Genomic DNA, 115,343 nt, shown 5'->3' with positions numbered 1-115,343 from the left:
AGTTATTATGACGGTTATGGTGGAGGCTATGACGGTTACGGCGGGGGTTATGGCGGACACGGTGGAGGTTGCGGGTGCGGTTGCGGCGGTTCCTTCTTTTTCCCGTTTGCAATCTTTGCTTCGCTTTTCATTTTGCCTTTCTTCTTCATTTAATAGCGCTGGCACGATTACAATTTGCGAAAAGAGGAATCTCAATTGGCATCCAGGAAAGCTCCTAAAAAAAGAGAGCCTAAGGGAAGTGTTCATGCGGTCAAAAGAGCTAGACGTTGCGTCGGGCAGCCCGTTTGCGTACTGCTAAATGACGGTAGCTGTTATGTCGGAACGGTTCAAGCCATTCATGACCATAAGCTAATTCTTTCGGAATCCAGACACTGCGGGAAAGTGAATCTTTCTGATCGTTCCAAGGCGCCGGAAGTCCAAGTATCGGGGCTTCTGGATTCCTTGATAGGGGGAATCGGTGCGCTTAATTCTTTGGGTTCCATGGCATCGGGCTTATTCAAGCCCATGTTATCTAGTCCTTCAGTCTCTTCCGGACCGGGAGTTCAAACCAACCAAGAGAATCCGGCAGGTCAGTCAGGGCCGGGGCCGGCGGGCGGAGAGCAGCAGGGGGCCGGTTTTTTAGGATCTATTACACAAATGCTGCCGAAATTCCAAGTTGGTCTTAATATGGTGAAGACGATTATGCCTTTAATGGGCATGTTCAAAATTTGATGCATGGCTCAGCCTGCCGGGAATCCCTGGCAGGCTGTTTCTATGTGTTAACTTGGCTTCAAGAGTCCCGTTATCTCCAATGCCCGATATGCCATTTTGATGAAATCTATTAAATGGGCTTCAAGACAGGAGCATTGGAAGAACCAAGCCGTACAAGCCTTCATAGTATGAGATAGCTTCACAATCAACTATGAGGGGGAAACATGCGATGAGCATCATTAATTACGTCACGAACAGCGGATTCGAATCGGGACTGACGGGGTGGGTGACCTCGGGGACGGTAAACCTCAATACAACCTACAGCAATACCGGCTTGAACTCCGCCCAGGTTGCAGGAGGTACGTCAGGCTCTTATATCTATAAGCTCGTTAGCGTACCCGACAGCAACAGCTTCGAGCTGATGGTATCCTTGTCGAAGAACGGCTCCGGTCTTGGACCGTCCGTCATTATAGGCGTCTTTTACTTCACGAGCGGGTTAGTCTTTCAGAATACGGGACTTGTAGCTACCGTGCCATCCCGCCTGCCGGACGGCACGGCGAATAACTGGAAGACGGCCTACTTCAACGTGGAACCGGCCTTCTCGGGAGCGACGATTGCGCAAATCTTCATTATGAACAGCTCGCTGGCCAATTCCGTGGACTTGTTCGTCGATGATGTCCAGCTTCTCAACAGCGCTTTGGACCTTGGCTAATCAGAAGTGCTATCCCGTCCCGCACAGGGGCGTGCAAGAATGAAAAGGGAAGAAACAGGTATGTCCTGTTTCTTCCCTTTTCACTTGCCGGCAATACTTTAATTAACAGGTATCGGATTAGCCAAGATCGCTAAAATTAGTGATACGTTGAAGTCTTTATTTTCAAATTCATTTAAAAGGTGGGTTCATCATATGGAGACAGCCAAGAAATGGATAGGAGCAGTATTAGGAACAACGATCCTGCTAAGCGGGGCTACTGGATGCGCACAAAATAATGATCAGAATACGATGAAGCCCCAAGCTAAAAATATCGTATCCCAAGCTAATCCAAGAACGATTGTAGAGGCAGCAGCTAATACCGCCAGACAAGAGCCTTTAACATTTGTGCTTATACATGGCTCCTGGGCGGATGCAAGCTTCTGGGATAAAACCGCTGCCGAACTAAGAAGAAATGGGCATACGGTATACGCTCCGGAATATGCCGGGCATGGTAAATTATATAATCCGTCTGTAAAGCATGAAGATATTGTGAAGTCCGTTACGGACTATATTGCAACAAAGAATTTGAAGAATATCGTCCTGGTCGGACACAGCTTTGGGGGTACCGTTATTCAGAAGGTGGCAGAAAAGGTGCCAAATCGGATAAACCGTCTCGTATTCTTTGATGCGTTCGTACCGCTCGATGGACAAAATGTCAGCGAGCAATTCCCGCCTGAGCTTCAAAAAGTATTCGGGCAATTAGTTGAACAATCCGGCAATGGTACGATCAACCTGCCATTTGCGTCCTTCCGGGAAGGTTTTGCGAATACGGCCAGCGCGAGTCTTGCCAAGTCGATATACAAAAGCGCAAAACCGGAGCCGGCAACGCCGCTTATTCAAAAGCTTGATCTCAAGAAATTTTATGGCTTGAAAATTCCGAAAAGCTATCTGTATTTAACTTCCGATAATGTTACGCCGCAGGGAGAAAAATACGGCTTCCATCCTGGTCAATCCAGTCATTTGGGCCAATTCCGGCTTATCGTCGGGGAAGGCGATCATATGACTACGGCCTATGCGCAGCCTGGTTATCTGGCGCAAAAGCTGTATGAAGCAGGCAGGAAATAAGAATCTGCAGAAACATAAACATGAACAGCGTAAATAGAACCTCACTTACAGCCCGCGGGACTTGGGCTGCAAGCGAGGTTCTATTTGCGTTTTGATTGAATGGCAAAATTGCCCTTATCTCTAGTGTGACATTGTTACAGTCTAATTTTTTTCAGGCTGTTATTATCGTATCTGTAAGCAGCGGCTGCAACAACTAGTCAAGCCAATAGGATGAATTCAAGAATATCAATTAACTATGCAAAGGGGAGCTTTAGACATGATGAAAATGAACAAAAAATGGGTAGGAGCTGCATTGGCAGCAACAATTCTGGTAGGTGGCGCGCAATTGGGGACAAGCAGCTTTGTTCAAGCCAGAGATGCCTCAAGCAGCCTTGTGCCGGTGAATACAACGTTATCGAGCAAGTATCAAATCGCTCCGGAACGGCTTTATTACGACTCGTCGACGGGTTATTTGCAAATCGATGGACAAAACGCTTTTAAACCTAAACTTCAAAACGGTCTATTTTACGCCAATTCCGGCACGATTGCAGAGGCAGCAGCCAAAGCGAATAAACAAGAGGCTATGACCTTTGTTCTTGTGCACGGTTCCTGGGCGGATGCAAGCTTCTGGGATAAGACCGCTGCCGAATTGAGAAGAAAGGGCCATACCGTATATGCGCCAGAGTATGCCGGTCACGGTAAATTATATGATCCAGCCGTGAAGCATGAGGATATCGTGAAGTCCGTAACGGACTATATGGCATCGAAGAATTTGAAAAATATCGTCCTGGTCGGTCACAGCTTCGGCGGCACGGTTATCCAGAAAGTCGCGGAGCAGATGCCGGACCGGATCAGCCGTTTAGTATTCTTTGATGCCTTTGTTCCGCTTGATGGACAAAGCGTCAGCGACCAATTCCCGCCTGAGCTTCAGAAGGCGTTTGGTCAATTGGCTGAAGCATCCGGCAACGGAACCATTAACCTGCCATACCCGATCTTCCGTGAAGGCTTCGTAAATACAGCGAGCGACAGCCTTGCCAAGTCGATTTATAAAAACGCTAAACCGGAGCCTGCGACCCCGCTTGTCCAGAAGCTGGATCTGAAGAAATTTTACAGTTTAAATATTCCGAAAAGCTATCTGTATTTAAATTCGGACAACGTGACGCCGCAGGGAGAGAAGTATGGCTTCCATCCCGCTCAGTCGAGCCATTTGGACCAATTCCGGCTTGTTGTTGGCGAAGGCGATCATATGACTACAGCGTACGCGCAGCCTGGCTACTTGGCGCAGAAGCTGTACGAGGCTGCCAGAAAGTAATTCAAATATAAATCTAGGAGTGAAGCCAGTTGAAGCCATTATTCAATTCTTTTCAAATCAAAAATCTTGAATTGAAAAACCGTGTAGTTATGCCTCCAATGTGTCAATATGCCGTGCAGAACATGGATGGAATCGTGACGGATTGGCATTACCATCACTATGTCAGCCGGGCAATTGGCGGAGCTGGCCTCATCATTATTGAAATGACCGATGTTGAGCCGGATGGGCGGATTACGAATTTCGACCTCGGCTTATGGTCCGATGATCAGATTGCGCCACTGAAACGCATCGTTGATGCCTGCCACCAGTTCGGGGCAAAGGTGGGCATACAAATTGCGCATGCTGGACGCAAAGCGGAAGATGCGGACGTTCCGGTTGCTCCTTCTGCAATCCCGTACGATGAAAAATCCAAAACGCCTAGAGAGCTGACAACAGGCGAAGTGAAGGAGATGGTGGAAAAATTCCGCAAAACGGCCGAACGCGCCGTGAAAGCGGGAGTGGATACGATTGAAATCCATGGCGCGCATGGTTATTTAATTCATCAGTTCCAATCGCCATATACGAATAAACGGAATGACGAGTATGGCAAGGATTTAAATTTGTTTGGCGTGGAGGTCATCCATGCCGTCAAGAGCGCAATGCCAGATGGCATGCCTTTAATCATGAGGATTACCGCTAAAGAATACGTGGATGGGGGGTATGGAATCGAGGAGAGCGTTGCCTTTTCAAAAGTTTATAAAGAGGCTGGCGTAGATATGTTCCACGTAAGCTCGGGGGGAGAAGGGCCAATTCTTGCGCACGGCAAACCGGGTACGCATGTCGCGTATCAAGTACCGATGGCAAGGGCAATCAAGCAAGGCCTTGACGTTCCGGTCATCGCGGTAGGCAGACTGGATGAGCCAGCCCTTGCGAATGCCGTTGTTGGCAACGAAGACGCTGATCTTGTTGCCGTGGGGAGAGGGATGCTGCGCAATCCTTATTGGACCTTGGAAGCCGCAACAAAGCTAGGCAAGGAGATCTCGTTCCCTGGCGTATACGGCATTGGCTTTAAGGATTTAAATAGATAATTGATTCCATACGGAAATTAATCTGCTCAGAAGCACTTGCTTATAGCGAGTGCTTCTTTTTTTGTGTTTATCGATGACAGCGAAAGTACATATACAGCGGAACCCGCAAAGGTGCGGCTTTTTTCATTAAAAGCTGCACCTGTAAATCTGTATAATAATCCGTTTTTTGAGACAAAATGAACGGAGAATTTTAGCCGAAAAAAGTGATTTATATTGCGCATGTCACAAATTGCGATCCCCAGTTGTCTTAATCTACGTCAGGAAAACGAGTTGCCGAAGCAATGCATGCTTCCATTTTTTAAGCACTTTTCTCGGGCAACACCAGCTCTATAAGAGCAAAAACAACTAGGAGGATTCATATGAAAATTGTAGTCATTGGCGGCAGTGGATTAATTGGCAAAAAAGTTGTAAATAACCTTCGTGAGCGTGGCCACGAGGCAGTAGCGGCATCACCTTCCTTAGGTGTCAACACGATCACTGGCGAGGGATTGGCAGAAGCGCTCAGCGGCGCACAGGTTGTCGTTGACGTGTCCAATGCGCCTTCGTGGGAGGACCAGGCGGTACTGGAGTTCTTTGAGACTTCTACCCGCAATCTCCTTGCTGCTGAAGCAGCTGCTGGCGTAAGTCATCATGTTGCGTTGTCCGTTGTTGGAACCGAGCGTCTTCTGCAGAGCGGCTATTTCCGTGCGAAGAAGGCTCAAGAAGAGCTGATCGAGAATTCCAAAATTCCTTATACGATTGTCCGCGCAACGCAGTTCTTCGAATTTGTCGGCGGCATCGCCGATGTGGCGACAAATGGGGAAACCGTTCGTCTGCCTTCTGCCCTCATGCAGCCTATCGTGTCAGACGATGTTGCAAGCGCGGTGACTGATTTCACGCTTAGAGCACCAGCTGACGGTATTGTCGATGTAGCGGGTCCGGATCAGATTCCTATGGATGAATTCATTCGACAACACTTTAATGCAACGCAAGATAAACGTCAGGTGATCACGGATGATAACGCGCCTTATTACGGTTCCGTACAGGTCAATGATCAGTCTCTTGTTCCAAATGGAGATAGACCCGTGACCATCACTACGACGCATTTCCGTGATTGGCTCAACCGTTAAAAATCTTAAGGCTTAAAGATATGGAAAGGAGAATTACGGTTCTCCTTTCTATTATTTTTGCGTTTGTAGGGGTATTTTTACTTGGTACTTTGCTTTTCTTGCTATCGCAATCGCTTTTACTGGCAATGAATTCAAATAAACGGTCGGTGGAGGCAATAACATGAAGGTGCTGGCTTACTCTATCCGCGTTTTATTAGTGCTGGCTACAATCGGCGCGCTGCTGTTGCTCGCCATCGCTTTTCTATTCAATGATACCGGAGAGTCAGCCCATACACTGCTTGCCATTTGGGGAGTTTATCCATTACTCGGACTCATCCTTATCATTGTGAACGAGATTTTGCTGCGAAAGGCGTACGTAAATCGTTCGTTTCGAAAGATTTACGGTCTTTTTTGGGCATGCATCTTGGGAGCGGGAGCATGCGCCTGGGCGATATACAACTATTTATAAAAGAATACGGAATGGCAGGCATACGGGGCGCAACGGCAGTTGCTCCCTTTTTTTAATGAAGCTAACGGGCTAGGCGGGACGGGTATTTATTATCGCCCTCTCTACTGCCGGAGGAACACTTCCGCTTCACCTACAATATGATGAGTCTAGAAATCTAAAGAGGTGAGTCAATGGCAGTCGTAAAAGCCAGGAGTCAGGATATTGATATGTTGGCAAGGTTGCTTCGCGCTGAAGCTGAGACCGAAGGCGAAATGGGCATGCTCCTTGTTGGCAACGTTGGCATTAACCGAATAAGAGGCAATTGCTCCGACTTTAGAGATATCCGGACAATTCCCCAAATGATCAACCAGCCGCATGCATTCGAGGCGTTGCAGCATAGTTTGTATTATCAAGGAGCAAGAGACAGGGAGCGCCGTCTAGCGCAACGGGCTGTAAACGGAGAGAGGAATTGGCCAGGCGAATTCTCGCTGTGGTATTTCCGTCCAGGATCGTTCGACAATCCCGGACCATGTCCGCCAACTTGGTATAATCAGCCGTTCGTTGGACGATGGAAGAAGCATTGCTTCTATCAACCGACCACGAAAGAATGCGAAAATATTTATAATACGTAATGATATCAATGAAAAGAGCTCATTAGATGAGTGCCGCGTATATCGCGGCTTCTTTTGGTTTCGGGGGTGATATGAATTTGCGCTTCATGTTGTGTCCTTTTTACGCAACAAGAAATCAAATATTATCGTCTACTATGAAGGAAAGTGTAATAAACAAATAGACTCAATAAAAGTCTAGGAGAAGATGATATTGAAACGAATATTAATTCTAATTATATTATGTGTAATTACAGCGGGATGTTCGGCGGGCAATGAAGCAACCGTAGGAAAGCCGGCTACATATAAGGAAACAGTTGGAGAGTTGGCGTATGAGATAAATTTGAATAAGAACAGCTATGATAGGAATGATGAAATCGTAGTAAATACAAGAATAACAAACTTGGGAGAAGAATCGATAAACTATGTATCAGGCAGTTCTAGTTGTCCTAACCGTGCAATCGTAAAAATATCTAATGTCAAAACAAACGCTGAATTAGCGATAAAACCGTATGGGCCATGTACGGATGACCTAGGTACATCTCAATTAAAACCTGGTCAAACCGTAGAAGATACACACATTTTTGTTGCTAAAGTATATGAAGAGTCTGGTCTAAAGACTGCACGACCCGGAAAGTACGATATAGAAGTGAAATTGCCAGAAGATTTAGATATGACTGGAAATAATCATTCTGCTTCAATTAAATGTCTAAGTGTAAAAACACAGACAACACTGGTTAAATGACAATCGTTCTTCTAAAACGGATTAATGTATGTCAATAGATTTGAAACATGAAACAGAGCGCAGCGTTTGCTGCTTTTTTTGTCGGTACAAAGGTTAAAGTGGTTCCAATATGTGGTATTATTTCAAATGAGGTGATTTATTGAGCAAGACAAATATTGCTTATTACAGTTCGTATATCCCACAAGTGGAAAGGTGAGTATATGAAAGGCTCAGTAAATATATTGGGAGTGCCCTTTTCAAAACTAACGCTGAATGAAACGACACAACTGTTAAATGATCATATCGGTAAAGAAAGGCCAAAGATGTTTCATTTAATAACTGCGAATCCAGAGATCACAATTGCACATGAGACGGATGAGTTGCTTCAAGTAATAATGAAAGAAGCGGATTTGATAACTCCGGACGGGGTTGGAATTGTCATGGCTTCCAAAAGAAAAAGGGATCCCATTTCTGAGCGTGTCACTGGTTTTGATTTACTACTTCGTCTCTTAGACAGTGGGAACGTAAAAGGTTGGAGTTTCTATTTTCTTGGTACGGATGAGGAAACGAATCAAAAAGCCGTAGATGAGATTCGCAAACTATATCCAAACGTGGTAGTTGCAGGACGGCATAATGGTTTCTTCTCCCAAGACATAGAGACAAACATTCTGAGGGAAATTCAGCATTCCAAACCTGATGTACTTATTATTGCAATGGGTGCACCCTACACTGACAAGTGGATTTATAAGAATAAGCATAAACTTGATGGTGTTAAGGTTGTTTTTGGTGTTGGGGGAAGTCTAGATGTACTTGCTGGTAAAGTAAAGACTACACCTCCTATTTGGAAAGAATTGAATCTGGAATGGCTGCATAGGCTACTTACAGTTCCTGTTGCAAAGGGGCAAAAATCACGGTGGCGGCGACAATCTGCGTTACCAAAGTTTTTTTATCGAGCAATCATAAAAAAGTAATTGGCGCGAGTATTGTCGGGTAATAATCGGCAGCTCTTCGTCCTTATATAAGTAAGACAAATTAAGGAGGAAACTATGCAAAGAAGAACGGTTGGCGTCATTCTATTATGTATCTCGGCCTTTCTTTATGGAATAAGGTATCTATCGGCTGCCATCTTTGGATCAGGAGTTACCTCTTGGAACCGTCAATTATTTGATGAAATGTTAGAGTCTGTAGGCAATGGACCATTAATCATGAGTTTGATTGCATTAATCGCTGGAGTTGGATATTTAATTTTTGCAGAAGTTGAAATCTCCATTGCCAAGGATATTAAAAAAATCAAAGACAATTGGAATCGTGAGCTATAAATGAATACGGAGCTGTGCAACGACTGGGTTCGCGAAGGTAAGATCATGAGGGGCTATAAGCAAGAGGGGATTATGCAATCTTGAAAACAAAAGCAACAGGTCCGATAATGCAACCTGTTGCCAACTTTGCTACATATTCGTTCGTTAAGCACTTACACCTTGACTCCATTTGTAAAAGCCGTATCCCTGTCCTTCAAAGTACTCTAGAAACCCATTTCCTGCTTGTATAGGTTCAAGTGTTACCTTAATCGATTTAGTCGTGTCAAGCATATGAATGAGCTTACCCACCCATTCTCCATTTGACATTTCTTCTTTTACTTGTTGCATCGTTTGACTTACGTACATGCAGTTCCACCTTTCTTGTGCCTCATAGTAGTGTGACAGCCGTCTATTTATCCCCTGTACGTTTAGCTATCAATTCAGGTATTCATAGTTTATGCCGCTATTCGATTATATAGAAGGCGACGAATAATTAATGTCACATTCCGTTGTCGCTTATTAGGTAGTTTTATCGACTGTGTTGTTCCGTTCAATCGTGCGGTTCGCAGCCATATATGGGCAGCAGATCAGAATAGGATCTGCTGCTTTTTTTTGACGGATTTTTTCGAATAGATAAGTCCTTAAAAACAAATACTCCCCTTATGGAAATAAGGAGGATTTGCCATCAGTGTCTAACATTGGAGAAAACAAAATTCATTTAAATGAATTAATTTCATAATTCCAAAGCCTTACTGTACTTAAGTTTTTAGAGCATGAAAGAGGGGTGCCTCCCCAAATCCCGAAGTGTATAGTCCCCCTACCAGACACTGATGAGAAAGGTGTTCGGTGAAAATAAAGTTGTAGACTACCGGTGTTGATTCTACTCACTTTTTATCTGGAAAATCGTTTGCCTTTTGAAAATAAGATTTTAGACTATACGATTCTAATAAACAAAAACCCAGTCAAAACACGAAAATAAAGTGTTAGACTGGGTTTTTATTTATTGTACTCTTGTTTCCGACTAGCACTTCTAGGCATCACGACCTTTATTGTTTACTTTACAACCTTGTTTTAAGTCCATGATAGATTTTATAGAAATACCCAACATCTACTTAATCAATGTAAGTATAATCTCTACAGAATTATCAATAAAAGATCGTTCTGGACGAGATTTCATCATTACGGTAAGTCCGATTAACGATACAACTAGTGTCTGTGCTAATGCTTTTGCGTTCATGTCGGTTTCAAGCTCACCTGATCGTAAACCTCGTTCAATCGCTTCTTGAAATATGGCCGAAAGATACATCTGATGTTCCCTTGTAAGAATTTCAAATTTCTCATCATGAGGAGCAAGTTCCACCATCGTATTAATGCAAAAGCATCCCCGATTGCAACTTTCTGAATATCCTTCTTCCACAATACTCTCAAAAAAAGTGCGAAATCCTTCTTTTACGGATGAACGATTCTGAAGTTTAGCTCGAACATTGGAAGAGTGATAGGTTGTATATTTCCGCAGCGCGGCTTCGAATAATTCTTTCTTGTCACCAAAGGCGGAGTATATGCTTGGCCGCTGAATTCCCATTCTGGATGTTAGATCACTTAAAGAGGTAGCTTCGAATCCCTTCTCCCAATATATTTGCATAGCTGCGTCTAATGCAATGTCTACATCAAATTCCCGTTGCCGAACCATGACAGCACCCCTTTCCATATCGTTCAGTATGTTATGATTTTAAGCTTTGAAGGATATGCTGTCAAATCAAAGTCCCTTCACACAATGATTTTTGACATCTATCTATTGACAGCATGTATTTGTGCGAGTTATATTTACACTGCATCATAACATACTGAACGGTATAATATACTGATTGGTATAATATTTAAGTTAAAGAAGAATGGATGTGTGAAAAATGGAGATGCTCGAAGAAAAAGCGGCAGTTATTACCGAAAATGATTGCGATATAGAAGAGGATACAACACAAGGAGAATACACCGCATCCGATTCCGTTCCTGTTACTAAAATGTCTCGTTATGTGGCACTGTTGTTTGCAACCGCCTGCGGGTTGGCTGTCGCCAATATCTACTACGCGCAACCGCTGCTGGACGCTCTGGCGAGCGAGTTCGGTATTGCCCATTCATCCGTTGGCATTGTCATTACCATTACTCAGATTTGTTATGCACTGGGACTGTTGCTGTTGGTACCGCTCGGCGATCTGCTGAATCGACGTCGGCTGATCCCCGGTCTAATGCTATTATCTGTGTTGGCTCTTGTTGCGGTTGGCATCGCCCCAACCAGCACGGTGCTGCTCACAGGCTTGGCTGCGGTTGGACTGCTCGCTGTAGTAACACAGGTGCTCGTGGCGTTTGCAGCGACTTTGGCTGCCCCTGTCGAGCGCGGACGAATAGTCGGCTTGGTGATAAGCGGAGTAGTGATCGGTATTCTGCTTGCGCGAACCTTCGCTGGCGTATTGACAGATCTCGCCGGTTGGCGTTCGGTTTATCTCGTCTCAGCGGCGTTGATGCTTGTCATGGCTGGTGTGATGTTCCGTGTGCTGCCGCATGATGAACGCGAAAGAGCGTCACTAACCTATCCGCAGTTGCTTCGTTCGGTACTCGCTTTGTTCTTGCAAGAACGAATCTTACGCGTCCGCGCCGTACTGGCTTTGCTAATTTTTACCGCGTTCAGCACATTGTGGACTTCGCTGGTGCTACCTCTAAGCAGCCCGTCGCTGTCGCTTTCGCATACCACTATTGGAGCGTTTGGTCTCGCTGGAGTTGCCGGAGCATTAGCGGCATCTCGGGCAGGGCGGCTCGCCGATCGAGGTTTAGGACAGAGGACCACCGGCGTAGCGCTGACCTTGTTGCTGGTATCATGGTTGCCAATTAGCTATACCGAACACTCGCTGCTTGCATTGATCGTTGGAATACTCCTCCTTGATTTGGCGGTGCAAGCCGTACATGTCACGAACCAGAGTTTGATCTATAACGTGCGTCCAGAGGCACGCAGTCGGCTCACTGCCGGCTACATGATTTTCTATTCCATAGGTAGCGCCACCGGTTCAATTGCTTCGACTAGTATCTACGCTTACGCTGGCTGGAACGGAGTATGTTCGTTGGGTGCCGCTGTCAGTGCTTTGGCCCTCTTATTCTGGGCATTGACCCGCCATCCGCGGGCTGTCATATCGAAATAATGATTATGCCTCGCCTTAGCCCATCTTTTATATCACACAATTAAGACGTCTATGCATTAGGCTTTTGCCTGTACAGACTCCTATTCAGTGCTATTATCACGACCAATAAACGAAAAACGCTAACAGAACAGATTTTTGTCACATGATTATGACAAGAATCTGTTCGCAATGGTATTGGATATCATTCTTGTCATCCGACAAATGGAGGGTCACTTTAGACGCCATAACGCCGGAGATTCTCCGCGCTTGCGAAAAAGAACTCGAAGACAAAGTGAAAAAGGAGCTTGAGGCCGCAATCATTAAAGCGCAAAAGGAGTGCAAGTCAGACTTTCTAGGCATTGGGCAATTCTTTTATCAGCAGCATCGTAAAGAATGGAAAACGAAATATAAACCGACATGGGATCAGGTTTTTCCTACGGTACCTATACATGTAGACGTTAAGATAAAGATACTTAATTCGGGAACCAAGATAGTTCCGTTAAGCGAACAATGATTGCTGCTTTCTCAAAAATGAAAATAAAATACGCCGGCCATGGACAAGCGCGTCCATAGCCGGCGTATGAGTATAAAGGAGTAGTCCGTTTAGTTGATGCCCGCCAAGAAGCTCTCATAGGAGGAAATCATCTTATCCATCCTGGCGTTTAACTCTTCGTCGATTGTCTGAAGCTCCGGTCGTGCTTCGAAATACACGAGTGATTGTCTAATGCCCCGTTCGAAATTCGTCGTGGCCTGATAGCCAGGCACAAAGGCTTTGATTTTTCGATTGTCGACGACATAGCTATTGCTTACGTCCCCGAATAATCCGCCCTTGAACTCGGGCAAAAACAACGAAATGCATTCCGACGTCATGTGAATGGCATCCGGCTTAACGCCTGCCGCTTGGCCGATTACGGCAAGATACTGGTTCCATGTCTTAACCTCGTCCGAAGTGATGTGGAACGCTTGGCCGAGTGTCTGGCTATTGCCGAGCAAGCCGACCAAGCCTTTGGCGAAATCGGTATTGTGCGTAATCGTCCACAGCGAGGTGCCGTCGCCCGGAACGATGATTTTCTTGCCATTCCGTATGCGGTCGATCAGCGTCCAAGGATGCGCCCCGCTCGTTACCGCAAAAGGGATCGTCGTCTCGCCGTATGTATGTGAGGGCCGGACGATCGTCGCCGGGAAACCCATCTCCCGGTAAGCCCGCAGCAAGCGTTCTTCGCAGGCGATTTTGTCGACCGCATACGGCCATCCCGGGTTATGCTGGGGCGCCGACTCATCGAAGAGATAATGGCTTGGCGGACGTTGATAGGTAGCTACCGTGCTGATGAGGATGTATTGATCTGTCTTTTCCGTGAACAGCTCGACATCCCGTTCGATATCCTCGGGCTTGAAGGCGATCCAGTCGACCACCGCGTCGAAATGTCTTCCATCCAGCAGCTTCTTCATGGCTGCCCGGTCGTTAATATCCCCGTGAAGCACAGTGGCTCCTTCGGGCACAAATCCTTCCCGGCGGCCCCGATTCAAGAGATACAGCTCCACTCCTTGTTGCAGCGCCAACTTCGAGGCTGCAGTACTGATGAGACCCGTTCCTCCGATAAACAGCACTTTCACCGCTATCGCTCCTTTGATTGATAGATTCCTTCGCTAGTTATTGTAGCACACCCAGTAACCGTGAATAGTGTTTCAATAATCAAAAAACCGCGCCTCCATTGTTAGAAACGGCTAACGACGGAGGTGCGGTTTGTTCAAGCTTCATTCCGTTTTAAATCTTCATGGATGTATCGGATAAGCTGATCCTTAATAACCGTTATAGATAAGTTGTGAGGGAAGAGCTTTAGCATCAATACCGCTCCCTCAGCAGAGGAAAGAATAAATAATGCGGCTTCCTTAGGATCAATATGGGACTTAATTTCCATCTTGGATTTCCCTGCTTCGATAATCGTTTCAAGTAAATTGAGCAAGAGTGTCATGGCTTCCTGGGCATTTTGAAATAAGGATGGGGAAGCCGAATTTGCTTCGACAGCCGCATTCGCAATGGGACAACCGCCCGGGAAATCCAAGTCGCAATAAAGCGTGACGAATGCGATCAGTTTATTAACCGATGTCGTTTCTGCTTCGAGGGCCGCATGAATTCGTTCATCAATGAGCGTGCAGCAATACTTAAATGATTCCACCATGAGTTCTTCTTTATCTTTGAAATGGTTATATAACCCGCCTTTTTGCAAGCCTGTTTCATTTGTAATTTCAGCCAGCGAAGTCGTCAAATAGCCTTGGCGGTTAAGCAATAGAGCAGTTTTTTCAATGACGCTTTGCTTTGTTTTCTCGCCTTTACGAATTTCCTTTCCCTCCATTCAAGTTTCTCGCATTCAGATCAACACGTTCCTTTTATTTTAACATAAATGGTTGATTCTGAAAAAATCAACGAATACAAAGCAAATATAAGTTTAAAAAAAGCTGACACCGATGGAGTATCGGCGTCAGCTTCATATATGGAATGAATGGCAAGGGTTTATCACTATCTATAATCTGGAGTCATGGTCTCAATCCGCTTCACTCGATAATTTCTCCCAAGCGTTAATTTCTTCGATTCTTTTGCTAAACGCGTTGCGGATGCTGTGGGATGCAAAGGAACCAACAGGGAAGTGAAGAGGAGGATTCTCGCTGTTAATCATATCGATAATCGTCTTCACGGCCTTGACGGGATCTCCTATTGTTAACGAAGATATCCCTTCGTTATAGGCTGCATAGACCGAATCATATTCGGGCTTTCTGTCGGTATGTTCAAGCGAATGTCCCAAGAAGTCGGTAGCGAATACGGCTGGTTCAACGATTGTGGTCCTGATGCCAAATCCGGCAAGTTCACTTGCCATGGCTTCGGAAAACCCTTCTACAGCAAATTTTGATGCAGCATAAAGGCTGAACGGCGGCATTGACCAAGTTCCAAAGAAGGATGAAAGGTTGACGTAATGCCCGGAGTTTTGATTTTTGAAAATTGGAAGGGTTGCGCGGATCACATCTAATACGCCAAACACATTGACATCAAATTGCTTTCTAATTTGTTCATCGGAATATTCCTCGATCATGCCGTAGAGACCATAACCCGCATTGTTAACAACCACATCGATTCTTCCGAATGTATCGACAGCCTCTTGAACGGCGGTTTTGATTTGTTCTTTGTTAGTTACATCAAGCGAAATAAGGCTGACTCTATCCGGGGCAATCGATTTGAAATCTTGAATGGCTTCCAATTTACGCGCTGTTGCAATAACTCTATCTTCCGTCGTTTGAAGCAGCTGCTCTACAAATTGTCGGCCGAATCCTGTTGAGGTGCCCGTAATAAACCATACTTTACTCATAAAATAATTCCTCCTCTGATAATGAAGCTTGCGGCTTATAGAAATTGATAATTCTTTTATAAAAAAGACAGACCGTTCATTTTTATTATAGTCATAAGCAGAGATTAGTCAAATAAAAACTTCTTGCTATAAGCTCGAAGATTTCATGCGGAATAATCGTGATTTAACTGATCTATCGTTTCTATAGAAATGACATTATTGATTAATCATCTTGAATTTCATAGAATGAGCTTGTGCAAGGGTGAAAGGAGGACAAAGCATCGAAACTTATGATCCAGGTATTCGGTTGCCGGTTATCGCTCAGGCGACTTGATTTATTTCATAGTTTGTTCATACAATGATTTTATGACTAATGAAAAAATGTTGAATGACGAGAGCAGAGCCCGAATTTTCAAGGCATTGGCCGATGAAACCAGATTAGAAATTATCCGGAATCTATATGCCAATAAAAAAGAAATGAACTGCGGAGAAGTGGGAGACATACAAGGAACTTCGAAATCGAATACTTCGTATCATTTGCGTACATTAAGGGAGGCGAAATTGATCAAGGTACGAAAAGAAGCGCAAACGAGGTATATGAGTATCGATACGGAGACCTTTCAAGCTTACTTGCCCGGATTTCTGGATACTTTGTAGAAAGAAATCTTCTTTTTTCGCCCTATAGTTCAAAACTTATTGAACTACAAAATATATTGCTTTTATCTAAAATGATACGGGAGTGAACAGACATGGCCGAAATGCTAATCATTAATTCGCATCCGAAGGTGGATTCCGATGATTCATTCAGTTTGAGGGTATTTAAACATTTTTTGAAGGCGTATAAGGAATTGAATCCTTCGGCAGCAATCGAGCAGATCAATCTTCATGAGGAGCATATTCCCTTGATTGATCGCACCGCTCTTGAGGCGCGGGAGAAATTGGAGGAAGGAACGGCGCTCACGGAATCGGAACAAAGCATTGTGGATCGCGGCTACGAGATCATCCAACAATTCAAAGAAGCTAAAAAGTACGTTATCGTTATGCCCTTGCATAATTTCAACATACCGTCGAAGCTAAAGGACTATATGGACCATATTATGGTTCCTCGAGAAACCTACAAGTTTACGGAACAGGGATCGGTCGGTTTATTGGATGATGGCCGAAGCCTTCTCGTTATCCAAGGGAGCGGATCAATCTATACCAATGACGACTGGTACAATAAGGTTGAATTCTCGCATAAATATCTGAAAGCCATGTTCGATTTCCTGGGCATTAAAGATTATCAAATCGTAAGAGCACAAGGGACTTCGATTAAAGCTCCCGAAGAGGTATTGCAAAAGGCTTATCTCGATGCGGAGGCTGCCGCTAATCGTCTGTCGGTTGCCGCCTACTGACGCGGAAAGAAATGCTTCTTTTTTTTGCAACGTAGTTCAATACTTTTTGAATTACTACTAAATTAGAGAGAAATGGGGGGGCCAATTTGGGGAAATTAACGGTTTTATTATTTATGATCATGTTCTTTATCGGCACGGATACATTTTTGATTTCACCTCTGATCCCGACTCTCCAGGAATTGTTTGATATCCCGACCGCATATTCCGGTTGGATGGTAGGTGCTTATGCTTTAGGCTATGCCCTGTTTGCATTGATTGCCGGACCGCTCTCGGATGGATGGGATCGCAAAAAAGTCATGTTTTACGGCATGCTCGCTTTTTCGGTATCCACCATATTATGCGGATTTGCCACGGGCTTTTGGTCGATGTTTTTATACCGTTTCTTGGCGGGAATCAGCGCAGCGTTTACCTCGCCTCAAGTTTGGGCTTCCATTCCCGTGTTGTTTCCTGCGTCCAAGAACGCCAAAATATTCGGAGTCGTTATGGCCGGCTTGGCTGCTGCTCAAGCGTTCGGCATTCCGATCGGAGGACTGCTTGCTTCCACCCATTGGTCTTATCCTTTTTATGTAATCGGCGCTTGTTCCCTCGTGGTGTCGATATTTATCCATTACGCTTTGCCTTCCATGAAACCGAACCAAAATCAAGGCACCAGGCCGCCGATATTCAAAAGATATCTCCCTTTATTGAACAGCAGAATCGCTAGAAGATCCTTTCTGGGACATTTCTTGTTTAACAGCGGATTTATGGCTGCCTTTTCGTTTATTGGCAAATGGATGACGGACAGATTCGAGCTTTCGGTTGATCAAGTAGGGTACGTGATGTTTTTTCTTGGTGTCGGTAATCTGGTGGGGAGCTTTGGCGGTGCTTACGTGATTCAAAAGTTCAATCGGTTCAATACGCTGGTTGCGGGCTTTCTTCTCGCCACCGCATGTTTTATCGTATTGCCTTTCTTGCCCTCGGTTGCGGCGTTCGATGGTGTTTACTTTTTCGTATTTTTGAACATGGGAATCGCTTTTCCGTTAATCATGGGGCTTCTCACCTCGTTAAATCCGACGATTCGCGGCACGATCTCAAGCTTGGGCAATTCGATCATGTATGCGGCGACCACAATCGGCTCTTGGATTGCAGGCTTGATTTATGCCGCGTTTAACGGTTTTGTCGGCGTCGCCTTATTTGCTGCTCTATGCTTTGCCGGTGCATTGTTCTATTTCGTATCCAGCGGTATTCTGTCTAGTCAAGCGGAAACCAAGAAGAAGCTTATTGCTTCATAAAACATTACAATAGCAGAGGTGATTTCGTTGTCTACTTATATACTCATTCACGGTGCTTGGCACGGAGCTTGGTGTTGGGAGAAAATCGTTCCTGTGTTAGAAAGCAACGGACATCGCGTAATAGCTATAGATTTACCCGGTCACGGTGAAGACCAAACCCCCGTATTAGACGTAACGCTCGATCTATATACAGATCGCGTGGTAGCAGTTATTGATGAGCTTGACGAAGAGGTTATTCTAGTCGGGCACAGCATGGGCGGGATTGTTGTATCGCAAGCAGCAGAGTACCGTCCGAATCGAATTAAATGGATTGTTTATTTAACCGCGTTTCTGCTGCAGAATGGTCAAAACATGATCATCATTCCGCCTAATCCGAATATGCAGGTGTCAGAAGATCGCCGCACCATTACCGTTCCCGCTGAGAAAGCAAAGGATACGTTCTACAATAATTGTCTGGATGAGGATGCCGTTCGGGCAGCGGTTCGATTACGGGTGCAATCTTTGAGTCCGTTTGTGACGCCATTAAACTTGACGGAACAAAATTTTGGCCGAGTTCCTCGCTACTACATTGAAGGCCTTCGAGATCAAGCCATACCTATCGATCGGCAGAGGCAAATGCATGCTGCATCTCCCTGCAAGAAAGTATTTTCGCTGGATACGGACCACTCGCCGTTCTATTCCATGCCAGAACAATTAAGTAACATCTTGCTCAACATTGATTAAATGACATTTCGTGCGTATAGGGGGAAAGTTCCGTATACCAGGACCAGCAAATGCGAAATATAGAACTATTCATTGTTATAAGGATAATGAGTGAGTAAAGGGGAAGTTGTCGATGTCGAATTTAATTGCGGATATTAAAATCCCTGATAGTAAGCTGGCTGTTGAAGCAGCTGAGCTATTGCGCGAGCATGGCGACGATCTGCTATGGAACCACTCCAACCGGGTATTTTTGTTTTCAGCTATGAAGGGCAACCTTAATCAAATTAAATACGATCCAGAATTGCTTTATATCAGTTCGCTATTTCACGATATTGGCCTCACTCCCGCATTCCGGAGCGATGACAAACGATTTGAGGTTGATGGAGCTAACGCGGCACGCAGTTTTCTAAAATCCCGCGGCGTACCGGAAGAATACATCCGGCTGGTATGGGATGCCGTAGCCCTTCATACTACCGTCGGTATCGTCGAATATAAGGAAACCGAAGTAGCCCTTATGAATTTTGGAGTCGGATACGATGTAGTGGGGAAGAACTTCGATCTCATCTCGGAAGAAGCGCGGGAGCAGATCGTCAAGGCTTTTCCGAGGAACAATTTTAAACAAGACATTTTACATGCGTTCCTGGAGGGCTTCAAACACAAGCCGGAAACAACATACGGGACGATCAACGCGGACGTGTGCGAAATGTTTCTTCCGGGATATAAACGACCGAACTTTTGCCATAGTATTCTTCATTCCAGATGGGATGAGTAAGCCGGTTTAGAATGAGCTGCACCTTCATTTGTTAGGCATCACTAACAATGGAGGTGCAGTTTTTTTGTCTGCATGGCCGTGAAGGAATTGCTCGACTAAACGGCGAAGAAGTTCGGCAAGGAACCACGGTTAGAAGAATGCGTGAATGGAGGAATGGTAATGGTACAGATCCGAAGATTGACAGGCGCTGAAATGCAGGAAGCTGTCCGCTTGTCAGATGCAACATTCCGCGACGGCGATCAGCTGTCTATGGGACAATTGTTTCCGTTTCTCTTCTCCGATGCGGCTATGCATCTATCTTACGGCGCGTTTGAGGAAGACGGAAAATTGGTATCGTTTATGGGCGTTGCTCTATGGACGATCAGAATCGGCGAAGCCGCGCTGCGAGTAGCCTCGCTTGGTTCCGTCTGTACGGACCCTTCGGCAAGAGGAAAGGGTTACGCAAGTCGGCTTTTGGAGGAGGTTCAATCCTTCACGCGGCAAGCAGGAGCCTCCTTGCTGCTTGTCTCCGGAGATCGTTCACTGTATACGCGGGCAGGCTGCGCATTGTTCGGGAGACTTAAACGATACCGCATGAATGAATGGCAAGCGGAGTCGTTGTTAGACAATTCCGATGTGAATAACGAGATCCGGGAGATGCGACCGGAGGATTTGTTTGCCATGCAGGAGGCTGCGGAAAGCCGAGAGATTCGCTATCAGCTTGGGATCAACGAGTTCGGCACGCTGCTGAAGGCAGAAGCAATGGCAAGCGTATATAGAATGAGTCAACGGGTTCTGGTACAGGAGTCATGCGATAGGATATCAAGCTTTGCGATTATTGGAGTATCGACGGAGGCGAATCCAAGCGGGGCAGTTCTGGAGTATGCCGGTGATTCGGCTGAGGTCGCGAGACTGTTCGCCGATGCTGTCAGCCGATACGGCTTGCAATCGTTGGAGATTCCCGTTCCGTGGCACGAGAAGGCTATTCAAGCGCAGTTGTCTGCAATTCCGTCGTCGCTGGATGGTCAACCAGGCACCGTCTGTATTCTGAACGGCGAAGCCTTGATCGACCAATTATCTCCTTGGCTTTCGCAGCAAGCAGGTCCAAACGGTCTTCAGTTGAACCGGAAGGAGAACGGCAGCTGGCAATTGGCAGAACTTACAGGCGGAAATCCGGTAGATTTGAGCGAAGTGGAATTGATCAAGTTGATCTTCGACCATGCCGGAACGGAAGAAGTGCCGCTGCCGTCTGCAGCCCAAGCCTATAAGGAGGTATTCCCGATTCCGTTTCCGTACACGGCAGGCTTGTGCTTTATATGAATGCTTGATCGATAGATTAGTATAACCTATCCACTAAGGGTAAGCACCTCCGGGTTCCGCGTGAGCAGGCTCCGGAGGTGCTTTAATGCGGGTATGATGCACAAACAATTAGGACGTTTATTGAAAGTCATGAGTTAAGCGATTAACATGCTGATAAGGAAAGGAGGGGAAATTGAAAAAATGGCGGTGCCTCATTGAATTGGACAAGTATTTTATGGTCAATTGCGGGATTATTCGTGCTCATCATTGTGATTTTTATGGTTATAAATAATAGGAAATGATTTATTCTGAGTGAAAGTTAATAGGATAGGAGTGAGAGCTTGAAGCATTTGTACAAAACGTTCATCTTCTTGATCGTAATTATGTTGTTCACGGCCGCTTGTTCCTCCAAAAAGGAAGAAGAATCCCACGCACATGCCGATTCGGATCTCCTGGAAACAACTTCGTCTACCAAAGTACTTCCTGCCTTTTTATCTAGTCAATCCGATGAGGTTCGTACCGTGTATCAACTGGCCGCAGCAACAGAGGACATCCTTCAATGGATACCTTGCTATTGCGGCTGCGGCGAAGGTCACGGTCATAAGAACAATTTCAACTGCTTTATTAAGGAGACTAAGGATGACGGTTCAATCATCTGGACGGATCATGGAACACGCTGCGGGGTATGCCTGCAAATCGCTGTTCAGTCCGCCCAAATGAAACAGCAGGGAGCCACGAACAAAGAAATTCGGAAGTTTATTGATGAAACCTATAAAACGGGGTTTGGTAAGCCTACTAAAACGCCAATGCCGCCTACATAGCCTGAATATCCTCCGTCAAATCTGATAGGAGGATAAAACCGGCACACATATTAGCGAATGCTAATATAATTCATATTAGGAACTATTGGTGGAGGGATTAAAAGGATGAAAGCCAATTATGAAGTCAAAGCCAAATTCATTCGCGGCTTTAGCGATAAGACGAGGCTTCAAATACTGGAGTGCATTAAAAACAAAGAAAAAACAGTATCTCAAATTGTCGATGAGCTAAACGGCAATCAGTCTAATATTTCACAGCATTTGGCCTGTCTTAAGGGCTGCGGAATTATCGTTAGCCGTCAGGAAGGCAAGTATATTTTTTATAGCTTAAGAAATGCGGAAATCGTTCAATTAATGAACATTATGGAGGCTGTTTTTGTTCAGGTGGAAGGGGAAGTCGCAGCCTGCGATAAAAATGATGAACGGGATTGCTGTTCTAAGCCGTAAGGGGGAATCTCATTATGAGCGTGGATAAGGCAAAAGAAGATCATGCCGTCGGAATAAAAAGGGAGTATATCATACATGGGATGGACTGCGGCTCTTGTGCCTTAACGATCGAAAATCATCTTAAATCCCAACCAGCCGTGAAACAGGTCAGCGTAAATTTTTCTTCGGGCAAAATGACAATCGAGCATGACGGATCCGTGGAGGAAATCATAAAAGAGGTATCGAAAGCGGGATATACAGCCTCTCTCGTCTCGCGAAAACAACCGGTAGAAGCAAAAAAAGACAAGTCGGGGACAAATCGGGTTGTTTTATCGGGAGTCTTATTGCTGTTTGGATTCATCGGATCGTATACGGGCGTTTCGGAAGCGTTGATGAATGTCCTGTATGCAGCTGCCATTCTTATTGGAGGATACAAGCCGGCGAGAAGCGCCTATTATGCGGTGAAGAGCCGATCGTTAGACATGAACGTATTAATGACGGCTGCCGTTCTTGGCGCGGCTGCAATTGGAGAATGGCTTGAAGGCGCAACCGTGGTATGGCTGTTCGCGTTGGGCAACGTTCTTCAGGAACGGTCTATTGAAAAGACTCGAAACTCCATTCGCAGCCTGATTGATTTGACGCCGCCCGAAGCATGGGTGAAGAGCGGTCAACATCTATTAAGAAAGCCGGTTGAACAAATTTCGGTTGGGCATGTGATTGTCGTTAAACCAGGCGATAGAATCCCGCTAGACGGAGAAGTGATCAGTGGGGAGTCCAGCATTAATCAGGCTCCTATAACCGGGGAATCGATCCCTGTCGATAAGCAGCCCGGGGATCTGGTCTATGCTGGAACGATCAACGAGCATGGATCTTTGGAGATCAAGGTTACGAAGCTCGTCGAGGATATCACGATATCCAAGATCATTCACCTGGTCGAAGAAGCTCAAGAACAGAAAGCGCCTACCGAAGTCTTTGCAGACAAGTTTGCTCGAATCTATACGCCAATCATCTTTATTCTGGCACTTGGGGTTATGCTATTTCCGCCTCTCTTATTTGAAGCATCTTGGAATGATTGGCTTTATAGAGGACTGGAGCTGCTCGTTGTAGCTTGTCCTTGCGCGCTTGTGATTTCTACGCCTGTGGCGATTGTGTCCGCAATCGGCAACGCGGCCAGGAACGGCATCCTGATTAAAGGAGGTGCATTCCTGGAGGTTGCGGGACGAATGACAGCGATTGCCTTCGATAAGACGGGTACTTTAACGGAAGGGAAAGTCAGTGTTTCTCAAGTGATACCTGCCGGAATAACGACGGAAACTGAATTATTGTCTATCGCGTTTACCTTGGAGGAGTATTCCGCGCATCCTATAGCGAAGGCCGTTGCGGATTTTGCAAAAGATAGAGGATTGCGTGCCCGGCGAGGTGAGAATTTTAGAAACATGGTAGGCAAAGGGGTTAGCGCCAGCATTGACGGTCAAGAATACTTTGCAGGAAACCTCAAGCTGTTTCAAGAGCTTAATAGCCCGATAGGGGACATGGAATCGCAGATCGGCGTACTTAGGCAGGAAGGACATACTATCGTAATTGTGGGCACTCGAGAAGAGCTGCTAGGGGTAATTGCCGTTGCGGACCGTATTCGGAATTCTTCCGTGAAGGCTATGAACGATCTCCGAAGTGTCGGCATTAATCAAGTTGTCATGCTGACGGGAGACCATGAAGGCAGTGCGAGGAAGGTTGCCGCTCTAACGGGGGTGAATCGTTATTTCGCCGATTTATTGCCCGAGAACAAGGTGAATGCAATTAAGCAGATGCAGGCGGAGAATCAAGTTGTCGCGATGGTCGGTGACGGCATTAATGATGCGCCTGCCCTTGCAACGGCCAACCTGGGAATAGCGATGGGCGGTGCCGGGTCAGATACGGCCATGGAGAGCGCCGACATCGTTCTTATGGCTGATAATTTAGAGAAACTGCCCCATACGATTAAGTTAAGCCGTAAGGCTCTTCAGATCATTAATCAGAATATCTGGTTCTCACTGATTATTAAGGCAGCTGCTTTGATTCTTATTTTTCCGGATTTGCTGACTTTATGGATTGCGGTGATAAGCGATACGGGAGCCGCGTTGATCGTAATATTGAACAGTATGAGGCTGTTAAAATTGAAAAGCGATGAAACAACCTCGTAACCGATTTATTTTACGGATTGGAGCAAGCCTAAAAAAGAGGATAACACGGCAACGATCGTATAGACAGTGAATAATCCCCTTTTATTTCTTCTATAAGCTGTGAATAAAAGAAAGAGCGAGATCATTCCAAGAATCATGCAAACGGTGCCTATCAAATTCCAACTCCATTGAAGGGCCAAATCTTTCAAATGAGGGTGAAAAAGCCTGATTAGAATAGAGGGGACTGGATCCTCAGATTCCGTCTCGTGGGGAGGTTCCTGGCTTCCCATAAAAGCAGTGGATACAAGAATGAATAAAGCAACAATACTCTCCGCTTTGAGCCACGACTGCAAACCGCGTGCATTCTGACCGTTTGCATAGACTTTGGTCAGAAAGCCGTTCATAAATGCCAGAAATATAAGCGGAATAAACAACAGATGCTTGAGCAGCAAAGCGGCCCCGTAATTTATTCCCCATGAGCTGATATAGCCAACCTCAATGATAATGGACATCATGACTAAACCAGCCGCCACGATAAGGAGCATGCTTAAGATGGATAGCGGCGTATACCAGCGGGTAAAAGCTTTCCAATTCCAATTTCCCTTCCTAAACCATGCGATAGCAATGAGTATGCCAAGCCAAGCGGAAACCGCGCCAACATGAATGGACTGGGACATCAGTCCCCATGTTTTGGACAGCGTTGCCGGGTGACTTGCCCATCCGTGAACAAGAACCAAACATACCCAGATGCAGGCTGCACTCCATTTTGAAGTTTTATGTTTCAAGCCATTATAAGAAATAGTCATAAATAAAGCGCTGCCCAGTATAAACATCATGATCCAAGCACGTCCGAAGGAATAGTCGCCGAGTACGATCAGGAGGACTTCCGCGAATGACATTTGGGGTGCAAAATCCATTAGTATAACGGATGTTCTCACTATGGACGCAAATGAAAACAACGGTATTCCAATAGCGGCAAGCTGCACCAATCGAAAGGGCATGCTCATTTCCGGTTTAAGATTAGCTGGAACAAACGCTAGTATCAGATAACCGGCGGAGATCGCAAACGAGAGGTAAAGAACAGTTTCAAAAAAATAGATATACAATGAATCAACTCCAAAAATAAGGGATGAACATACTGGGATTAATCTTACCATGAAAGCCAAACGGAAATAAGCTGCTAGCCAGATAAGAGCAGTTAGCATAGTCAAACAGCAGCAGTCAATTTTTCGCCCATGACTGCTGCTGTTTGATTTGTTGGTTCGGTCAAATTATTTATAAATCGTAAAGATGAAATCCGTGTCCGGCTGCTGCTGCCAAGTCGTTCCGCCATCGTTGGAATACTGGGCGATGCCGCCGGCATAGATGTCTTGATTGACGTAGCCGAACCCGTATTTATTATCCGTTGAACCGTCATCCAGCGCGTTTGGCGACCGGTAGATCAGACCGTATTTCTTGTTGACATCGAGCCCCTTCAGTCTCGGATAGATCGAATAAGGCTGCGGAGATCCCAAGATATTGTAGGGAGGAATAGCCGCCGTGAACAATTTCTTGACAGGTTTAAGGTTAGCGTCCAGCTCTACGATGTCCAGGTACAGATTATCTTCCGGCATCTTGTTGACATAGCTTTCATAGTAGTAGACGTCCAGTTTCGGTAAATTGCCGCTTGTCAGCGTGAACGTTTGCATTCTTTGGACTTGAGCTCGAATGTCCGAGTAACCCGAGTACGAGACGTTGCTGGTGTCCTGCGCAATAACGTAGCCCGTATTCCCAGGGATGTTATAAGCCTCGATTTCGGTCACCGAGTTAAGCCAGTGGGCTGTTTTTATATATAGCCTGACTTTAGAAGTTGTTACGGTAGGGAAGTCCAGCAGTCTTCGGTCTCCAAGCACCAAACCTTTTGTCAGATCGACGTACTTGGATGCAGCAGCATCCCAATATTGAAGCGCGTATTGCCAGGCTTGGTATTCTTGCTTGTCGTAGCCATATTCGTTAACGACAACGCGATTTAGGGCAGTTGGCGAGCCGAAATCGATTTCCAGCCATTCGTCGTTGGTTCCCGGCCAAGCGGCGCTCCAGCGCGTTGAAAGATCGCCGTCAATCACTTTGGATGCTTCGTAACCTTCGCTATAGTAGCTGGAAGCCATTGCATGGACTCCGGCACCGCGCGCCAGATTGACGGGAGCATCAACGCCATCGCCTTTGCCTTTATTGGAGATGCGAAGGATGATGGATTCGCCGGGTTTAAGAATGCGCGAGAAACTTCCCGTGAACGTCCCGAGTTTGGTTTGGCTATAAAGCTCGGAAATCGCGTACGGAGCGTTTTTATTTAATTCAAGATCTTCAAAATTCACGACAACAGGCTTGTTGTTGTACATATCCCAGTTAGAAATCCCGACGATGGTGCTTTTGCCGTTGTCTTTATTGTCTATCATATACGCGACGGACGGAGAGCGCTCGCCTTTATGGTAGAAATTCGTCATGCTGACCGGCTTGGCGGCTTTTCCCAGACTCGATACGTCCATCAAGCTTGGGTTAATCGCGATTGTTTTCATCCGGTCTTCGGAGACCATCGTTGCATTATCGCCGATCAGCCAATGTCCTCCGCCTAGTACAATGGCCGTAGAGAGGAGCGTGGCTTGATTCAGCGTCGTTTTGCCGTATACGCCTTGAACGACGTTTTCCAATATCGCCATGTCGCCGTCGTTGTATTTGTATAACGTACCGTTCGTCCACCAAGAGGCAGCCGCGTTAAACGCCTGGCGTTCCATGCCCGAATATTGAATGCCGGCATTATCGTTTAAGCCGATTGTCGTATCGCAGCCGCTTCTTCTGCTGTGTGCATAACCCGAAGGCAGCAACGGCGCGATCGACTCGTGAATGAATATTTTTTGAGGGGCGGCCAGCAGCGTATCGCGCATGGCTTCCATACCGATCCGGTATGCCTGCATCCCGTTTTTCGTTGCGTCGTGGAAGCTGCCTTCAAACATGCCGAAGTCAAGGAAATCCAGCTTAACGTAATCGAATCCCGGCTCTACGAAGTAATAGTTCATCAGCCAGATAAGGTAGGCCTTTCCGCCCGGATGGGTCGCATCGACAATCGGCGTATTAAGATAAGACATGATATTTTGGCCATTCGCATCTTTAAGCGCGATTTCGTCAAACGTATAAGAAGTGGTAGGCACGGTATCGGTCAGCTTGTCCCAAATCGCGAATGGAGCCGCATAGGAACCGGCCTTCATGCCTTTGCCATGTACGTAATTCACGTAATCATGCAGATTCTCGACGACCGTCTTGTCTTTGACGCCTTTGTAGCAGCAATCCAGATTCATATAAGTATAGCCGAGCGATTTGAGGTTCGCCGCGAAGTAATCGGTCATGCTAAACAGCGCGTCGGCCGTGCCGTAATCGTTAATATAATAGTTATAAAAGGTATTGTATCCTTTCGGAACCGGTTCGCTCCACGGCAGCATCGGTTCTCCGGCGGAATAGACGTTGCCGAACGTTTCCAGTCCTGTCCGATAGTCATCGAAGTAGCCTAGGAAAAACAAGTCCGAGGATACCGAGGTGCCGCTTTGCCGACCACCGGCATTATAGACGGAAAAGCCGGTCAGCGGCCCGTTCTGGGCGGTTGCTTGCCCGAGGTGCTGCATGCTTTTCCAATTCTTCGTCGTGGCCGCGCCTGCGACGACTCCGTTCCTACCGGCATCGTCGAACATAGCAGCGACCCAATAGCTTGTTCCGTTAAAGCTGCTCCAGACGTCATCAACGCCGTAAGGCTTGTCGTATCCGTTCTGGCTTTTTCCGAAATCGCTCACTGGCGCGACGCCAAAATCGTAGTTGTTCGTGTAAGGCGTCGTATAGATCCGCTTATCGTTGCCCGGACCGATATCCAGATTGTCCGACGCGATGGGTTCAAGAATGTCGATCGATTGGCTGGTCGAGTTGTTTACCGTCATGTCGGCGAGTATGTACGACTGGTTATCGTACATGGTAAGGCGTAAAACGATCGTCGAGCCGGCGTCCAAGACGTTTGTAATCGTAAGCCGTTTGCCTTTCTTGCCGTATTGATCGTTGCCGATCGACGTCCAGGATGCCGTTCGCGTTCCCGGATCATAAGAATGAACGCGCTCCGTCGAATCGGCCGCTTGATAATCCGAATAGAAATTATTAATGAGGGTCGTTGAGCCTTTCTTGAAAGCTCCGCGTCCGGTGGATAGATCGTAAGTAACGGCAATGGAGCGATTATCAGCGGTAACTACCGAACCCTTTTGCGAAATCTTAAAGCTCTCGGCATCTGCAGACGCATGGCCGACGGGGAGTATGATCGAAAGTAAGAATAGAAAAACGAGCAATCCGTTAACGAGTCGTTTCATTAATTGCTTCCCTCCAATAAGGATAGTAACCTCTCGAATATTTCAGCAGTTCGCAATCATTCGTTCCTCCTTCCCCAAAGCTTTGTCGTACGATAGAGCACGTACTTGCCCCTATCTTACTGTTCAGATTGCCTAATCGTAAGGAAAAAATTTGTGCTTGCGATGTTCAATATTTTGATCGAGCTCTTGACAATCCAACTACTACGTGATACTTTATAGCAGTAGTAAGTATTACTGGATACCGGTCGTGCAGAATAGCAAGGAGTGATTGTGCTGGAAAACCTGACGGAAATGCTCAAAGGTGTGCTTGAGGGCTGCGTCCTTGAAATAATAAGCCGTAAAGAAACCTACGGTTACGAAATCACGCGGCAGCTGAATGCCCTCGGTTTCGCGGATGTTGTGGAGGGAACGGTATACACCATCCTGATCCGTCTTGAAAAAAACAAGCTGGTGGAGATTACGAAGAAGCCCTCCGACATGGGACCGCCGCGAAAGTTTTTCGCGATCAACGATGCGGGGCGTGAGGAGCTTCAGCGATTCTGGGGAAAATGGGAGTTCGTATCATCCAAAATGAACGAGTTAAAGGAGAAATGATCATGAATTTTTGGGAGAAAATTACCGGCAGCGACATGACTAAAGAATTGAAGTCTTTTGAATCGCGAATCAAAAAGCTGCCAGCCGATTATCAAGCGGCATGGGCCAAAGTCTTTGCAAGCCTTTGGCCGTATTCAGATTTCACCGGTCGCAACCTTATGCCCATTCTTGACGGAGTGCTTGGCTTGCTTGAAGAAACGGCGGCGGACGGTCAGAGTGTTCAAGAGGTATTGGGCGACGATATCCCAGGCTTTTGTTCAGCGCTGGCCGGCGAAGAAGGGGCAAAATCTTTCCGCGATAAGTGGCGCGATCAACTCAACCATAATATCGCCAAAAAATTAGGCAAATAGGGGGCAAATCATGAGTATACGAGATATCATCGAAGGCAAAAAAGAGTGGCGAGCACATGCGGCTCGTGTCAAAGCGCTCCCGCAAGATTATCAAATCGTTTATAAGGAGCTTCAAAAATACCTCTTTAAGGTCGGCCCTGTTGAGCTAACCGAAGGAACGGGATTGCTCTCGGGGATTGTCGGTCTATTTGAAGAAGGCGCGGCATCGGGGAAAGGCGTGCTCGAAGTGACGGGCAGTGACGTAGCGGCTTTCTGCGACGATCTAATGAAAGATTCGAAAACGTACGCCGACATCTATCAAGAAACGGTCAGTCAGGAAGGCAGCAAGGCCATCAATAAGGCTAAGGATAAGAATAAGTAAAAAGAAGCAGGTTCAATCATTTGTACAAAGGAGGAGTGACATGCTGCACATTGTAAACGGCGATTCAGTGGCGGAGAAGCTGCGGCAAGGAATCGTAAGCGGTGATGTTCTGGTGTGGAGGGAAGCCGCTTGACTTTATATCTACTGAAAGGTAGAATGCAGACATGAATAATAACAAAAACACTTCAGAGTTGATTCTGGACACAGCCCAAGCCCTTGTGCAAGAGGTCGGCTTCAACGGCTTCAGCTATGCGCACATTGCAGAGAAGGTAGGTATACGCACGGCGAGCATTCACTACCATTTTCCGAATAAGGAGGATCTAGGGGAAGCGTTAATTACCAGGTACCATCGAGAATTCGTCGCTACCGTTGCGCAGATTGATACCGAGACACAGAACAGCCTGGAGAAAATACGCAGATACATCATGATTTTCAGTATCCCTGTGGATACGTATTGTACCTGCCTGAGCGTAATGCTTTCTTCGGATTTGGCAACCTTATCGGAAGCGGTTCGGGAGAGGCTCGCCGGGTTTTTCACCGCTAACCTGGCGTGGGTGGAACGTGTGCTTGAGCAAGGACGAAGCGATGGACAGCTTCATTTCCAAGGCTCGGCAGACGTGCAGGCGCATAAAATTTTGGCTTCTCTTCAAGGAGCGCAGCTGCTTGCAAGGAGCTTTAAGGATGCGAATCGATTCACCATGATCGCCGATAGCCTGTTATCCGCTTTAACGTAACGGGATAAAGCGGATTTTTTTTCTCCACTTTGTATACCTTTTAATAGACAGCTAAGCGCATGATAAATAAAGAGCACCTCTAAAGCAGTCATTGGTAACCGCCAATGAAGACTTTAGAGGTGCTTTTTTATAAGAATTACATAATCAAAATCCGTTTGCCAAATTCCAGGTGCTCCTCCATGGCTTGACTAGCCTTGTCGGCATCACCTTCGCGAATATACTGGAAAATTCGAACATGATCGTTATAGGATACGCTTATTCTGGTCCGGTCCTTCCGAAGAACTCCTATCGCAATCCGGTACAGCTGATCCTGCAGACGCTCCATCGCTTGAATGATTTCCGAGTTTGCGTAGATCTCGACAAGCTTGCGGTGATATTGGGTGTCTGCTTCGGTGAACAGGGCTTGATCGCCTTTCTCCACATGAATCTCCTGCTGCCGTAAATTTTGTTCGAACCATTTCAGATCGTTTTTCTCGAGCTCCATGGCGGCCAGCTTACGGACGATAAAGCATTCCATCGCGATCCGGTAATCATATAAATCGATGGCTTTGCGAAGCGACAGTTCGGCCACGACCAATCCTTTGTTCGGAGTATAATTCGCCAAGCCTTCGGCATCGAGTCTCTCCAGGGCCGCTCTGATGGGAGTCCGGCTCATCTCCAGCATTTCCACAAGCGTTCGTTCCGTCAATACTTCACCTGGTTTCAGTTCGCCATTCAATATCAGCTTGCGGAGATGGATAAAGGCCTTTTCTTTCAAAGTTACGGTTGTACCTGACATTATGAAATTCTCCTATTCAGAAAAATAGTTCGTTTGCAAGTATTGAAGGCTCTGTTCAAACCATTGGCGTTCCAAAGCAATCGTTTGTTCTACCGTTTCGGTATAAGGTGTCCATAGTTCGAGAATGGCATTGGAGTCTGTTGAACGATTACGAACGGTCTGTAATAGTCCCTCTATATCCAATTTACCATACCCTGCCGGTTTACCCAAAACCATAAAGCCCATTTGATGATCGATTCTCGTAATATCGAAATCTTTCAAGTGAAGATTGATGAGATAGGGGGAGAGATCCCGAATAACGGTTTCGGGGCAGTCAAGCGCGCTAAAAGAGTTGACCGTATCCAGGCAGCAGCCGATAAAGGGATGATTGCAGGCATCAAACAGGGAAGCAAGCTGCTTCGTCGTATGCAAGCCATGGTTTTCGACGGCAATGCGAACGCCCGATTGTTCGAAGGCAGGCAGTACCTCTTGAAGCTCGCGCAGAGGTTTAGTCAGATTCTTATCTAATATCAAGGTGCGGCAAAGAGAAGAGCCAAGTAATTCGGCGATGCGCAAATAGAGCAGAAGGTGGTCGGGATCTGTTCCTCTCGTACCGATTTCGATTTCGATCCCCAGAGAATCGGCGTATTTCTTGATGGATAAGAGCTCTGCTTCACTCATTTGATGGAGCGGAAGGTTATCCGCAATTTGTACAAGCTTAATATGATTGTTGTAGGCGATGTCGAGCAGCTGGGCGACGCTCAGCGGATTGCGGGGAGCGGGATAACCCGCTATTCCTATTGACCATGTCAATGAATAGGTGCTGATTCCAAGCTTCATAGTTCCCTCCTTAAAAGAATTGCCGCATGCTCTTGGCGGCAATTCTGCTACGAAAGCATGGACCTAAGAATTGCCGCATGCTCTTGGCGGCAATTCTGCTACGAAAGCATGGACCTAAGAATTGCCGCATGCTGTTGGCGGCAATTCTGCTTCGAAAGCGTAAGCATTTGCTTATGTGTATATAGAAAAGTATAAGCGGCTCAGAGGGCTTTGTAAACAACATTGTATACAAAATATATTTCTAAAAAATTTTATTGTATACATATTGTGTGCTGAGAGGTTGTGTGTTAGTCTGACCCTAGAACGAAGTCATTTCATTCCAATTACGAGGTGAACGTCTTAAGGAGGTGCTTGCTTTGGTACAAATCGCACTCATTGGTGCAGGGGGTAAAATGGGATGCCGAATTACAGACAACCTGAGAAAAGGAGATCACAACGTTTCTTACGTTGAGATTGGCAGTAAAGGAATTGAACGCTTGGCTGAGCGCGGGATTGTGCCGGTCATGCAGGAGGAAGCCGTGAAGGATGCGGATGTGGTCATTCTCGCGGTTCCCGATGTCGCCATCGGACGGATATCCACAGCCATTGTTCCGCTCATGAAGACGGGAGCGATGCTCATGCTGCTGGATCCGGCAGCGGCTTATCTGGGAGAACTTCCTTCCCGCAGCGATGTTTCCTTCTTTGTTGCACATCCTTGTCATCCCCCGGTGTTTAACGACGAAGTTACAATCGAAGCTAAGCGGGACTTCTTTGGCGGCGTGGCGGCAAAACAAGCGATTGTGTGTGCATTAATGCAAGGTCCGGAGGAGCACTACTCGCTTGGAGAACAGACGGCAAAGGACATATTCGCTCCCGTAATGAGGTCCCACCGAATCACGGTGGAACAAATGGCCATACTGGAGCCCACGATGGCGGAGACCATCAGCTCAATGATGGTGACGGTTTTGGGAGAAGCGATGGAAGAAGCCGTCAAGCATGGCGTACCCTATGAAGCCGCCAAGGACTTTCTGCTTGGACACATCCATATCCAGCTGGGAATCGTGTTCGAAAAAGTGAATCCGTTTTCAGACGCTTGCCTGGTCGCCATCGAATATGGCCGCAAGGCCATGATCAAAGAGGGATGGAAAGAATTGTTCCGGCCGGAAAGCGTGTACGAGCAAGTAGACGTCATGCTTCATCCCGAGAAACTGAGCACCCTCCAGTTCAAGAGCTCCTAACATGAAGGTCTGGAAAATTGGCTTGGTCGGAGCCGGATGGTGGTCGGAGAAGCATTTAAAGGCATGGCGCAGCATCCCCGGCGCTGAAGTCGTTGCTCTTTGCGACCTGGATGAGGCGCGTCTTAAGGCGAAAGCTGAGGAATTTGGGGTATCCAAGAACCAGTTGTACCGCAGCATGTCCGAGATGCTGGAGAAGGCGGACATCGATATCGTGGATATCGTAACGGTACCGGATACTCATCTGGAGCTTGTAAGGGCGGCGGCTACCAGCGGCAAGCATATTTTATGCCAGAAGCCGTTCGCAACTTCCATGCGGGAAGCCGAAGAAATGGTGCAAATCGCCAAGGAAGCTGGCGTAAGGCTGATGGTAACGGAAAACTGGAGATGGCTTCAGCCTTTCCAATTGATCAAAAAGGCGATTGAGGCCGGCACGCTCGGAACGCTGCATTCTGCGAGATACATACACACCGATTACTATACGCCAAGGATGGAGCCCGGTACGATACTGCCCCAGCCGTTTTTCCGGGGAATGCCGAAGCTTCTGTTTTTCGAAATGGGACCTCACTGGTTTGATACCTGGCGATTTCTCTTTGGTACGCCAAAGCGGCTTTATGCGGAGACGTTGCGTGTGAGCCCTCATATTGCAGGCGAAGATTCGGGTATTGTCACGATGGGCTATGATCATTTTTACGGATATCTCGATGCGAGCTGGGCGACCAGGCAGAAGTTAGACCGTCCGCTAGGCACGGAGGTTGGACCCGTGCATTTGGAGCAGCTTGTCATTGATGGTTCCGAGGCAACGCTCAAGATGTATACGTCGGGTCAAATCTCAATGGTCGGCAAGGATGGATCAAGAGAGCATATTCTCGCGGAAAGCACGGAGCTGGATCATGAGGAAAGCCACATCCGGCTGCAATCTCACTTTGTGGAATGCCTGCGAAGCGGCGCTGTTTTCCAAACCGAGGGCAGCGATAACCTGATTACCCTGAGCATGGTATTTGGCGTGTATGAGAGCGCTGCAAAGCACGAGCCGGTCATAATAGGAGGAAAGAAGCCGTGATTATAGACGTCCATGCTCATTTGGGATGGGATTATGTGTTTGATGAGGACTTCTCATGGGAGGAGCAGCTCGAGAAGCATGAAACCTACAGCATAGCTAAGACCATTTTGCAGCCGGCTTCCTGCCACGATATCGAGTCGGTGAGAGAGCAGCACGACCGGATTGCCCAAGCGGCCAGAACTCATCCGGGACAATTCTACGGAATGGCCAATCCCAATCCTCATTTAAAAGACGCGGTGTATGAAGAAGAAGTCAGACGCTGCATAGAGGAGCTTGGTTTTGTCGGCATTAAGATTCATACGTTCGCCCATGCCGTTCATCCAGGAGGACGCGACGGCATGAAGGTCTTTGCGCTCGCAAGGGAGCTGGACGTTCCGGTGATGGTGCATACCGGAGCGGGGATACCTTTCGCGAACCCGACCAATCTGATCGCGCCTGCGCTTGCTTTTCCGGAAGTGAAGATTGTCATGGCCCACTGCGGCATGATGATCATGGCTGGCGAAACCTCGATTGCGATGAAGGCAGCGCCTAATCTTTATGCCGATATTACTTGGACCTCCGGCTTTCATTTGCGGCATTGGTCGCGGGAATTCGGAGCTAGCCGGTTTATGTTCGGCACCGATCATGCGGATAATACGGGGACGGAACTGGCGAAGGTCAAGACCTGCGGCTTGACGGAAGAAGAGCAGGAGTGGATATGGAGTAAAAGCGCGTTGTCAGTCTACCGGCTGGCAGAATAAGAATTCGGAGGAGTGTGCTAAATCGTGTCCCATCGCATTCAACGTTTAAAAGTTAGCGAAAACAAACGTTTTCTCGTTCATGAGGACGATTCTCCCTTCTTTTGGCTGGCCGATACGGCTTGGGAGCTGTTTCATCGGTTGAACCGCGAGGAAGCCGAATTGTATCTGAGCAATCGCGCCGAGCGCAAATTCACGGTTATCCAGGCAGTAGGTTTAGCAGAGCACGAAGGCCTTACAACGGGCAATGCCTTCGGCCGGTTCCCGCTGAAGACAAATGAGGATGGCCAATACGATCCGCTGCTTCCGGATCTGGATGGGGAGTACAGCTATTGGCAGCATGTGGACTATATCATTGATCTGGCAGCTGAACATGGACTATATATCGCTTTCTTGCCGACTTGGGGAGACAAATACAATCAGATGTGGGGCAAGGGACCAGAGGTATTTCATTCGGGGAATGCAAGGCAATACGGACAATGGCTGGGAGACAGGTACAAGGAGAAAACCAATCTGATCTGGGTGCTGGGCGGCGATCGTCCTCAACATACCCGGGAGCACTTCGACATCATTTGTTCCATGGCGGAGGGGCTTCGCGAAGGAGACGGCGGCGCACATCTGATGACCTTTCATCCTCCCGGCGCTCAATCCTCCTCCCTGCACATGCATAACGAGCCATGGCTTGCCTTCAATATGATCCAATCCGGTCACCACGAGTGGATTCGCACGAATTACGACAAGGTTGCGGCCGATTATCATCGCGAGCCGATCAAGCCGGTGGTCGACGGGGAACCGTGTTATGAGGATCATCCGATAAACTTTAAGGCGGACAATGGTTATTTTGATGCCGATGACGTCCGAAAAGCCGCCTATCACGCTGTATTTGCCGGAGCCTTTGGCCACACCTACGGACATCACTCCATCTGGTCGATGACCACTGAGCCGGATACCTATTTCATCATGAGCTGGCAGGACGCAATCCTGCGGCCTGGGGCAGAACAAATGACCCACCTGCGCAGCCTCATGGAATCGCGTCCTTTTCTCGAGAGAATACCCGACCAAAGCTTAATCGCGGAAAACTATAGCGGGGCTAACCGAATGACCGCTGCGCGCGGAGAGAGATACGCCATGATTTATTCCCCGAACGGCATTCCTTTCCGTGCTGTTATGGGCAAGATCCGAGGCAATACCGTTAAAGCCTCCTGGCTTGATCCCCGAACCGGAGCCTGGAAGGATAACGGAGAATATCCGAATCGCGGGGAAGTTCATTTCCACCCGCCTACCAGCGGCAGAGACGGAGACTGGATCCTTGTGCTTGATGGAATGGAATAAGGATAAGAGGGAGCTGATCAAGAATGAAGAAGAGTTTAGCCGCCATTGTGCTTATATTCATCTTGATAATAACAGCATGCAGCAACAACGCGGGAAATAATGAAAGCGATTCCGAAGCTTCCGGCCAGGAGCAAAATGGTCAAATCGATATTCAGTTCGGATCGCCTATCGACCCGAACATGGAACAGGCCGGCCAATTAGAGAAGAAAACCGGGGAAACCCTGGAGAACAACCGCTGGACGAAATTATTCGCCGAGAAGAATGGCGTCGTCACGCATTATAAATTGGTGAACCCGCAAGGGGATTACGCGCAAAAGCTCAAGCTGTCAATCGCCTCGGGCGATTTGCCGGACATTTATATCGTGACGGATAAATCCGATCTGAAGCAGCTTGCCGAAGGCGGCGCTATTCAGGAAATGGGGCCGATTTACGACCAATATGCTTCTCCGCTATTAAAGAGCATCATTGAGTCTGAGAGCATGAAGGTATTTGATCCGATGACCTACGACGGCAAGGTTTACGGCGTACCCGCGAAGATGCCTTCCACAAACGGCTATAACCACTTGTGGATCCGCGAAGATTGGCTTCAGAAGCTTGGGCTCGAGAGACCGAAGACGATGGATGACCTTTATCATGTCGCGAATGCCTTCGCGAAGCAGGATCCCGACGGAAACGGCAAGGCCGACACGTTTGGACTTGGATTGCACAAAGATTTTCTGAACGGCATGAAGGGACTTTTCTGGAGCTATAAAGCTTATCCGGATTTTTGGTACAAAAACGCATCGGGGCAAATTGTCTACGGAAGCGCACAGCAGGAAATGAAAAAGCCGCTTGAGCTGCTGGCAAGAATGTACAAGGAAGGGCTTGTCGACCATGAATTTGGCTCAAATGACGAGTCGAAGATGCTGGAGTCGGTGGTCGCAGGAAAGACGGGGATGATCTATGCCCCTCACTGGACGGCTTATTCGGTCGAGAAGACGATGGAGAATGATCCCCAGGCGAAGTGGATTGTTGTGCCGCTGCCAACGGAAGGCTCGGATCCGATCACTATTCCACTGACCAACTCGACGGATGGGACTTATGTCGTGAACAAGGATTTCAAGCATCCCGAAAAGCTGGTTGAGATGTTAAACACCTATGTGGAAGCCTTATTCGGGGAGAACGCGGATTTCAATAAATATTGGGCAGACGGGGACATTGATTCCGTATGGACGATGAGCCCGGTCCATACGCTGGATCCGTCGCTGGATCTTAAAGGGCATCAGGATATCAAGGCGGCTCTCGCAAACCAAACCACCGATCAATTGACTGGAGTGGCAAAAGGCTTCTATAAGACCATGCAGGACGGCGTATGGGGAATGAGCATGATGTTCGGGCCGGAGGATACGCCATTTGCCTTCGTTGACCAGACCTATCCGGATCAGGTGATGTGGAGTGAATACGAAGGCGCTCCTACGCCTACCATGGCAACGAACTGGAGCTCCATGAACGAGCTGTTAAGTACGGAGTTTACGGCCATGATACAAGGGAAGAAGAACCTGGACGGCGATTTCGACAGCATGGTTCAGAACTGGAATAAGCTGGGCGGAACGAACGTCCTTGAAGAAGTCAACGCGCAAGCCGCGAAATAAGCAGCATGTCCGTCAGATAAGGGCTGGTCCATCCAGCCTGCTGTCCTAGGAAAGGATGAGCCGTCATGAGCAAAGCTAAAAGCCGTGCATGGAAAAGAGAGCTTCCCATGCATCTCATGCTGGTCCCTGGGTTAGTCCTCATACTCCTGTTCGCTTACATTCCCATGACCGGTATAATAATCGCTTTTCAGCAGTTTAACCCCGTGAAAGGGTTGTTTGGACATCAAAACTGGGCGGGGCTTGATAATTTTCATTACATCTTCTCCATGCCGAATATTTGGAGAGTGGTGGGCAATACGCTGCTCATCGCAAGCCTGAAAATCGCATGCGGCATGATTACGGCGATTCTGTTTGCCCTTCTGCTCAACGAAGTGAAGAACGTGGCATTCAAGCGCGTAACGCAGACCATCATCTATTTCCCTTATTTTCTGTCCTGGATTATATTAAGCGGGATCATGATTGATGTTCTGTCGCCTTCCAGCGGACTCTTCAATCAATTGCTGGGCGTGTTTGGGATAAAGGAGATTTATTTTCTGGGGGAAAATAAATGGTTTCCTTTCACCATGGTCGCCTCGGATGTGTGGAAGAACTTCGGGTTTAATACCGTCGTTTACCTGGCTGCCATAGCCGGCATCGATCCGTCATTATACGAGGCTGCCGCCGTTGACGGGGCGAGCCGCTGGAAGCAAACCTGGCATGTAACGCTGCCCGGCATGCGGATGATCATCGTGCTGTTAATGGTGCTAAGCCTGGGCAATATTTTCGACGCCGGCTTCGACCAAATATTCAATCTTTACAGCCCTCAGGTTTATCAATCTGGCGATATTGTCGATACGATGGTGTACCGGATGGGACTTCTCCAATCCCAATACAGCGCCTCGACCGCGGTTGGACTGCTGAAATCGGGTGTTTCGTTCGTGCTGATCACATCATCCTACTACCTCGCGTATCGGCTGTTCCGATATCGGCTGTTTTAGGAGGCTCGCACATGAGAGTGATAAAACGTTCGGGGAATCATTGGTTTGGCATCGTCAATTACCTGTTTTTAATGCTGACCGGGATTATATGTCTGATCCCTTTCATTCATATCGTGTCGCTGTCGCTCAGCGACAAAGCCGCCGTATTGGGGGGACTCGTCAAGCTGTGGCCGGTTCATTTTACATGGGAGCCCTACAGCTATGTACTCGAGAGGACCGCTTTCTGGCGTTCCTTCGGCATCACGCTGGAACGCGTGCTCATTGGCGCGGGCCTGAACATCGTCCTTGTCATTCTACTGGCGTATCCATTGTCCAAGCCAAGCCATAAGCTCCGGCTGCGTTCCGTCTATGTCTGGATCTTCTTCTTCACGATGCTGTTCAACGGAGGGTTAATTCCCAATTATATATTGGTGAAGGAACTGCATATGCTGGATACCATCTGGGCCTTGGTGCTGCCGGGCGCCGTGTCGGTATTCAACATCATTCTGCTGCTCAATTTCTACCGGGAGGTCCCGTCCGAGCTGGAAGACGCCGCCTACATCGACGGTGCCGGACATATGCGCACGCTGTGGCAGATATATGTCCCGATGTCTTTGCCGGCAATCGCCACAATCACGTTATTCTGTATTGTCGGACATTGGAACGCGTGGTTCGACGGCATGATTTATATGAAGGGCAATCATTATCCGCTGCAGACGTACCTGCAGTCCATCGTGATCAAATTTGACTTTAATACGATGTCCGTCAGTGAAGCGCAGCGATTAGCCAAGTTAAACGACCGATCGGTGAAAGCCGCTCAGATGATTGTAGCCGCGATTCCCATCTTGCTTGTTTATCCGTATTTGCAAAAGTACTTCGTAACGGGGATCCGTCTTGGCAGTGTAAAGGGATAACGAACGAAGTTGATGGATGAAGGAAATTATGCGATTAATGCAAGGGCTGTCCCGTGGTCAATTTGGGGCAGCCCTTTTTATTCTTGGGCAAGCAAGGTATTATTAATTATAAAATCAACTTTGCGAGGGAAATTTGTGGAAACACTCAAAACTTTTTTTGCCCATGCGATCGTCAAAAGGGTTGTGTTCGTCTTACTGGTGATTGCTTTGCTGTACAGTCTCCGAGATATGCTGAATTTGCTCCTGCTGCTGTTTATGGTTACGTTCGTGATGAGCCGGCTGCAAGGCTTTCTGACCACGCAAATTCGTCGGGTGATACCGGTGTCGCCGATCCTGGTAACCTCGGTCCTTTATGTTGCGCTTATTGTTGGTGTCGTTTACGGACTGGTCAATTACGTTCCCAAGCTGATCAACGAGATCGTGGATATCGTCAACAATGTGCAAAAGTTTCTAAGCTCGTCGCAAAACGATCAGATCGCCCAAGTGGTCGCCGATACGCTCGACAAGATCGAATACAAGACCTATTTAAACAGCGCACTCACCTACGCCAAGAAATTTGGCAGCTGGCTCGAAATTATTTTGCTCGTTATTTTACTCAGTTATTTCTTTTTGCTCGAGAGACGCAAGATCGTTCAGTTTACGGAAAAATTCAGCGGCAGCTCGGTAAGCTGGCTGTATCTGGAATTCCGTTACTTTGGCGGCAAGTTTATCGCATCCTTTGGCAAGGTGCTTGAAGTTCAGCTGATGATCGCCGTCATTAATACGGTGCTTACCATTGCCGGTTTGTGGATTTTAGGGTTCCCGTATCTGTTCGCTTTAACCATCCTGGTATTTCTGCTAAGCCTTGTTCCGGTTGCCGGCGTAGTGGTGTCCTTTATCCCGATTGGCATTATCGGCTACCAGATCGGCGGAGTTACGACGATCATTTGGGTCATTGTGCTTGTGCTGCTCATCCATGCCGTGGAAACCTATTTCTTGAACCCAAGGCTGTATTCGCAAAAAACCAATCTGCCGATGTTCTATACGTTTTTCATCCTTATTTTGTCCGAGCATTACATGGGCATCTGGGGGCTGTTGATCGGCATTCCGATCTTTATGTTTATGCTGGACGTGCTCAAGGTGGAGCAAGGCGGCTCATCGTCCGAACCCTAATAATCAGCCATCGTCAAAAAATCCCCCTCTGCATGTAAATGCAAGAGGGGGATTTTTTTCTCCAACATTTTTTACTTGACCTGGAGTTAACTCTAGGGAGTAAGATTTAATGGATAGTGGCGAACTCTGGCTGCTGAAAGTTTCAAGGAGTACGAATCGTAAACAAAGGGAGAATCAGATAGATATGAATAAAAGTTATGCCGGATGCGCGGCGAAAGTTTGTCCGTCTCGGACGGAAACGAAAGAATACAGAATTCGAACCCGCCAAGACGAAACAGGCTGTGCGATAAGGAACAAAGCTGCGCTGCAGGAGAATGATGTCGCGGTGATAAATGGCAATAAATTTTATATTATTCAGGATTAAACCCGGTCGGTGAGGATGTGAGAACATGAGGTTATCCGAGGAAGTGCTGCATTCCTTTCATCTTAGCGGGGATATTGTGCCATTAAGCGGAGGGCAGAACACTTCGGTGCGGGTGGGCGATGCTGTATTAAAGCCGGTAGACGACGTCCGACATACTGAATGGCTGCTCCATATCCTTCACAAAATAAATCCTCAAGGATATAGGCTGTCAAAGCCCGTTAGAAGCGTGGACGGTTCTTTTGTATGTCAGGGATGGGCTTGCGCTCATTATGAACAGGGACAGGATGCTCATGGACGTATAGAAGAAAAGCTGCGGGTATCGAGGTTATTCCACCGGGACCTGGCTGCTGTTGATCACCGGGCCTTCCCCCAAACGGACAATCCTTGGGCCAAGGGACATCGCATTGCATGGCAACTTGAGGAGCTGCCCACGGAATTTCCCAAAGAAGTGCGAGAAATTATAAATCGTTTACTCGCAAGGGTAAGCCTGAAAGAGCCTTACAAGGTGCAGATTGTCCATAGCGATCTATCGGGGAATATTCTTTTTGATCCTGGCTTGGAGCCATTAATCATTGATTTTTCTCCGGCAATTGCCCCGGTGGAATATGCTGAAGCGATATTGGTATGCGATTGTATAGCTTGGCAGGGAAGTGCGGTATCGGAGGTTAACCTGCTTCCGGACGACGAGCTGTATAAAGAAATGATTATGCGAGCCGTTATTTTTCGTTTGGCGGTTTCCGCCATTCTGTCCCAAGGGGATTATGATCGATTTATGGCAGAGTACAAGGCATTTCAACCCATCGCAGATTATATCGATTAGGATGATCTAGTCTAACCTTTACTCAATTATTAAAAAGTCGAAGGTTCTTTTATTATGTTGTGATTGCCGTTTCTATGATAAAATTGAGTTTCTATAAAAATTGAAGTAGAGACAGAGAATAGTTATAGGGATAGGAGATTCTATTAACAATGACCAAGAACAGACAGCGTGTATTTGGGCTAGCCTTGCTGCTAGGTTTATTTTCGACCCTAGGGCCTTTTACGATTGATATGTATTTACCGGCGTTTCCGGAGATTGTGAAGCAGTTCGATACGACGCCTTCGCTCGTGCAGCTTAGCTTGACGGCTTGTTTACTCGGACTTGGCATCGGGCAACTAGTTATGGGTTCCTTAAGCGATGCCCACGGAAGACGCATTCCACTGCTAATTTCCATGGCCGCTTATCTTGCCGCTTCATTGGCATGCGCATTCGCGCCTAATATCGGCTTGTTGATTGTGTTCCGATTCATACAGGGGTTTGCCGCTTCTGCGGGTATCGTTATTTCGCGCGCAATCGCACGCGACCTGTACAGCGGCCACGAGCTCACGAAGTTTTTCTCGCTGCTCTTGCTTGTCGGTAATTTGGGGCCTCTCGTGGCACCGGTATCGGGCAGCGGAGTTCTATCCTTCTCGAATTGGAAGGGCGTATTTATTGCCCTGGCCTTGCTTGGAATCTACCTCACGGTGATGACCAAGTGGAGTTTGAAGGAGACTCTGCCGGCTGATCGCCGAAGCTCCGCAAATTTCGTGGAGCAGCTGCGGAACTACGGATCGCTATTGCGCGATCGTCAGTTTGTCGGTTACATGCTCGCGCAGGGTATTATGATCGCCGGCGTCTTCGCATATGTTTCGGGAACGCCTTTTATTTATCAAGACATTTACGGAGTCTCGCCAACGGGCTTTGCTCTGTTATTCGGATCCAATGGCATTAGTCTTATCATCGGTTCCCAGATTGTCGGGCGAATGTCGCACCGCGTATCCGAACAGACCTTCTTGTTAATCGGACTATTGCTTGCCCTGTTGGCAAGCGTCGTGGTCTTGGTGGTGGCCTTCCTGCATGGCCCGCTATTCGCGCTAGTGATTCCGTTGTTTATCTTCGTAGCGTCAATCGGCATTACGTCAACGGCAGCCTTCCCGCTCGCGATGGAGAGCCAGAGTCATATGGCCGGCAGCGCTGCGGCATTGCTTGGCGTTATTCCGTTCCTGCTTGGCGCGGTTGTCTCGCCGTTAGTCGGTATCGCGGGTGAAGACACGGCCGTTCCGCTTGGCGTTATTATTCTGCTCACGAGCGTTGCGGCGATGCTGTCTTACTTCCTGCTCGGCAAGAAGAAATCGACGTTGATAACGAACGCTACGAGCATCTAGTAGGAAATGAAACGAACGAACAAAGTCTGGTTAGACCCGAATGGGTCTGTCCAGGCTTTTCTTTTTACTTGTGATTCGGATGATTAACATCCGTGCCAAATGTAAAAGATGGAAATATTCGTGCAGCAAATCGAAATGAGGGAAATCCAGGAATGGAATCGGAAAGTAAACCGTCTACGATTATTGATTTATTGAAGAGAGGAAGTACTTCGTCAGCTACCGCAGCGCTTGGAAACACCGGAATTGCAATCGTGAAAGCTTTCGCCGCGATAAGCACGGGCAGCGGAGCCATGTTTGCATCAACGATGCACTCGATAGCCGATGCAGTGAATCAGGCTTTCGTGTTCGCCGGAAGCGTATTGGCGGAGAAAAAGCCTACCCGCCGATTCCCGACGGGGTTCGGGCGGGTGATTAATTTATTTTGTATGGTTGCCGTTATTGTCGTGACCGTTATGGCTTATGAAACGATTAGAGAAGGGCTGCGGTTAATCGCTCATCCTTCTGCCGAGTCTCGCGGGTTTTGGCTCAATCTGATTGTCTTGCTCTTATCCGTCACTGTAGATGGATTCGTTCTGATCAAAGCAACAAAGGAGATCGTTCATGAGTCGCGAATAGAAGCAAAGGGACTGGCGATCTTCCCGCAAGCCTTTAAAAATGTCGGCCGGGCAGCACCCCCAACGCGCTTAGTGTTTTTCGAAGATCTGGTTGCCACAACAAGTGCTCTCTTAGCACTTCTTGCGGTTGTCGTTACCTCGTTCACCAGCCTTGCGCTGCTGGACGGCGTTTCAACCCTACTTATCGGTTTTTTAATGATTTGCGTTGCCTTTAAAGTAGGCTACGATAACATGGTTGGACTTATCGGCGTCTCGGCCCCCAAAGATGTTGAGGATAAAGTCGCCAAAATTATCTTCTCCATCAATTTCGTAACGGATATTTTCCAGATGCGGATTCTTCAAGAGGGGCGTTATTATCACGTGGAGGGTCTCGTAGAGCTGCGCCCGGGTTTAACGCTTGCCGACGCCGATGATATCAAATTCAAGATTAGGGATACCCTTCTAAAAGAAGCGGAAATAGCAGATGTAACGATAGGGATCATAGAAGATAACGGTGTGAGGAATTGGAATCCCGAGCCGGTGAATACGTAACAGCACGTTTGAGAAGCGCCCGCTACAGGACGCTTTTTTTGCGTTTTGGTTTTTGCATTGAAATGTACAAAGAACAAAAATTCGTTCCATGAATGTCCAAACGCCGTTCATCCCCTGATCGGGACGCTGGTGATACAGTTATTGTCGTAGCAGACATGCTGCTCATCTTCACTCGAGTCGGTTAAGAAGGAGGAAAGTTTCAAGTTATTGAAAGCGCAATCAACGAAACGGGAGGCTGACGTTATGACATGGAAAAGAAGAACCGGAGCTAAGCTGCTTGCTGCTGCATTGGCAGGATCGGTAGTTTTGACGGGAGCGGGTGAAGTTCATGAAAATCGGGCTTATGCAGCGTATACGGCTGTCGTAGATCCATCGAAATCATTAAACACTTGGGAGGGCTGGGGAACATCCCTTGCCTGGTGGGCAAACCGAATCGGCGGCGAGTCGGAGGCTGTACGGAATATGTATGCGGACAAATTGTTCAGTCTGGATGGTGACGGGCTAGGGCTTAACATCGTTCGTTACAACATTGGCGGAGGCGAAAATCCCTCCTTAACCAACAGTATGGATCTCCGCGCGCAAATGCCCGGCTATAAAGCCTCCGCGACTGCGGCTTACGATTGGACGCAGGATGCGAATCAGCGGAATGTACTGAATGATGCCATATCGCGGATTAATCCAAGCGAGTTTGTTGCAGAGGCATTCTCTAACTCGCCTCCCTATTGGATGAACTACAATCAAAGCGTCGCCGGAGGCAATAATGGCGCAGAGAACCTAAAGGCGGATATGTACGATGATTTCGCGGACTATTTGACAACGGTTGTTCAGCATTTCCGCGACACCTGGGGGATCCATTTCCATACGCTGTCTGCGTTTAATGAACCAAGCGCCGGCTATTGGATCTATCCGAAAAACCAGGAAGGCAACCGCGTGCTGCCCGCAAACCAAGAGAAGATGATCTCTGAGCTCTACAATTCGTTAGCTTCGAAAGGATTAAACGTTGGAATCAGCGGCCCCGAGGAGACGAGCCTCGACGTGACCAGGGATACCGTGAACAGTTACTCTCAAGCCACGATGGACAAACTGGCTCAGATCAACACGCACGCTTATGCGGGAAGCGACCGGGCAGGCGTATTTGCGGCAGCTGAAGGCAAGCGGCTCTGGAATTCCGAGACGAGCGACGGGGAAGGCAGCGGCTTCAATATGGCCCGCGGAATCGTCAAGGATATTAAACAGATGAACATTAGCGCTTATAGTTATTGGCAGGTTGTAGAGAAAAGCGTCGGAGATACCAACTGGGGCATGCTTATTACCGACTTGAATAACAAAGCCGGCGGAGATCTAAGCCAATACTCTACTAACAAGAAATATTACGCCATGGCGCAATTCAGCAGATTTATTCGTCCAGGGTATGACATGATCGATATTAGGGACGATAACTCGGTTGCTGCCTACGACAGCACGGGCAACAAGCTCGTCATCGTGACGGTGAATGACTTCGGCAATTCCAATGACGTAACGTACGATCTTTCCAAATTCACAAACGTAACGGGAACGGTAACGGGGTACCGTACGAGCAGAAGCGGAACGCAGAATTTGCAGCCAATTACAGGAATCTCGTTATCGAACAAAAGCTTTACCCAAACGAATCCGGCTAATTCCATCAGTACATACGTCATCAGCGGTGTATCGGGATTTGAGACAACGCCGGAGAATCCGGATCCAAGCAAGCAGACATTATTGACGGACAGCTTTGACGACGGCGATGCACAAGGCTGGACATCGGCAAGCGGCAGCTGGTCGGTTGCGAATGGTTCGTACCTGCAATCGGGCAATGCGGCAAGCGAAGCGGTATCGACGACGGGCGATTCGGCTTGGACCAACTATGACGTGTCGGCGGATGTCAAACCGCAATCTGCGGCGAGCTTTGCAGCCACAGGCGTTATCGGGCGCTATCAGGATAATAACAATTACTACTACTTGCGCCTGCATGCCGGCGACAATCAGCTTCAATTGTACAAGAAGGCAAGCGGAATGTTTACGCTGCTCGGCAGCGTGCCGCAGGCTGTAAGCCTAAACACGGCATACTCGCTTAAGCTGTCGATGATTGGCAGCACGATTAAAGGCTACTTGAACGACGTAGAAAAAATATCGGTAACGGATACCGCTGTCTCCGCAGGGAAAATCGGACTGCGCAGCTACAATCAGACAGCTGCAATCGATAATGTCCTGGTGTCCGGGGTGCCTGTGGAAATAATCGTAGATAATAACGATCCCGGATTTGAAGCGACAGGCTGGACGGCAAGCACGTCGGATTACGGCTTTTACGGTTCAAACTATCTGCATGACGGTTCGGCTAATGCGAACCCAACCATGTCCGCGACATGGAGGCCATCGATAACGGAGCCGGGCACGTATAAGATATTCATGCGGTATCCGTCTTCCAACAACCGTGCGGCAGCGGCACCGCTCGAAATCAAATACAGCGGGCTGCTGGATAATTCCAAAACCATTAATCAAACGAATTTAGGCGGCACTTGGGTAGAGATCGGAACGTACGTCTTTACGTCAAATCCCGCCGATAACTACATCAAGATATCGGCTTCGGCAAACGGTTATACCGTAGCTGATGCCGTGAAATTCATCAAGCAATAATACAGCGATTGCGAAGGAAGCCGCGTACAACGCGGCTTTTTTTGTTCTGGATAAGTAGTAAAAAAATGTAGAGTCGAAGTTGGCAACGGATGATTTCATCGCATTGAGCCCTCCCTTATTGTTATCTTATCGGCATTCCAGGGTTGCCGAATCGTTGATAACCTACTAATGAGAATGGAGTGGTCAACCGCAATGAGAATTCATTCTTTACGCAAATGGCTATCGCTTGTCCTGATCCTAGGGCTAATTGTAAACGGCTTTCCCGTTCAAGCAGCAGCCGCTGCGGGTGAGCAAGAAGTTACGCTGACGGCATCTTACACCTATCACGGCGACCGTCTGGATCATGCAAGCGACGGAATTGTCTCCTACGACGATACGCCGAAGAACCGATGGACATCGTACGAATCGCCAAACGAACAGGATTGGGTACAGCTTGAATATGCCGGAGCTCGATCCAAGAACGTGGCGGGCATCTACCTGTTTGACGATGGCGGGGGGATTAAAGCACCAAGCAGCTATGACATTCAGTACTGGAACGATACAGAATGGGCAAGCGTTCCGAACCAAGTGAAATCTCCTTCCGAGCCTGTTGGCAACGAGCTTAATCTGGTTACCTTTGACTCCGTATCCTCTACGAAGTTCCGGGTAATGTTCACGCATTCCGGATCGAAAAGCGGAGCAACAGAGATCGTGTTCGCCGATTCGAACACCGAGCCCGTACCGGGGGCATCCGTTCCGCCGCTAGGCATAGCGTCGGCCTCTTATACGTTCCGCCTCGATCAGGTAAGCCAGGTGAACGACGGTATCGTCTCCTACGAGAGTACGCCGGCAAACCGCTGGACTTCCTATGAGTCGCCCAATGAGAGCGACTGGGTGCAGACGAACTTCGGAACCTCGAAGAGGAAAGACGCGGTTGGCATTTATTTGTATGCCGATGGAGGAGGGATTAAAGCCCCCGCTTCCTATGATGTTCAATACTTAAACGCGAACGGCGAATGGGTGAGTGCTGGCAATCAGGTCAAGACCCCGGAAGTGCCGGCCGGCAATGCGCTTAATCTGGTTACGTTTGATCCGGTTGATGCCGAGAAGTTCCGCATCCAGTTTACGCATAGCGACGCCAAGACCGGCGTGACGGAGATTCTGTACGTGGATTCCGCCACGCAATCCCTTCCGACAGAGACTATCTCGGCCGTTGTGACGGCTTCTTATTCCAACAATGGGGATTCGCCCGATTTTGCAGCCGACAGCATCATTTCGTATAGTGATTTTCCTAGAAACCGCTGGACCGCCTATGGTTCCCCGAATGAATCGGATTGGGTACAGACGGAGTACGAACATGCCGTATCCAAAAATATGGCGGGAATCTATCTCTACGATGATGGGGGAGGCGTCCGGGCACCTGCTTCTTATGATGTCCAGTACTGGAACGGAAGCGAATGGGTCGGCGTTCCGAATCAAGTGAAGACACCGGCAGAGCCAAAGGGCGGAGCGCTCAATTTGGTTTCCTTCGATACCGTCGTCTCTGACCGTTATCGAATCTTGATGACGCATCAGGCAGATGCCAAGTCCGGAATAACGGAAATCATGTACGTCGATACGAATAAGGAACCGGTACCGGTCGAGCCTCCCGTTGTAGACGTAGAGCCGGCAATTGAGATTTTGTCGCCAGCGATAGGTTCATCGGTCTCCGGTTCTGTCACGATTGAATTCAAAGCGCCGGAAATGAAAAATGTATGGGCGCGGGCTTGGCATCAACCGGATGATTCGCATCCTGATCCCAATGGATACGATGCCTGGATTCAGAACGCGGCCCCCGACGAGGAGGGGTACGGCTCGGTCACTATAGATGCCGACCAATTGCCCAAAGGTCCTCTGACCATCATCTTGAACGCTTGGAATTCTCCGGAGGGAGACCCGAATTTCACGGAATCAACAACAAGTTATGTGCAGCTGTATAACGAAGGCGGGATCTAGTGGAACAGCGGAATTCCTGCAGCGCCGCCGCAGGCGCAAGGCATGCATGTGTTGTTCGAAGACGATTTCTCCGGTCTGCTGTCGATATCGAAGACCGGCGCCGGCACAAGGTATGCCTCGCTGAAGCCGGATTGGCCAAACGGCTCGGAATTTGGAGAGGCGATATTCGCCGACCCGACGGATGCCGTTAATCCTTTCTCTATTCTTGGCGATGACCATTTGCGGATTCGGGTAAGCAAGGCGCCGGACGGCTACGCCGACCCGCAAGGCTGGAACCGCAAGCATATCGGAGGATTGCTGTCTTCCGTACGCCTCGACGGAACAGGAATTGCCGCCACGAACGGTTACTTTGAAGCCAGAATTCAGATGCCCGCGGGCAAAGGAGCATGGCCGGCGTTCTGGCTGATGTCGCAGAACAGCGCGGGTCCAGGCCACTTGCCTTCTACCGCTGAGATCGACACCGTCGAAGCTTACAGCCATGATCCTAGCGGAGCATGTCAAGCCAAGCACTGGTGGTCGGGCAATCCGGAATCGCATGAAACGAATTGTTCTTCTACGAATTTCGCTTACGGGGATAATGCCTCAACCTGGCATACGTACGGAACAAAAATTACCCCGGAGGAAATTATCTATTACATCGACAACGTGGAGGTATGGCGGCATGTGTCATTCGAGCAAGCCAATACTCCGATGTATTTCATGCTTAATCTTGCGCTTGGCGGTGGCTGGCCAATTGATCTGGCGAAATACGGGGATCAAATCGATATGTACGTCGATTATGTAAGAGTATTTGAGCCGGACGCGATAACAAATCCGAATCCGGCGACGCAGCCATCAAGCCAACCGGAGCCTAAGGTGCAGGGAGATGCGGTTATCGCCCCGGTTGATTTATCTATCGCTTCGAGTACGGGGGCGGCTACCTTATCGTTAAACGCAGACACCTGGAAGCAGGCCCAGGAGCTAGCACGCAAGCAGGATGTTCATAAAATCGTTCTCGAGGCACCTCCGATAGCGAAGGATGCCAAATCCTTCGAGCTGAAGCTGCCGGCCAGCGCTCTTGACGGCTCGTCCGGCCTGTCAGTTGAAGTTAGAACAGCACAAGCTTCCCTAGTATTGCCTGAGGACATGCTCGAAGGTCAATCCTTGTCCTCGGATATCGTATCCATTCATATCAACAACAGGGATTCCGGCTCTTTGGGCGATGATGTGAAGAAGCAGGTTGGCCTTCATCCCGTTATTGATCTTACGGCGGCAGTTGACGGACAAATCGTTGCCTGGAACAATCCGCAAGCCCCCGTAACGGTTCGGATCCCTTATGTGCCAACGGCAGAAGAGCTGCTCCATCCCGAGCATATCGTGGTGTGGTACATCGATGGAGCGGGGAACATAACAGCGGTTCCGAACGGACATTATGATCCCGCGACACAATCGGTCGTGTTCAAGGTCACTCATTTTAGCACGTATGCCGTTTCTTATGCTTATAAATCCTTTGAAGATATCTCGTTACTTAAGCCGGCGTCTAAGAAAGCCATAGAAGTTCTTGCCTCCAGAGGGATTATCAAGGGAACCTCGGAGAAGCGGTTCAGCCCGGGCAAAGCAATAAGCAGAGCGGATTTCATTCTGCTGCTATCGCGCGTCCTGGAATGGCAGGGGCAAGCAGGCAGCCCGTTCTCTGACCTGCCCGCCCAGGCGTATTACAGCGAAGCGGTTCACAGAGCGAGGGCTTTAGGCGTGATCAAAGGAAGCGGCAACAACCAATTCCGGCCAGGGGACCCTATTTCTAGAGAAGAAATGATCGTCGTTATGCAAAGAGCGATAGCAGCGGCGAATATCCCGGCAACATCCGCATTAGATGCCAAGCTGATCGAACAGCTCAGCTTAAGCAGCTTGCCGACGAGAGCAGAAACGGCGGAGGTTCTTTATCAACTTTACAGCCTCGTGCAAAAAGTTGAATTTGGTCGATCCGATGTAAACAACGGACGATAGTCGCTCACAGAAACCTGCTATATCATTAAGCCTATAAGGAACGACACCTTATACAATCGGGGGAGGCAAAGTATGAGAAAGAAGCTGCGCAACAGAGGGATAGCCGTATCATTTGCCCTATTGCTGGCGGTTACAACCGCCTGCGGCAACAATAATAACACAGGCGGTAATAACAACGCGACACCATCCGCAGAGGCCACGTCGGAGACCGCAACGGCAACGCCGGCCGAGTCGACTGCTCCGGCAATCGATCCAGCCGCGAAGTATGATCCGCCGGTTGAAGTAACAGCCGTACGTTATACGGATCCTACTTACAAGTTCAAAGACGGCGACACGATCGAGAACAACGTATGGTCGAGAGCTTACGAAGAAGAGCTTGGCATCAAGATCAAGTACAAATGGATCGTGAATGGCGACCAATACGGGCAAAAGATGAACCTGACGATCACATCAGGAGATCTTCCGGATATTTTCCAGGTAGATTCTCTGCAATTCCGCCAGCTGGCGGAAGCGGGGCAGCTCGAGGATCTGACTCAATTGGTGCAGGACTACGGCTCGGATTTGACCAAGGCCATGATTGACCGGGGAACTAATGCCAAAGCAGCCGCGACTTACGATGGCAAGCTGCTCGCCATTCCTCCGGCAGAAGATTATCTGGGCAGCGCCCCGCTGCTCTTCGTCCGGACAGACTGGCTGAAGAAGCTGAATCTCCCTGAGCCAAAAACAATGGAAGACTTCATTAAGGTCGCCGAAGCGTTCACGACGCAAGACCCGGACGGTAACGGCAAGAACGATACGTACGGCCTGGCCGCTTCCAAGGATTTATTCGGCGGGTACCCGGATTTCTCCGGCTTCATGAACGGCTTCCACGCTTATGCGAATATTTGGGTCAAGGAAGCTTCCGGAAAGCTGGTTAACGGCAGTATTCAGCCGGAGATGAAGAACGCGCTGGCTAAACTTCAGGAGCTGTACAAAGCTGGAGTTATCGACAAGGAATTTGGCGTTAAGGACGGAGGCAAAGCAGCCGAGCTGCAAACCGCGGGCAAGGTAGGCATGAGCTTTGGGGCGATGTGGAATCCGCTGTGGCCGCTGCAGGATGGCATTACGAAGGATCCGAATGCGGAATGGGGCGTATTCCCAATTCCATCCGTAGACAGTACGCCTGCCAAGGCGCAATCCAAAGCCGATTTCAACGCTTTCTGGGTAGTGAAGAAGGGCGCGGCTCATCCGGAAGCGATCGTAAAGCTGTTCAACCTCTATAACGAAAAAATCATCAGCGAGAAGGCTGAGCCGGCCAAGTTCCACAGCGCGGACGGCATCGAGTTCTTCAAGTATGCGCTGATGCAAGGCGGATTTGGTACGCCGCAAGGCCTGCTTTCCGTGCATAAGAATGTGGTTGCCGCGCTTCAAGCGGGTGATGCTTCCAAGCTGAATCCGGAAGAGAAGAGCTACTACGACAAGATTGTCCTGTTCCAGGGCGGGGACAAAGCGAACTGGGGAACTAACAAAGTATTCGGAGAAGGCGGTTCATGGGCTGTCATTGGAGCGAATTACGTGGATCAGAACCTCCTGATGAAGAGCGAATTCTTTGGTGCCCCAACACCGGAAATGACGGCCAAGCAGGCTATCCTGGACAAATTGGTGCTTGAAACCTTTACCAAAATTATTCTAGGCGCGCCAATCTCGGAATTCGATAAATTCGTCGGCGACTGGAATAAGCTTGGCGGCGAGAAAGTGACGCAGGAAGTCAACGAGTGGCACGCGCAAAGATCTTAATTCATTAACCCATTCGGAAGGCCGGGACTTACTTCCGGTCTTCCTGACTTTTTAAGACAGAAAGGCGGTTCCATTGATGTTCAAATCCAAGCTGCTTCGCCAACTGCCCTTGCATCTGATGATAGCCCCTTCGTTTATTCTCGTTCTTATCTTTAGCTATGGTCCAATCGCGGGACTTGTTATCGCCTTCCAGAAATTCTCGATCGTAAAAGGCATGTTTGGCTCGCCGTTTGTAGGCTGGGACAATTTCGATTACATGTTCAAGCTGCCGGATATTTGGCAGGTTGTCCGCAATACGGTAGGGATTGCGGTTATGAAGATAGCGGCTGGCTTAGCCGTTCCCATATTGGTTGCGCTTCTGCTTAATGAACTGAGAAAGCAAGTATTCAAACGATGGATACAGACCATTATCTATCTCCCTCATTTTCTGTCATGGATTATTCTGGGAGGGGTATTAATCGATATCCTGTCGCCAACAGCAGGAATTGTTAATCAATTTCTCGGGATATTCGGCATTAAACCGATCTTTTTCCTCGGCAGCGTGCAATGGTTTCCCGGCGTGGTTGTTATCTCGGACGTATGGAAGGAATTCGGGTTCAGCACGATTGTTTATTTGGCCGCACTGGCAGGGATTAATCCGGCTCTCTATGAAGCGGCTGTCATCGACGGCGCGAACCGGTGGAAGCAGACGCTGCACATCACTTTGCCGGGAATTGTCCCTATCATCGTGCTCCTCGCGACTTTAAGCCTCGGTAATGTCCTGAACGCCGGGTTCGATCAGATCTTCAACTTGTATAGTCCGGTTGTCTATGAAAGCGGGGATATCATCGATACGCTAGTGTACAGACTTGGACTGGAGCAAGCTCAATATAGTCTTGCCACGGCCGTCGGGCTTATTAAATCGGTTGTTTCCATCGTCTTGATCTCCGGATCCTATTATTTGGCGTACCGATTTGCCAACTACAGAATTTTCTAATAGGAGGTGGAGAAAACATGAATATAACTTCCCTGTCAGGTCGTATTTTTAATATTGGCAACTCCATATTCCTGCTCTTGCTTGCATTTCTATGCTTGTTCCCTTTAATCAACATTCTCGCCGTCTCCTTAAGCTCCAGCACAGCAGCGAGCGCGGGAGAGGTTTCGTTATGGCCGGTTGATTTCACATGGCAATCCTATCATTTCGTCATGCAAAAGCCGGAATTTCTGAAGTCACTTGGAATCAGCGTGGAGCGGGTGTTATTAGGCACGACGTTAAATATGCTGCTGACCATTATGCTCGCTTACCCTCTGTCAAAGGAATCGTCCGCCTTCAAAGGAAGATTGTTTTATGTCTGGTTTTTCGTTCTGACGATGCTGGTTAGCGGAGGACTTATTCCCTGGTATCTTGTCATCCAGAAGCTGCATTTGCTTGGGACGATTGGCGCGCTTATCCTTCCCGGGGCGGTGAACGTGTTTAATGCCGTGCTGCTGTTGAACTTCTATCGGGGCCTCCCCCGGGAGCTAGAAGAGGCGGCATTCGTGGACGGAGCAGGTTATTGGAAAATATTATGGAGCATTTACGTGCCATTATCGATGCCGGCTATCGCCACGCTTATTCTGTTCTCCATGGTGGGACATTGGAATTCCTGGTTTGACGGTCTTATTCTCATGAACTCGCCGGATAAGTATCCTCTTCAAAGCTATATGCAGACGGTCGTCATCAACCGGGATTTAAGTCTCGTATCGATGGCCGACGCGAATTCGCTTGGGGATATATCGGACCGCACGTTAAAAAGCGCGCAGATTTTCCTCGCCGCGCTGCCGATCATTTGCGTGTATCCGTTCCTGCAGCGGTTCTTCATTAAAGGAGTTGTCGTTGGCAGCGTGAAGGAATAAGAGACGGAAGAAGGAGCTGCAAGATCATGGCTGAGCTAAGCAAGGAAATGTATGAGCATCTGAGAACGGAATATAAACGGGGGATACCGGTTCTGGAAGGTTCGGGAGAGAACGGGGCGTATGATGCCTGGGCGGTTGATTGTCCGTTCGTTTTCTGCCATAACGATCAATTTTATATGATGCATATCGGCTTCGACGGCCTAGGCTATCGAACGGCGTTAGCGACGAGTCAGGATCTGGTGGAATGGAGCCGTGCAGGCGTTATTTTGGACCGTGGCGAAGACCCTTCGAAATGGGATCACGTCGGCGCGGCGGGCTCGTGGATTCTGCTTGAAAGCAACGATCTCTATGAGCTGCCCCGTTTAAAAAAAGTGGACAACAAGTATTGGATGATTTATCACTCGTACCCCGAATATGGTTATGAGGCCGGCGGGGCCAAGATGGGAATCGCCTGGTGCGAGAACGAAAGCCTGCTTGAATGGCATAGGCTGCCTGAGCCAATCCTCACGTATGAGAATGGCGGAGAATGGGAGCAGGCAGGTCTATACAAATGCTGCTTCCTCGAATCCGAGGGTCGTTATTGGATGTTCTACAATGCCAAGGATAAGCCCGAATGGCCATGGAAAGAAGAAACGGGAATTGCGGTATCAGACGATATGTTGAACTGGAGTAGGTTGTCGGATAAGCCCCTGATGGGAACGGAGCCAGGAACCTTCTACGGTCAATATGTCAGCGATCCCTATATTCGATTCGATAGCCGTGCTGGCATCTGGGTGAACTTTGGCTTCGGTTATGACGGGAAACATGCGCAAGGTTTGCTTGCCGTATCGAGAAATCTTGCCGAGTGGAGGATCCTCTCTGAACCCTGGATTCCAAGCGGTGGGCTAGGGCAGCTGGACGTGACGCATGCGCACAAATCTTCCGTCCTTTATTGGAAGGACCGTTTCTATCATTTTTACTGCGCTTGCAGACCATCAAGAACGGATGATCTCGCAACGATCAAGGAAGGCAATGGCGAATTCCGTTGCATCGCCCTTGCAACCAGCAAGCCTTTAGTTGAAAAAAGGAGTGAATAAGGTGAGCTCCAGAAAACCCGTAGATTACGTAAACCCCTACATCGGATCGATTGGCCATCTGCTGACGTCAACCTCTCCGATCGTGTCATTGCCTCATGGGATGGCACAAGTCATTCCAATGACAAATCCGGGAGTGACGGACCGCTATCTAGCAGACCGGCTGCACGGCTTTCACATCGGCTGCGCGATTCTCATGCCCTATATCGGCAACGGACGGAGTGAATATGCTTCGGCCTACGATCATGATCTGGAGACCGCGACTCCATACTTCTATTCGGTACTGCTCGAAGATTCCGACATTCACATCGAATATACGGCTCTAAACCGCAGTGCCTATTTCCGTATCGTCTATCCGGAGCATTCGGCTGCGCGGCTGCTCGTTCAACTGCCGAAGGAAAGTGAGCTTACGGCTCCCGCCGGACGTATCCTTGCCGGTCAGACAACCATACAAGGCGTTCCTTATTATGTTCATATAGAGCTATCGAGCGCTTTCTCTGAAGCTGAGCCGTGGCTTAACGAATCAAATAGAGGATTTGCGTTAGGTTTTGCAAATGCAACGAAAGCTGCGGTGCTTGAGCTTAAGGTTGGCATCTCGCATCTTGGATTTGAGCAGGCTCACAGAAATATGGAGCGGGAGCTTGGAGCGATCGGGTTCGAAGAGGCGAAGGATAAAGCCCGCGCAATATGGAATGAAGCGCTAAGCCGAATCGAGGTGGAAGGCGGATCGGAGTCGCAGCGAACCACTTTCTATAGTGCCTTATACCGATCGCTTCTCCCCATGATGAATATCACCGAGGACGGCAAATATTTCAGCGGGTTTGATCGCGCGGAGCATGAAGCTGCCGGCCATGATTACTATACAATGGATAACCTGTGGGACAGCTACCGCTGCCTACATCCCTTGCAGCTTCTGCTGGAGCCGGAGAGACAATCCGAGATGATTTCCTCCTATCTTCGAATGTTCGAGCAGAGCGGATGGCTGCCGCAATTTCCGGGTCTTCACGGTGACCGGCCGTATATGACCGGCAATCATGCCGCGGCGTTCTTCGCGGATACCTTATGCAAGGGCGAACATAACTTTAATGTAGAAAAAGCTTACGAGGCGGTCCGCCATAACGCGACGAAAGCCACCATGCTTCCTTGGACAAACAACGGCCCGTTGACGGAGCTTGATCTTGTTTACGCGGAGAAGGGCTTTTTTCCGGCATTGGCTAAGGATGAGATTGAAACGGTGGCCGAGGTGGATGGGTTCGAGAGAAGACAAGCGGTATCCGTTACGCTGGAACATGCTTACGACGACTGGTGTGTAGCGCAGCTCGCCAAGGCGTTGCATAAAGAAGAAGACTATGTCTACTTCATGAATCGTGCGTCCAATTACAAGAATTTGTTTGATAAAAAAATCGGCTTTATGGCGCCGAAGACTGCTGACGGTGAATGGGTGGAGGGCTATGATCCGAAGCGCGGCGGGGGACAAGGCGGCCGAGACTTCTATGCGGAATGCAACGCATGGATCTACACGTTCCATGTCCAGCACGACATTGAAGGTTTGATTGGCTTATTCGGGGGATCTCATGAATTCGGGAAGAAGCTTGATGCGTTGTTCGTGGAGCAATACGGCGGATCCAAGTATGAATTTCTGAATCAATTTCCGGATTCTACCGGCCTTATGGGGCAATTTTGCATGGGCAATGAGCCGGCTTTCCATATTCCGTATCTGTATAATTATGCCGGTACCCCTTGGAAAACGCAGCGCAAAGTCCGGGAGATGATGAAGCTGTGGTTCAACGATGGACCGCTTGGCATATGCGGAGACGAGGATAACGGGGCGATGTCTTCCTGGTACGTGTTCTCGGCAATGGGATTCTATCCGGTATGTCCGGGTAAGCCCGTCTATGACATCGGCAGTCCGCTGTTTAACGAAGTTAGAATCCGGCAGCAAGGCGGGAAGACCTTCACGATTCGCGCGGCGGACGTTTCGGATGTCAATAAATATATACAAACCGCCCGATTAAACGGGAAGACATACGACTACGCGCGGATCCGTCATGAGGATATCGCAAACGGAGGACTACTTGAACTTCAGATGGGGCCAAGACCTAATAAAGGCTGGGGTGGGACGGTTTAATCATCGTCTCACTCCGTTTTTTTTATTACGCAAAGAAAAGTAGATATCGGTAGAGAGGAAGTAGGGTGCGGATGATGGCGCCGGAGGCATGCTTCGTTATAATAAGCTTGCAACTCTAACAAGCGAAAGGCAGGGATGATTAATGTTAAGAAAGAGATTTCAGCCTAGAAAAGCTTTAATGCCTTTGTTGATTGTAAGCGTATTCACCATGATTTTTTCCGGCATGCAGGCTTACGCATTCGACACAACGGCAACGGTCAGCGCATCGTACACCTTCTTCATGGACCAGACCGATGACGTGAACGACGGCGTAATATCTTACGACGATACCCCGCATAACCGTTGGACAGCCTATGAATCTCCCAACGCTTCAGACTGGGTACAGACGGATTTTGGATCGGCGGTAACCAGAAGCAGCGCGGACATTTATTTGTACGGTGATGGAGGAGGCATTAAAGCCCCAACCGGCTATAACGTCCAATATTGGAACGGGACCACCTGGACGGATGCCGCAGCCCAATCGAAATCGCCTGCGGCTCCAACTGCCAACCAAATAAATAAAGTGACATTCACGTCCGTGTCCGCTTCAAAGTTCAGAGTCGTATTCACTCATCAAGCCGGATCGAAATCCGGCGTAACGGAGATCAGCTACGGCACGGATTCTTCGTCTGAGCCGCCAACGACACCGCCATCCTCAGAGCTTCAAGGGACATCTTCCGCATCTTACACGTTTAGTTCCGATAGCGCAGCGCAAGCAAATGACGGAATCATCTCTTATAACGATTCGCCAAGAAATCGCTGGACCAGCTATCAGTCGCCGAATTCCACGGATTGGCTGCAGACGGACCTGAACACAGCTTCCAACGTTACGCAAGCGGAAATTTACTTATTCAGTGACGGAGGGGGAGTTAAGACGCCTGCCTCTTATAAGGTGCAGTACTGGAACGGAACCGTTTGGACGGATGCGGCTAACCAAGCCAAGTCGCCTGCGGCTCCAACAGGCAACCAAGTAAATACGGTTACCTTCACGCCGGTTACGACTTCCAAGCTAAGAGTGGTGTTTACGCCCCAGTCCGGCTCCTCTTCCGGTGTGACGGAGATCAACTATTTCGGAACCACAGGCGGTACCGGAACGCCGGGAAATTATCCTCAATATCAGCTTAGCGTCGTTTCACCATCCTATGGCGCATCGATTAACGGCAGCATAACGATTAAGTTCTATGCGCCCGGAATGAAAAACGTATGGGCAAGATCCTGGCATCAGCCGGATACGGCGAATCCGAATCCAAACGGGTATGATTCCTGGTTTGCCAGAGTGACTCCTGATGAGAGCGGTTATGGGGAAGTGACGTTCCCGGCAAATCAGTTTCCGCATGGGCCAATCTCCGTTGTGCTGAGCTCCTGGGATTCGGCGGAAGGCAACCCGAACTTTACGCATTCGGACAATTGTTATTTGCAGCTGCATAACGAGGGCGGAGTCACCTGGAAGCAAGGCATTCCTTCCGCGCCGGCTCAAGCATCCGGCATGAGCGTGCTGTTCCAGGATGACTTCTCGGGTCCTCTGTCCGCTTCACGGACCGGTGCAGGGGCGACATACGCAACATCAAAGCCTGACGCGCCAAACGGGACCGAGTTCGGTGAGGCCATCTTCGCGGATTACGGCGGAGCGAATAATCCATTTGCCATATTGGGCAATCAATATTTGAGGATACGGGCAAGCAAGGCCCCTGCCGGGACGGTAGATCCAATGGGCTGGAATCGTACTTATACGGGAGGCTTGCTCTCTTCCGTGCGTACCGATGGAACGGGGATTGCTGCAACGTACGGCTACTTCGAAGCACGTATTCTGATGCCGGCAGGCAAAGGAACTTGGCCAGCCTTCTGGCTGATGTCGCAAAACAGCATCTCGCAAGGCGTACCGTCAACAGCCGAGATCGATACGGTTGAAGCTTACGGACAAGACCCAAGCGGCGCGTGCCAAGCGAAGCACTGGTGGTCGGGCAGTCCGGAAATGCATGATACGCATTGTTCTTCCTCCAGCTTTGCCTTTGGCGACAATGCTTCTGTCTGGCATATCTATGGGACTAAGATTACGCCTACGGATACGATTTATTATATTGATAACGTAGAGGTTTGGCGTCACGCGACTTTCGAGCAGGCAAAAACGCCGATGTACTTTATGATTAACCTCGCGCTTGGCGGCGGCTGGCCAATCGATCTGGAGAGGTATAACAATCAGGTGGATATGTTCGTGGATTATGTGAGGGTGTTTCAATAATGACAAGAAGAGCCGCCGGCAGATGCCGGCGGCTCTTGATATATGTTCTTGGAATTAGGACGCAGTATCGCGATACTCCTGAGGGGTCATGTTTATTTCTCTTTTGAAGAACCGGCCAAAGGAAGTCGCTGAATCGAAGCCGACTTTTAAAGCGATTTCCTGAATCTTCAGCTTAGAGAACTTGAGCAGATCGCAAGATCTGGACAAACGAAGCTCAGCCGTGTACTCCGAGATGCCTTGTCCGGTCTGCTGCTTGAACAGCCGGGATAAGTAGGTCGGATTGAGATAGACCGTTTCGGCGAGCCGAACAAGCGAGAGGTCCTCATCCAGATGATTGTCGATAAAAGCCTTCAGCTTGGCGATCAAAAGATGTGTTCCCGCTTCGCTCTCTTGATTGCGGACTTGAAGCAAGCGGGTGATGATTGCTCGTAAGTAGTCTAATGCGCCTTCCCAGGAAGAATGAGCTTCTAAGGAGATGAGCTTCTTAGGCCAGTCCTCGGGGAAATCTTCTTTGCGCGGCTGTTGGTTAATGGCGGATAGCAGCATATAAGCGACGCCATTGTACATCTCGTACAGGAAGGGATGATCGCCGGTCAGCTTGCGGGATAATTCCGCGAGCTCATCAAAATCGTGCAGCAGACGGTTTTCCATCGCGAGGTCCGATGTTAACAGCTGTTTTAAACGGCTTTGGGCCTTGATAATCGCTTCGCCGGCCGGAGGACCGCCGGTCGCAAAATGATAGTTAACGACATCGGTCAACAGCATTTCTGTCCGTTTGCCATATCCGTAGAACATCATTTGCTTAAGCTCGGAATACTTCAAGTAAGCGACATTCCAATCAACGGGCTCGGAGCTGGCGATTAATGACACAGGCAGTTTCAAATATTGCTTGCTGGCGGATTGGATCATCTCAAGCTGGCCTAAGACGAACCTGACCCATTGCCTGCTTCCGCGCTGCCAACGGTCATCCGGCATAGGCTGAACGAAAGTGATCATCGCGTTTGATTCGAGCATAACACTATGGGCACGGCAGCCCGACCAGAACTCGCCGGCAATATTTTGGAGGGCGTAATACATAAGCGTTTTGTCAGTATCGGAATGGGAAGGATTCCAGCTGTCGAAACGGGAGACAAGCAGAAGAGAAGGAGAGGATGCATTAATTGGAATTTGAAGCTCATCCAGCTTCTCTTGTTTGACTGTAGAAAGACCGTGGATCAGCTGTTTGACATAATCTCGCTGTAAGGAAGCGAGTGACTGCTGAAGCTTGTCTTTGGCTTGTTCGATCAAGCGAAGCATCTCGCCGGAGCGGGACAATTCGTTAATGGCTTTCTGAATGGCCTCCAGAATGGCTTCATCCCCGTCCATCTTGAGCACATAATCCACTCCGCCATTGCGGAATGCCGTCTGGATATAATTAAAATCATCATAACCGGATAAGAAGACCACCTTGCAGTGAGGCCATTGCTCCGAGATTCTGGCTTGCAGCTCCAGACCGTTCATGCCCGGCATGCGAATATCCAATAAGGCGATATCGAAACGAAGCAAGCCGAACAGCCTTAACGCTTCTTCCGCAGAATGCACGCCGTATACGTCGAGTTCGAATGGCGCTTCTTCCGTCAGCAGCTGCTTTAAACCCCTGACGATAATAGGCTCGTTATCTACGATTATGAGTCGATGCATCCGTAAGCTCCCCTTTGAGTGGAATGATAATGGTCAAGCGCAAGCCGCCGAGCGCTCCGCGATCCGCCCGCAGCCCTGCATCTTCGCCAAAGCTGAGCCGGATGCGCATTTGAACGTTACGCAGGCCCTCGCTATCCGATTTGTATTCGGAATTAGTCAGCAAAGAAACGATATGGCCTAATTTCTCGTTGCTCATTGCGCCGTTATCCTCGACTGAGATTTCGGCATGATCTCCGCAATCCTCAAACGCAATCATCACAAGCCCTTCTTCGATCTGATCCTCAAGCCCATGCTGGTAAGCGTTCTCGACTAAAGGCTGCAGGAACAGCTTAGGGACATGCAGCTGGTGTAGCCGCTGAGGAGCTTCGCCGAAATAGACTCGAACATGATCATCAAATCGGATGCCTTGGATAGCCGCGTAAGAACGGCAGAACTTAATCTCTTGCTCCAGCGGAACGGAGTCCGCATTCTTGGTTACGTATTTGAAATATTCGCCAAGATGCTTGGAGAAAGCGATGACTTTGTCATTCTCGTGAAGCTTGGCAAGCCGGTACAAATTAAAGAAGCTGTTGTACAGAAAATGCGGGTTGATCTGGGATTGAAGCTGTTTAAGCTCTGCCACCTTGATTTGATATTGGTGAACATACGCCTCGTTAATAAGGTCCTGCAGCCTCGATACGGTTCGGTTGTATTGCAGGTATAAGTAATTGAATTCATCCCTGGAGCGGTAGTTTAGACGAAACGAAAGATCGCCTTTCTCCAAGCCCTTGAATGCGCCTACCAGACGTTTAAGAGGGGTATGAATGACCTGATAGAGCTGATAAGAGAAGAGCAGAATCAGCAGCGGAGCCGCAATGCAAATACTCCATAACCAGTACGAATATTGCTTGAGCGGGCCGATGAAGCTATTTTCATCTACGAATATAGCCAGCGTAAGTCCTAATTTGGCAGATTTCTCATAGAAGCCGTAATAGGTGGCGTTATCCTCCTTAAATATGTCGTAGCCGCTCATGCTGCCGGCATCCAGCTGATGATGAAGGAGAGACTTTAGTTCGTCCCGATTGGCAGGAACGCTGCCGCTTGTTTCATTCCAGGTAAAATCATCGCTTATAAGCATCGCTCCGCCGTTCCCGTCAATCAGGAAGCCGGATAGCGAATCCTTGATCGCATGACTGGATATTTCAAGAGCAATCGTGAAGCCTTCGCCAATAGGCGGTCGGTTCGGATAAGGCAGACTCATCCACAGGTGATTCCGGTAGGCAAGAAAAGGGGATTCGTACGTGTTCGCCATCTGGTTCAAGGCAGCAGCCTCTTCCGGATTCAGATCATTAAAGGATAAGGCTGATATTTTGCGGTTGAGGGAAGGGATATTTACGAATGCATCTTCCACATAAGGGCTCAGGTTTTTCAGAATGAGCAGTTTTTTCTGGATATTCATGATCGTTTTCGTGTACTGTTCGCTCGACATGATAATGGAGGAGTAGGCGAGATTGAGGATATCGTCGTCAAGCGTATATTGCTGCTGCAGCGTCACGAGGGGACCAAAGTCATCCTCCAGAGCATTCATATAATAATTAACCTTCGCTTGCATGGACCCGGTTATTTCATTTCTTACCAAGCGTTTGCTGCGAATATTGATGAGGAGACTGATCGTGACAAAGGGAATGATGATGACCAGAAACGTAAGTACAAGCTTGGGGTAGAGAGTCAGCCGCCGCAGGATGTTCACCTTGCACCTTCTTAAGGAGAGTTTTTCTTAAGTATAACTTGTAAACGCATTCTTTCAATGGACGTTCTTTAGGAAGTAGATAAATGTAGATAAGAAGTTGAGAGCGGAAGATTGCTTGAAATAAAAGAGAGCATGGACGCTGGTTCGTCCATGCTCTCTATAACTGAACGGCTAATGCTCCTGACGATAGATCTTTGGGGACATCCCGTAAAGCTTATTGAACTGGCGGGTGAAATAATTGCTGTCGTTAAAGCCGCTTTTATAGGAAACCTCCGTAATCGGTAGGTTGGTAGTCTTAAGCAAATGGCAAGCATGCTCCAGACGGAGACGCAGCAGATAGGCGAAGGGCGTCGTTTGGTAATAGGATTGGAAAATCCGGTTCAAATGCCTGACGGAAATACCCGATTTATCCGCGATCTGTTCCCGCGTAAGCGGCTCAAGATAGTGATCCTCCATAAAGGAGATGGCATTGGCCAAATGCATGAAATTGCTTTGAATGCCTTCCCGGTCCTGATTCTCGTATTGCCTGGACAAATAGACGACAAGCTCCATAAAGCGGGAGCGAAGCATGGTTTGATAGCCTTGGAGCTTATCCGTATATTCCTCAATCATAGAGGCGACGAGAGGGGAGACATACTCCAGGCTCGAGATTGGCAGGCTGAGTTTGCTGGTAAAGGGCTGGATGTTCCGGTAAAACGGCTCCAAAACAAAAAGCGCCTGATAGCCGATGGACGTTCTAAGGTCAGGTCCGGCTGAATTTAACAGATCAGGGCGGTACATAATGTTGCAAATTCGAAAGTCATGCGGATCTTTGTAGGCATGCGAGGTTGCCCCGTCGATCACAAATACGTCCCCCTTTTTAATAAAAGACGCCTCTGTATTTACGATATGGGTGGCATTTCCGTTCAATACGATAACGAGCTCGGAAAAATCCACATGGTCATGAAGATACATGTCCTCATCATGTCCGCCGTACCCGATATAGAACAGGAATTGCTCGTCGGATGTGAACCAATTCAAATGAACGCTTCTCATAGGAATCCCCTCTTACAAGTTGACTGAATGGTTTGATGTCCTAATCATGCTATTTTAAGACCCTAAAATCAAGGATTAAGGATAATTTCATCCCTTATAATGCTAGAGGAACTAGAAAACGCATAAGGAGTGGTACAGATTTGTCCGTCATATGGCAACGCATCGTTCGTCAAAGATATCTTTATTACATGTCAGTCCCGTTTGTAATTTTTGTGTTTCTTTTTAGTTATTTGCCGCTATGGGGTTGGACCATGGCTTTTCAGCAGTTTAGGGTAGGCAAGTCCTTCTTTGATCAGAAATGGGTCGGGTTCGATAACTTTCGGATGCTGTTTCAGGACGACCAGTTCTTTAATGCGCTGCGGAATACGTTAGCGATGAGCTTCATGGGGCTCGTTGCAAGCTTTACTATACCGATCATTTTCGCTGTTCTCTTAAATGAAGTACGCCTCTCTTTTCTGAAACGCTTCGTACAGACCGTTTCGTATCTGCCGCATTTTGTCTCGTGGGTGGTAGTGGCGGGAATCGTTACGAAGATGCTTTCGGCGGAAAACGGAGTGGTTAATCAGCTTCTGGTCAGCCTGCATCTTATCCATGAGCCGATTCAGTTCATGGCGAAGGAAAATTTGTTCTGGTACGTGGTGACCAGCGCTGATATTTGGAAAGAAACGGGCTGGAATGCCATTATCTATTTGGCCGCCATTGCAGGTATTGGTCCCGAGCTGTATGAAGCCGCACGCGTTGACGGTGCAAGCCGGTTGCGCCAGATTTGGCATATTACGCTGCCGGGGATTCGTTCCACGATTATCATTTTGCTCATCATGTCCATCGGTCACCTCGTCAGTATCGGATTCGAGAAGCAGTTCCTCCTTGGCAACAATCTGGTGAAGGAGAAATCGGAGGTTCTTGATCTGTACGCTCTAAATTACGGTTTGGGAATGGGACGATATTCGTTTGGTACCGCGATTAACATCTTTAATTCCGTCGTTAGTCTGATTCTGTTATTCGTCGCTAACGGCATTTTCAAGAGAATGACCAAAGAGAGCATTATGTAAGGAGGTTTGGAATGGTGAAAGCTCGTTTCTCGCTGTCGGAACGACTATTCGATGTGATTGTCTACGTTACCATTTCACTGGTAGCGGTCTGTACGCTTTATCCGTTTCTGAACGTGCTGGCTATATCGCTTAATGAATCGACCGACACGGTAAGGGGAGGCATTACGATATTTCCCCGTCATCTCACGTTTGACAATTATTCGTTGATCTTCTCGTTCGCAGGGCTGCTTACCGGACTTAAAATCTCGATGCTGCGGACGATAGCGGGTACGTTATTTGGACTGATCAGCTCCTCCATGCTGGCCTACGTGCTGAGCCGGGTAGACTTTGACGGACGTAGGATTTTATCCATGTTTCTTGCTCTTACGATGTATGTATCCGGCGGACTCATTCCTTTCTACCTCTTGATGCGCGACATGCATCTTATCGGGAGCTTCTGGGTGTATGTGCTGCCGGGACTCGTAAGCGCATTCAACGTATTTGTCATTCGCTCGTTTATTGACGGGCTGCCTTATGCGCTGCAGGAGTCGGCCAAGCTGGACGGAGCTAATGATTTTACGATTTACTGGCGCGTTATTCTTCCGCTAATGACTCCCGCACTAGCAACGATAGCGTTGTTCCTGGCGGTTGGCCAATGGAATTCATGGTTTGACACGTATTTGTATAACGGTTCCAAGGAAAATTTGACTACTCTGCAATTCGAGCTGATGAAGGTTCTGCAGAGCACGCAGGTTGGCACGAGCGGCCAAGAGGTGAATGGCCTCAACATGAATCAAGTGTTGAACCGGATCTCTCCCGAATCGGTCAAAATGGCTATTACCATCATTGTTACCGTACCGATTCTGCTGGTCTATCCGTTCCTTCAGAGGTATTTCGTTACGGGCATGACGCTTGGCGCCGTGAAAAGTTAATGGATGGGCTGACGGTATTTGCAGGACAACCTGTTTATACAATAAATGAATCTTACATGGGGGTATACAGATGGCAAAAGTAAGGGAAATGTCGAAGCTGGGCATGGTCTTCACGCTCGCGGTGGGCGTATTGGCGGGCTGTTCGGGGAACAACGGCAACAACAATGCTGTAAGCGGCAACTCGGGCAGCGTGCAGGAAAATGATACATCTCCGGTTACCTTCTCCTTTTTTAGCGAGGATCCGAATCCGAACTGGAGAAAAATGCAGGATGACGTGGGCAAAGTAATTACGAAGCAAACAGGGGTTACCCTGGATGCCGAATTCGCGGTTGGCGATCCCGCACAGAAGGTAGCGCTCATCGCAACCAGCGGGGATTACCCGGATCTAATTAGCCCGAAAGGCGATCTGAACAAACTAGTCGACGCGGGGGCTATGCTGGATTTAACCGATTTAATCGACAAGTATGCTCCGAATCTGAAGAAGCTGTTTGGCGACCAAATGAACCGTCTTCGTTACAGCAACGATGACCAGTCCATCTATGTCATTCCGACTTACTCGGCCGTGGACGGCAAAACCTTCGTTGCGGGGGGAGGATTCGAGCTCCAGCATCGCGCGGTGAAGGAAGCGGGTTATCCGGCAATTAAGACCCTTCAGGATTACGAAAATGTAATCAAGTCCTATCTTGATAAGCATCCGACGGATGAGAACGGGAACAAAAATATTGGCCTGCTTCTCAATGCGGATGACTGGCATACGTATATTTCCGTTACGAACCCGGCAGCCGAAACAACGGGCAAGTCGGGTGACGGGGAGTATTATATCGATCCCGAGTCGAATGAAGCTACCTATCATTACCGGACGGAAGGCGAGAAAGAGTATTTTAAGTGGCTGAACCATATGTATAATACCGGTTTGCTGGATAAAGAAAGCTTTGTTCAGAAGAACGACCAGTATTTGGCTAAGGTTGCATCGGGACGGGTAATTGGCCTGATTGATGCGGACTGGGGTTATGCAGACGGTGAAAAATCCCTTAAGACGGATAAGAAGCTTGACCAAACGTACGGGCATTATTCCGTTATGTTATCGGACAGCTACAAGGACAACCGCTTCCAGTCGACCGGCTTTATGGCAGGCTGGGGAGTCGGCATTACGACCTCGTGCAAGGATCCGGTACGGGCGATTAAATTCCTCGATTATTTGGCATCCGAACAAGCCCAGGTTCTTAACAATTGGGGCATTGAAGGCAAACATTACACGGTGCAGGACGGCAAACGCGTCGTTCCAGAAGACGTGCAGGATCGCATTATCAATGACAACACGGCATTTAGCCAGGAATCGGGCATTGGCTTCTATTCCAATCTAGGCGCGCATTACGGTGACGGCGTTAAGGATTCGACGGGCAACTACTATACGAAGAACTTCCCGGAACAGATTATGGATACCTATACAAGCGCCGATAAGGAAACGCTGAAAGCCTATAACGCGACAACCTGGAAGGACCTGTTCCCGCAAGAAGAGGAATTCCCGGTTAAAGCCTGGGGCGCTGCCTGGAATATAGCTGTACCGGGTGATGATGAAGTCACAATTCTCGGCAATAAAATGAAGGACATCACTTGGAAGCTGATCCCGCAGGCTATCATGGCGAAGCCGGAAGACTTCGATAAGAAGTGGGACAGCTACCAGAAAGAGCTGATCGATGCCGGCGTCGAGAAAATGGAAAAAGGCTTTACGAAATACGTTCAGGATCGCGTAAAGCTGTGGAGTGAATAAGCCTTAAATTCGCAGAATGAGTAAATGAAGCAACGACAAAGGGAAAAGTCGTGGTAATGCCGCTTCTGGCAGCTTTACTGCGGCTTTTCTTCTAAATAGCGGATAGATTAGGAGAGCATACGTATGCATTATAGCAATCCCGTTATCAGCGGGTTCCATCCAGACCCTAGCGTCTGCCGGGTTGGAGACGATTATTATTTGGTAACAAGCTCGTTCGAATATTTTCCGGGTGTACCCCTATTTCATAGCAAGGATTTGGTCAATTGGGAGCAGATGGGGCATGTCTTGACGCGGACCGAACAACTGGATCTGAGAAAGGCATGGAGCTCCGGCGGAATTTTTGCGCCAACCATACGGCATAACAAAGGAACGTTCTACATGACGACTACAAACGTGTCGAGCGGAGGCAACTTCTATGTCTATACCGATGATCCCAAAGAGGGATGGTCGGATCCTGTATATGTCGACCAGCCGGGCATCGATCCTGATCTGTTCTTTGACGAGGATGGCTCCGTGTATTATACAACCTCTCATGATGCTATGGGACAAGGCGCGTATCAGAGCAGAATTGACATGAAGACAGGGGAGCGCCTGTCGGAAGTGAAATTGCTGTGGAAGGGGACTGGCGGTCAATACCCGGAGGCTCCGCATATCTATCGGTTCGGGGAATGGTATTACCTGATGATTTCCGAAGGAGGCACGGAATATGGGCATATGGTAACGATTGCGAGGAGCAGAAGACCGGACGGTCCTTACGAGGGTTGTCCGCATAATCCGATCCTCTCCCATCGAAGCTTATTAAATCCGATTCAAGCTACGGGGCACGCCGACTTGATTCAAGGACCGGAAGGCAGCTGGTGGGCCGTATTCCTGGGCATTCGACCGGCCGGTTATCCGAACCATCATTACCTCGGAAGAGAAACCTTCCTGGCGCCTGTCACTTGGACCGAGGATGCCTGGCCGGTTATTGGAGATAACGGAACCGTTGGCGTGACGATGCCGGCAGGCAATCTGCCATTGCAGCCTAGACCTGATGATGCGGCGAGAGAGCATTTCGAAGAGACGGTCCTTGCGCCGTGCTGGAATTTCCTTCGTTCTCCCGATCCTAAGAATTGGTCGCTTTCAGAGAAGAAGGGCAGTCTGGCTCTATACGGCTCCGAGGTTACGTTGAATGACATGGGGGTGCCTTCGTTTGTTGGTCGTAGACAGCAGCATTTTTCATGCCGGACAACCGCGCATTTAACGTTTGCTCCGCAGCAGGATGGTGAAGAAGCGGGTCTTACGGTGTTTATGAACGAACGGTTCCATTACGAGATTGCGATCAAGCGGATTGCGGGTGAGCGGAAGCTTATCTTCAGCAGAAGAGTCGGCTCGTTATGGAAGATTGAGAACGAAATGCCTTGGCCGGGTGACTCCATTGTACTGAGCGTAGTTGCGGACAAGACTCATTATGTCTTCGGCTTCGCAGCAAACGAAGAAGAAAAACCGATCCGGTTTGGTCAAGGGGAATGCAGGATGTTGGCCACGGAAATAGCAGGCGGGTTCACGGGCGTGTTTATTGCGATTTATGCAACAGGCAACGGCGTACGTTCTACCTCACCGGCTTATTTCGACTGGTTCGATTACCAAGCAACCGAGTAGACCATTTAGGAGAGTGACAAATTGGCAAGCGACAAGACATACCCGTATTGGAATCCCGAGCTTCCTCTTGAGGACCGCGTGAACGATCTGATTGCGCGACTGACGCTGGAAGAGAAAATCGGACTTATGCCGCAATACCAGATGGAGGTTGAGCATCTTGGCATACAGGCGTACAAGCATGGCACAGAAGCTGCTCACGGGATCGCCTGGCTGGGGGAGGCGACAAACTATCCGCAGCCGATCGGCCTTGCCTGCACGTGGGACAAGGGGCTGCTTAAGCGAATCGGAAGTGCCATAGGCGACGAAGCGCGGGGATTTTACAAGCGCAATCCGAATCATAACGGGCTGACCTTGTGGGCTCCGACGGTTGACATGGAGCGCGATCCGCGCTGGGGCAGAACGGAGGAAGCGTATGGGGAGGATCCGGTTCTAGCCGGGAAATTAACCGCCGCGCTGACGCAGGGCATTCAGGGCGATCATCCCTTTTATCTGAGGGCTGTAGCCACGCTGAAGCATTTTATCGGCAATAACAATGAAGTGGGCCGGGGCGACGCTTCGGTGAGTCTCGATCCGCGAAATATGCGCGAATATTATTTGAAGGCGTTTGAAATTCCGTTTAAGGAAGGCGGTGCCTTGTCGATGATGACGGCTTATAACGCAATTAACGGCGTGCCGGCCAATCTTAGCCGAGACGTCATCGACATCGTCAAGCGCGAGTGGGGAATGAATGGTTTTGTTGTCAGCGACGCGTTTGATGTAACAGGTACCGTTAGAGATCATCATTATCTAGAATCGTTAAAGGAAGCTGTCGCCAGGTCGATCCGAGAAGGTGGCATCGATAGCATTACGGACGAAGCGGACGTTGTGACTGGAGCCATTCGCGAGGCGCTTGATGATGGTCTTCTCACCGAAAACGATCTTGATGCAGCTCTTCGCAACACTTTCCGCGTCCGCTTCCGTCTCGGGGAATTTGATCCGGCAGAACGGAATCCTTATGCGGGTATCGACGAGTCATCAATCTTGAGGCCAGCGCATGCGGAGCTGGCAAGAGAGGCTGCACGGAAGGCTGTCGTACTGCTCAAGAACGACGGCGGCATCCTTCCGCTGCAAGCGGATAAGCTGCGCAAGGTCGCGGTTATTGGCCCGCTCGCAGATACGGTGTACCGGGATTGGTACAGCGGGACACTGCCGTATGTCATTACGCCGCTCGAGGCGATTCGCAAGCAAATGGAGTCGGCGGGGAACAAGGTGCACACGGCGTACGCCGAAGGAACCGACCGCATCAAGCTGAAAGCAATCAGAAGAGGGCGTTACGTGCAGGTAAGCGGCGATGAGAAGGCGACACTGGCAGCTGCGGCAAAGCTCTCGGAAGAAGGAGATGTGTTCCGCGTTACAGACTGGGGTTGGGGCAGCCATACTCTGATCTCGGAAAAGAATGGCCGTTATCTGACGACGGATGATAAAGGCGTTTATGCGTCAGCCGATCAAATATGGGAATGGTTTACGAAGGAAGTATTTCACATTCAACCAGCGGACGACGAAGGTGCTCTGGCAACGATCTCGACCTGGAACGGAACACCCTTGACCGTAAACGATGTAACAGGGGCTTTGCTTGTTGGAGACGGCAATGCGGCAGAGACCGCCAACGCCATTAATGTAGGCGGAGCGGCAGAAGCAGGCGGTTCTGAAACAGCAATAACGGCGGAAACGTTTGCGTATGAAAACGTGACGAATGGTATAAATGAGGCAGTTGAAGCAGCGCGTCAAGCTGACGCAGCGGTCGTATTTGTAGGCAATCATCCTTTGATTAACGGTAAAGAGACGATGGACCGGCCGGATATTACGCTGCCGGCCTCGCAAGAGAAGCTGGTGCTGGAAGTGCTAGCGGCAAATCCGAATACAATTGTCGTGGTTGTTGGCAGTTATCCCTTTGCCCTGAATACCATTGCAGAGAAGGTGCCGGCGATTCTGTATACATCACATGCCGGTCAGGAGCTCGGCAGAGCCGTGACGGATGTGTTGTTCGGCGAAGCCAATCCGGCGGGGCGCGTGAACATGACCTGGTACAAGTCGGTCGATCAACTGCCGCCGTTCATGGACTACGACATTATCCGCCGCGGCCGTACGTATCAATATTTCGAGGGAGAGCCGCTGTATCCGTTTGGACATGGCCTCTCTTACAGCGAGTTTCATTACAAAGACATTAGACTTTCAGCCAGCCAGGTTGAACTTGGAACATGCTCAGAAGTAGAGATTTCCTGTTCCGTGACCAACGCCGGCAACCGAAGGGGAGAAGAGGTCGTGCAGCTCTACGTGCGTGCCGGCCAATCGCGAGTGAAGCGGCCGCGTCTGCAGCTTGCCGATTTCAAACGGATCGCATTGGCGCCAGGCGAGACGGTGGATCTGACGTTCCGTTTATCGCTTGAATCATTGGCCATCTGGGATGTGACGCGCGAGCGCTTCTGCGTGGAAAGCGGAGATTATTCCGTTCTACTTGGCGCATCTTCCTCGGATCTGCGGATGGAGGGCAAGCTTGCGGTTGCGGGGGAGACAATTCCTCCACGCGATCTCGCCAAGCTAACCCGGGCAGCGAACTATGACATGTACGAGGGAATTCATCTAGGCGAATGCGCCGAAGGCGGCAGCGCTGCCGCCGTAAGCGGGCACACGGGCTGGATTGCCTTCTGCGATGCGGAGCTTGGCGAAGGCGTATCCGCCTTCGAATTCCGGGCGGCATGCACGGAAGACGCGTCTATCGAAATCCGGTTGGACGCCTTAGGCGGTCCGCTTATAGGCAGCTGCTCGATCCCTGCCGGTGCGGCACAAGCATGGGGAACCTTCTCTTGCGGAATGTCTATGGCTGGCGGGCGTCATGATGTATATCTGGTTCTGAAGGGACGGCTGTCAGTAGCCTGGTTCCGTGTTATAGCTTAAGAGTAAAGCCCCACCGGAATCGGTGGGGCTTTACTTCTCATAAATATTCGCACTTAAATGTTGAAAACTCGGCCACAGAGCCTTGACCATAAGCATACAAACCAATAATAACACCCGTAAAGCCACCGGCCACCTCGGAGGAAAGATATTTCGTTTGTGCTGTTCCCAAGAGTGTTTCCTTGCCGTCCGTGCGAAGAAGGAACGTATAGCGATCGTTCGTTGCCTTAATAATCAACGTAGCATGATTGCCGCTTCCCAGCTCCGCTGCGTTTTCGATGGATTTGATATCCCCGATATTAAGACGCTCAATCACCTCGTATCCGTTCGTACCTTTGCGAACAGCCAGATCATAATGATGATGTTCATCCATATAGATGGTGATGCCGGCTTCTCCGTCGCCATTCGTAAGCTTTATATCGCATGAGATAACCGCGTTAAAGTCTCTTTGACGGATCCCGATGAAGGTTGGCGAGTCCGGTTGATCCAGCGTGACCGCGGTTCCTGTTAACGTGAGCTTGTCTTGCTCCAGCAGATAGTTATGCGAATGCGGCAGGCGAAGATAACACCAATCCTTGTCCCATTCCGTATTTTCAAAGGTAAAGCTTTTTTTCTCAAACTGAACAAGGTCTCCGGGAATCTCAAAACTCGATGTGGTTGTCCCGTTATGCCCCGCGGTAAACCAGCCGTCCTCTCCAAAGGCAACCGGCGTAAGAAAAACTTCGCGGCCAAGATGATGATAGGTAAGCCATTTTCCAATTTGGCGGAAGCCAAGATGAAGCAGCCACCAGCTGCCGTTGTCGTCTTGGATAAGGTCACCGTGACCAACGGCCTGGATTTCGTAACCGCCCAGATTGCGATTCGTCAATACGGGGTTTAAGGGATACGCTTCGAATGGACCGCTGATTGAGTCTCCCCGGGCGTAAGTGACCATATGACCAAATTCCGTGCCGCCTTCTGCGGCCAGAAGATAATATTTACCGTTGATTTTGTACATATGCGGCGCCTCTAGATAACGTCCGCCCGTACCTTGCCAGATTGAACGGCTTGGCGTCAGCTTGCTGCCCGATTCCATGTCAATCTCACATTGCACGATGCCGCCAATGCCGTTATCGTCCGTCCCGTTGCTCATAAAGAAGGCTTTCCCGTTCTCAAAATACAAATCCGGATCGATTCCCCCCTGATCGACATAAACCGGCTCCGACCATTCCCCGTAGATATCGTCAGTCCATACATAGAAGTTTTGACGGGTTGTGTCATTGGTGGTGGTCATATAAAATCGTCCGTTGTTGTACCGTATGGTAGGCGCGAATACGCCGCCGGAGCTGTTCACCTTGTCAAGCCGGATCTGACTCTCTCTCGTTAAACAATGTCCGATTGGAGTCCAATTAATCAGATCCTTGCTTTCGAACAGCGGGACGCCCGGGAAATACTGCATGGAGCTGCATACCAGGTAATACGTATCGCCTGCTTTGCAGACGCTGGGGTCGGGGTAAAAGCCTTTAATGACCGGGTTAGTATACTTCATTACAATCACCTCATGATTAAATTCACATTTATGAGAATTAATATAGATATGCGTTCTGCTAAGGAAATTAAACACTAAGACAGAATGATATTCAATAGATTGAGGGTTGAATGTCAGCTTACTTTCAGTTAAATTAATATAAATGTGATTTCATTGAATGAGGCAAGGGGATTATAGGCATGATCAAAGCAAACGGGGAACCCCAATACATGGCATTATACGAAGCGCTGGCAAGCGAAGTCAGATGGATGATTATGAGCTTTCTTGCCGATCGCGAGATGAGCGTGAAGGAAATAGCGGAGAAGTTAGAGCTCAGCCCCTCCATCGTTACGATGCACATCCGAAAACTCGAGCTGGCCGAATTAATCGGGAGCCGCAGGGTGCGAAGAAATGGAGGGACTCACAAAATGTGCTTCCTCAAACAAAAACAGATCGAGATTGAGCTGCCTAGAGCGAGAAGCAGTGCGAGGATCAGAGAGCAGACGATCTCGGTTGGTCATTACACGGCCTTTGACGTTCATCCGACCTGCGGGCTTGGTACGCGGGAGAAGGAGATAGGGGTTTGGGATGATCCCCGCTATTTTCTGGATCCGGAGCGGGTACAAGCCTCGATTCTGTGGTTTGGGAAGGGGTATGTCGAATACAAGACGCCTAACTATTTGCATCCCGAACAAAGAGTCGAGGCCATCGAAATCTCGATGGAAATTGCATCTGAGGCGCCAGGGCTAAGCGATCGTTGGCCGTCGGATATTACATTTACGTTTAACGGCATCTCTCTTGGCGCTTGGACAAGCCCGGCCGATTTCGGAAGAGCCGCCCGCGGCAGATATACACCGAAGTGGTGGCATCGGAACGTCAATCAATACGGCTTATTAAAGACGATCCGCATCGACGACTCGGGAACCTATATGGATGGAGAACGGATGTCGGATGTGACCGCTGCGGAGCTTAACATGAGATATCCGTTTTGGACGCTTCGTTTTGCGGTGGAAGAGCAAGCTGCCCATATAGGCGGATTAACGCTGTATGGTTCCGGATTCGGCAATCATGACCAGGATATTGTCATCCGCGCGTATCTTAGTGACGACATATGAGAAAAGGAGCAGACTATTTCATTCGTCTGCTCCTGCTGTATTTAGATATCAAGTTTGCGGTTGCCCAGCCATTTCACCATCTCGGGATCGCGGTGGGAGAAGAACAAGCTTTGTTTGGTATCGAGCGAAAGAATCGAGTCCATATCCTCTTGGCTTAATTCAAAATCAAAGATAGTAAAGTTTTCAATGATTCTTTCCTTGCGAACGGACTTTGGAATGACAACCACTTCTCTTTGCGTCAACCAGCGCAATACCACCTGGGCAACGGATTTTTGATGCTTCTCAGCAAGGGAAAGCAGTACGTCATTTTGGAACAGGTCGTTTTTCCCTTCGGCAAAAGGCGCCCAGGATTCGATCTGAACTTTATTCTCTTTCATAAATGCCGCATTAGCGATTTGCTGTTGGAATGGATGGGTTTCAACCTGGTTTACGGCAGGAGCGATTTCATTATGGATAATCAAATCGATCAGTCGGTCTTCATGGAAGTTACTGGCGCCAATTGCCCGGACTTTTCCTTCCCGGTACAATTCCTCCATCGCGCGCCAAGAGCCATACACATCGCCATACGGTTGATGGATCAAATACAAATCCAAATAATCGAGCTGCAATCTTTTTAATGATTTTTCAAAAGCTTCTTTGGTGCGTTCATAACCCGTATCCTGAACCCAAAGCTTCGTTGTTACAAATAATTCTTCTCTAGTTACGCCGCTGCGTTTGATTGCCCGGCCAACGGCTTCTTCATTGAGATAAGAAGCGGCGGTATCAATCAGCCGGTAGCCTGCCATAATAGCGTCATAGACGCTTTGTTCACATTCATTCAGATCGGTCATCTGAAAAACACCAAAGCCAAGGATAGGCATCTCTACGCCGTTATTTAGCCTTATTTTTTGCATTTTAGATCCTCCTATTATTTCGACTCTTTTTATTATGATTCACAGGAAAGGGCAACCGTTATCCCGATCATGCCAAATGATTGCCTAATCCTCTCAATAGCTCTTAAGTAACCGCTGCAAATGAATTATAATGACGATACAGAAATGACGGAACTCAGGGGGAAACAAATGTCTGGCAAAATCGCTAGAAAACAGAGTGAGCTTGTAGAAATCATCAAGCGTTATGCAGTTGAGGACGGAGTTCACGGAACTGCTGTTCCTTCCTTGTTTTTCATGCGCCGTTCGAATGTGACGGGACCTACCCACGGAGTATACAAGCCTTCCTTTTGCATGATATTGCAAGGAGGAAAGGAGGTCTGGCTGTCGCAAGATCGATTTAAGTATAATCCTGCCGATTACTTGGTGGCATCCGTTCATTTGCCGGTTACCACCCAGATTACGAAAGCCACTCCTGAACTTCCCTATTTTGGTTTGAAGCTCGAATTTTCACCAAGTCAAATCTTAAAGGTCATGCACGACTCTAAAATTCGGGTTAGCCCGAAAGAAAATACAAAACGAGCGATGTATGTCAGCCGTATCGAATCCCCTTTACTGGATGCAGTCATCCGTTTAGCAGGTTTGCTAGATCATCCCGAAGATATTCCCATGCTTGCTCCCCTGTACACGGAGGAAATTCTCTATAGGGTGCTGCAAGGCGAGAATGGAGATATTTTAAAGGGGATCGTGATGGAAGAGAGCTCTATACAACAAATTAGAGATGTTATCGAGCATATCATGAAGCATTTCAGCCATGCTTGCCGGATTGAAGAGCTTGCGGACATAGCGAATATGAGCGTATCCACGTTTCATCGGCATTTTAAAGAAGTAACGGCCATGAGTCCTATTCAGTTTCAAAAGCAAATGAGACTGCAGGAAGCACGGCGTCTATTATTAACCGAGTCCGCAGATGCCTCTGACGTTGCCTTCCGGGTAGGTTATGAAAGCACGTCCCAATTCAGCCGGGAATATTCCAGGATGTACGGATTCCCGCCTATCCAGGATATAAAGCGTCTTAAAGTATAATAGGCGACAAATACTTTCAAGCAGCCGTGCGAGCGGCTGTTTTTTTATGGCCATAGATGTCGAGAGGATTAGGCAATGATTTGGGATCAATGGGATAACGGTCGCTTCTACCCATACAGCATAATTAGAATGAACTAGCGAAAGGAGTTGTCCGGTTTTACTATGTATGCACGTGTAAAAAGAATGTTTGCAATCAAGGGGTTTACTATTTTTGTCATTTGCGTTCTAATGATCGGCATCGGAATTTCGATTACCTTGCCCTACTTGGCTCTCTACTGTACAGAGGATTTGGGAATGAGCGCGGGAGCCTTTGGCGCATTGACGGCTGTCAGTTCATTAAGCGGCGTTGCGGCAAACTCCTTCATTGGTAAACGGTCGGATCGCAAATGGGACCGCAAATGGATCATTATGCTGGCAACCGTTTCATCAGCGCTGGGTTATACATCATATGCAGTGTTTGACAACTATTATATTTTGCTTATTTTGGTTAGTTTTTTTAGTGGTTTAGGCGCTGCTGCAATGCCGCAAATTTATGCCTACGCGCAGGAATCGGCAAATGAAAGCCAGTACGACGACAAGACGTTTGCGATGTCCGCTTTACGCTCGCTTGTGTCGCTTGGATTTCTGGTGGGACCGTTGGTGTCCTGCCTCAAAAGAGAGCGGTTCAAAAACAGAAACCAGGCGGTGCCGGTGCGAATTCCCATAATCGTAAGCTGATTTGGTATCCAATGATTGCGTTTGTCTTTCTATTCGCGGTTAATGCGGTCAACGGGATCGTCACGCCATTGTTAACGAGCTCGATGGAACGCATACTGACGTTGGCCTGGTAGTTAGCATTTGTGCCGGTTTAGAGATTCCCATTATGATTGTTCTAGGTGCATGGGGCAGAAAGCTGTCTAATCACGCCTTGATGATTTGCGCCTGTTGTATTGCGTTTCTGTACAACATTATCGTAAGTTTCTCCACGGATTCTTGGCAGCTTATCGCTGCACAGCTTTTGCAGGCGGTGTTTGTGGCCATTGTGATGGGCAACGGTCTAAGCTATTTCTCGGAGCTGCTTCCGCATTCACCGGGAATGTCCTCGACGATTTATTATAATGGGTCCATCATTGGCAGGTTGATTGGGAATTTAGGCGGCGGGATCATTGCTCAGTACGCGGGTTTCCGCGATGTTTATTGGGTATGTATCATCATGGTTGTCTTATCGTTTGCAATTTTATGGAGGATTAGACCCCAAAAGCATGGGGAAGCGGTCAGCAGCAGTTCAAGGTTGTAGGGGATACGGTTTGGATGACTTTTAACTAATATTGACGCAAGCAAAAAACGACAAGAATCTATTGGTTCTTGTCGTTTCTTTTTGCGAAGAGATCGTCTTAAGCCTTGGGAGGATTCGCAAAATACTCTCGCGTCTCTTTACGGGACTCCGGGGTTAGTACGCGATCAAGCTCCTCGTTCAACCAAGTAAGCGTCTTCTTGCGCAAGCTATTTCGCATGCTCTCTTCTGCTTCGAGCATGGTCAAATTAATAACACAGGGAGTTGCAGCGGTGCATTTCAAAAAGTCTTCATCGCGACGGCATAAATAGGAATTGTTTTTAACGTTCTTGCATTGAAAAACGGGACGGGCCCCTTCAATAGCTTCCACAACATCCCAGAACGATATTTCGGCAGGTGGCTTGGCCAATTTATAGCCGCCTTTGACACCCGGTACAGAGCTTACAATACCGGCTTTGGTTAGTTTGCCAAAAAATTTCGATAGATAAGTCTCCGAAACGCCTTGAAACGCAGCAAGCTCTTTAATGCCAATAGTAGCATCGGGCGGAATATCGATTAAGTAGACCAAGCAATGAAGGCTATATTCGACGCCAATACTATACTGCATGCAAAGACCTACTTTCTAAATAAAAGTTATTATTAAACATCTTAGGTCGATTAATATACCTTGTCAAATAGAGTGCTTGAATTTTTCCAGTTCGAGGAATATTGAATTTGGGTTGACAGTCATGAAACAAAGGGGTATATTGTGGACATACCTAATCGACGATAAATGTTGTCGACGTTAAGAGGTGAAGGCAAATTACAATTCGAAGGAAATTCGCATGAAGAGGAGTTAAAGCAGAAAGAGAAAAACATCAAGGAGGTTTCATCTATGTCAGTCATTTTATATGTAACCGCACATCCGCTTGATAGCGGCGCTTCCCATAGCTTGTCTGTAGGCCAACATTTCATAGAAGCTTACAGCAAAGCAAATCCTAATGATGAGGTTATTCATCTGGATCTTTATCATACGGACGTTCCTCAACTGGATACAGATGTGTTAACAGGCTGGGATCAGTTGAAAAACGGCCGTTCCTTTGACCAATTTAGCTCTGGAACGCAAGCCAAAGTAGCTCGTTTGAATGAACTTGTCGATCAGTTTCTCGCTGCCGATAAAATCATCATCGTTAACCCGGTATGGAATTTCTTGTTCCCGCCGGTATTGAAGGCGTACATTGACGCGATTTGCGTTCCGGGCAAGACGGTTAATTACACGCCGGAAGGTATTATTGGCCTTGCTACTGACAAAAAACTGCTCCATATCCAGGCTTCCGGCAGCATGCTTTCCAAGGGCGGCTTGGAATTCAGCCATAAATACTTGTCGACAGTCGCTCAGTTCATCGGAATACCTTCGATTGAATTGATTTACGCCGAAGGAACGGGATCGCAGGATCAAGCACCTGCCATTAAAGAGAAGGCGATTCAGGAAGCGTATGAATTAGCCGGCAGCTTCTAAAGATTCTGTAATGAAATGCATCATACTTGTGCTGGCTGGCGCATGCAGCTTTGGATTGTTAGGTACTTTTGTGAAGAAAGCCTATGAGTCTGGTTACAAGGTTGGCGATGTGGTCGGAAGCCAAAATCTATTTGGCGTCATGATTTTGTGGATGCTGGTATTTTTGACCGTAAAATCAAGCAAGCAGGCGCAAACGTTAGTCGTTACAAAGCGTCAAATTGTATCGCTGATGGCCGTAGGCACGACGACAGGCTTAACCGGAATGTTTTATTATGCGGCGCTCCAATATATTTCCGTTTCATTAGCGATTATCTTATTGTTTCAATTTACGTGGATGGGCATACTTTTGGAAGCCGTTGCTGCACGCAGACGTCCCGACAAAGAAAAGGTCATTTCGCTCGTCATCTTATTTGGCGGGATTATCGTGGCTAGCGGTTATCTGGACGATGGCAGCCAAACCGTTTCCTTAAAAGGCATTATTCTTGGCTTGTTATCGGCAGTTACCTATACGCTCTTCATTTGGTTTAGCGGCAGAACAGCCAAACAGGTCGTTCCGATTACGCGACGTGCCATTATGTTGTCCGGCTCCTTTATTCTGGCCATGTTCGTGTTCCCTCCCTATTTTCTTATTAATGGTTCTTTGCAAGAAGCGCTGCTGCCGTGGGCGCTGCTGCTGGCTCTCTTTGGTGTCGTTATTCCGCCGTTGCTATACGCAATAGGCGTACCGCGTATCGGTGGAGGACTAGCGACCATCCTGAGCGCAGCCGAGCTGCCAACAGCCGTCATTATGTCATTCATCGTGCTGAACGAATCCGTGAGCTGGATGCAATGGATAGGCGTGGGGATCACGATATGCGGAATTGCTCTTCCCGAGCTCATGAAGCGAAAGACGCAAGGCATATCGCTTAATTTATAAATGAATTTAAAACACGAAGGAGTGTATGTAAGATGGAAATGCGATTGGATTATATGAAGGTACAACCGGAAGCTTTTCAAACCCTGTTGAAATTGGAAGGCTATGTGAAGAAGAGCGGCCTTGACGACAGTCTGCTGGAGCTTATCAAAGTCCGGGCATCGCAAATCAACGGGTGCGCCTTCTGTCTTGATATGCATACGAAAGACGCGCTTGCCATGGGCGAGACTACGCAGCGGTTGTTCCTGCTTAACGCATGGCGGGAAGCTCCATTCTATACGGATGCAGAGCGTGCTGCGCTTGCCTTAACCGAGGCTGTAACGAAAATCTCGGATGCCGGCGTGCCGCAGGAATTGTACGAGCAGGTTCGCAAGCATTATGACGAAGGCCAATATGTTAATTTGATAATGGCTATTAACGCGATCAACAGCTGGAACCGGATAGCGATCTCAACGAGTATGGTGCCTGGGGGCTACAAGCCTACAATTCGCAAGTAACACGGTTATACGGACAAAGAAAAAGATAACTCACTAAATCAACCCAAACAAAAGGAGTGCATGAACGATGGAAATGCGATTGGATTATATGAAGGTACAACCGGAAGCTTTTCAGACCTTATTGAAATTAGAAGGGTATGTGAAGAAGAGCGGACTTGACCAAACACTGTTGGAACTGATGAAAATTCGTGCTTCGCAAATTAACGGCTGTGCGTTCTGTATTGACATGCATACGAAAGACGCGCTTGCCATGGGCGAGACTACGCAGCGGTTGTTCCTGCTTAACGCATGGCGGGAAGCTCCATTCTATACGGAAGCGGAGCGTGCTGCGCTTGCCTTAACCGAGGCTGTAACGAAAATCTCGGATGCCGGCGTGCCGCAGGAACTGTATGAGCAGGTTCGCAAGCATTATGACGAAGGTCAATATGTTAATTTGATTATGGCCATTAACGCGATCAACAGCTGGAACCGCATGGCGATCTCAACGGGCATGGTGCCTGGAGAATATCAGCCGGCTGTCCGCAAGTAATTAATCAAGATTTTAATAAAAAGGATGCCCTCATTATTGGTGATTCATTAAACACCGATATAAAAGGCGGGCTACTGTCGGGAATTGATACCTGCTGAGTCAACCGGAAGGGGCTGGAGCGTTCTGCAGAAATTCCTAGTACGTATACGATAACCAGCCTTTATGAATTGCTTGAAATTTGTGCCCCTATAAAATAAGCAAAGCTGTCGAGAAATTCTCGACAGCTTTTTTTGTCAAATCTTACTCGTTCACCTGCAAAGCCTGTTTCCGGCCTGCTTGCCGCCTTGCCGGCAGCAAGCTGAGTAACGTCACGGCCAAAGCCGCGGTCACAAATACGACTGATCCCAGCATAGAGTCCGATATGGCGTGAGCAAATTGCAGGTTTGATGGTTGACCCGTATCGCCTGATCCATTAAATACGGTGATCAAAACAGCCAAACCTAATGAGGCGCCGCTTTGATGCGCGACATTAATCAGCCCGGAGGCTGCCCCGGAATTTTGCGGCTCCACACCGGTAAGACCCATTGCGGTGAGCGGCTGGAATACCATTCCCGCCCCAATGCCCATAATGGCAAGGAGGATGAACATCTCCGGAAAGAAGTGACTTTGTACAGAGATGATTCGGCTTAACCATAGCGTACCGATGATCGCAATCAGCAAGCCGGTCAGCAGCACTTTTACATTGCCAAAACGGCGTATGAGCCCCTGCATCAAGTACATCATTCCGAACTGGGCAACCGTAAATGGCAGGAAGGCTAGACCCGCTTCAAAAGAGCTGAAGCCAAGGGCATTTTGCAAATATTGAGGGATAAAGAAAAAGAGCGAGAAATTCCCTCCTACCATAAGGAACCGTCCAAGGTAAGCTCCTGACCGCTGGCGATTCGCGAACAGACGGAGCGGGATAATCGGTTCAGCCGCCCGAGCTTCAATAAAGACAAATGCCGTTAACAGAATAATCCCGGCTGCCAATGGAATCCAGGTTGCGGTCGCATCCCAGCCTTGATCTGCAGCTTGAACAAATCCATAGACCAATGACGTCATCCCAATGACAGAAGTGAGCGCGCCTCCCAGATCAAACCGTCCGGTTCGCATATCTGTCCTTTGAATAAACTTTTGAACCAGGTACAGCAAAGCGATTCCGATGGGCACATTAATAAACATGCCAAGGCGCCAGGAAATATAATCGGTGAAAAATCCGCCGATAATGAGACCGATGCTGCCCCCGGCAGCCGAAACGGCGCTGTACATGGCGATTGCTCTCGAACGTTCCTTGGCCTCTACGAAGGTTGCTGACAGCAAAGCCAGCGCGGCAGGTGTTGCAAGTGCAGCCGCAAAGCCTTGGAGGGCTCGGGAGATAAGCAAAAATTCGGCATTTGGCGCAATGCCCGCTAGAAGAGAGGTCAGCGAAAATAATCCGATGCCGATCGCAAGCATTCTTCTTCGTCCCAGCAGATCCCCTGCCCGGGCACCGAGCAGCAGGAATCCGCCAAATGCCAACACATAGCTGTTCTGTACCCAAGTCAGGCTGGTTGTAGACATATGGAGGGAACGGCCGATTTCGGGTATTGCGGTTACCATTATGGATGAATCAAGCACAACAATAAGCTGGCATGCGATGATAATGGTTAGAATGATCCATTTGGACTGATGCATGCGGGCATCTTCCTTTCCGCGTTTCAAGATTGAGTTCCTGAAAGCTATTATGAATGGAATCGGCTTCGGGAAGTAGATCGTTCCTGCTTAAAAATTGCCTAAAGCTGCAAGAAGAGCGTTGTATCCCTTTGCAAGCTAATGGATTGCTTATATAATTTAGACAACAGACGGGAGGGATTAAGGCATGCCTGAACAAAAAATCGATCCCCGCACGCCAAACGGGAAAAGCGTTACTATTCATAAGAAAGTACTGGACCAACTCATTGCAATGACAGAACGGATTACCATGACTGAAGGACGTACGACAACCATCGTGCCGTTCTTGTCCATAGTTAGACGCCATCATGATACGATGCGGAGTGCGGGAGTATTAACTCCTTCTTTTTGTCTGATCCTTCAAGGAGCGAAGAGACTGTACCTAGGTCAAGACGTATACAATTACGAAGCGGGTGATTATCTGGCATCCTTAATTGATATCCCGGCTTCCGCTCAGATTGTGGGAGCAACCGAAGATTCGCCGTATATCGGACTGCGGATTGACTTTACGACGCAAGAAATCGCTTCTGTTGTTGTGGAAGCTGAAATTAATACAGAGCCAAAAGAGAGAAGTCTGAGTACGGCAGCCTTTATCGGCAAATCGGATTCGGAGCTGTTGGATATCTTTTACCGATTAATGAAGCTGATCGATAAGCCAAAAGAGGCCCGGTTCATGTCCGAGCTGCTCAAGAGAGAAATGATATTTAACCTTCTTTCAGGCGATTTTGGACACTTGTTTATGCAGAAGGCGCTCTTTGATCAAAGAGCGGATGGAGTTGGCAAGGCCATCCTATGGATCCAGGAGAATTATACCCGTTCCTTTACCGTTGAGGAGCTCGCCAAGTCCTGCAACATGAGCACTTCGGGGCTTCATCACAAGTTCAAAGCCATCACCACGATGGGGCCGTTGCAATATCAAAAGCAGCTTCGACTTCAAGAAGCGAGACGCCTGATGCTGAGCGGTCCCGTTGGAGCAACAACAGCAGCATTGACGGTAGGCTATGAAAGCCCGTCGCAATTCAACCGGGAATACCGCAGGCTGTTCGGTCAGCCTCCGTTGCAGGATATTAAAGCGATGCGCCAAACTTCGGGTGCTTTGGGCTTCGAAATCAGTTAAGCGAAGAGGAGAAGACGTCTGCGATTTAGCGAGAATAATAAGAGCAAAAGGGACATCCGAAGATGTCCCTTTTTTGATTTCTTTTTAGCCGCCGCTTATGATGCCGTACAGCTTCTCCATATCCAGATGCGCTCGTACATGATCGGCTAATCGGTCAAAGGCTTCAAGCTGCCTGCTGCGGAACGGCAAAATTTCTTCAAGGGCTGCTAGCCCCTTCTGTTTGCGAACCATATTCAAATACTGTCTGCGGAAGGCATCGTTATGAAAGATTCCGTGAATGTAAGTTCCGAAGATACGGCCATCCTCCGAAATCGCTCCTTCAGATTGACCATTAATGGTTAACAGGGGATGAACCTGCTCGAGCGGGGTAGTCTGTCCCATATGAATCTCGTAGCCTTCTATGGCAATTCCCTGCATGGCTGGCCAGTCGGGATGCGCGCACGCGACGGTTCCGCTGACCCGTTCGGTCCGCTTCTCGGTATAAAACGTCGTTGCTAGCGGAAGATAGCCTAGTCCGTCTGCTTCTCCATGCTGGGATTCAACCTGCCGAGGATCATGCAGCTTGCGTCCCAGCATCTGATAGCCGCCGCAAATCCCGGCAAGCAAGCTGCCCTCCGCGACCCGCTTGGCGATAGCCTTTGCCATGCCGGACTGCTCGAGAAAGAGCAGGTCGTCAAGGGTGTTTTTCGAGCCCGGAATGAGGATGACGTCCGGTTGTCCCAGCTGATCCACGCTTGCTGCGTATCGAAGCGAGACATCCGGCTCCGCCTGCAGCGGATCAAAGTCGGTGAAGTTCGAGATGCGAGGCAGCCGGATAACGGCTATATCAATCTCTCTATCACCGTTATCTTCTTGTGCCTGCTGCTTGTCCAGCACGACGGAGTCTTCCGCTTCGATATCAAGCCTCGGCAGATACGGGATAACGCCCAGAACCGGAATGCCCGTGCGTTCCTCCAGCCAATCCAGTCCGGACTGCAGAAGGCTGATATCGCCGCGGAATTTATTGATAATGAAACCTTGTACCCGGCTTCGCTCGTCTTCTTCCAGCAGCTCTAGCGTACCTACAATAGAAGCAAAGGCACCGCCTCTGTCAATGTCCGCGACAAGCAGGACGGGGGCATCGGCCCATTTGGCCATCCGCATGTTCACGATATCCCGATCTTTGAGATTAATCTCGGCCGGGCTGCCTGCTCCCTCCAGCACGATGAGATCATATTCTGCGCGAAGCCGCTCCAGCGAATCCGTCACGATGCCTTCGGCTAGCGGGATATATTCTTCCCGGTAGCGCCATGCGCTCATCTCCTCCAAAGGTTTGCCGTGTACGACGATTTGGGCTTTCATCTCGCCGGTCGGCTTGATTAGAATCGGGTTCATATCGGTCGTGGCCGCAATCCCGCAGGCCTCTGCCTGCACGCCTTGCGCTCTGCCAATCTCCTTGCCGTCCAGTGTTACGTATGAGTTAAGCGCCATATTTTGAGACTTGTAAGGCGCCGTCTTATATCCATCCTGTACGAAAATTCGGCATAAAGCCGTTGTCAGCACGCTTTTTCCAACATCCGAAGCCGTTCCTTGCACCATAATAGTGGCTGCCCGTTTCAAGCTTATACCTCCTAATATTGCCTTTTGTATGATTTCAATATAAACCAAGACTATGGAGGGCTGTCAAAGTTTATTGGCGATTCGTTGGAGAATGACTAAATAGATATATTGAATATAAATAATATGGATGATATACTATTTATAAATAAAGCGCTTACACATTCAGGCACATTAGCATGATTGTGGAGCGCTTTATTTTGTTATTTTGCATCTGCATCCGTAAACCAAGGGGGAAGGAAGGTGGTAGGAAAGACCGCGTAAAGGTTGGCAACCGGTAAGGCTTATCGTTGTATAAGCGAACCATTCAATCAAAAAGGAGAATTGAAATGAAATGGAATAAGAAGTTAGGAGCGGCAATTCTTGCAACGGTTATTTTAGCTGCATCTTCTCCATTCGTAGGACTTCCGAAGGCGGAGGCGTCCGGGTTAACCTGGCCAGCGGGACAAATCCTTCCGTCCTTTTCAACGCCTGCTTCCACGCTTGACGTCATGAATTTGGTTACCGAGTATAAATATGAGGCAGAAGGGACGTTGGTCGGACACGGCACCGGTCATTTGGACGGCAACGGGTGGCTCGCTCAAACGTCCATAGATGCTCCCAATCAGCACATGGTATACGGTCCTTATGCTACCGATATTCCTGTAGGAGCGAACCAGGCTTTCTTCGATATGATCATCGATAATAATACGGCCAATAATGATGTCATTGTAACGGTAGATGTCCGTGACAATACGAACGGGCAAATACTGGCCACCCGAGATATTACCCGTCAGGAGTGGACGAAGGCAGGTTCTTACGAGAGGTTCAATCTATCCTTCAACAACCCGACTGCCGGCCATGCGATCGAATTCAGAGTCTATTGGTACGGACGCGCTTATACCAAAGTGGATGCCGTCGGGACAAGTCTGCAGGGCAAATCGGATGAAGCTGTGTTATTCACGACGCTTAAGGGACTCGTTAATAAGACGCAGCCCAGAATCTATACTTATGATGATGCCGTCAAAGGGGAGGACGGGAAGGATAAATGGCTGAATGATTTGGGCATTGGACATGCCGATGTAGCGGACAATTGGTCGCTGATCACCAAATACGCCAGCGAGATAAACGGGATTGTTGTTTACGACGATGCGGTGCCGGATACGGTTAATCTGGCGACGACGATTGCTTCGCTGTCCGGCGGAATCGTAGCGCCGCCAAGCCTGGTCAGCAAGTTGACCTCCGCGCCTTACAATCTTCCGATTGTGAATGATTTGCGCGGGGATTTCAGCACGAAGCTGCAGGTTTATCAGTATTTGCACGACCATTATTGGTCAACGCTGCCGCATAACCTCATTATCGGATTGAACCCGGGAATTAAAGGCTTCCTGCGCGACTATGCGCTGGCAACGGGGACGGCTGTCGTATGGCTGGATCCGTCCGTTCCGGCTGAAAAGACATTGCTGCAAAGCTTCCTAGCGGATATGCCTTACGGCAGCGGGGCTTACATGGGCTGGTGGCCGGATGAAGCAATCGGGGTTCAAGCCGGTTCGGAATACGGCATCTCTACGATCGCGAGCGATTTCTCTTCCAACCTGACGGTATTCGGGGGAGCTTCAAGAACCGTTAATGTGAAGCCCGTACCTAACAAACCGGCGCTTCAGAACAAAATCTATGTCTCCTTGATATTGAGTGACGGCGACAATCTGCAATATATGGAGCATCGCTTCAAGAAAATTTGGGATTCGCCAAACCGTGGAGCCGTGCCGCTCGGCTGGACGGTCTCCCCGGCCATGCTGGATGCCATGCCGGGCGTGTTGAATTACTTGTACAATACCGCTACGCCTAACGATGCTCTGATTGCGGGGCCTTCCGGAGTTGGTTATACCTATCCGAACGCTTGGGCCAATCAAGCTTATCTGGATAACTTCGTGGCTCTATCGAACGATTATATGAACCGTGCCGGGTTAAAGGTCGCTACCATCTGGAATACGATTACCGGCGGCATCAATCCAAACGTAGGGAACAGCTTTGCGCAATACGCGCCGTCATTATTGGGCTTAACGGGGCAAAACGCCGGCAGTCCGATTACCATCTATGGCAATTCGCTGCCGACGCAGGGGCTGAGCGCCACCTATTGTTACTCGGAAGCCACGATCATCTCCGAGATTAACAATGCCATTGCAGGCTGGGATGGGGCGGCACCGCGCTTTGTCAGCATTCAGTCTAATCCATGGGATGTCTCTTATCAGATGATCGTCAACGCGGTGAATAACTTCAGCGGCAACAGCAACATCGTGTTTGTCAGACCGGATACGTACTTCCAATTAATGCGGGAACATAATCAGCTGCCGATCGATCCTTCCGCGGTCGTTAAGCAATACGAGGCAGAAAGTGCTTTCTCCCACGCTACGGGTGCGGCGAGCGGCAGCGATTGGTCGGCTAACGTAAGCGCGCATAATGCCGGCTACATGCTGTCCGGCAATTATGACAATACCGTTCCGACCGGGCGCCATACGGCTACCTTCAAAATGAAGATCGACTCCGTCACGGGTACGAACGATAATGTCGTTACGCTGGATGTCCGGAATAATACAACCGGCCAAACCTTGGCCTCCGTTGATGTTTACCGCAATCAATTCAAGAAAAGCAATGCGTACCAGGATTTCAGCTTAGCCTTTAACAATCCTTCCGGAAGCAGCCTGGAGTTCAGAGCTTATTACCGGGATAAGGCTACTATCGGCATCGATAAAGTAACCGTTACGAAAAGAATCGGGAAATATGAAGCGGAAGGCGCCGTGGTGGGGCATGCTCAAGGACGCGTGAGCGGTGACGGCTGGCAAGCCTCTCCATCGCTCGACGGAACGGGCCATATGCTGTATGGTCCATATGATGCCAATGTTCCGGTAGGAAGCCGCACGATCACCTACCGGCTTAAGGTAGATAACAATACTGCCGATAATGCTGCGGTTGCCATCATTGACGTCTGGGATGCGGCATCGAATTCCGTGGTGACGCAAGCCACGGTGACGAGGCAGCAATTCACGTCCGCGAACCAATATCAGGATTTCAGTCTTTCCTTCAATCAGACACTCAATCGGAATCTTGAATACAGAGTTTGGTATGCCGATACGGCAACGATAACGGTAGACCATATTACGGTTAATTAACCGTCTGGCCAAACGAAGCATTGCGGGCGGGAGCCAACTATGTAGGCGGGGTAGACCCGGCCGGTCTGGACGGGCAAGTGGACGCAAGTCTGGAAGCGATGTTCGAGCTCAGCGCGGAATTTCAAGCAGGCGTGGATCTGCATCTTCATGATCCGGGACATCTTGGCATGTATACGATCAGCCGATTCGCGGATTTGACCCAGCAGGCTGGCCAAAGCGGCCGTACTGCCGTGAGTCATGCCTATTAATGCGACGTAAATCTTAAGCAGGGCGTTCTAAATGGACGCACTGCTTTTTTATTGTTTAGCGGAGCGAACTCTTTTCCATAATCTTGGAATTGCATACAGTTTCCGTAGGATTGCATCTTATGGAGGGAACCGGTAAGTTCCTATAATTAGAGATACGCCAAAGAAAGGAGGGACGGTTGGAAGACAACTTGTAATCGCTTCCAGATCAGGACCGAAGTACATTAATACGTCAGTTTTTATTATGGAGGAGGAAAATAATGCGCAATAAGTATATGGCAACGCTGCTGATTGCAGCGTTACTGATCACCAGCTTGCTGGCATCCGTCGGAGAGCAGGTCTTTGCTGCCGGCGGACAGAATCTGGCTCTCGGCAAGACGATTACCGCAAGCGGGCAGTCCCAAACGTATTCGCCAAACAATGTGAAAGACGGCAACCAGGCGACTTATTGGGAAAGCGCGAATAATGCTTTTCCGCAATGGATTCAGGTTGATCTTGGCTCTGTGACAAGTATCGATCAGATTGTGCTCAAGCTGCCGGCAGGCTGGGGAGCAAGAACGCAAACGCTGGCTGTACAAGGAAGCACGGACGGTTCAGCCTTTACCAACCTTGTGGGTTCAACCGGCTATCTGTTTGATCCAAGCGTTGCGAATAACGCGGTTACCATCAGCTTCTCCGCAGCCAGCACGCGTTACGTGCGTCTGAATGTTACGGCAAATACAGGCTGGCCGGCTGCTCAGCTGTCCGAGCTTGAAATATATGGCGCAAGTACGCCGGTAACTCCTGGTACATATCAAGCGGAGTCGGCTGCTTTGTCCGGCGGAGCCAAGGTGAATACCGACCATACCGGCTTCTCCGGCACCGGATTTGTAGACGGCTACTGGACGCAAGGGGCAACGACAGCCTTCACTGTGAACGTATCCTCTGCGGGAAGTTATGAGGCATCGTTAAAATATGCCAATGCAAACGGCGCCGCAAGAACGATCAGCATCTATGTGAATGGAACAAAAATCCGTCAGACCTCGCTGCCAAATCTGGCGAACTGGGATACATGGGGCACGAAAGTTGAAATATTATCCCTCAATGCCGGCAACAATACAATTGCGTACAAATTTGATGCAAGCGATACAGCGAACGTTAATATCGATGAGATTAAGATAACGGCGTCCAGCACGCCAACGCCAACACCAACACCAACACCAACACCAACACCAACACCAACACCAACACCAACACCAACACCAACACCAACGCCAACACCAACACCAACACCAACACCAACACCGACGCCAACACCCCCGGCTACAGATAACATCGCAATTGGCAAGACGATAACGGCGTCCTCCAGCACGCAAACTTATGCGGCCGCTAACGCAAACGATAACAATACGAGCACGTATTGGGAAGGCGGCAGCAATCCGAGTACATTAACGCTTGATCTCGGCAAAAATTACAATATGTCTTCCATTGTTCTTAAGCTGAATCCGGCAACGGAGTGGGGTTCCCGCACGCAAACCATTCAAGTATTAGGCCATAATCAGTCAACCACAACCTTCAGCAATCTGGTCTCCTCACAGAGCTATACGTTTAACCCGGCTTCCGGCAATACCGTGACTATTCCGGTAACGGCAACGGCAAAAAGGCTTCAATTAAACATCACTTCAAATTCCGGTGCTCCGGCGGGACAAATTGCGGAATTCCAGGCATTTGGCACGGCTGCGGCAAATCCGGACCTGACCATTACCGGTCTGTCATGGTCGCCTGCATCCCCGGATGAGTCGAGCAGCATTACCCTTCAAGCAACGGTAAAAAATGACGGAAACGCAAGCTCCGCCGCATCTACTGTAAATTTCTATCTGAACAATGAGCTGGCAGGTTCCGCGGCAGTAAGCGCTTTGGCTGCCGGGGCTTCCGCTTCGGTCTCCTTAAATGCAGGGACCAAGACCGCGGCGTCTTATTCAGTTAACGCAAAAGTAGACGAAAGCAACGCCATTATTGAGCTTAACGATTCGAACAACAGCTACACGAGCACCGCGTCTTTGGTTGTCGCGCAAGTTGCAAGCTCCGATCTGGCCGGAACAACCTCATGGTCGCCAAGCAGTCCGGTTGCAGGCAACACGGTTGCGTTTTCGGTTAATCTGAAAAACCAGGGGACCGTAGCCTCGGCCGGCGGTGCTCATGCCATTACCGTCGTTCTTAAAAATTCGGGCGGTTCAACGATTCAAACCTTCAGCGGTTCGTATAACGGTGCTTTAGCTTCCGGTGCATCCGTTAATGTAAGCATCCCGGGCACCTGGCCAGCCATTAACGGCAACTACACGGTTACGACTACCATTGCGGCCGACGCGAATGAAGTGACGTCCAAGCAAGCGAATAACGTAAGCACCGCTAATCTGGTTGTCTATTCCGTGCGTGGCGCAAGCGTGCCGTATACCAAATACGATACGGAAGACGCTACACGAGGCGGGGGAGCGACGCTTCAGTCCGCGCCAACCTTTGATCAAGCTCTGACAGCCTCCGAAGCCTCCGGGCAAAAATACATCGCGCTTCCTTCAAACGGTTCTTATCTGCAATGGACGGTGCGGCAGGGTGAAGGCGGCGCAGGCGTAACCATGCGATTTACCATGCCTGACTCGGCAGACGGCATGGGACTAAACGGGGCGCTTGACGTCTATGTGAATAACGTGAAAGTAAAAACCGTGGCATTGTCCTCCTACTATAATTGGCAATATTTCTCGGGAGACATGCCGGCTGATGCGCCTGGCGGAGGTCGGCCGTTGTTCCGGTTTGACGAAGTGCACTGGAAGCTGGACGCTCCTCTTCAGCCTGGCGATACCATTCGCATTCAGAAAGGCAACGGAGACAGCCTTGAATACGGGGTAGACTTCATCGAGGTTGAACCTGTTCCGACAGCCATTTCCAAACCGTCAAATGCAGTGTCCGTCACCGATTACGGAGCAATTGCAAATGACGGCCAAGACGATCTGACGGCCTTCAAATCCGCCGTTACTGCAGCGGTGGCAGGCAACAAAACGTTGTACATTCCCGAAGGTACGTTCCACCTGGGCAACATGTGGGAGATTGGTTCGGTCAACAGCATGATTAACAACCTCACCGTTACGGGCGCTGGTTACTGGCACACGAATATCCAGTTCACAAATCCGAATGCGGCAGGCGGGGGGATCTCGCTCCGTATTACAGGGAAGCTGGATTTCAGCAACGTGTACCTCAATTCGAAGCTGCGTTCCCGTTATGGGCAAAATGCGATATATAAAGGCTTTATGGATAACTTCGGGACCAACTCCAAGATCCATGACGTATGGGTGGAGCATTTTGAATGCGGATTCTGGGTAGGAGATTACGCACATACGCCGGCGATCTATGCAAATGGCTTAACGATTGAGAACAGCCGGATCCGAAATAACCTGGCCGACGGCGTCAACTTCGCTCAAGGAACCAGCAATTCCGTTGTCCGCAACAGCAGCGTCCGGAATAACGGGGATGATGCGCTTGCCGTCTGGACGAGTAACACAAATGGCGCGCCTGCGGGAGTGAACAATACCTTCTCCTACAACACGATAGAGAACAACTGGCGAGCGACAGGCATTGCTTTCTTTGGCGGCAGCGGGCATAAAGCCGACCATAACGTTATTATCGACACCGTTGGCGGGTCTGGCGTACGTCTAAACACCGTCTTCCCGGGCTATCATTTCCAGAACAACACGGGGATTACCATCTCCGATACAACGATCATTAACAGCGGAACAAGTCAAGACCTGTATAATGGGGAGCGGGGAGCGATTGATCTGGAGGCTTCCAATGATTCGATCAAGAACGTAACCTTTACCAACATTGATATCCTTAACGCGCAGCGTGATGCCATCCAATTCGGTTATGGCGGAGGGTTCGAGAATATCGTCTTTAACAACGTGACCATTGACGGAACCGGTAAAGACGGCGTAACCACATCAAGGTTCTCTACCGCGCATCTGGGTGCCGCAATCTATACCTATACCGGCAATGGATCCGCAACGTTTAACAATCTGGTTACGAGAAACATCGCTTATCCGAATGTGAACTTCGTGCAAAGCGGATTCAATTTGACTTTTAACTAGTATTGCAAAGCCATCCCTAACGCGGGATGGCTTTGTGTGCTTTTGGCAACCAAATCATTGCTTCTGACTAAATCTTTCTCGGCAATCTCTCGGTATAGTTAGGTTATCCATTACTGAAGGAGCTGATTGTGAGATGAATCGCCAGCCATCCAACCTTGCCTTGGAAGCCGATGCTAACCGGCAGCAGGTTATAACGGATGAACAAGCCCGGTTTTTCCTCGACAACGGATTTCTTGTTATCCGTAACGTATTGAGAGGCAAAGAGCTGCGGCTTTTGCAAGAACAAACGCTGCAGATGGTCGAGAAGGGACTTGCGGGTCAAACGGATGACCGGGACTACTTATACCGGATCAGGGCTAACGGAGAAAAGGTCTATTGGCGAACCGAGTATGTCATTGATAAGAGCGAGGCGGCCAAAGTGCTTTTGGGCCATCCCTTTATTCTGCATACTGTCGATAAGCTGCAAGGTCCCCATTTTATTCCGACCTGGGATTCGCTTGTTGTCAAAGCGCCTAATAACGCCGCTGCGGTCCCTTGGCACCGGGATGCGCTTTTGCCGGAAGGCTGTAAGGATCCAAGACCAATATTCAACGTGGATTTTTATTTGGATGATGCGGACGAAAGCTCTTGTCTGTGGGTCATTCCGGGGAGTCAGCACTGGGAATCGGCTGAAGCCGATGAACGCTGCTCAAGGCCTGGCTTTACAACAGGCGATGCCGTTCCGGTCCCGATGAAGGCCGGCGATGTCATCCTGCACAATATTCAGCTGCTGCACGGATCGCCCGAAGGGGAAGGCAACGCCTTGCGTCGCACGGTGTATTACGAGTTTAGGCCAGGTGAAATAGAGACCGCTTACGGACCGCATACGCTCGAATACCTTCCAATCAAGCAGCGTATTTTACTTGACTGCATAAACAGACGGCGGCAAAGCGGTTATACCGAAGAGGAGCAGGCGTTTGAATACCGGCCGACCGGAGCGTTTGCCCCGTCAAGGGAGGATGAGGCTCCGGCATCCTATCGCATTCCGCATGAGAGCTACTGGAGAAAATGAATGCCATGATTGTCAGGAATGAATCAGATTAGCGCAAAATTGACTGAGACTATGTCCGGTTTTTTTCTTAAACATGCGGCCAAAGGTATGGACGTCCGAATAACCTACGCGCTCAGCAATCTCGCTGATTGTAAGGTTGGAATGGATAGCCAGCTCTTTGGCTTTATTTATGCGCAGCCAGGTCAAATACTGGATCGGAGACATGCCCATATATTTGCGGAAAATAAGCAGCAGGTAATTCTTGCTCCAGCCGCTCAGCTCTTCTAATTCCTTAAGCTGTACGTCACGGTGATAGTTACTATGCAAGTAGTTTTTGACAAGCACTAATTGCGGTTTGTTGGAAGCATCGTTTTTGGCGTGTGCCTCTTCCTTGCTCCGCAGGGAAGCGTCGGTCAAGATGCGCATGAGCAGGCTCTGGCAGCGCATTTGATAGTCCAAGCCTGGCTGTCTGTAGTTCGCAACCAGCTCAGAAAGCATATTATCAATGGGATGGTCGGCAAAGTTGCCCAGGTAATGTTCATCCGAATACAATTCATGCACGGGAAAAGGAGAAAGGCCAAAGTGAAAAACAATAGAGATGCAGACATACGGCTGCGAGGAATGGGGCAATATCGAATGGCGCTCCATTGGACGATGGAAGAGCAGATCACCGCGTCTTGTCGTATACGAATTCCCTTCTATGGGATAGTCTGCGATACCGTCAACGACATATTGAAGAACATACTGCTTCATCTCCCGGTTGCGGATCGCCCAATTAGGGGGAGCTGAGAACATATGGGCTAGCGTAATAAAAGGCGGAAAATAATAGTCGGGCAATACGCCGATCGTTTCATTTGGTCCGAGTCCAGAGAGCTTGTAATAATCCATACGATATACAGCTCCTTATCCGTAGCCATGATGAAGGAATTATAGCAGATCTTGCATTTGAGCGTAATAGATTTGAGATATTCATAATCCGGCTGCGGAAAGTACGATAGGTCAGTTTTAAGGCAGGATAATGAATTGTTTTCGATTGGACAAGTCCTTAGAATCGTAAGAAAACGAGAGCAAAGGAGATACAATCTTAATGAATGCTGCCTTAACAGTGCATACACAGAAACAAGGTGCGGAATTAGGTGATTTGTTCGGCATTTTCTTCGAGGATCTGAACCATGCGGCGGACGGGGGTCTTTACGCAGAGCTGGTTCGGAACCGTTCCTTTGAGTTTGATCCCATTGATCATCCGGATTATCATGCCTTAACGGCTTGGGAAAAGGTCGAAAGAGGCGGAGGCAAGACCGAAATTACGATTGAAGAAAGTTATCCGTTGAACCACCATAACGCTCATTATGCAGGGATTGAAATTATATCCGAAGGTGACGGCGTCGGGCTTATGAACCTTGGATTTAACAGCGGCATTGCCGTTAAACAGGGGGAGAGCTATCGTTTCTCGGTGTATGCCCGGCGGGATGCCAGCTTTAACGAGCCGCTTAACGTAACGATTGAGGGAGCGGATGGCGCCATTCATGGCGAGTCTGCAATTGAGGTGAATTCAGCCGAATGGGCTAAGTATGAAGCCGTCATTACGGTTAACGTCACAGATAACGGGAGCCGCCTTGTACTTGTAACAAAAGGGCAGGGAAGGCTGTATCTGGATATGGTGTCTTTGTTCCCAGAGCGGACCTTCCTTGGCCGGCCAGGCGGGTTAAGAAGCGATATTGCAAAGCTGCTGGCGGATCTGAAGCCGAAGTTTATGCGTTTTCCGGGCGGTTGTCTGGTGCATGACGGCTCCTTGAATCCCGATGACCGAAATTCCATGTACCGGTGGAAAAATACGATTGGACCTATTGAACAAAGACCGGCCAGAAGAAATAACTGGCGCTATAATCAGACGCTGGGTCTTGGTTATTACGAATATTTTCAATTCTGCGAGGATATCGGCGCCAAGCCTATACCGATTCTGCCAGGCGGTTATGACCCGCATCATAATCGGATTGTTCCGATCGAGGAGCTGTCGCCCTGGATTCAGGATGCTCTAGATTTGATAGAGTTCGCTGTCGGAGATTCTTCTACCGAGTGGGGAGCTATACGTGCGGGGCTGGGTCACCCTGAGCCGTTTGGTCTCGAATATATCGGAATTGGCAACGAAGAGGTTGGAGAACCGTTCTTCGAACGATATCCGTATTTCCACCGGGCCATCAAAGAGAAGTACCCGGAAATGAAAGTCATCAATTCCGCAGGTCCGTTTGCGGCAGGCAGCGAGTACGAACGCGGCTGGAAATCCGCCAGAGAGCATCAATCGGATTTGGTGGACGAGCATTACTATTCGTCGCCGGAGTGGTTCTTGGCTCATTGCCACCGTTATGACAACTTCAAGGCGGATGACCCGAAAGTGTTTTTGGGCGAGTATGCGTCTTGGGGCAACACGTTTTATAACGCGCTTGCCGAAGCTGCCTTCATGACGGGGCTGGAGAAAAACGCGCATGCAGTGGGGCTGGCCTGCTATGCACCGCTATTGTGCAACGCGGATTACGTGAATTGGAAGCCGGATCTGATCTGGTTCAATAATCATGAGGCTTTTGGAACGCCTAACTACTATGTGCAGAAGCTGTTTATGCATCATCAGGGAGATCATCTTCTGCCCATTGAAGCTAGCGGGCTACAAGCGGTTCAGAAGCATGCCGGTAACAGGCCGATTAACGGAAAGTTCAAGCTGGAGACGGATCGCTGCTCCTTCCGCTATTGGGATATGCAGCTTACGAACACCGATACCGGTGAAGTGAAGCCGTTAAACGGAGGTCAGCCGGGCAAGCTGTCGGATACGGAAGAAGACAGGCTTAACGGAACATCAATCCGGACGCTGGACCTGGGAGGGACGGAGTGGGAGAACTATACGCTCACTTTGAAAGCCCAAAGAATCAGCGGGCCAAAGGGATTTAATCTTCAATTTGGTCAAAGCGACGGGAAAAATAAGATGAGCTGGGAGTTTGGCGGCTGGCAGAACCAGGATTCCATCATTGGTTCGCTTGTTAATGGAAGAGGTTCGGTCCTGACCCAAAGCCTCTTTGCCGTAGAAGACGCGACAGAATATACCTTGAAATTAGAAGTATCGGGCAGACAGATCCGCGCCTGGATTAATGGAGTCCTCTACAATGAGACGGAAGACAAGCTTCCGGTTATTGAACCACTCTATTATTCCGCCAGCTATGATCGGGCAACAGGGGATACTATCGTCAAGGTTATTAATGTACAAGAGAATAGAGTAACCGCGGAGGTTATTCTAGCGTATACGCAAAGCACATCGTTAAACGTTGCTGTCTATGAGCTTTCCGGCCATTCTCCGGAAGACGAGAATACATTCGAGTCACCGGAGCGGGTATCGCCTAAGCAAAGCGGGTTCATAACGGAGGGCAGCCGCTTTTCCTACGATTTTCCCGAGCATTCCATTACGGTCTTCAGAATGAAATAAGTTTATGTCTCAAAAAAATCGCTTTAAAAAGCGATTGGAGGGAAAACAGATGAATCAGTTATATTCAGGGCATTCAAATACAGTGGACAGGGGATCGCCGGATCATTCATTACACGAGCAAGAACCTGATCGAGTGGGAGCTAGAAGACAGCGTTGATCTGTATCATTGGGATCATGCGCAGCCCGTCTTGACGCATCGGGGACCTGAAGGCCATAACATATTCTGGTTTAAAGGCAGCTATTGGATGATTATCGCGAGTGGAGAGGGCAGGGCGTCTACCGTTCGGATGATCTGGACAACTGTGAGCGTAACGGGATGATTCTGGATACGCCCGGTGTCCGCCAGGACGACGGATGGATCGGTCATCACGCGGATGTTGTGGTTTCCGGAGAGGAAGCCTTTGTGTTTTATTTCACCCATCCCGGCCGTAACGGACTGCAGGAGGGGCGAAAGAAGGGTATGAGCAACGCAGGTCGTCGATTCAAGCCGCAAGGCTTGATGTCCGGGACGGTATCCTCGTTTGCGACCGCAATGAGGATTTTGAAATAAATCTGATTGCAGAATGATCATGCAAGAATAGATGAAGAGAATGGCATCGCTCTATCTTGGCAATTGGAAGGCATCATTGTGCTGCCGGAAGCGTGAGAATAATAATTCCATACAAACAAGTGAAAGAAGCTGCCGGCATGATCCGGCAGCTTCTTACTTGCATCAACGGCAGGGATCAGCGCAGCGGGCGGAAAGCCGTCCGGAGTTCATTCGTAAACAATGCCGGCTGTTCCCATGCCGCGAAATGTCCGCCTTTATCCAATACGTTGTAGTAGAAGAGGCCAGGGTACGCTTGCTCCGACCAGCTCTTTGGCGCCTCATAAAGCTCGTCGGGAAAGACGCTGACGGCAGCCGGAATCTTGACTCCCTTCACGCCAAAGAAAGGATATTTATTCTCCCAGTAGAGACGAGCCGATGAAATCGCGGTATTCGTTAACCAATACAGCGTGATGTCATCCAGAATATCATCGCGAGACAGTCCACCGGGCTTTCCTCGGAATGCGCTGGACATCAGCTCCAGGCTTTTATCGTCGTGATCGAGCATGAAGGCTGCCAAGCCGATAGGCGAGTCTGCCAGCCCAGCCAGCGTTTGCGGCCGCGTACCCATCAGCTCGGCATAACCCGTATGCATGTTGAAGAACTGAAGCTGTTCGTAAGCACGTTTCTCTTCGGCGGTTAAGCCGGGGGGTGCCGGTGCGCGGCATTGAAGCGCCTTATCAATATCGGGTGGTACCGTGCCGGGCATATTGCTGTGGATGCCGATCAATCCTTCGGGCGTCTTCACAGCCATCAAGTCCGTGATCATCGCGCCCCAGTCTCCTCCCTGAGCCACATACTTCTTATATCCAAGACGATTCATCAGCTCAATCCATGCGCTGGCGATTCGATCAGGTCCCCACCCGGTCGCTGCAGGTTTGCCCGAGAAACCGTATCCCGGAAGCGAAGGAATGACCACATCAAATGCATCCGTTGCCTTGCCGCCATAGGCTGTTGGATTCGTAAGCGGATCTATAATTTTCATCATCTCGATAAACGAACCCGGCCATCCATGCGTGAGGATGATCGGCAAAGCTCCTTTATGCTTCGACCGGACATGAATGAAGTGGATGTCCAAGCCGTCGATATTGGTAATGAACTGCGGGTAGCCGTTTAGCCTTGCTTCGAATTTGCGCCAGTCGTAATCATTTGTCCAGTAACGCGCCAGCTCCTTCATGGTCTCGAGCTGCGTGCCTTGCGATTGATCGGGGACGGTCTCTCTATCGGGCCATTTGGTCTCGATTATCCTTCTGCGCAAGTCAGCAAGCTCCGCATCCGGAATATGTACCTGAAACGGACGAATGGCATCCGATTGCGAGGTCTGGGAAGGTGATTTCGGTTTCCCGTCAGCTGCTGCGGGATTTAATCCGTATACGGTTATGGCTATAGTCAGGACAAAGAATATTGCCAAGTTTAGTTTGAATCTAATGTTCATGAGCAGTAATTTCCTTTCAACAGTATTTCAGGAATCTACGCCATTAAGTTCCATCAAAAGGGTGAAAATTATTCCTCATCTCGCCAACTGCCGTTCTTGCATAAGAGTCGGGCATGCGGGAGCGTGATTAAAACGGCTGAGATTTGGAAAATATAAACACGATTTTTGTATAGGAAGGAGGTAGCTCATGACTGCTCCAATTAGCGAATCGTTAGAAGAGAATGAGGAGCTTCTTAGAGGTACTTTCCGTAACTGTTACGATATCGTCTTTCGGCGTATACAAGGGCCAAAAAATTTCCTGCTGGTCTATATGGATGGCTTGGCGGATGCCAAAGCCCTGGATAATATGCTTCTGCAAATCTTGGGACCGGCGAATTCCTCTAATTCCGGCGAATTGATGGAGCATGGCTCTTCGGGCGAGATGCTGGAGCAGCAGCTGGCTTCCTTCGTTAAGACAACCTTGGCAGAAACAATGGATGACGTCGTACATGGCATATTATCCGCTCAAGTGATCATCCTGTCGGATTATACAAACCATGCCATTATTGCGGATTTGAAAGGCTTTGAGCAGCGCGGCATTGAAGAACCGTCCAACGAGATCACGATACGCGGTCCAAGAGAGGGTTTCACCGAAAACGTCAATGTAAATACGAGCATGGTCCGCAGAAAAATTATGAGCGCAAAGCTGAAGATGGAATCGATGACGGTGGGCAGTCTTTCAAAGACGACAGTGGTTATCGCTTATTTGGAAGGCATCGCAAAAGAATCGGTTGTCGAAGAGGTTCGTAAGCGGATCAGACAAATTCAAATCGATACCGTGCTTGGCGGGAATTTTATCGAAGAGTTTATTGAGGATCATCCGTTTACGTTATTTCCGCAGGTGCAAAATACGGAGCGCCCCGATATTGTGGCTTCCTATCTCGCCGAAAGAAAGGTAGCGGTCCTCATAGACGGCTCGCCTTTTGCCCTCATCGTTCCCTGTACATTGTGGAGCGCCTTTCAATCAGCGGATGATTATTACGAGCGGTTCATATATGCTACCCTCATCCGCTGGCTGCGAATGGTATTGATTATAGGCTCCTTATTTTTGCCGTCCATATATGTGGCCATCACGACTTTCCATCCAGAATTACTCCCCGCGAATTTCTTGCTCAGCATCACCTCTGCCCGTGAAGGAGTTCCCTTTCCGGCGGTTATTGAAGCCTTGCTGATGGAATTTTTATTCGAGGGCTTGCGGGAGGCCGGCATAAGGATGCCCCGCCCTACAGGTTCGGCTATCAGCATTGTAGGGGCTCTTGTTATTGGACAAGCGGCCGTTGAGGCGGGGATCGTATCGGCTCCGATGGTTATCGTTGTATCTATCACGGGAATTGCTTCTCTTATTACTCCGAGATACAGCATGGGCGTGGCTTTCCGCATGCTTCGGTTTCCGATGCTGATCTTCTCAGGAATGTTTGGATTATACGGCATTACGATGGCATCGCTATTCCTTCATATTCACCTCACCAATCTGGAATCCTTCGGAGTGCCTTATCTAAGTCCAATATCTCCTCTGTCCAGACAGGATTTAAAGGATGTGCTTATCCGCGCGCCAAGGTGGAGTATGAACACGATCCCGCTATCGGGCTCCAAGCGAAATAAATGGCGAATTCCCAAAGGCCAAAGACCCGGTGACCAAGGAGACGAAATCCTATGAGACATCGTCTGGCATCCTTCCCATGTTTGATATTTTGTCTCGTCCTAACCACAGGCTGCTGGGACCGCGTAGAGCTGTCGGACCGGGCATTTGATCTCGCGGCGTCAACGGATCTGATGGAGGACGGGAGTTATTTGACAGGCGGACAATTTATTATTCCTTCCCGAATTTCCGGGGGAGCGGCCAATGGGGGGCAGCCTTATTTTATCGAGACGGGTAACGGCAAAAGTCTTCTGGAAGCTATTCAAAAAACAAGGCAGAAGCTATCCAGAAATATTACCCGCAGCCATCGGCGGAATTATTACATCGGTGAAAGTATGGCCAAACATGGGATTAACGAGCTTCTTGACGGCTTTTCGCGGGATCCCGGCAATCGCATCCGATTAGACATATGGGTCGTGAAGGGAGGACAGGGCATGGATGCATTGAAGGTGCATTACCCTTTGGAAAAGATCCCTTCCGTCGCTCCCGTCAAAATTCACAGAGCGATTGGAGGCACGACGGCTACATCGTACCTGGACTTTATGATGGCATCAAGCAGCGAAGGCAGCAGTCCAACCTTGCCCGTGGTCGATATCGTTCAAGGAGATTCTCCGCAAAAAACGATTCGATTTTATGGACGGGCTATTTTCAACCATGATTATAAGTTGGTGGGTTATTTGAATTTTGTGGAGGGGGCCTATCGGCAGTGGATGCTGCAACGGATTTCTTATTTGGATTTGGCGGAAGAGCTTCCCGAAGCAGGAGGCAAGGTAGGCGTTATCGTCAATCAATTTGGATGCAAAATCAAAAGCAGGATCACCGGAACCAATAAAGTGAAGATGGAAATCGAGCTGACGGGATCCGGATATGTGGCTGAGAATAATACCAAGCTTAACCTGATTAGCAATAAAAATTTGAAGCTAGTTCAAAAAGAGATAAACAAGAAGACGAGCGAGCATGTTCTGGCGATGATCACGAAGGTTCAAAAGGAATACCGAGCCGACGTGTTAGGGTTTAATCAAGTGATGAACCGTCAGCATCCCGGCGAATGGAAAAGGTTAAAAGGGCAGTGGGATACGGTATTTCCCGAAATCGAGGTTGCCGTTCATGTCAATCTCAATTTGAAATACGTGGGCTTAGTAAGGCAGCCGCTTCAATATAAAGAAAGCGAGATTATAAAATGAAAATCTCCGGTTATCAGCTGTTCTGGCTCATATTCACGATGGAATTTGGAATGACGGCAATCTTTACGCTTTCAGCGACCGTGTTTCTCGCCAAACAAGATACTTGGATTTCGGTCCTCTTTGCAACGGTAATAGCCTTGGCCGTTACATTCGTCGCCGTGAAGCTAAGTCTGCTCTATCCGGAGAAAACCTTTATTCAGTCGACTCAAATCATCCTTGGCAAGTGGCTGGGGAAAATCATTTTAATCCCTTATTTCGTGATGTGGTATTCGGTGACGGGAGTTATTCTAAGGGAGTTCGCGGATTTTGTGTACATTACCTTATTTAGCTCTACGCCGCTGTGGACCATCATACTCATTATGCTAGGTGCTGTCGTGTATGTGAACTATAGCGGAGGACTTCGCAGTATCGCCCGTAGCGGAGAAATAATTGGTCCAATCTCTGCGGCGGGCAGCGTTATCATCTTTTTCTTTAGCGTGAAGGATTGGGATTGGCTGCGGCTGCTTCCGGTCTATTCCAACAGCGGAATGCTTCCCATCCTGGAAGGGGGCTTGACGCCCGCTTCCTTCCTGGCCGAATCCTTTATGGTTGTTATGCTGGCTGCCTTCATGATCAAGCCTCAGAGGCTGATGGTCACCTCGTTATTGGGAGTAGCCGTTGCTTCCATGGCCGTTCTCGGCATGAGCATCATTATCATCATGGTCTTTGGTCCGGATTTGCCGGATAAATTTATTTATCCGCTTTATTCGATCGTCTCTTATATTTCCGTCATGGAATTTATCCAGAACGTGGATGTATTGATCGTTTTGCTATGGATTATCGGCATCTTCGTTAAGCTGTCGCTCTATATGTTCATTACAAGCTACGGCACGGCGCAAATGTTTCATATTAAGAAATGGAAGCGTACCATCTGGTGGATTGCGCCAATTGTATTTGCGATATCCCTAATCCCGCGAAATACGAACGATACCATGGATTATGCGAAAAACATTTGGCATAATTGGATATTCCCCATAAATCTTGTCGGAATCCCGTTGCTCCTATGGATCGTAGGGGCCATCCGCAAGAAGCTTAAAGGCGACAGAAGGGCAGCCGAACACTAGATTCGGCTGCCCTTAAATTTTGGCTTTCTATCCTTTTTTCGTTTGCAGACGGATCACGTTCCAGGAGGCTTTGCCAAGAATCGCTTGAACATTGCCGTTATCCGCGGAAGCGCGGCCGCCGGCATGCGGTACGACATTACGCGGGTTGGATTTGGTGTTTGTCGCTTTCAAATCCTCGCTCTCGAGCACAATATGCTCGATGACGCTCACATCGCCAAAGCTGCGGAGATCCAGATTCAGCTCCATTTGCTCTTCCAGATGACGGTTAACGGCAAACACGGTTACGAGACCTTGCTCCTCGTCGTACACGCTGATGGCTTCGAGGAACGGTACGTCCGTGAAATCCTTGGAGTCGTATTTCGGAGAAGAAATAACCGCTTGGAGCACCGTGCCCCTGCCGAAATTGGATGCGTGAAGGAACGGATAATAAGTCGTTTGCAGCCAGATCGCACCGTTTGTTTCGGTCATAATCGGCGCAATAACGTTAATTAATTGCGCGATGCATGCCATTTTGACGCGGTCCGCATGCTTGAGCAGCGTAATTAAGAAGCAGCCAACGGCCAACGCGTCTTCATGCGTATACGTATCTTCGAATTCCGGCGGGGCAATCTGCCAGCGCTCATCAGCACGGCTTGTCCCAATGGTGTTCCATACGTTCCATTCGTCAAGCGAGAGCATCAGCTTTTTCTTGCTGCGTTTCTTTGCTTTCACATAGTCGCAGATCGCGGCAACGCTGTCGATAAATTGGTCCATATCCAGAGACTTCGCGAGGAAGTTCGCCGTATCATTATTGTTGTTATTGTAATAAGTATGCAGGGACAGGTAATCCACCTGGTCGTAAGTCAAATCAAGTACGGTTGCTTCCCAATCGGCGAAAGTGCTCATGCCGCTGCTGGAGCTTCCGCATGCCACAAGCTCGATTGAAGGATCGATCCATCTCATCACTTTGGCAGTTTCATTAGCAAGCCGGCCGTATTCCACAGCCGTCTTTGCGCCAATCTGCCAAGGACCGTCCATTTCATTGCCGAGACACCAGGTTTTGAAGCGGTGGGGCTCCTTGTAGCCATGAGAGATCCGGAGATCGCTCCAGTAGGTTCCGCCGGGATGATTGCAGTACTCGACAAGATTTCTCGCAGCGTCTATTCCCCGAGTGCCCAGGTTGACCGCCATCATAACTTCCGTGCCGGCAAGCTTGGCCCAGTCCGCAAATTCGTTTGTACCCACTTCGTTCGTTTCCGTAGTCCACCAAGCCAGCTCTAACAGACGTTTCCGCTCGCTCTTTGGGCCAACGCCATCTTCCCAATTGTAACCGGATACAAAGTTGCCGCCAGGGTATCGGATGATTGGCACATTCAAAGCTTTGATGGCCTCAATGGCATCTTGGCGGAAACCGTTCTCGTCAGCGGTTGGATGACCCGGATCGTATATGCCGCCGTAAACCGCGCGGCCCAAATGTTCGATAAAGGATCCGTACAGGCGAGGATCTACGGGGGAGACGGTGAAGTTCTTGTCAATTAGCATGCTGGAACGAATAGTCATTGGAAAACCTCCAAGTAGAATTTAGAATTAGCTTAAACCAAAATTCATAAAAGTATTGAATTCCTATAATATTCGTAACATAATGGTTATTGGCAGGCAACAATAAGTTTCAGGATTAGAAAAAAAACTAATCCTAATGAGGTGAGAATATGCTATCTACTAACGCGGAGTCCTTAATGGTTTATGAAGCGCTGGCAAGCGAAGTGCGCTTGAAAATAATTGATAAATTGTTTGAACGGGAAAGGCATGTGAAAGAGCTGGCCGCCGAATTATTCCTGAGCAGCGCCGTCATCAGCGGACATATCCGGAAGCTGGAGCAAGCGGGAATTGTCGGAAGTACGATGAAGCGGGTGGATGGGGGCACGTATAAGATATGTTTTATCAAGTCTGAATTTCTGCAGATCAAGCTGTCTCCGAACGTCTCCTCCTCTCTCAGCTTCCACGAGCTGTCGGTGCCGATCGGGCATTATACCGATTATGAAGCTTGGCCAACCTGCGGGGTTGCAACAACGGAGCGAATGATTGGCCAGTATGACAATCCGGTCTGCTTCATGGATCCGGAGCGGGTAAATGCGGGGATCTTATGGTTTGCCAGAGGATGGGTCGAATACAAGATTCCTAATTATTTGTACAAAGACCAGCAGCTCCACGAGATTGAGATCTCCTTCGAGATTGGTTCCGAGGCACCGCGCGTGAATGAACATTGGCCATCGGATATCCACTTCTATCTGAACGGACAGGCGCTTGGCGTATGGACGAGCCCGGGGGATTTCGGGAAAACGAGAGGGCGGCTGACGCCGGACTGGTGGTCGCATGATGTCAACCAATATGGACTGCTGAAGGTCCTTCGGATCAAGGAGAAGGGCATCTACATCGATGGACAGAAGATCTCGGACGTTGGGCTTAAGGATATCGGGACGGATGCGATGAACTGGACATTCCGCATCGCTGCCTTGGATACGGGGCGTGGGCGGGGAGGACTTACTCTCTACGGGAAAGGCTTTGGCAATTACAATCAGGACATCGTCTTTAGAAGCATTTATGTTTAAGTGAAGTTAACGCCTGAATAAGGAAATATGGATCGGAATAGGAAATCGCAGCTTATCAGAAAAAATGGACGTAGGATAGAGGAGGGGCCTGGATAACCAGGCTCTTTTTTGATGATAGCTGCATACGATACTGCTATTTAATTCTACTATAATTTATCTAATTTAAATTTAATTTTGTATTGAATTTTAAACTAAAAATAAGTATGATTAGGTTGAAGTTCGGAGCGCAAAGCTTTTGTTCTTCAGCAAGTCAAGGCTTGATTCAGGTAAAGAAGGAGGTGCTTTTGAAACTTTGTAAGCGCTTTATTATTGCGGGTAACAGGAGGATTTGCCGTTCGAACAAATAAACCTGGGCGTTCAGCCCGAAAGAGGGGTAAGGTTGTTGATGAAGAGTGGCAGCAGAGGAAAAGGATTGTCCCTAATATTGTCTGCAATGTTGTTATTCACGGGTATCGTTCCTGCAAACCTTGCGTTTGCTGATGAGAACCCAGCGGAATATCAAGGCTCGACGGGTTATTCCGGCCAACAGGGAAATCATAATTGGCGTTATCAGTACCGTACATTCGACTCAGCGGATTTCAAGGATCTTCCTGTGTACAACAGCAATATATGGTGGAAGTCTGCATTTAACTGGGATTGGGGGAAAGTTTCGAGCAATGAAATAACACCGGGTAACTTAAGCGATACATCCCGTACCTTTATCGCGCCGGAATCCGGCTCGATGGTCATCAAGGCTGCCGCGCCGATTACCATTAATCCGGGAACGTATGGAGGCGCAAGGCTGAAAATCATGCAAAATGATGCGCAAATCTGGCCGCAAGCCGGAGAATGGGAATCGATTAATGCAAATCAGCCGATTAACTTCGAGGAATTGACAGCTGACGTCGTGAAGGGTGACCGTATTTACTTCATCGCCAATAGCGGAGCTGATCATGTGAACGGGCAGGATGACATTAAATGGGATCCGGTCATTACGTATGCGGAGACCGCCGAAGTCATCTCGCCAACTGGGGTCACGCTGGATCAACATGAGCTGACCATGAATGTAGATGATACGGTTACCCTTAACGCGGAGATTGCTCCCGCGGACGTATCCAATCCAAGGTTGATTTGGTCATCCAGCGACCCGAACGTCGCGACCGTAAAAGACGGTGTCGTAACCGTCGTGTCGAGCGGGACGGCTGTCATTACGGTGACGACGCAGGACGGCGGATTAACGGATACTTGCGTGATCACAGCAGTCGGCTATCCGCTTTACAAGGCCTCGTCCAGCTTCTCGGGCCAGCAGGGAGCGGATAACTGGCATAATCAGTATCGCCCTTTTGGCTCTTCCGAATTTGTTGACCTTCCCGTATTCAGCGGCGGCGGCTGGTGGAAAACAAATAACAACTGGGATTATGGCAAAATTTCCAGCAATCTTGTAACACCAGGCACGCAATCCGATACGGCGCGTACCTTTGTTGCTCCTGCGACAGGGAATTTGACCATTAAGGCAGCACAGCCAATTACTATACACAAGGATACATACGGCGGTGCAAGGTTAAAGGTGATGAAGAACGATGCCCAGATCTGGCCGGAGAGCGGGGAGTGGACATCGATTGACAGCGGAGAAACGATCATCTTCCCGGAAGTAACAGCTTCCGTCCTGAAGGGAGACCGTATTTACTTCATCGTCAACAGCGGCGAAGACCATGCGAACGGATTTGACGATATCGTATGGGATCCGACCCTCAAATACAATGAGGTAACGGAGACAATCTCGCCAACGCAGGTTGCCTTGGATCAGCATGAGCTTAGTCCTGGAATCGGGGAGTCGGTTACCCTGCAAGCCGCGATTACGCCTGCTAACGTCACGAACAGTAGCCTTTATTGGAAATCCAGCAACCCGGAAGTTGCAACGGTGAACAATGGGAAGGTAACAATTATTGGCCCGGGAACCGCAGCGATTACCGTAACGACTGCGGATGGAGGATTGATGGATCAAGCTCAGGTTACCGTAGACGGCAACGGCGCAACAACAAGAGTAGAGCTGATCTTTATGCTCGCTCAAGCGTTAAAGCTGCCAGGCTCGCCATATCAGGGTGTATTCAATGATGTAACGGCTGGCAACGCTTCCGCGGATTTGCTGCAGGGCGCCTACGATAACGACATTATTGACACCAATCTGCTGGATAACGGCAGCATTCATCCGCAGGCTCCGTTAACGAGAGAGGAAGCGGCATCCATTCTTATCAATGGATATAACCACGCGATGGTGCAAGACGCCGTGCTTGGAGATATCAGCGCTTTGGAGGATAAGGATGCGATCAGCGATTGGGCACTGAAATATGTTCAGGCAGACAGCCAATTGGGAATTGTGCTTCCTAAAGAACCGTACCCGGCTCAATTTGAACCGCAGGCTGCTTTTACGAGATTCCAGGCTATTGAAATGATTCAAAGATTATTGCTTTCGATGGATATTCAGGAAATGGTCAAGCAAGCCATCGCCGAGAATAAAAGCAAGCTGGTTATTCCGCCAAATACGTATCGAATCGGTCTTAAGGAAGGCAGCGTGCTGCTTCCGATAGCGGGCGCTCACGACTTGGAGATTGTTGCCGATGGCGTAACCGTAATCGGGACGACCTTAACTAGAGCGATGGAGATTTCAAACAGCTCCAATGTAAAAATTCAAGGAATGACGATCAACTATGATCCGCTGCCTTTTACGCAAGGCCATGTCAAAGCCGTTGCATCCGACCTGTCCTATGTGGATATCGAGCTGGATGCGGGGTATCCGCGCAAGCTCTTCTCTAGGCTTACCGTGTATGATCCGGAGACCCGTTTCCAGAAGCATCGCATTAATCATTTATGGGGAACGGTTGCCACTTGGAACGCTGACGGCACAATGCGCATTTCGCTTGCAGGCGTTGGCAGCCACGTAGATGTCGGCGACCCGGTGTCCATGGCAGGCGGACCGGAAGGGAACGGCATTCCGCACGCCATTACGGTTGGGGGCAGCAGCGGTATCGTATTTAAGGATGTTACGCTTAATACGGCGCCAGGTTTTGGCTATCTGGAAGCAGGCAGTGAAGGCGGAACGGTACTTGACGGCTTCAAGCTTATCCCAGGCCCTGCTCCAACAGGGGCAACAGAGAAACCGTTGCTGACAGCTGTCTGGGACGGGATTCAATTTAAAACAGGCAAAAAAGGGCCAATCGTCGAAAACTCCGTCATTCAGAACGCGGGGGATGATTCCTTCAGCATTCAATCGGGCGATATTGGCGTAGTCAAGGTGCAAGGCAATGAAATTACGATCGTTCTTCGCGACGGAAGCCAAGGCCTCAAGGCTGGTGACAGGCTGAAGCAGTTCAATTCCTCTCCCGAAGCCATCGTAACCGCCGTGGAGAAGGTGCTAAAGGCAGATGCCGGCATTGATCCTGCCTTATTGCAGAAAATCAACACGGCCGCGGATTGGACGCCTTGGAGATTCACGGAGGAGACGTATTATAAAGTGAAGCTGGATCGTCCGTCTCCGTTTGAGCAAGAGGATTTCATCTTTACGCCTGACCGGATGGGGAATGGCTTTATCTTCCGGAACAACGATGTGTACAGCCCTGGACGCGGCATGCTGCTCAAAGCTGGCGACGGCCTCATCGAGAATAATACGTTCCGCGGCGGAGACAAAGCCATCATGGTATCTCCGGAGGACGTAACCGATTCGCATGCGGGAGCAGCCAACAATCTGATTATCCGCAATAACAAAATTATCGGCACCGGGTACCACCACTTTATGCCATGGTCTGATCAAGCCGGTGCGATTGGTTTCGCGGCCGGAAACATTACCAGCATGAAAGCATTTGATAACATCCTTATCGAGAACAATACGTTTGACTCCGTTAACGGATTAAACCTGAATCTGAGCGGCGTGACGAACGCAACCGTAACGGGCAACAAATTCCTGAACACGCATCTCGAGGATCCGGGCAACAACGGCGCGGATAAAGGCATTGATCCAACCTCCGTTATTTTTATTCGGAACTCCGATCATGTGACGTTTACCGATAATGTTATTGACCGCATGGGGGCTTATTCGACATTGCCGGTGAATATTCAGCAGCCGGCAAGCGATATCGTTGGAGCGGATACAGGGGTTACCATTCTCAATCCGTCCCCGTACAATCAGCTTAGCGAATTGACAATGACGGCGAATAAAACCTCGCTGCGCCCGGGGGATACGGCTACTACGCAATTAAAAGGCAAATTGAGCAGCGACGCGGCTACGCCTCTTATCGGGGCCACTGTTACTTACAAAACGAATCAAGCCTCCGTTGCAACCGTTGACGCCAGAGGCGTAATAACAGCCGTAGCGGATGGCACGGCGGTCATTCAAGCCTCCGTCAATTTGAACGGAACGGTAAAAACGGGTGAAGTCACCATCAAGGTTGCAAAGCCGAAGTATACGGGCGTTCCCGGATCGCCGGTTCTGTCCAGCGACAGCGGGTACAGCGGATTAAAGGAGGGCAGCTATACGATCACCATGAATATGTGGTGGGGAAATAACGGCGACGTCTTCAAGCTGTATGAGAATGGCGTTCTGATCTCAACCCAAACGTTGCCCGAGGCTTCGCCGTCCGCGCAAGTCGCCAAATTCAAGGTCAGCGGCAAGGTCAACGGAACCTACACGTATACGGCGGAGTTGATTAACTCCCTCGGAACAACCGCAAGTCAGCCGCTTGTCGTAACGGTAACCGATGCGGCGCCTGGCAAGCCGGTGCTTTCCCACGATAATTGGGATGGCGATGGCAATTATAAGGTGACCATGAATATGTGGTGGGGCACCAATGCTACGGAATATCGGCTCTATGAGAATGGAGAGTTAGTTGCCGCCAAGCCGCTAACTGCCGCGACGCCAAGCGCGCAAAGCGCGGCAATCCAGATTTCAGGCAAAGCTGTTGGCGATTACGAGTACAGAATTGAATTAATCAATGCCGGAGGAGTCACGTCAAGCGACAAGCTGACCGTCCGCGTTACGAAGTAAGATCCATGCGAAAGGAAGCATCACTGCCATAGTGATGCTTCCTTTTTTGGTGCCCAGCTATTTAAAAAAAGAGGTGGATGGTAGAAGTCCTTCCGAATTGGCTGGTTACATTTACCCTTTTCCATTCTATGATGGGCAAATGGAGGGATGGCGTTGAAGTTTATTACAACAGGAATCATGTCTGCATTGCTTGCTTGTACCGGAGGAGCCTTACTGCTCGTCAAGGCAGCTGAGATGGCGGGATTGCCTGACCGTGAGCTCCTGTCGTGGTTCTTCGCCGTCTATGTCATGGGCGGTCTGTTAAATGCGTTTCTAACATTGAAATATAAAATCCCTTTTGCAGGCGCGCACTCGATTACGGGTATCGCTTTTGTCGGATCCGTTGCTGCAAATTATCCGCTGCCCGTTCTGACTGGGGGATTTATATTGTCGGGTTTGTTAATGATTGTAGTAGGCAGTACCGGCCTATTTGGACGGGCACTCCGTTTTGTTCCCAAACCAATCATTGACGCTTTGCTGGCGGGATTATTGTTTTCTTCTATATGGGGGATGATCCCTTCCGCTATCCAGCTTCCGTTATGCGGAATGATGGCTGCAGTTGGATATTGGATGATTCCGAGGTTCGTTAAGTTCCTGCCGCCGGTTATATGGTCTCTGATGTTGGGGGTTGTTGGTCTGCTCCTGCAGAATAGACTGCCATGGCGGGAAGTTGCGGCCATGCCTTTCCAGCTCCCGACGTTGATCATGCCGGAATTTACGGTATTCGGATTGTTCTCCATTGCGATTCCATTGGCTTTATTAATCATGAGCAATGATCTGGCCGTTGCGCTTGCATCGCTGAAGGGCCATCATTACGATCCCCCGGTAAACAAGGCAATGGCAGCCTCGGGAGTGGCGGCGATGGCAGCCGGGATGCTCGGGGGACACGCGGCTAACGTTGGCGGGATGATGACGGCGCTATGCAGCAGTCCGGAAGCGGGAAGCCACTGGCGGCGTATTGGCGCGGCATTAACCTCCAATGTCCTGGTCATTCTCTTTGGTCTGTTTGCCTGGAAAATGATTGGCTGGCTTCAGATTATGCCCGCACCGTTCCTATCGATGATGACCGGTATTCCGCTGCTTGGCTTGTTTATCCATTCCGTCAAATCCGTAGTCCGGGAACGGAAGTTGATCATCCCGACCATCAGTACTTTTTTGATAGCGGCCTTGCATATCAATCTATTTGGTCTATCTGCTCCGTTATGGGCTTTATTGGCGGGCGTTGCGTTAGTATACTTGAGGCAGAAGTTTGTGAACAGAAAAGGTGGCTTACAGGATGAAGCATGATTTTGATGAAGTGGTAGACCGAAAGAACTCAAACAGCTTTAAATGGGATACAACCCCGCATATCGAAGACGTTATCCCGATGTGGGTGGCGGATATGGATTTCAAGGCAGCCGATCCAATCATCCGTGCACTGGAAAAGAGACTGCGGCATGGCGTATTTGGTTATGCCCATCTTCCCGATGCTTACTATGACGCGGAGTCGAATTGGTGGCAGAAGAGGCATCATTGTCGGATTGAGAAAGAGTGGATTGTCTTTAGTCCCGGCGTCATAGCGGCATTGGCTGCTATCCTTCAAGCTTTTACAGAGCCGGGAGACCATGTCCTCATCCAATCTCCTGTATATAACAGCTTTTATTCAACCATTACTAATAACGGCCGAAAAATTATGGAGAATGAACTGATTAACGACGGCTTGTCGTATGAAATCGATTTTGATGATTTTGAGGCGAAAGCATCCGATAAACGCGTCAAGCTGTTTATTTTATGCAACCCTCACAATCCTGTCGGAAAGGTGTGGAAGAAGGAGGAGCTTGAGCGGTTAAGCGAAATCTGCCTGAAGCATGAGGTTATCGTTGTTGCCGATGAAATTCATAGAGATCTGGTCTTCGACGGGCCTCCCTACGTTCCGTTTGCGTCCATCGATTCGACGAATTCGATTACCTGTACATCCCCTAGCAAAACCTTTAATCTGGCCGGACTGAAAATGGCAAACATGATTACCGCAAATGAGGCTTATAAGAAAAAAATCAAACAAGCCTTGCTTGCAAACGGGGTGCCGGACCCGAATGTATTCGGCGTTGAAGCGCTGATTGCGGCCTATAACGAAGGTGAAGAGTGGCTGGATCAGCTACTGGTTTATCTGAAGGAGAACAGGGATTATTTCGTTTCCTTCCTGCGGGAGAGATTCCCCGGCCTGAAGGTCATAGTGCCTGATTCGACCTACCTGATGTGGGTCGATTGCAGAAGCGCGGGTACCGGCTCGGAGGAGCTGAGCCGCAGGCTGTTAGAGGAAGCGGGTGTGCGCGTGAACGAGGGTATCATTTACGGGAATGCGGGAGAAGGCTTTATTCGCTTCAACATTGGTTGTACCCGAGCCGTATTGGCAGACGGCCTGGGCAGATTTGAACAGGCTATAGCGGCAATGAAATAAAATGTCGGTTTAAAGAGATATTTGG

The 115,343-nt window shown here is 49.0% G+C and carries 95 protein-coding genes and 2 pseudogenes (1 of these 97 only partly in view); 77 read left to right on the top strand and 20 right to left on the bottom strand.

Going from position 1 to position 115,343, the window contains the following annotated elements:
* From M3194_RS02140 to M3194_RS02085, 12 genes are all read left to right on the top strand, one after another.
* Positions 1–153 carry the 3' portion of an LSm family protein gene (locus M3194_RS02140; RefSeq protein WP_251651375.1) on the top strand. It extends 234 nt beyond the left edge of the window, so only the last 153 of its 387 coding nucleotides appear in the window; its start codon lies off the left edge, out of view; its stop codon occupies positions 151–153.
* A gap of 42 nt (positions 154–195) precedes the next feature.
* Positions 196–711, top strand: a complete 516-nt coding sequence (locus M3194_RS02135) for a hypothetical protein (RefSeq protein WP_251651374.1) — start codon at positions 196–198, stop codon at positions 709–711.
* A gap of 208 nt (positions 712–919) precedes the next feature.
* Entirely contained in the window at positions 920–1,402 is a 483-nt protein-coding gene (locus tag M3194_RS02130) for an NTTRR-F1 domain (RefSeq protein ID WP_251651373.1), read from the top strand.
* Positions 1,403–1,594: 192 nt separating this feature from the next.
* Complete coding sequence (locus M3194_RS02125) at positions 1,595–2,506, top strand: alpha/beta fold hydrolase (RefSeq protein WP_251651372.1); 912 nt, start codon at positions 1,595–1,597, stop codon at positions 2,504–2,506.
* A 256-nt stretch (positions 2,507–2,762) separates the two neighbouring features.
* The gene (locus tag M3194_RS02120) at positions 2,763–3,797 is read left to right on the top strand and encodes an alpha/beta hydrolase (protein WP_251651371.1); all 1,035 of its coding nucleotides are present in this window, start codon (positions 2,763–2,765) and stop codon (positions 3,795–3,797) included.
* A 29-nt stretch (positions 3,798–3,826) separates the two neighbouring features.
* Positions 3,827–4,864 carry an NADH:flavin oxidoreductase/NADH oxidase gene (locus M3194_RS02115; RefSeq protein WP_251651370.1) on the top strand — a complete coding sequence of 346 codons (1,038 nt, stop codon included), beginning with the start codon at positions 3,827–3,829 and terminating at the stop codon, positions 4,862–4,864.
* Positions 4,865–5,223: 359 nt separating this feature from the next.
* Positions 5,224–5,973 carry an SDR family oxidoreductase gene (locus M3194_RS02110; RefSeq protein WP_251651369.1) on the top strand — a complete coding sequence of 250 codons (750 nt, stop codon included), beginning with the start codon at positions 5,224–5,226 and terminating at the stop codon, positions 5,971–5,973.
* A 160-nt stretch (positions 5,974–6,133) separates the two neighbouring features.
* On the top strand, positions 6,134–6,421 hold the full coding sequence (locus M3194_RS02105; protein ID WP_251651368.1) for a hypothetical protein: 288 nt from the start codon (positions 6,134–6,136) through the stop codon (positions 6,419–6,421).
* Between the two features lie 170 nt (positions 6,422–6,591).
* A complete protein-coding gene (locus tag M3194_RS02100) occupies positions 6,592–7,032 on the top strand; it encodes a cell wall hydrolase (RefSeq protein WP_251651367.1) in 441 nt (146 codons plus the stop codon).
* Between the two features lie 190 nt (positions 7,033–7,222).
* On the top strand, positions 7,223–7,753 hold the full coding sequence (locus M3194_RS02095; protein ID WP_251651366.1) for a hypothetical protein: 531 nt from the start codon (positions 7,223–7,225) through the stop codon (positions 7,751–7,753).
* 200 nt (positions 7,754–7,953) lie between these two features.
* Positions 7,954–8,703 (top strand): WecB/TagA/CpsF family glycosyltransferase, encoded by a 750-nt coding sequence (locus tag M3194_RS02090; protein ID WP_251651365.1) that lies wholly within the window; start codon positions 7,954–7,956, stop codon positions 8,701–8,703.
* Positions 8,704–8,778: 75 nt separating this feature from the next.
* Positions 8,779–9,051 (top strand): hypothetical protein, encoded by a 273-nt coding sequence (locus M3194_RS02085; RefSeq protein ID WP_251651364.1) that lies wholly within the window; start codon positions 8,779–8,781, stop codon positions 9,049–9,051.
* A gap of 144 nt (positions 9,052–9,195) precedes the next feature.
* Here the strand turns inward: M3194_RS02085 and M3194_RS02080 are convergent, their stop codons facing one another.
* The gene (locus M3194_RS02080) at positions 9,196–9,396 is read right to left on the bottom strand and encodes a hypothetical protein (protein ID WP_251651363.1); all 201 of its coding nucleotides are present in this window, start codon (positions 9,394–9,396) and stop codon (positions 9,196–9,198) included.
* A gap of 742 nt (positions 9,397–10,138) precedes the next feature.
* Positions 10,139–10,720: a TetR/AcrR family transcriptional regulator gene (locus M3194_RS02075; protein WP_251651362.1), complete on the bottom strand. Its 582-nt coding sequence runs from the start codon at positions 10,718–10,720 to the stop codon at positions 10,139–10,141.
* A gap of 328 nt (positions 10,721–11,048) precedes the next feature.
* Between M3194_RS02075 and M3194_RS02070 the strand changes: the two genes are divergently transcribed.
* Positions 11,049–12,218 carry an MFS transporter gene (locus M3194_RS02070; protein WP_397334276.1) on the top strand — a complete coding sequence of 390 codons (1,170 nt, stop codon included), beginning with the start codon at positions 11,049–11,051 and terminating at the stop codon, positions 12,216–12,218.
* Between the two features lie 142 nt (positions 12,219–12,360).
* Positions 12,361–12,711, top strand: coding sequence for a Ger(x)C family spore germination C-terminal domain-containing protein (locus tag M3194_RS31575; RefSeq protein ID WP_397334258.1), 351 nt, complete (start codon positions 12,361–12,363; stop codon positions 12,709–12,711).
* An 89-nt stretch (positions 12,712–12,800) separates the two neighbouring features.
* On the opposite strand, the gene M3194_RS02065 is transcribed toward M3194_RS31575, so the two are convergent.
* The 3 genes from M3194_RS02065 to M3194_RS02055 form a co-directional block, all read right to left on the bottom strand.
* Complete coding sequence (locus M3194_RS02065; protein WP_251651360.1) at positions 12,801–13,811, bottom strand: SDR family oxidoreductase; 1,011 nt, start codon at positions 13,809–13,811, stop codon at positions 12,801–12,803.
* Between the two features lie 134 nt (positions 13,812–13,945).
* Positions 13,946–14,551, bottom strand: coding sequence for a TetR/AcrR family transcriptional regulator (locus M3194_RS02060; protein ID WP_251651359.1), 606 nt, complete (start codon positions 14,549–14,551; stop codon positions 13,946–13,948).
* A 189-nt stretch (positions 14,552–14,740) separates the two neighbouring features.
* Positions 14,741–15,556: an SDR family NAD(P)-dependent oxidoreductase gene (locus M3194_RS02055; RefSeq protein WP_251651358.1), complete on the bottom strand. Its 816-nt coding sequence runs from the start codon at positions 15,554–15,556 to the stop codon at positions 14,741–14,743.
* A 345-nt stretch (positions 15,557–15,901) separates the two neighbouring features.
* Here M3194_RS02055 and M3194_RS02050 point away from each other — a divergent pair, with 345 nt between their 5' ends.
* The 9 genes from M3194_RS02050 (at position 15,902) to M3194_RS02010 (ending at position 24,376) form a co-directional block, all read left to right on the top strand.
* Complete coding sequence (locus tag M3194_RS02050) at positions 15,902–16,192, top strand: ArsR/SmtB family transcription factor (RefSeq protein ID WP_251651357.1); 291 nt, start codon at positions 15,902–15,904, stop codon at positions 16,190–16,192.
* Positions 16,193–16,284: 92 nt separating this feature from the next.
* Positions 16,285–16,929 carry an FMN-dependent NADH-azoreductase gene (locus M3194_RS02045; protein WP_251651356.1) on the top strand — a complete coding sequence of 215 codons (645 nt, stop codon included), beginning with the start codon at positions 16,285–16,287 and terminating at the stop codon, positions 16,927–16,929.
* Between the two features lie 86 nt (positions 16,930–17,015).
* Entirely contained in the window at positions 17,016–18,200 is a 1,185-nt protein-coding gene (locus M3194_RS02040; RefSeq protein WP_251651355.1) for an MFS transporter, read from the top strand.
* A 27-nt stretch (positions 18,201–18,227) separates the two neighbouring features.
* Positions 18,228–18,923: an alpha/beta fold hydrolase gene (locus M3194_RS02035; RefSeq protein WP_251651354.1), complete on the top strand. Its 696-nt coding sequence runs from the start codon at positions 18,228–18,230 to the stop codon at positions 18,921–18,923.
* A 112-nt stretch (positions 18,924–19,035) separates the two neighbouring features.
* Entirely contained in the window at positions 19,036–19,674 is a 639-nt protein-coding gene (locus M3194_RS02030; RefSeq protein ID WP_251651353.1) for an HD domain-containing protein, read from the top strand.
* 159 nt (positions 19,675–19,833) lie between these two features.
* Complete coding sequence (locus M3194_RS02025; RefSeq protein ID WP_251651352.1) at positions 19,834–20,973, top strand: GNAT family N-acetyltransferase; 1,140 nt, start codon at positions 19,834–19,836, stop codon at positions 20,971–20,973.
* 362 nt (positions 20,974–21,335) lie between these two features.
* On the top strand, positions 21,336–21,773 hold the full coding sequence (locus tag M3194_RS02020) for a PCYCGC motif-containing (lipo)protein (protein ID WP_397334275.1): 438 nt from the start codon (positions 21,336–21,338) through the stop codon (positions 21,771–21,773).
* Positions 21,774–21,878: 105 nt separating this feature from the next.
* Positions 21,879–22,217 (top strand): ArsR/SmtB family transcription factor, encoded by a 339-nt coding sequence (locus M3194_RS02015; protein ID WP_311289372.1) that lies wholly within the window; start codon positions 21,879–21,881, stop codon positions 22,215–22,217.
* Between the two features lie 14 nt (positions 22,218–22,231).
* Entirely contained in the window at positions 22,232–24,376 is a 2,145-nt protein-coding gene (locus M3194_RS02010) for a heavy metal translocating P-type ATPase (protein ID WP_251651351.1), read from the top strand.
* A gap of 5 nt (positions 24,377–24,381) precedes the next feature.
* On the opposite strand, the gene M3194_RS02005 is transcribed toward M3194_RS02010, so the two are convergent.
* Both M3194_RS02005 and M3194_RS02000 read right to left on the bottom strand, forming a co-directional pair.
* A complete protein-coding gene (locus tag M3194_RS02005) occupies positions 24,382–25,461 on the bottom strand; it encodes a copper resistance D family protein (protein WP_251651350.1) in 1,080 nt (359 codons plus the stop codon).
* 165 nt (positions 25,462–25,626) lie between these two features.
* Complete coding sequence (locus M3194_RS02000; protein WP_251651349.1) at positions 25,627–28,731, bottom strand: discoidin domain-containing protein; 3,105 nt, start codon at positions 28,729–28,731, stop codon at positions 25,627–25,629.
* A gap of 291 nt (positions 28,732–29,022) precedes the next feature.
* On the opposite strand from M3194_RS02000, the gene M3194_RS01995 reads away from it, so the two are divergent.
* The 4 genes from M3194_RS01995 to M3194_RS01980 all read left to right on the top strand — a co-directional run bounded on the left by M3194_RS01995 (position 29,023) and on the right by M3194_RS01980 (position 30,770).
* A complete protein-coding gene (locus tag M3194_RS01995; protein ID WP_285889106.1) occupies positions 29,023–29,325 on the top strand; it encodes a PadR family transcriptional regulator in 303 nt (100 codons plus the stop codon).
* 2 nt (positions 29,326–29,327) lie between these two features.
* On the top strand, positions 29,328–29,675 hold the full coding sequence (locus M3194_RS01990; RefSeq protein ID WP_251651348.1) for a DUF1048 domain-containing protein: 348 nt from the start codon (positions 29,328–29,330) through the stop codon (positions 29,673–29,675).
* Positions 29,676–29,685: 10 nt separating this feature from the next.
* Entirely contained in the window at positions 29,686–30,036 is a 351-nt protein-coding gene (locus M3194_RS01985) for a DUF1048 domain-containing protein (protein WP_251651347.1), read from the top strand.
* 164 nt (positions 30,037–30,200) lie between these two features.
* A complete protein-coding gene (locus M3194_RS01980) occupies positions 30,201–30,770 on the top strand; it encodes a TetR/AcrR family transcriptional regulator (RefSeq protein ID WP_251651346.1) in 570 nt (189 codons plus the stop codon).
* A 136-nt stretch (positions 30,771–30,906) separates the two neighbouring features.
* Here M3194_RS01980 and M3194_RS01975 read toward each other — a convergent pair whose 3' ends face one another.
* Together M3194_RS01975 and M3194_RS01970 are read right to left on the bottom strand one after the other, a co-directional pair.
* Complete coding sequence (locus tag M3194_RS01975) at positions 30,907–31,548, bottom strand: GntR family transcriptional regulator (protein WP_251651345.1); 642 nt, start codon at positions 31,546–31,548, stop codon at positions 30,907–30,909.
* A 12-nt stretch (positions 31,549–31,560) separates the two neighbouring features.
* Entirely contained in the window at positions 31,561–32,367 is an 807-nt protein-coding gene (locus M3194_RS01970) for a sugar phosphate isomerase/epimerase family protein (protein WP_251651344.1), read from the bottom strand.
* A gap of 356 nt (positions 32,368–32,723) precedes the next feature.
* Between M3194_RS01970 and M3194_RS01965 the strand changes: the two genes are divergently transcribed.
* From M3194_RS01965 to M3194_RS01865, 21 genes are all read left to right on the top strand, one after another.
* Positions 32,724–33,584: a phosphogluconate dehydrogenase C-terminal domain-containing protein gene (locus M3194_RS01965; RefSeq protein WP_251651343.1), complete on the top strand. Its 861-nt coding sequence runs from the start codon at positions 32,724–32,726 to the stop codon at positions 33,582–33,584.
* A gap of 1 nt (position 33,585) precedes the next feature.
* Complete coding sequence (locus M3194_RS01960) at positions 33,586–34,644, top strand: Gfo/Idh/MocA family protein (protein WP_251651342.1); 1,059 nt, start codon at positions 33,586–33,588, stop codon at positions 34,642–34,644.
* Positions 34,641–35,384, top strand: coding sequence for an amidohydrolase family protein (locus tag M3194_RS01955; RefSeq protein WP_251651341.1), 744 nt, complete (start codon positions 34,641–34,643; stop codon positions 35,382–35,384). The genes M3194_RS01960 and M3194_RS01955 overlap by 4 nt, the downstream gene beginning before the upstream one ends.
* Positions 35,385–35,408: 24 nt before the next feature.
* A complete protein-coding gene (locus M3194_RS01950) occupies positions 35,409–36,713 on the top strand; it encodes a glycoside hydrolase family 140 protein (protein ID WP_251651340.1) in 1,305 nt (434 codons plus the stop codon).
* A gap of 23 nt (positions 36,714–36,736) precedes the next feature.
* On the top strand, positions 36,737–38,344 hold the full coding sequence (locus M3194_RS01945) for an extracellular solute-binding protein (protein WP_251651339.1): 1,608 nt from the start codon (positions 36,737–36,739) through the stop codon (positions 38,342–38,344).
* A 65-nt stretch (positions 38,345–38,409) separates the two neighbouring features.
* Entirely contained in the window at positions 38,410–39,321 is a 912-nt protein-coding gene (locus M3194_RS01940; RefSeq protein WP_251651338.1) for an ABC transporter permease, read from the top strand.
* Positions 39,322–39,332: 11 nt separating this feature from the next.
* Positions 39,333–40,214: a carbohydrate ABC transporter permease gene (locus M3194_RS01935; protein ID WP_251651337.1), complete on the top strand. Its 882-nt coding sequence runs from the start codon at positions 39,333–39,335 to the stop codon at positions 40,212–40,214.
* 135 nt (positions 40,215–40,349) lie between these two features.
* Positions 40,350–41,366: an AI-2E family transporter gene (locus M3194_RS01930; protein ID WP_251651336.1), complete on the top strand. Its 1,017-nt coding sequence runs from the start codon at positions 40,350–40,352 to the stop codon at positions 41,364–41,366.
* A 109-nt stretch (positions 41,367–41,475) separates the two neighbouring features.
* A complete protein-coding gene (locus tag M3194_RS01925; RefSeq protein WP_251651335.1) occupies positions 41,476–41,730 on the top strand; it encodes a hypothetical protein in 255 nt (84 codons plus the stop codon).
* A 25-nt stretch (positions 41,731–41,755) separates the two neighbouring features.
* The gene (locus M3194_RS01920; protein WP_251651334.1) at positions 41,756–42,550 is read left to right on the top strand and encodes a fructosamine kinase family protein; all 795 of its coding nucleotides are present in this window, start codon (positions 41,756–41,758) and stop codon (positions 42,548–42,550) included.
* Between the two features lie 149 nt (positions 42,551–42,699).
* On the top strand, positions 42,700–43,914 hold the full coding sequence (locus M3194_RS01915) for a Bcr/CflA family multidrug efflux MFS transporter (RefSeq protein ID WP_251651333.1): 1,215 nt from the start codon (positions 42,700–42,702) through the stop codon (positions 43,912–43,914).
* A 152-nt stretch (positions 43,915–44,066) separates the two neighbouring features.
* Positions 44,067–45,059, top strand: coding sequence for a cation diffusion facilitator family transporter (locus M3194_RS01910; RefSeq protein ID WP_251651332.1), 993 nt, complete (start codon positions 44,067–44,069; stop codon positions 45,057–45,059).
* Between the two features lie 243 nt (positions 45,060–45,302).
* Positions 45,303–47,714, top strand: coding sequence for a golvesin C-terminal-like domain-containing protein (locus M3194_RS01905; protein WP_251651331.1), 2,412 nt, complete (start codon positions 45,303–45,305; stop codon positions 47,712–47,714).
* A 192-nt stretch (positions 47,715–47,906) separates the two neighbouring features.
* On the top strand, positions 47,907–49,688 hold the full coding sequence (locus M3194_RS01900; protein WP_251651330.1) for a discoidin domain-containing protein: 1,782 nt from the start codon (positions 47,907–47,909) through the stop codon (positions 49,686–49,688).
* 42 nt (positions 49,689–49,730) lie between these two features.
* The gene (locus M3194_RS01895) at positions 49,731–51,674 is read left to right on the top strand and encodes an S-layer homology domain-containing protein (RefSeq protein ID WP_251651329.1); all 1,944 of its coding nucleotides are present in this window, start codon (positions 49,731–49,733) and stop codon (positions 51,672–51,674) included.
* A 72-nt stretch (positions 51,675–51,746) separates the two neighbouring features.
* A complete protein-coding gene (locus M3194_RS01890; RefSeq protein ID WP_251651328.1) occupies positions 51,747–53,450 on the top strand; it encodes an extracellular solute-binding protein in 1,704 nt (567 codons plus the stop codon).
* A gap of 76 nt (positions 53,451–53,526) precedes the next feature.
* Positions 53,527–54,426, top strand: a complete 900-nt coding sequence (locus tag M3194_RS01885) for an ABC transporter permease (protein WP_251651327.1) — start codon at positions 53,527–53,529, stop codon at positions 54,424–54,426.
* Between the two features lie 17 nt (positions 54,427–54,443).
* The gene (locus M3194_RS01880; protein ID WP_251651326.1) at positions 54,444–55,325 is read left to right on the top strand and encodes a carbohydrate ABC transporter permease; all 882 of its coding nucleotides are present in this window, start codon (positions 54,444–54,446) and stop codon (positions 55,323–55,325) included.
* A gap of 26 nt (positions 55,326–55,351) precedes the next feature.
* Positions 55,352–56,401, top strand: coding sequence for a glycoside hydrolase family protein (locus tag M3194_RS01875; RefSeq protein ID WP_251651325.1), 1,050 nt, complete (start codon positions 55,352–55,354; stop codon positions 56,399–56,401).
* A gap of 1 nt (position 56,402) precedes the next feature.
* The gene (locus M3194_RS01870; RefSeq protein WP_251651324.1) at positions 56,403–58,526 is read left to right on the top strand and encodes a GH92 family glycosyl hydrolase; all 2,124 of its coding nucleotides are present in this window, start codon (positions 56,403–56,405) and stop codon (positions 58,524–58,526) included.
* A gap of 142 nt (positions 58,527–58,668) precedes the next feature.
* A complete protein-coding gene (locus M3194_RS01865) occupies positions 58,669–60,804 on the top strand; it encodes a galactose-binding domain-containing protein (RefSeq protein ID WP_251651323.1) in 2,136 nt (711 codons plus the stop codon).
* 54 nt (positions 60,805–60,858) lie between these two features.
* Here M3194_RS01865 and M3194_RS01860 read toward each other — a convergent pair whose 3' ends face one another.
* The 3 genes from M3194_RS01860 to M3194_RS01850 all read right to left on the bottom strand — a co-directional run bounded on the left by M3194_RS01860 (position 60,859) and on the right by M3194_RS01850 (position 65,248).
* Positions 60,859–62,484 (bottom strand): response regulator, encoded by a 1,626-nt coding sequence (locus M3194_RS01860; RefSeq protein ID WP_251651322.1) that lies wholly within the window; start codon positions 62,482–62,484, stop codon positions 60,859–60,861.
* On the bottom strand, positions 62,459–64,213 hold the full coding sequence (locus tag M3194_RS01855) for a sensor histidine kinase (protein ID WP_251651321.1): 1,755 nt from the start codon (positions 64,211–64,213) through the stop codon (positions 62,459–62,461). Before M3194_RS01855 ends, M3194_RS01860 begins: the two co-directional genes overlap by 26 nt.
* 171 nt (positions 64,214–64,384) lie before the next feature.
* Complete coding sequence (locus tag M3194_RS01850) at positions 64,385–65,248, bottom strand: helix-turn-helix domain-containing protein (RefSeq protein ID WP_251651320.1); 864 nt, start codon at positions 65,246–65,248, stop codon at positions 64,385–64,387.
* 188 nt (positions 65,249–65,436) lie between these two features.
* On the opposite strand from M3194_RS01850, the gene M3194_RS01845 reads away from it, so the two are divergent.
* The 5 genes from M3194_RS01845 to M3194_RS01825 all read left to right on the top strand — a co-directional run bounded on the left by M3194_RS01845 (position 65,437) and on the right by M3194_RS01825 (position 73,557).
* Positions 65,437–66,300, top strand: a complete 864-nt coding sequence (locus M3194_RS01845; RefSeq protein ID WP_251652092.1) for an ABC transporter permease — start codon at positions 65,437–65,439, stop codon at positions 66,298–66,300.
* 11 nt (positions 66,301–66,311) lie between these two features.
* Positions 66,312–67,211 carry a carbohydrate ABC transporter permease gene (locus M3194_RS01840; protein ID WP_251651319.1) on the top strand — a complete coding sequence of 300 codons (900 nt, stop codon included), beginning with the start codon at positions 66,312–66,314 and terminating at the stop codon, positions 67,209–67,211.
* Between the two features lie 70 nt (positions 67,212–67,281).
* The gene (locus tag M3194_RS01835) at positions 67,282–68,982 is read left to right on the top strand and encodes an ABC transporter substrate-binding protein (protein ID WP_251651318.1); all 1,701 of its coding nucleotides are present in this window, start codon (positions 67,282–67,284) and stop codon (positions 68,980–68,982) included.
* A gap of 123 nt (positions 68,983–69,105) precedes the next feature.
* A complete protein-coding gene (locus M3194_RS01830; RefSeq protein WP_251651317.1) occupies positions 69,106–70,623 on the top strand; it encodes a glycoside hydrolase family 43 protein in 1,518 nt (505 codons plus the stop codon).
* A 21-nt stretch (positions 70,624–70,644) separates the two neighbouring features.
* Positions 70,645–73,557: a glycoside hydrolase family 3 protein gene (locus M3194_RS01825; protein ID WP_251651316.1), complete on the top strand. Its 2,913-nt coding sequence runs from the start codon at positions 70,645–70,647 to the stop codon at positions 73,555–73,557.
* A gap of 37 nt (positions 73,558–73,594) precedes the next feature.
* Here M3194_RS01825 and M3194_RS01820 read toward each other — a convergent pair whose 3' ends face one another.
* Positions 73,595–75,082 (bottom strand): glycoside hydrolase family 43 protein, encoded by a 1,488-nt coding sequence (locus tag M3194_RS01820; RefSeq protein WP_251651315.1) that lies wholly within the window; start codon positions 75,080–75,082, stop codon positions 73,595–73,597.
* Positions 75,083–75,261: 179 nt separating this feature from the next.
* Between M3194_RS01820 and M3194_RS01815 the strand changes: the two genes are divergently transcribed.
* Positions 75,262–76,176 carry an ArsR/SmtB family transcription factor gene (locus M3194_RS01815; RefSeq protein WP_251651314.1) on the top strand — a complete coding sequence of 305 codons (915 nt, stop codon included), beginning with the start codon at positions 75,262–75,264 and terminating at the stop codon, positions 76,174–76,176.
* A gap of 41 nt (positions 76,177–76,217) precedes the next feature.
* On the opposite strand, the gene M3194_RS01810 is transcribed toward M3194_RS01815, so the two are convergent.
* Positions 76,218–77,069: an aldo/keto reductase gene (locus M3194_RS01810; RefSeq protein ID WP_251651313.1), complete on the bottom strand. Its 852-nt coding sequence runs from the start codon at positions 77,067–77,069 to the stop codon at positions 76,218–76,220.
* 168 nt (positions 77,070–77,237) lie between these two features.
* Between M3194_RS01810 and M3194_RS01805 the strand changes: the two genes are divergently transcribed.
* From M3194_RS01805 to M3194_RS01795, 3 genes are all read left to right on the top strand, one after another.
* Positions 77,238–78,131 carry an AraC family transcriptional regulator gene (locus M3194_RS01805; protein ID WP_251652090.1) on the top strand — a complete coding sequence of 298 codons (894 nt, stop codon included), beginning with the start codon at positions 77,238–77,240 and terminating at the stop codon, positions 78,129–78,131.
* 183 nt (positions 78,132–78,314) lie between these two features.
* Positions 78,315–78,848: an MFS transporter gene (locus M3194_RS01800; protein ID WP_251651312.1), complete on the top strand. Its 534-nt coding sequence runs from the start codon at positions 78,315–78,317 to the stop codon at positions 78,846–78,848.
* Between the two features lie 67 nt (positions 78,849–78,915).
* Positions 78,916–79,407, top strand: coding sequence for an MFS transporter (locus tag M3194_RS01795; protein ID WP_311289634.1), 492 nt, complete (start codon positions 78,916–78,918; stop codon positions 79,405–79,407).
* A gap of 97 nt (positions 79,408–79,504) precedes the next feature.
* Here the strand turns inward: M3194_RS01795 and M3194_RS01790 are convergent, their stop codons facing one another.
* The gene (locus tag M3194_RS01790) at positions 79,505–80,011 is read right to left on the bottom strand and encodes an Rrf2 family transcriptional regulator (RefSeq protein ID WP_251651311.1); all 507 of its coding nucleotides are present in this window, start codon (positions 80,009–80,011) and stop codon (positions 79,505–79,507) included.
* Between the two features lie 267 nt (positions 80,012–80,278).
* Here M3194_RS01790 and M3194_RS01785 point away from each other — a divergent pair, with 267 nt between their 5' ends.
* The 5 genes from M3194_RS01785 to M3194_RS31175 all read left to right on the top strand — a co-directional run bounded on the left by M3194_RS01785 (position 80,279) and on the right by M3194_RS31175 (position 82,939).
* Positions 80,279–80,902: an FMN-dependent NADH-azoreductase gene (locus M3194_RS01785; RefSeq protein ID WP_251651310.1), complete on the top strand. Its 624-nt coding sequence runs from the start codon at positions 80,279–80,281 to the stop codon at positions 80,900–80,902.
* 10 nt (positions 80,903–80,912) lie between these two features.
* Entirely contained in the window at positions 80,913–81,818 is a 906-nt protein-coding gene (locus M3194_RS01780; protein WP_251651309.1) for an EamA family transporter, read from the top strand.
* A 32-nt stretch (positions 81,819–81,850) separates the two neighbouring features.
* Positions 81,851–82,312 (top strand): carboxymuconolactone decarboxylase family protein, encoded by a 462-nt coding sequence (locus tag M3194_RS01775; protein ID WP_251651308.1) that lies wholly within the window; start codon positions 81,851–81,853, stop codon positions 82,310–82,312.
* Between the two features lie 67 nt (positions 82,313–82,379).
* A complete protein-coding gene (locus M3194_RS01770) occupies positions 82,380–82,841 on the top strand; it encodes a carboxymuconolactone decarboxylase family protein (RefSeq protein WP_251651307.1) in 462 nt (153 codons plus the stop codon).
* Positions 82,775–82,939 (top strand): HAD hydrolase-like protein, encoded by a 165-nt coding sequence (locus M3194_RS31175; RefSeq protein WP_285889102.1) that lies wholly within the window; start codon positions 82,775–82,777, stop codon positions 82,937–82,939. The genes M3194_RS01770 and M3194_RS31175 overlap by 67 nt, the downstream gene beginning before the upstream one ends.
* A gap of 142 nt (positions 82,940–83,081) precedes the next feature.
* Here M3194_RS31175 and M3194_RS01760 read toward each other — a convergent pair whose 3' ends face one another.
* Positions 83,082–84,521, bottom strand: coding sequence for an MFS transporter (locus M3194_RS01760; RefSeq protein ID WP_251651306.1), 1,440 nt, complete (start codon positions 84,519–84,521; stop codon positions 83,082–83,084).
* A gap of 157 nt (positions 84,522–84,678) precedes the next feature.
* Between M3194_RS01760 and M3194_RS01755 the strand changes: the two genes are divergently transcribed.
* Positions 84,679–85,647 (top strand): AraC family transcriptional regulator, encoded by a 969-nt coding sequence (locus M3194_RS01755; protein WP_251651305.1) that lies wholly within the window; start codon positions 84,679–84,681, stop codon positions 85,645–85,647.
* Positions 85,648–85,731: 84 nt separating this feature from the next.
* Here the strand turns inward: M3194_RS01755 and M3194_RS01750 are convergent, their stop codons facing one another.
* Positions 85,732–87,246 carry a cobyric acid synthase gene (locus M3194_RS01750; protein WP_251651304.1) on the bottom strand — a complete coding sequence of 505 codons (1,515 nt, stop codon included), beginning with the start codon at positions 87,244–87,246 and terminating at the stop codon, positions 85,732–85,734.
* A 326-nt stretch (positions 87,247–87,572) separates the two neighbouring features.
* Here M3194_RS01750 and M3194_RS01745 point away from each other — a divergent pair, with 326 nt between their 5' ends.
* The 4 genes from M3194_RS01745 (at position 87,573) to M3194_RS01730 (ending at position 95,803) form a co-directional block, all read left to right on the top strand.
* Positions 87,573–90,392 (top strand): GxGYxYP domain-containing protein, encoded by a 2,820-nt coding sequence (locus M3194_RS01745; protein WP_251651303.1) that lies wholly within the window; start codon positions 87,573–87,575, stop codon positions 90,390–90,392.
* 20 nt (positions 90,393–90,412) lie between these two features.
* Positions 90,413–90,640 (top strand): hypothetical protein, encoded by a 228-nt coding sequence (locus tag M3194_RS01740; protein ID WP_251651302.1) that lies wholly within the window; start codon positions 90,413–90,415, stop codon positions 90,638–90,640.
* A gap of 257 nt (positions 90,641–90,897) precedes the next feature.
* Positions 90,898–94,752 (top strand): discoidin domain-containing protein, encoded by a 3,855-nt coding sequence (locus M3194_RS01735; protein WP_251651301.1) that lies wholly within the window; start codon positions 90,898–90,900, stop codon positions 94,750–94,752.
* 133 nt (positions 94,753–94,885) lie between these two features.
* Complete coding sequence (locus M3194_RS01730) at positions 94,886–95,803, top strand: phytanoyl-CoA dioxygenase family protein (RefSeq protein WP_251651300.1); 918 nt, start codon at positions 94,886–94,888, stop codon at positions 95,801–95,803.
* A gap of 12 nt (positions 95,804–95,815) precedes the next feature.
* On the opposite strand, the gene M3194_RS01725 is transcribed toward M3194_RS01730, so the two are convergent.
* Positions 95,816–96,670 carry a helix-turn-helix domain-containing protein gene (locus M3194_RS01725; protein ID WP_251651299.1) on the bottom strand — a complete coding sequence of 285 codons (855 nt, stop codon included), beginning with the start codon at positions 96,668–96,670 and terminating at the stop codon, positions 95,816–95,818.
* A gap of 199 nt (positions 96,671–96,869) precedes the next feature.
* Between M3194_RS01725 and M3194_RS01720 the strand changes: the two genes are divergently transcribed.
* Positions 96,870–99,251 carry an alpha-L-arabinofuranosidase C-terminal domain-containing protein gene (locus M3194_RS01720; RefSeq protein WP_251651298.1) on the top strand — a complete coding sequence of 794 codons (2,382 nt, stop codon included), beginning with the start codon at positions 96,870–96,872 and terminating at the stop codon, positions 99,249–99,251.
* Between the two features lie 241 nt (positions 99,252–99,492).
* Positions 99,493–99,801: a glycoside hydrolase family protein gene (locus tag M3194_RS01715; RefSeq protein ID WP_251651297.1), complete on the top strand. Its 309-nt coding sequence runs from the start codon at positions 99,493–99,495 to the stop codon at positions 99,799–99,801.
* Positions 99,802–99,976: 175 nt separating this feature from the next.
* Here the strand turns inward: M3194_RS01715 and M3194_RS01710 are convergent, their stop codons facing one another.
* Complete coding sequence (locus M3194_RS01710) at positions 99,977–101,272, bottom strand: epoxide hydrolase family protein (protein ID WP_251651296.1); 1,296 nt, start codon at positions 101,270–101,272, stop codon at positions 99,977–99,979.
* Between the two features lie 187 nt (positions 101,273–101,459).
* Between M3194_RS01710 and M3194_RS01705 the strand changes: the two genes are divergently transcribed.
* From M3194_RS01705 to M3194_RS01695, 3 genes are read left to right on the top strand one after another with little or no spacing between them, the layout of a single operon-like run.
* A complete protein-coding gene (locus M3194_RS01705) occupies positions 101,460–102,968 on the top strand; it encodes a spore germination protein (protein ID WP_251651295.1) in 1,509 nt (502 codons plus the stop codon).
* Positions 102,965–104,134 (top strand): Ger(x)C family spore germination protein, encoded by a 1,170-nt coding sequence (locus tag M3194_RS01700; protein ID WP_251651294.1) that lies wholly within the window; start codon positions 102,965–102,967, stop codon positions 104,132–104,134. Before M3194_RS01705 ends, M3194_RS01700 begins: the two co-directional genes overlap by 4 nt.
* Complete coding sequence (locus M3194_RS01695; RefSeq protein WP_251651293.1) at positions 104,131–105,237, top strand: GerAB/ArcD/ProY family transporter; 1,107 nt, start codon at positions 104,131–104,133, stop codon at positions 105,235–105,237. The genes M3194_RS01700 and M3194_RS01695 overlap by 4 nt, the downstream gene beginning before the upstream one ends.
* Positions 105,238–105,264: 27 nt before the next feature.
* Here the strand turns inward: M3194_RS01695 and arfA are convergent, their stop codons facing one another.
* Positions 105,265–106,776, bottom strand: a complete 1,512-nt coding sequence (gene arfA / locus M3194_RS01690; RefSeq protein ID WP_251651292.1) for an arabinosylfuranosidase ArfA — start codon at positions 106,774–106,776, stop codon at positions 105,265–105,267.
* Positions 106,777–106,925: 149 nt separating this feature from the next.
* Here arfA and M3194_RS01685 point away from each other — a divergent pair, with 149 nt between their 5' ends.
* From M3194_RS01685 to M3194_RS01670, 5 genes and pseudogenes are all read left to right on the top strand, one after another.
* Positions 106,926–107,825 carry an ArsR/SmtB family transcription factor gene (locus M3194_RS01685; RefSeq protein WP_251651291.1) on the top strand — a complete coding sequence of 300 codons (900 nt, stop codon included), beginning with the start codon at positions 106,926–106,928 and terminating at the stop codon, positions 107,823–107,825.
* 385 nt (positions 107,826–108,210) lie between these two features.
* Positions 108,211–109,785, top strand: a pseudogene (locus M3194_RS31810) (Ig-like domain-containing protein); the annotation flags it as partial.
* A gap of 2,451 nt (positions 109,786–112,236) precedes the next feature.
* Positions 112,237–112,842, top strand: a pseudogene (locus M3194_RS31785) (chitinase N-terminal domain-containing protein); the annotation flags it as partial.
* A gap of 153 nt (positions 112,843–112,995) precedes the next feature.
* Positions 112,996–114,168, top strand: a complete 1,173-nt coding sequence (locus M3194_RS01675) for a benzoate/H(+) symporter BenE family transporter (RefSeq protein WP_251651290.1) — start codon at positions 112,996–112,998, stop codon at positions 114,166–114,168.
* Positions 114,158–115,318 carry a MalY/PatB family protein gene (locus M3194_RS01670; RefSeq protein ID WP_251651289.1) on the top strand — a complete coding sequence of 387 codons (1,161 nt, stop codon included), beginning with the start codon at positions 114,158–114,160 and terminating at the stop codon, positions 115,316–115,318. The genes M3194_RS01675 and M3194_RS01670 overlap by 11 nt, the downstream gene beginning before the upstream one ends.
* Positions 115,319–115,343: the final 25 nt, after the last annotated feature.

The organism is Paenibacillus glycanilyticus (assembly GCF_023715145.1).
GTDB classification, from domain to species: Bacteria; Bacillota; Bacilli; order Paenibacillales; family Paenibacillaceae; genus Pristimantibacillus; species Pristimantibacillus glycanilyticus_A.
Note: the sequence above shows the minus strand (reverse complement) of the source record. Positions and strands in the feature narration are given on the sequence as shown.

Excerpts from the sequence above, each read along its gene's own strand:
- M3194_RS02015 (WP_311289372.1), top strand. The coding sequence starts at position 21,879 with ATGAAAGCCAATTATGAAGTCAAAGCCAAATTCATTCGCGGCTTTAGC.
- M3194_RS01995 (WP_285889106.1), top strand. The coding sequence starts at position 29,023 with ATGCTCAAAGGTGTGCTTGAGGGCTGCGTCCTTGAAATAATAAGCCGT.
- M3194_RS01960 (WP_251651342.1), top strand. The coding sequence starts at position 33,586 with ATGAAGGTCTGGAAAATTGGCTTGGTCGGAGCCGGATGGTGGTCGGAG.
- M3194_RS01970 (WP_251651344.1), bottom strand. The coding sequence starts at position 32,367 with ATGAAGCTTGGAATCAGCACCTATTCATTGACATGGTCAATAGGAATA.
- M3194_RS01710 (WP_251651296.1), bottom strand. The coding sequence starts at position 101,272 with ATGAACATTAGATTCAAACTAAACTTGGCAATATTCTTTGTCCTGACT.
- M3194_RS01770 (WP_251651307.1), top strand. The coding sequence starts at position 82,380 with ATGGAAATGCGATTGGATTATATGAAGGTACAACCGGAAGCTTTTCAG.
- M3194_RS01725 (WP_251651299.1), bottom strand. The coding sequence starts at position 96,670 with ATGGATTATTACAAGCTCTCTGGACTCGGACCAAATGAAACGATCGGC.
- M3194_RS01755 (WP_251651305.1), top strand. The coding sequence starts at position 84,679 with ATGCCTGAACAAAAAATCGATCCCCGCACGCCAAACGGGAAAAGCGTT.
- M3194_RS01785 (WP_251651310.1), top strand. The coding sequence starts at position 80,279 with ATGTCAGTCATTTTATATGTAACCGCACATCCGCTTGATAGCGGCGCT.
- M3194_RS01775 (WP_251651308.1), top strand. The coding sequence starts at position 81,851 with ATGGAAATGCGATTGGATTATATGAAGGTACAACCGGAAGCTTTTCAA.
- M3194_RS01925 (WP_251651335.1), top strand. The coding sequence starts at position 41,476 with ATGGATAGTGGCGAACTCTGGCTGCTGAAAGTTTCAAGGAGTACGAAT.
- M3194_RS01865 (WP_251651323.1), top strand. The coding sequence starts at position 58,669 with ATGTTAAGAAAGAGATTTCAGCCTAGAAAAGCTTTAATGCCTTTGTTG.
- M3194_RS01810 (WP_251651313.1), bottom strand. The coding sequence starts at position 77,069 with ATGCAAAAAATAAGGCTAAATAACGGCGTAGAGATGCCTATCCTTGGC.
- M3194_RS02120 (WP_251651371.1), top strand. The coding sequence starts at position 2,763 with ATGATGAAAATGAACAAAAAATGGGTAGGAGCTGCATTGGCAGCAACA.
- M3194_RS02030 (WP_251651353.1), top strand. The coding sequence starts at position 19,036 with ATGTCGAATTTAATTGCGGATATTAAAATCCCTGATAGTAAGCTGGCT.
- M3194_RS02080 (WP_251651363.1), bottom strand. The coding sequence starts at position 9,396 with ATGTACGTAAGTCAAACGATGCAACAAGTAAAAGAAGAAATGTCAAAT.
- M3194_RS01850 (WP_251651320.1), bottom strand. The coding sequence starts at position 65,248 with ATGAGAAGCGTTCATTTGAATTGGTTCACATCCGACGAGCAATTCCTG.
- M3194_RS01985 (WP_251651347.1), top strand. The coding sequence starts at position 29,686 with ATGAGTATACGAGATATCATCGAAGGCAAAAAAGAGTGGCGAGCACAT.
- M3194_RS01910 (WP_251651332.1), top strand. The coding sequence starts at position 44,067 with ATGGAATCGGAAAGTAAACCGTCTACGATTATTGATTTATTGAAGAGA.
- M3194_RS01705 (WP_251651295.1), top strand. The coding sequence starts at position 101,460 with ATGACTGCTCCAATTAGCGAATCGTTAGAAGAGAATGAGGAGCTTCTT.
- M3194_RS02070 (WP_397334276.1), top strand. The coding sequence starts at position 11,049 with ATGTCTCGTTATGTGGCACTGTTGTTTGCAACCGCCTGCGGGTTGGCT.
- M3194_RS01990 (WP_251651348.1), top strand. The coding sequence starts at position 29,328 with ATGAATTTTTGGGAGAAAATTACCGGCAGCGACATGACTAAAGAATTG.
- M3194_RS01800 (WP_251651312.1), top strand. The coding sequence starts at position 78,315 with ATGTTTGCAATCAAGGGGTTTACTATTTTTGTCATTTGCGTTCTAATG.
- M3194_RS01820 (WP_251651315.1), bottom strand. The coding sequence starts at position 75,082 with ATGAAGTATACTAACCCGGTCATTAAAGGCTTTTACCCCGACCCCAGC.
- M3194_RS02125 (WP_251651372.1), top strand. The coding sequence starts at position 1,595 with ATGGAGACAGCCAAGAAATGGATAGGAGCAGTATTAGGAACAACGATC.
- M3194_RS02085 (WP_251651364.1), top strand. The coding sequence starts at position 8,779 with ATGCAAAGAAGAACGGTTGGCGTCATTCTATTATGTATCTCGGCCTTT.
- M3194_RS01845 (WP_251652092.1), top strand. The coding sequence starts at position 65,437 with ATGTCAGTCCCGTTTGTAATTTTTGTGTTTCTTTTTAGTTATTTGCCG.
- M3194_RS02010 (WP_251651351.1), top strand. The coding sequence starts at position 22,232 with ATGAGCGTGGATAAGGCAAAAGAAGATCATGCCGTCGGAATAAAAAGG.
- M3194_RS01720 (WP_251651298.1), top strand. The coding sequence starts at position 96,870 with ATGAATGCTGCCTTAACAGTGCATACACAGAAACAAGGTGCGGAATTA.
- M3194_RS01860 (WP_251651322.1), bottom strand. The coding sequence starts at position 62,484 with ATGCATCGACTCATAATCGTAGATAACGAGCCTATTATCGTCAGGGGT.
- M3194_RS01835 (WP_251651318.1), top strand. The coding sequence starts at position 67,282 with ATGGCAAAAGTAAGGGAAATGTCGAAGCTGGGCATGGTCTTCACGCTC.
- M3194_RS01670 (WP_251651289.1), top strand. The coding sequence starts at position 114,158 with ATGAAGCATGATTTTGATGAAGTGGTAGACCGAAAGAACTCAAACAGC.
- M3194_RS01700 (WP_251651294.1), top strand. The coding sequence starts at position 102,965 with ATGAGACATCGTCTGGCATCCTTCCCATGTTTGATATTTTGTCTCGTC.
- M3194_RS01735 (WP_251651301.1), top strand. The coding sequence starts at position 90,898 with ATGCGCAATAAGTATATGGCAACGCTGCTGATTGCAGCGTTACTGATC.
- M3194_RS02100 (WP_251651367.1), top strand. The coding sequence starts at position 6,592 with ATGGCAGTCGTAAAAGCCAGGAGTCAGGATATTGATATGTTGGCAAGG.
- M3194_RS01980 (WP_251651346.1), top strand. The coding sequence starts at position 30,201 with ATGAATAATAACAAAAACACTTCAGAGTTGATTCTGGACACAGCCCAA.
- M3194_RS01790 (WP_251651311.1), bottom strand. The coding sequence starts at position 80,011 with ATGCAGTATAGTATTGGCGTCGAATATAGCCTTCATTGCTTGGTCTAC.
- M3194_RS01815 (WP_251651314.1), top strand. The coding sequence starts at position 75,262 with ATGATCAAAGCAAACGGGGAACCCCAATACATGGCATTATACGAAGCG.
- M3194_RS02000 (WP_251651349.1), bottom strand. The coding sequence starts at position 28,731 with ATGAAACGACTCGTTAACGGATTGCTCGTTTTTCTATTCTTACTTTCG.
- M3194_RS02025 (WP_251651352.1), top strand. The coding sequence starts at position 19,834 with ATGGTACAGATCCGAAGATTGACAGGCGCTGAAATGCAGGAAGCTGTC.
- M3194_RS01875 (WP_251651325.1), top strand. The coding sequence starts at position 55,352 with ATGGCTGAGCTAAGCAAGGAAATGTATGAGCATCTGAGAACGGAATAT.
- M3194_RS01830 (WP_251651317.1), top strand. The coding sequence starts at position 69,106 with ATGCATTATAGCAATCCCGTTATCAGCGGGTTCCATCCAGACCCTAGC.
- M3194_RS01975 (WP_251651345.1), bottom strand. The coding sequence starts at position 31,548 with ATGTCAGGTACAACCGTAACTTTGAAAGAAAAGGCCTTTATCCATCTC.
- M3194_RS01905 (WP_251651331.1), top strand. The coding sequence starts at position 45,303 with ATGACATGGAAAAGAAGAACCGGAGCTAAGCTGCTTGCTGCTGCATTG.
- M3194_RS02090 (WP_251651365.1), top strand. The coding sequence starts at position 7,954 with ATGAAAGGCTCAGTAAATATATTGGGAGTGCCCTTTTCAAAACTAACG.
- M3194_RS01840 (WP_251651319.1), top strand. The coding sequence starts at position 66,312 with ATGGTGAAAGCTCGTTTCTCGCTGTCGGAACGACTATTCGATGTGATT.
- M3194_RS31575 (WP_397334258.1), top strand. The coding sequence starts at position 12,361 with ATGATTATGACAAGAATCTGTTCGCAATGGTATTGGATATCATTCTTG.
- M3194_RS02050 (WP_251651357.1), top strand. The coding sequence starts at position 15,902 with ATGACTAATGAAAAAATGTTGAATGACGAGAGCAGAGCCCGAATTTTC.
- M3194_RS01780 (WP_251651309.1), top strand. The coding sequence starts at position 80,913 with ATGAAATGCATCATACTTGTGCTGGCTGGCGCATGCAGCTTTGGATTG.
- M3194_RS01900 (WP_251651330.1), top strand. The coding sequence starts at position 47,907 with ATGAGAATTCATTCTTTACGCAAATGGCTATCGCTTGTCCTGATCCTA.
- M3194_RS01890 (WP_251651328.1), top strand. The coding sequence starts at position 51,747 with ATGAGAAAGAAGCTGCGCAACAGAGGGATAGCCGTATCATTTGCCCTA.
- M3194_RS01745 (WP_251651303.1), top strand. The coding sequence starts at position 87,573 with ATGAAATGGAATAAGAAGTTAGGAGCGGCAATTCTTGCAACGGTTATT.
- M3194_RS01915 (WP_251651333.1), top strand. The coding sequence starts at position 42,700 with ATGACCAAGAACAGACAGCGTGTATTTGGGCTAGCCTTGCTGCTAGGT.
- M3194_RS01885 (WP_251651327.1), top strand. The coding sequence starts at position 53,527 with ATGTTCAAATCCAAGCTGCTTCGCCAACTGCCCTTGCATCTGATGATA.
- M3194_RS02060 (WP_251651359.1), bottom strand. The coding sequence starts at position 14,551 with ATGGAGGGAAAGGAAATTCGTAAAGGCGAGAAAACAAAGCAAAGCGTC.
- M3194_RS02020 (WP_397334275.1), top strand. The coding sequence starts at position 21,336 with ATGTTGTTCACGGCCGCTTGTTCCTCCAAAAAGGAAGAAGAATCCCAC.
- M3194_RS01730 (WP_251651300.1), top strand. The coding sequence starts at position 94,886 with ATGAATCGCCAGCCATCCAACCTTGCCTTGGAAGCCGATGCTAACCGG.
- M3194_RS01945 (WP_251651339.1), top strand. The coding sequence starts at position 36,737 with ATGAAGAAGAGTTTAGCCGCCATTGTGCTTATATTCATCTTGATAATA.
- M3194_RS01935 (WP_251651337.1), top strand. The coding sequence starts at position 39,333 with ATGAGAGTGATAAAACGTTCGGGGAATCATTGGTTTGGCATCGTCAAT.
- M3194_RS02045 (WP_251651356.1), top strand. The coding sequence starts at position 16,285 with ATGGCCGAAATGCTAATCATTAATTCGCATCCGAAGGTGGATTCCGAT.
- M3194_RS01895 (WP_251651329.1), top strand. The coding sequence starts at position 49,731 with ATGCATGTGTTGTTCGAAGACGATTTCTCCGGTCTGCTGTCGATATCG.
- M3194_RS01920 (WP_251651334.1), top strand. The coding sequence starts at position 41,756 with ATGAGGTTATCCGAGGAAGTGCTGCATTCCTTTCATCTTAGCGGGGAT.
- M3194_RS02110 (WP_251651369.1), top strand. The coding sequence starts at position 5,224 with ATGAAAATTGTAGTCATTGGCGGCAGTGGATTAATTGGCAAAAAAGTT.
- M3194_RS01940 (WP_251651338.1), top strand. The coding sequence starts at position 38,410 with ATGAGCAAAGCTAAAAGCCGTGCATGGAAAAGAGAGCTTCCCATGCAT.
- arfA (WP_251651292.1), bottom strand. The coding sequence starts at position 106,776 with ATGACTATTCGTTCCAGCATGCTAATTGACAAGAACTTCACCGTCTCC.
- M3194_RS02105 (WP_251651368.1), top strand. The coding sequence starts at position 6,134 with ATGAAGGTGCTGGCTTACTCTATCCGCGTTTTATTAGTGCTGGCTACA.
- M3194_RS02130 (WP_251651373.1), top strand. The coding sequence starts at position 920 with ATGAGCATCATTAATTACGTCACGAACAGCGGATTCGAATCGGGACTG.
- M3194_RS01805 (WP_251652090.1), top strand. The coding sequence starts at position 77,238 with ATGTCTGGCAAAATCGCTAGAAAACAGAGTGAGCTTGTAGAAATCATC.
- M3194_RS01880 (WP_251651326.1), top strand. The coding sequence starts at position 54,444 with ATGAATATAACTTCCCTGTCAGGTCGTATTTTTAATATTGGCAACTCC.
- M3194_RS01685 (WP_251651291.1), top strand. The coding sequence starts at position 106,926 with ATGCTATCTACTAACGCGGAGTCCTTAATGGTTTATGAAGCGCTGGCA.
- M3194_RS02055 (WP_251651358.1), bottom strand. The coding sequence starts at position 15,556 with ATGAGTAAAGTATGGTTTATTACGGGCACCTCAACAGGATTCGGCCGA.
- M3194_RS01695 (WP_251651293.1), top strand. The coding sequence starts at position 104,131 with ATGAAAATCTCCGGTTATCAGCTGTTCTGGCTCATATTCACGATGGAA.
- M3194_RS02075 (WP_251651362.1), bottom strand. The coding sequence starts at position 10,720 with ATGGTTCGGCAACGGGAATTTGATGTAGACATTGCATTAGACGCAGCT.